Consider the following 109,870-nt stretch of genomic DNA (forward strand, 5'->3'; position numbering starts at 1 on the left):
GTTCGAGGCGCTGCTCAGCGACCGCGGCCTCGTCACCGAGGACGGCCACGAGCATCACATCGCGCCGGACGACCGCGTGCTGCTGATCTACCCCGAGCCCTACTGGACGCGCCCCATCGGCGACGGCGCCGACGACAGCCACCCCAGGCGCTACCAGAAGCTGGAAGGACTTCTGCGCGGCCGTGTGAAGCTGCGCCTGGCGGGCGACCTGCACCACTACATGCGCTGGGACTCGGTTGCGTGGGGGAGGCTGGTCGTGTGCGGCACGGGTGGCGCGTTTACACACCCGACGCACACCAAGCCCACCACGCGGCCGGTGCGGCTGCAGGAATTCGACACGCGCGACTGCATCCCGCCCGAGCCGGCCACCTCGCTGGCCGCGTTGCGCATCGGTCTGACCGCTAAGCAGGACGAGGAAGGCTGCGCCTTCGAGCGCGTGGAGGCGACCGCCTACCCCGACGGCTCCAGCTCTGCGGCCGGCTGCAAGCGCAACCTGCTGGCGCTGTTCCGCCGCAACCCCGGCGGCAGCGGCGGCAACGCCTGGTTCGCCGTGCTGCTGGGCGCGCTGTACTGGTTCAACGCCTATCTCAATTCCATGCCTTTCGTCGAGTCATTCAAGGCCGATGGCTTCGGCACGCTGTGGAGCTTCGGCATGGACGACTACTGGCGCGTCTTCGCACTGTGGCTCAAGGCCATGGTGTTCAGCCCGCTCGGCTTCCTGATCAACCTGCTGATGGCCTACGGCTGCATCGTCATGGGTCGCGAAACGGTCAACGAGCTGCCGCCCACGGTGGGCGTCATCTGCCGCGGCATCATCATGTGGGGCATTGGCGCTCTGCACGCGGCGGTGCACGTGCTCGCCGTCTACAGCCTCGAGTTCTGGGGGCACCAGCTTGTCGGCGAGCTGGGCTGGATTGGTGATCGCACGGCGCCGACCGGCCTCATCGTCCATTCCACGCTGGTGGGGCTGATGGTGTTCAGCACCGGCGGCCTGGTGGGCGCCTTCGTCTTCGGCGGCTACCTGGCGCTGATGTCACGGCTGGGCTATCTGACCAACAACGGCTACGCCGCACTGGACGGGCAGGACCACAAGGGGTTCCTGCGCTTTCGCATCGATGCCAAGGGTGAGCTGACGGCGTGGTTCATTGCGCTGGACCGTGTGCCGAGGCGGTGGAAGCGCAATGGCAAGGCGGGGCCGGTGTGGGTGGCGGACGATGGGCAGGCGTCGGCAGCGAGGTTGCATGACAGGTTTGACCTGTGAACTGAATGACGTGGAATGCACAATCATCTGAACCACTTGCACCGTACCCATGAGCCTCCGCTCCCTCCTCATCGCTTGGTTTGTTGCCCTTCCTGCACTCGCGTTCGCCGCCGACCGAGGCGTCTTCGGCTTCAGCATGCAAGTCGATAGCGAAGGTTTTTTCCTCGACCCGACCCTGAAGTCGATCAAGATCGTCAAGGTCACTCCCGAGTCTCCCGCAGCCCTTGCAGGCATGAAGGTCGGCGATGAAGTGATCGAGGTTGCCGGTCGCGTCGTGGCAGGAGCCAAGGGACGAGAAATCCAGGCGTTGGCGGAAAAGGATGTCGGCCAATCGCTCAGCCTGAAGGTCAAGCGCTCTGCAGGCGAAGTCGTCTCAATGCAGATGGTGGCGGTTGCCAAGGCAAGTTCGAAGTAGGGCAGGCGGCTCCCGCCAAACGCTGCCGCCCTCTCTTGAAGCTCAGCGCAGGGCCCCGGCCATCTCCGCCGCAATCAACCGCACTGGCGCATTCCCATAGCTCAGGAACTTCTCGTGGAAGGCCTTGAGCCCGAAGCCCGGCTTGGCCTTCAGCTGCTCGCGCAGCGCGTGGATCTCGCTGAAGCCGCTGAAATAGCTCGTCAGCTGCACCGATGTCAGCTGCACGCGGCGCCACTTCTCGGCGGCTTCGCGTTCGGTCTGGAAGGCCTGGCGGGTGAGCAGATCCAGCGCGGCCTTCTGCTCCATGCCCAGCACGTGCACGCTGTAGTCGAGGATGGTGTTGGTGACCGAACGCAGGTGCCACTTGCCCCACATCAGCGTCATCTCCGGTGACGCGCCGTAGCCGCTCTCCAGCATCATCAGCTCGCCGTACACGGCCCAGCCCTCCACCATCGAGCCGCTGCCGAACAACGCCTTCACCTTGCTGGGCACCTTGTTCGCGTAGACCAGCTGGGTGTAGTGGCCCGGGATGGCCTCGTGGATGTTGAGGATCTGCAGGATCCACTGGTTGTACTCGCGCAGCGTGCTCTCGGCCTGCTCGGGCGTCAGGTCGTCCAGCGGCGTGACGTTGTAGTAGGTGCTGTCCTGCGGTCGATACGGTCCGGGCGCCTCGATGCTGGCGCCGGCCACGCCGCGCTGGTAGACCGGCGTCTCGCGCACGGCCAGCGGCTTGGCGGGGTCCTGGGTCAGTAGGTCGTGGTCGCGCACCCAGGCTTCGAGTTGCGGGATCTGCGCGCGGATCTCGTCGACGAACCTGTCGCGAGCCACATGCTTCTCGCTGAGCTTGGCGATGACGCGGCCAATCAGTGCGAAGCGGTCGGCGGGCGGCGCCTCGGGGCCGATGACCGTGGGCCACAGCGCTTCGGCCTGCGCCTGCATGCTGGCCAGCACGGTTTCGCGGCGGGCCAGCGCCAGCTCGTAGGTCTCACGCGCGCTGCGAGCCGACTGGATGTCGTGCTTGAACTTGGTCTCGTACAGCGCCGCACTCAGCCGCCAGGGGCGCCGGGCGATGGGCAGCAACTGCCTCAGGTGCGCCTGCCAGCCGGCCACGGCAGCGCGCGCCTGGGCCAGGTCGGGCTGCATCAGCGCGCCCAGGCCCTGCTGCTGCGCCTGCGACTCCAGGTCTTCCAGCACGGCCAGCACGCCAGGCGCCTGCTGCAGCGCCAGCTCGGTGTGCTCGCGCGTCACACCGACGAGGCTGGCGCGCGCGGCGGCGTAGAAGGCGGGCAACTGCCGGATGCGCGCGTGCAGCGCCTGCACGCGCTGCTGCACGGGCGCCCAGTCGGTGTTGAGCGCCAGGTCGATCGGGCCGGCCGGGTTGTGCTCGGCAGGGTTCCAAGCCCATTCGCGCAGCACTTCCAGTCGCCACAGGTCGCTCTGCAGCTTGGCGATCAGCATGTCGCGGTCCATGCGTTCGGCAGCGCCGAGCTTGTCAACAGCCAGTCGCTGAAAGGCCTTCAGCCAGCGTTTCAGGAACTGGCGCCGCTGAGCTCGCAGCGCGGCGCTGGGCAGCGTGATCCGGTGCGACTGCTCGAAGCGGCCCGCCGCGACGGCGGCGTCGGGGTCCAGCTGCCACAGGCCCATCAGGAAGTCCTCGATGCCGGTGTCCAGCTCGGACGCCTCCGACGGCAGCCCGACGGGTTTGAAGGCCGAGTCGCTGGCGCCGGCAGCGCCGGCCAGCAACGCCAAGCTCAGGAGGCTGCGGCGCTTCACAGCGCCGCTTCCAGCGCGTCAATGAACATCGAGGCGACGTCGAAGCCGGCCTGGTCGGTGATCTCCTGGAAGCAGGTCGGGCTGGTCACGTTGATCTCGGTGATGTTCTCGCCGATGACGTCCAGGCCCACCAACAGTAGGCCGCGCGCGGCCAGCGTGGGGCCGATGGCCTCGGCGATCTCGCGGTCGCGCGGGGTCAGTGGCCGGGCCACGCCCTTGCCGCCAGCCGCCAGGTTGCCGCGCACCTCGCCGCCCTGCGGGATGCGCGCCAGGCAGTGCGGCACCGGCTTGCCGCCGATGATGAGGATGCGCTTGTCGCCCTCGGCAATCGCCGGGATGAAGCGCTGCACCATCACCGTTTCCGTGCCATCCTTGTTCAGCGTCTCGATGATGCTGCCGAGGTTCAGGCCGTCGTCCTTGACGCGGAAGATGCCCATGCCGCCCATGCCATCCAGTGGCTTCAAGATGATGTCGCGCTGCTCGGCGTGGAAGGCGCGGATCTCGGCCGCGTCGCGCGTGATCAGCGTCGGCGAGATGAACTCGGGGAACTCCATGATGGCGAGCTTTTCGGGGTGTTCGCGCAAGCTGCTGGCTTTGTTGAAGACCTGAGCGCCCTCGCGCTCGGCCTGGCTCAGCAGGTGCGTGGCGTAGAAGAACTCGCTGTCGAACGGCGGGTCCTTGCGCATCAGCACGGCGTCCACGTCGGCCAGCGCGACGTCCGCGGTGGCGTCCAGCGTGAACCAGTCGTCGCCGTCGTTCTGATTCATGCCCGTGAGGCTGATGTGCCGCGCACCGCGTGCCGTCACGCGGCCGCCGCGCAGCCACACGAGTTCACGCGTCTCGCAGTGGATGATGCTGTGGCCGCGCTTTGTGGCCTCTCGCATCATCGCGAAAGTGGAGTCCTTGTAGGTCTTGAAGGTGTCGAGCGGGTCGGCGACGAAGAGCAGCTTCATGGTGGGTCGTGCAATGGATTTCAGCCAGTGTTGCACAGCACCGGCCCCCACGCCCGGCTAGGGGCGCGCCCGCCGCCAGCCCGTCACCAGCGTCGCGATGCCGCCCGCCACCACGCCCCAGAACGGCGCGCCGATGCCGAAGAAGCTGATGCCGGACAGGCAGACGAGGAAGGTCAGGATGGCCGCGTCGCGGTGCCCCTCGTCCTTCAGCGCCGAGGCCATCGCTCCGGCGATGGTGCCCATCAGCGCCAGGCCGGCGATGGCCATGACCAGCTCGCTCGGAAAGGCAGCCAGCAGCATGGCTACCGCGCCGCCGGCCAGACCCAGCAGCACGTAGAACAGCCCCGCAGCCGCGCTGGCCGTGTAGCGCCGCGCGGGATCCTCGTGCGCCTCGCGGCCCGTGCAGATGGCCGCGGTGATGGCGGCCAAGTTGAACGCATAGCCGCCGAACGGCGCCAGCAGCGTGGTGGCCGCACCGGTGACGGTGATGGCGGCCGACACCGGCGTCTGGTAGCCCGCCGCGCGCTGCACTGCGACGCCGGGCAGGTTCTGCGAGGCCATCGTGACGATGAACAGCGGCAGCGCGACACCGATTGCGGCGTGCCAGGTGAAGACGGGCGTGGTCCAGACCGGCAGCGCGAGCATCTGCGACGTATCCAGCCCGGTGAAGTCCAGCCGGCCCTCGCCCAGCGCGTAGGCGATGCCCACCCCCAGCACACCCGGCACCGCGTAGCGCGGCCAGAGGCGCTTGCCGACGAGATAGGCTGCGGTCATCGCCAGCACCAGGCCGGGCGCGGTCCGCACGCTGGTCACGGCGTCTAGCCCGAACTTCGCCAGCACACCGGCCAGCAGCGCCGACGCGATGGATACGGGAATGCGGTCCATCAGCTTCTCGAACCAGCCGCTCCAGCCGGCCCAGGCAATCAGCAGCCCGCAGACGATGAAGGCGCCGATGGCTTCGGGCATGTTCAGCCCCGACGTGGACGCCAGCAGCGCCGCGCCGGGCGTGGACCAGGCCGTCAGCACCGGCTGGCGTGTCCACAGGCTCAAGGCCAGGCTCGTCAGCCCCATGCCCAGGCCCAGCGCCCACAGCCAGGACGCGGTCTCGGCCGGCGTGGCGCCTAACGCGACGGTGGCCTTGAAGATGATGGCCACGGAGCTGGTGTAGCCGACCAGCACGGCGACGAAGCCCGCGACGACGGTGGAGGGAGAGCAATCGCTCAGCAAGGTGCGCATCGCGCCAGCATAGCCATCGGCAGAATCGCGCCCCGACCACCAGGGAGGTTGAAGATGCGCAAGACGGTGACGGGCCTGGCGGCCTGGGGGCTGCTGCTGTGGGGTCTGGGTGCGCAGGCGGCCTCCATCGGGCCAGGGCCCTTCGGGCTCGCGCCGCACATTGCGGGCACCGTGACACTCGGAGATGCGGCGAAAGTGGCGGCGGAGTTCGCCACGCCGCTGCGGCGGCCGCTGTCTGTCTCCATCGACCCGCGCAGCCATCCGCTGGAGCTGATGAAGATCGGCCTGTGGATGCGGGAGCGGCAGCCCGAGTTGGAGCTGCGCGGCAGCTGCGTGGGCGCCTGCGCCAAGTCGCTGTTGATGAGCGGGCGGGTGAAGCGCATCGGCGCCGGCACGGTGATCGCTTTCGGCGGCATGACGGAGATGATGGCGCGCCGCAAAGACCAGATCGACGCCGGCGAGCTGTTCCTCCAGGGGGACGAGCTTGGCGAGGCCTCGCGCGCCAGCTACCTGCGGCAGCACGAGGCGGCCATCGAGTCATCGCTGGCGGTGCGCGCGCTGGCGACGCAGCAGCTGCCATTGCCGCCTGTGGCCAAGACTTTCGTGGAGGTCGCCATCGAGGGCTGGAAGACCCGGCGCATGAGCTTCGGCGTGGATTCCCGCTACATCGTCGCCGCTGAGAGGCACCGCTGCATGTGGTGGGTGCAGGATGCCGCCGGCCTGAAGCAGCTGGGGCTGGACGTGCCGGACTACCAGCCCGTCAGCGCCGCCGAGGCCGCCGAGTTGCTGAAGCTGTCCGCGAACTACATCTATGTCGGGCCGGCGCTGGCAGTGCTGCCGGAACAGTCGCTGTGCCCGGGCGACAAGAAGGGCGTCAGGTTTCCCGACCTGCCTTGAGCCGCCCGCGGGCGCGAGGCCGCCCCGCGCCAGCACGCGTACTACGCCTGGCCCGACTGGCGTGCCAGGCCTGGAAAAGCGCCGGCGCCCGCAAGGCCAAACGCGTCGCGGCCAGCGACATGGTGCACATCCGTTCACCATGTCGCCCGATTCCGTTTTACTGCCACACCCATGACCACGCTGATCGACAAGCTCCAGTGGCGCTACGCCACCAAGAAGATGAACCCCGCCCTGCGGGTGCCGCAGGACAAGCTGGACCGCATCCTGGAGGCCGTGCGCCTGACGGCGACCTCCAGCGGCCTGCAGCCGTACGAGGTGCTGGTCGTCAACGACCCCGCGCTGCGCGAGCGCATCCGCCCGCATGCCTGGAACCAGGCCCAGGTCACCGAGGCTTCGCACCTGCTGGTGTTCGCGGCCTGGGACAACTACACGGTCGACCGCATCAACCAGATGTTCGACCTGACCAATGAGCAGCGCGGCTTCAAGAATGAAGGCTGGGAGGCATACCGCCAGAAGCTGCTGGCGATGTACCCGCAGCGCAGCGCGGAAGAGAACTACCAGCACGCCGCCCGCCAGGCCTACATCGGCCTGGGCACCGCGCTGATCGCCGCCGCCGAGGAGCAGGTGGACGCCACGCCGATGGAAGGCTTCGACCCGGCCGCGGTCGACGAGATCCTGGGCCTGAAGGCGCATGGCCTGCGCTCCGTGCTGCTGCTGCCGCTGGGCTACCGGCAGGTCGAGGGCGACTGGCTGGTCAACCTGAAGAAGGTGCGGCGGCCGAAGGATGACTTCGTCACCGAGGTCTGACGCTCGCGCGCCCCAATGAAAACGGCCCCTCGGGGCCGTTTCGCATGGAAACCGAGGCGGGGCTCAGATCTCGACCTTGCTGCCCAGCTCGACGATGCGGTTCGTCGGCAGGTGCAGGAAGTCCGCCGCTGCGGCCGCATTGCGGTGCATGCCGGCGAACAGCTTCTCGCGCCACAGTGCCATGCCGGAGCCGATGGTCGGGATGACGATGTCGCGGCTCAGGAAGTAGCTGGTCTCCATTTCGTCCAGCTGCACACCATGCTGCTTCAGCAGCTCCAGCGCCAGCGGCACGTCCGGCTCGTCCTTGAAGCCGAAGTGCAGCGCCACCTGCCAGCAGTTGTTGCCCAGCGCCTCGACCTCGCAGCGCGCCTCGAAGCGGACCCACGGCACCTCGTGGTGCTTCACGCTGACGAAGATGTTCTGCTCGTGTAGCACCTTGTTGTGCTTCAGGTTGTGCAGCAGCGCGTTCGGCGTGCTGCCTTTCTCGGCCGACAGGAACACGGCCGTGCCGGACACGCGCGTGGGCGGGTTGATGAACACGGCCTCCAGGAAGGCCGGCAGCTCGATGGCGTCCTCGCGCAGCTTGTTGGACAGTTGCCGGCGGCCCTGCTTCCAGGTCAGCATCAGCGTGAACATCGCGATGCCGATCAGCAGCGGGAACCAGCCGCCGTGCAACAGCTTCAGCAGGTTGGACGCGAGGAAGGTCACGTCGATGACGAAGAAGATACCGGTGGCTGCGGCGCACAGCCACAGCGGGTACTTCCAGCCGTAGCGGATGACGAAGAAGGTCATCACCGTGGTAATCGTCATGTCAATGGTGACGGCCACGCCGTAGGCGCCGGCGAGCTTGCTGGACGAGCCGAAGAACGCCACCGCCACCACCACCAGCGCGAACAGGCTCCAGTTGATGAAGGGCACGTAGATCTGGCCGGTATCGCGCTCGCTGGTGTGCACGACGCGCAGCCGCGGCAGGATGCCCAGCTGGATGGCCTGCTTGGTGACGGAGAAGGCGGCCGTGATCAGCGCCTGCGACGCCACCGTGGCCGCCGCCGTGGCCAGCAGAAACAGCGGGATCTCGGCCCACGTCGGGGCCAGCAGGTAGAACGGGTTCTTGATGGCGGTCGGGTCGTCCAGCAGCATGGCACCCTGGCCGAAGTAGTTGACGACCAGCGCCGGCATGACCATGCCGTACCAGGCCAGCCGAATGGGTTTCTTGCCGAAGTGGCCCAGGTCGGCGTACAGCGCCTCGCCGCCGGTGACGACCAGGACGACGGCGCCCAACGCGACGAAGGCGACCCAGCGGTACTCCAGGCAGAAGTTCAGCGCGTAGACCGGGTTGATGGCCGCCAGCACGCGCGGGTTGTCGATGACATGCGGCAGGCCCAGCGCGGCCAGGCTCAGGAACCAGGCCAGCATGACCGGCCCGAAGGCCTTGCCGATGCCGCCGGTGCCGAAGCGCTGCACGGCGAACAGCCCGGCCAGCACGATCAGCGAAAGCGGCATCACGGCGTCGTGGTACGCCGGCGCGTACACCTCGATGCCCTCGATGGCGCTGAGCACCGTCATGGCCGGCGTGATAACGGCGTCGCCGAAGAAGATGGCGGTGCCGAACAGCCCCACCAGCATCAGCCCTCGGCGCAACCGGGGCTTGTCGTTCACGGCGTTGGTGGCCAGCGCCAGCATGGCGATGAGGCCGCCCTCGCCGTTGTTGTCGGCGCGCAGGATCAGCAGCACGTACTTGATGGAAACGACCACCGTCATCGTCCAGAACAGCAGCGACAGGACGCCCAGGATGTTCTCCGGCGTGGTGGCGACGTGGCCGCCGTGGAAGACCTCCTTCAGCGCATACAGCGGGCTGGTGCCGATGTCGCCGTAGACGACGCCCAGTGCGCCGAGGGTCAGGCCCGCCATGGCCGTGGGGCTGCGGGCCGCTTGGGAAGAACTCACGGGGTCAGGCCACCGGCTTGGGGTGGCGTTGGTTCGAGAGGGGGCATTCTGCGCCCGCTTTTGGGGTTTTGTGCAGCGCAGCAAACCCGCAACTTCGAGGCTTGACGGCCCCGGCGCCTGGGCTTATGCCCGGTTCAGGCGGCTTCCGCCTCGGCCTGCGGGTCGGTCGCTTCCAGCTCGTAGCTGGCTGCCAGCATGGCCAGGCGGCCGATGACGCCGTACATGTAGAAGCGGTTTGGGGCGCTGACGCCGGGCTTCTCGCCGGGACGCGGCAGGTGCAGCGAGTCGGCGAACGCGAGCGGCACATAGCTGGCGCCGGGCGCATTCAGGTTCTCGTCGATGCCGCGGTTGGCGTGCACGCGGTAGTAGCCGCCGACGACGTAGCGGTCCATCGTGTAGACGACCGGTTCGGCCACGGCCTGATGCACGCGCTCGTGCGTGGGCACGCCCTCCTGCACGATGACCTCCTGGCCCAGGTTCTCAGGCAGGGCGTCGGGCAGTGCCTCGATGTCCTTTGCATCGCGTACGGTCATCACACCGCGGCCGTAGCTGCCTACGTCGCTCTTGATGATGACGAAGGGCTTCTCATTGATGCCGTATTCCTTGTACTTACGGCGCACCTTGGTCAGCTGTGCATCCGCGGCGGCCTGCAGCGCCTCCAGGCCCTTGCTGCCATGCAGGTCCACGCTCTGGAACATCGGCGTGATGAGCCACGGGTCCATCCCCAGCAGCTTGCCGAAGCGCTTGGCCACCTCTTCGTAGGCGCGGAAATGCTGGCTCTTGCGCCGCACGCCCCAGCCCGCGTGCAGCGGCGGCAGCAGGTATTGCTCGTGCAGGCCCATCAGCTGCGGCGGCGTGCCGCCGGCGAGGTCGCTGTTGAGCAGGATGGTGCAGGGGTCGAAGCCCTTCAACGTCAGCCGCCCGCGCTTGCGCACCAACGGCTCGATGACCAGGCTGCCGCCGTTGGCCAGGCTCAGCTCCTCGGATTCGGTCTGAGCCGGGTCCAGCGCCCCCAGGCGCACGTTCAGGCCGGCCTGCGTGAAGATGCGCACCAGGGTGGCGAGGTGGTCTAGATAGAAGCTGCAGCGCACGCCCGGCTCGGGGATCAGCAAGAGGTTGCGCGCCTCGGGGCAGATCTTCTCGATGGCCGCCATGGCGGCCTGCACGGCCTGCGGCAGCATTGCATCGGTCAGGTGGTTGAAGCCGCTGGGGAACAGGTTGGTGTCCACCGGCGCCAGCTTGAAGCCGGCGTTGCGCAGGTCCACCGACGCGTAGAACGTGGGCGTGTGCTCCATCCACTCCAGCCGGAACCAGCGCTCGGTGGCCGGCATGGATTCGAGGATGCGGGCTTCCAGCTCGTTGATGGGGCCATTCAGGGCAGTGATGAGATGCGGAACCATGGCGGAATGATATGAGCCGGGGCGTCCACATGAGGGCGCTCCCGCAGATCACAAGACGCCGTCGCCGCAACAGGTGCGACCGCGGCCGGCGTGCTTGGCGCGGTAGAGCTGGTCGTCCGCGCGTGCGATGGCGGCGGACAGGGGTTCGTCCGGCGCCACGCGCACGGCGCCCGCACTGAAGTCGACCTCGAAGCCCAGGCTAGCCTCGCATCGCCGCCGTAGCGTCTGGTGCAGCCGGGCATCCAGCCGGGCGAAGGCGCTGGGGTCACCGTGGCGCAGCAGCAGGCAGAACTCCTCGCCGCCGTAGCGGCCGACCAGGTCGCTGGCACGGAGTTCGCCGCGCAGCACCTCCCCTGCCAGTTTCAGCACCTCGTCGCCCACCGGGTGGCCGCGCTGGTCGTTGATCTGCTTGAAGTGGTCCAGGTCCAGCATCACCAGCACGGCAGCGCCATCGGCCGCGCCCAGCGCCCGGCCGGCGCGGTTCATCCACTCGCGGCGGTTCAACAGGCCGGTCAGCGTGTCCTGCGAGGCCAGCCGCACCAGCGCTTGCTCGGCGGCGTCGCGGTGCGCCAGCAGGAAGCCCATGGTGCCCAGCACCAGGCTGGCATTCAGCAGCATCAGGTGCGTCAGGTTCAGCGGGTGCGGCGCCGTGAAGCGCGGGTAGGCCTCGGGCCAGCCGAACGCCAGCACGGCGCGGCCCAGCATCAGCAGCGCATTGGCCGCCGCGGCGACCCCGCACAGCCAGCGCCAGCGCACGGCGCCGGCGCCGCTCAGCAACTGCCAACTGGCCCACAGGATCTGCAGGCTGATGATGAAGTTGGTGAGGGCCGTGGCCAGCGGCTGGTCGGGCAGCGCGACGTAATGCGCCACGCCCAGCGCCAGCGGCACGGCCCCCAGCCAGCGCTGCGGCACGGGCTGGCCCAGGAAGCGGCAGGCCGTCAGCGCCATGGCCGACGCCGACGCGCTGAGCACCATGACGCCCAGCGTGGCCAGCAGCACCGGCGCCACCTGCTTGGCCGCGATCAGCAGTGCAAAGCCCGCCGCCTGCGTCAGCAGCATGAACTGCCAGGCCTGCAGCCCGCCGCGCGCCCGGATGCCGACGCCGACGGCGAGAGCCAGGCTCATCAGCAGTGCGTTGACCAGTACCGCGACCAGCAGCGTGATGACGTCCATGGCGGGCCAGCATACGGCGGGGTTGGCGGGCGCCCACGAAAAAGCCGCCCCAGGGGGCGGCTCTCTGTGACTAAGGCCCGGGCCGAGCGCCGGGCCGCCCAAGCAGGCCCGTCTGGCGATGTGCAAGCGGCTCCAGGCCGCTTGCATCGCCGTCCCCTCGGGGGACCGACCGGACTCACGCGCGTTCAGCGCCGTGAGCCGGGCGAGGGGTCACTTGTGGTATGCCGTTTCGCCGTGCGACGAGATGTCCAGACCTTCGCGCTCTTCCTCTTCCGTCACGCGCAGGCCGATGGTCAGGTCCACCAGCTTGTAGGCGACGACCGAGACGACACCCGACCATACGATGGTCAGCAGCACGCCCTTGGTCTGGATCCAGACCTGGCTGGCGATGGAGTAGGCATCGGGGGCGACCATGGCCACGGTGACCCAGTCGCCGACGGCGCTGGGGCCGCCCAGGTTGGGGCTGTTGAACACGCCGGTCAGGATGGCACCGACGATGCCGCCCACGCCGTGGACGCCGAAGACGTCCAGCGAATCGTCAGCACCCAGCAGCTTCTTCAGGCCCGACACGCCCCACAGGCACGCGAAGCCGGCGATGAAGCCGATGACCAGTCCGCCGCCGATCCCGACGTTGCCGGCCGCCGGGGTGATGGCGACGAGGCCGGCCACGGCACCCGACGCGGCACCCAGCATGGAGGCCTTGCCCTTCAGCAGTGCTTCACCGATGCACCAGGCCAGCACGGCGGCAGCGGTGGCAGCCAGCGTGTTGAAGAATGCCAGTGCGGCGAAGCCGTTGGCTTCCAGCGCGGAGCCGGCGTTGAAGCCGAACCAGCCCACCCACAGCAGCGAGGCACCGACCATCGTCAGCGTCAGGCTGTGCGGCGTGAAGGCTTCCTTGCCATAGCCGACGCGCTTGCCGACCATGTACGCGCCCACCAGGCCCGCGACGGCGGCGTTGATGTGCACCACGGTGCCACCGGCGAAGTCCAGCGCGCCCCATTGCCAGATCAGGCCGGCCTTGGACGTCATCTCTTCAGCGACCGCGGCCGACGTGTAGGCGTCCGGGCCCATCCAGAACCAGACCATGTGGGCCATCGGGATGTAGCTGAACGTGAACCACAGCACCAGGAAGGCCAGCACGGCGGAGAACTTGATCCGCTCGGCGAACGCGCCAATGATCAGGCAGGCGGTGATGCCCGCGAACGTGGCCTGGAAGGCCGCGAACACGATCTCGGGAATGACCACGCCCTTGGAGAAGGTCGCGCCATTCGCGAAGGTGCCGGCGACGTTGTCCCAGATGCCCTTCATGAACAGCCGGTCGGTGCCTCCGATGAACTTGTTGCCCTCGGTGAACGCGAAGCTGTAGCCGTAAATGACCCACAGCACCACGATCAGCGAGAAGCCAACCATCACCTGCATCAGCACCGACAGCATGTTCTTGCTGCGCACCAGGCCGCCGTAGAACAGCGCCAGGCCGGGCACCACCATCATGATGACCAGCAGCGTGGACACCATCATCCAGGTGGTGTCGCCCTTGTTGGGCACGGGCGCGGCGGCAGGCGCGGCTTCGGTCGCGGCGGAGGCCGCTTCGGCCGGTGCGGCAGCAGCCACGGGAGCCGGCGCGTCGGCCGCAGAGGCAGCCACCGCGGCGGGCGCGGAGGCGGCGTCCTGCGCCCAGGCGGCGGGCGCGAGCAGGCCGGCGGCGAGCGCGAGACCGGCGAGGAGTTTCTTCATTTGAGTGCTCTCCAACAGTTGTTGTGGACGCGTTCAGAGCGCGTCGTTGCCGGTCTCGCCGGTGCGGATGCGGACGACCTGGTCCAGCGGCGACACGAAGATCTTGCCGTCACCGATCTTGCCGGTGCGGGCGGAGGACTCGATGGCCTCGATGACGCGCTCGACGACGTCCTCGTTCACCGCGGCCTCGATCTTGACCTTAGGCAGGAAGTCCACGACGTACTCGGCGCCACGGTACAGCTCGGTGTGACCCTTCTGGCGGCCGAAGCCCTTGACTTCGGTGACGGTCAGCCCCTGCACGCCGATCGCGCTCAGGGCCTCACGCACCTCGTCGAGCTTGAACGGCTTGATGACGGCAGTGATCAGTTTCATGTCGATCTCTCCAGTGTTCTCTTAGAAAGTCTTCTTCACACCCACGACCAGCATGGTCTTGCCCATGAACTTGCCGTTGACCGGGTTGGCGTAGGCCGTCTTGTCCGCGTCGGTGCCGATGACGGCGCCGCTGACCAGGAAGCCGGAGAAGTCCTTTGACAGCGTCAGCGAGTAGTCGGTGTACGAGGCGGCCGCGTTGCGCTTGACCGTCTGGTGGCCGACGTGGGGCGACAGCATCAGGCCGTCACCGAGGTCGAAGCTGGCCGACACATCGAAATAACTCGAGTTCTTGCTGTCGGCGAAGCCGAACAGGTTGGTGGTGCTGTGCGAGTACTTGGCGGTGACGGGGCCGTACGTCAGCGCGCCGTAGACCTCAAGCGTGTTCGGGCTGACGGCAAGCTTGTGGCTGGGGTAGTAGTACTGCAGCAGGCCCACGTCCATCGTCAGGCCGGGAGCCACTTCGGCCTTGTAGCCACCGTAGACGTCGACTTCGGCCTCGGAGTCGCCGCCGCCGTCCTTGATCCACTTGATCGTCGACGCCCAAGTGCCGATGTAGAAGCCGTTCGGCAGCGCATAGTCGATGCCGCCCTGCACGGCCGGCTTCAGGCGCGTCTGGGAGATGCCGCGGTAGCGGTATTCGCTGACGACGCCGACATTGAACGACAGCGGATCCGGCGTCGCCTCCTGGGCGAAGGCCGGCAGCGCCGCGGACAGTGCCAGGACGATCAGCGAAGAGGAAAACTTCATGGCGGGCTCCTATTTCAAGTTGGGGGTGTGGTCCGCCGCTTCATTGCAGCTTCCGTGCCAACGACTGCCCGCCACGGGGCGCACGAAACTGGACCGCCCGCGCCCTCAGCCCGGGCGGCAGCCCTCGGGGTGCACAAACATGGCGCAGGAATGCCTCGGGTTGGTGCCGAGCGTTGGTGTGCGGCGGGTTCCCGCCGTCGGGGTCAGCCCAGCGTGAGCCGCTGGCCGGCCCGCAGGCCGAACTGGGCGATCAGCCCGACGCGCAGTTCCACTGTCGCGTGGGCCTTCGTGCAGGCGGCGAACCGCCAGGGCGCCAGGTGCGGCACCAGCTTGAGAATGACACCGCTGCGGTCGACAAAGGCCACGTCCAGCGCGATGCGCATGCCCAGCATGTGTACCGAGTTGCACGGCGTGATCCACAGGCCGGCGGGGTCGTCCAGACGGCGCACGCCCAGCAGCCCGCGGGCGCGTTGGTGCCACCGGTCGGCCAGGCCCACACGCACGCCGGCGGGACGCCCCTCGACGAGCAGCGGCAGGGGGGTCAAAGGCCCGACGCCATGAACTTCATGACGATGGGAAAGCCCAGCACGATGAAGGTGCAGGGAAAGATGAACATGATCAGCGGCCCCAGCATCTTGACCGGCGCCTCCATCGCCAGTTTCTCAGCGCGCAGGAAGCGCTCGGTGCGGCGCTGGTCACTCTGCGCGCGCAGCACCGGCCCGAGGCTGGAGCCCATCAGTTCGCCCTGCACCAGTGCGCTGACCAGGCTGGACACCGGCGAATAGTCGAGCCGGTCGGCCATGGCGCGCAGCGCCTCCACGCGCGGCTTGCCGCCGCGGACGTCGCGAAGCACGCGGTTGACTTCCACCAGCAACGGCCCGGGCGGGCAGCGGTCCACCGCCTTTTGCAGCGCGCCGCTGAGGTTCATGCCCGCCTCGACGGACAGTGTCACGATGTCCAAGAAAAAAGGCAGCGACTTCAGGATCAGCAGGTTGCGCTTGAGCGTGTGGTCGCGAAGCCAGATGTCGGGGTACATGAAGCCCAGCAGCGCCCCCAGCACCACGCCGACCATCTTGGCCGACTCGCTCGCGAGCACCAGGCCTACCAGCGCGAAGCCGATGGCGCTGACCAACTTGCCGCCAAGAAACTGTTCGGGTGTCAGCGAGTATTCCTGGCCGGCCCGCTTGAGCCGCGCCAGCAGGGCCGCGCGCCGTGCCTCGCTCATGAAGCTGCCGAAGCTGTTGGCCATGATGTTCACCAGCGGCCACAGCAGCTCGAAGCCGCGCGGCGGACGGTCGCGGTAAACGGTTTCCGAGCGGCCCAGCTGGCGGTACAGCTGCAGCACCGCGTAGATCAGCAGGCTGACGCAGCCCGCAGCGCAGAGTAAGAACAGCCAGGTCACGGGTGTCTCCTTCGGCCCGCGGCCTGCACTGTCGGGTGAACGGGAGCCTGCGGGGTGCGGGCGGCCACGGCACTCATACGTCGATGCTCACGATCTTGCGGATGAAGACACCCCCCAGCAGCAGCAGCACGGCGATGACGGTCATCGTGCCCCAGCCGTAGTAGGTGTTGAACAGCGGCGCCATGGCTACGGGGTCCATCGCGTAGAGCACGCCGGCCAGGAACACCGGCAGCAGGCCCACGACGATGCCCTGCAGCTTGCCCTGCGAGGTCAGCGCCTTGATCTTGCCCTCCATGACCGCCTTGGCGCGCAGCGTGCTAGCCAGCCGCTCCAGGATCTCCGAGAGATTGCCGCCCACTTCCTTGGCAATGGTCAGCGCCGAGACGAAGAGGCTGACATCCTCGATCTTCAGCCGCTCGCCCAGGCCGCGCAGCGATTCCTCCAGCGGCAGGCCCAGCCGCTGCTCGCGCAGCAGCACCGAGAATTCCTGCGACAGCGGCGCCGGGTTCTCCTTGACGACCAGCTCCAGCGCCGCCTGCAGGCCGGCGCCGGCCCGCATGGCGCCGGCCATCATGGTCAGGCCGTCGGGCAGCTGCACCACCAGCCGGTCCATGCGCCGCCGGCGCAGCACGGCCCAGGTCACGCGCGGCGTCACGGCGCCCGCCACGGCGGCCAACACCGCCAGGAAGGCCGACTGCGTCAACAGCCAGGCCGCCAGCGGCAGTGCCACAAAGGCGGCGAAGTTGAGCTTGAACAGCGCCGCCGGATCGATGAAGACGAACATGTCGGCCAGCGACACGCGGGCCGTCTCCGTGAAACGGCGCCGCCAACCGACGAATGCGGAGCGGGTCCAAAGGGCCAGCAGCAGCACTGCGCCCAGCACCAGACCCACCAGCAGTGCCTGATCCAGCGCGCTGGCGTTCATGCGCGCACCCCGGACAGCTGCACGTCGTCGAAGATGTCCATCTTCAACGGTATCCCGACGGCGGCCAGTTCCTCGTAGAACTCCGGCACTGCGCCGCGGCCGACGAACTTGCCGATGGTCTTGCCATTGGCGTCGCGCCCGGTCTGCACGAAGGCGAACACCTCCTGCAGTTGGATCTTGCCGCTCTCCACCCCGGTGACCTCGGTGATGGAGGTGACCTTGCGAGTGCCGCAGGCAAATCGTGTCTGCTGCACGACGATGTCCACCGCCGACGCGATCTGCTCGCGAATGGCCGTCACCGGCAGGTCCATGCCGGCCATCAGCACCATCACCTCCAGGCGCGCCAGCATGTCGCGCGGGCTGTTGGCGTGGGCGGTGGTCAGCGAGCCGTCGTGGCCCGTGTTCATGGCCTGCAGCATGTCCAGCGCCTCGCCGCCGCGGCATTCGCCAACGACGATGCGATCGGGCCGCATGCGCAGCGAGTTCTTCACCAGCTCGCGGATGGGCACGGCGCCCTTGCCTTCGACGTTGGCAGGCCGCGCCTCCAAGGACACGACGTTGCTGTGATGCAGTTGCAGCTCGGCCGCGTCCTCGATGGTGACGATGCGTTCGTCGTCGGGGATGAAGTTGCTGAGGATGTTCAGCAGCGTCGTCTTGCCCGAGCCGGTGCCGCCCGAGATCAGCATGTTCTTCTGATGCACCACGCACACGCGCAGGAACTCGATCATGGCCGGGCTGGCCGACGCGAACTTCAGCAGATCGCTCGAGTCGAGCTTGCGCTTGCTGAACTTGCGGATGGTGATGGACGGGCCCTTCAGCGCCAGCGGCGGGATGACCGCATTGACGCGCGAGCCGTCCTTGAGCCGCGCGTCCACCATCGGCGAGCTTTCGTCGATGCGACGCCCGATGGGCGCGACGATGCGCTCGATGATGCCTTGTACCGCGCGGTCGCTGGTGAAGTTGACCGGCCAGCGTTGCAACTGCCCAGCGCGCTCGACGAACACCTCGTCGCAGCGGTTGACCATGATTTCGGTAACGGTCGGGTCGGCCAGCAGCGGCTCCAGCGGCCCAAGGCCGATGGCCTCGTCGCGCACCTGCTCCAGCAGCGTGCGCCGCTCCAGCCATTCGGGCAGCTCGTCGGCCAGCTTGGCCATCTGCTCGATGATGAGCCGCTCGGTCAGCTCGCGAAGATCGGCGTCGGCCATGCGGTGCGTGTCGGTGCGGCGCACGTCGAAGGCTTCCAGCAGGCGCTCGTGCAGCAGGCGGCGGTAGCGGTAGGTGGCATCGGCCTGGGCCGTCGGCGGCTCAGCAGGGGGGGCGGCCTGCGGCTTCGCTGCGGGTGCTGCGGGCACGGCTGCGACCCTGGGCGCGACCGGTGCTTCGGCAGGCAACTCGCCCTCGCTCTCACCATTGCCGCCTGACCATGCCACCTCCAGCCCGTGGCCGCCGATGCGGACTCGGTCGCCAGCCTGCACGACCGTCGCGCCGCTGACGCGCTCCTCGTTGACGAAGGTGCCGAAGGTGGAATCCAGGTCGCGGATGTAGACGCGGTCGCTGGCGACGAAGACTTCGGCATGGCGGCGGCTGACCTTCCAGCCCGGGATCACGATGTCGCAGCCGGCGTCCTTGCCGACGATGCATCGCGGCCCGGCCAGCGACAGCTCGCGGCCGTTGCCCTGCGCGTCGAGTTGCACGCGCAGCATCAGCGCTGCTCCTGCACGTCAGCCGGTGTCTGGGTCGGCGGCTGGGTGGGCACGCCCATGCGGAACTGCGGCGTCTTCAGCTCGCGCTCGACACGCTCGTTCTGCTGCTCCGTCAGCGTGCGGCTCTGCTCGACGGCGGGGTCGGTTGCGCCCGGCTCCAGAACACGCGGCGTGGCGATGATGAACAGCTCGGTCTTCTCGGTGGTCATCTCCTTGGCGCCGAACAGCGCCCCGATCAATGGCAGCCGGCCCAGGCCGGGCACCGCGCTGTCGCTGCGCTCGGAGCGGCTGCGCAGCAGGCCGGCGATGACCAGCGGCTCGCCGGCCTTCAGCCGCACCTGGGTCTGGCTGCGGTTGGTGGTGAACGCGATGAAGCCGCCATTGCTGTTGCGCGTGTCGGGCTGGCTCACCTCGACCATCAGCGAGCTGTCGACGTTCTCCAGCGGGTCGGCCTGCGGCTTGAACTCCAGCCGCACGCCGTACTCTTTGTACTGCACGCCGATCGCGCCGTTGCCCTGCGGCACCGGGATGGGAATCTCGCCGCCGGCCAGGAAGGTGGCGGAGCCGCCGCTGCGGCAGCTCAGGCGTGGCTCGGCCAGCGTCCAGGCGTCGCCCCGTTGCTCCAGGAACTGCAGCGCCGACGTGATGGTCGTCGCCAGGCCTAGGAAGCTGCGGATGGGGTTGGCCGTGTTGACCGGCGGGTAGCCCGCCACCTCGGGCGGCCGCCACGGTGTGTTGGCATAGGCCAGCGAGTTGCTCGCGAAGGTGGGCCCGTTGGCGTTGCTCGCCCACTTGATGCCGAGCTGTTCCAGCGCCGAGCGCTTGACCTCGATGACGCGCAGGTCAAACTGGATCATGCGCTCCAGCTGCAGCGGGTCGACGTCGGCGGGCTGGTCGGGCACCAGGCTGAGAATCTGCGGAAAGTTCTCAGCCAACCGCTGCAGCTTGAGGGCGCTCTCGCGGTCCTGGTGGCGTCCTTCCAGCACCAGGCGGTCGCCGATCTGGCGCGCCTTCACGCCGGGGAAGCCGTTGAGCATGGCCTGCAGCTCGGCGTTCACGCGGCCGGGCAGCGCCGCAACCACATCCACCGCATGCGTGACCTGACGCCCATTGCGCAGCCACACGTGCAGCGTGGTGCGACCCGCCGCCTCGCCGATCAAGACGATCTCACGATCGTCCACCACGGTCGCCCGCACCAGGGCGCCGTTGCCCAGTGCGATCCGGCTCACGCCGGGGTAGCGCATGGTGGTGACGTCGCCCACCGCCACGGTCTGCAGCGGGCCCACCTCCAGCCTGGGCGCGGCGGCCGGCGCACGCGGCGCGGCCGGGCCGCGCTCCGCGCCGGCCGGCGCCGTCACTTCCTGCACGCTGCCGCCCCGCGGCGGCAGCGCGGCGCCTGGCACGGCAGGCGCTGCCTGCTGCGCATGGGCGGCGAGCTGTGCCGTCAGGCCGAGGGTGAGGCCGAACGTCCATAGACGGAGATCACGAGGGCGCACGAATCACTTCTCCAGAGAGGGCCGCTGCACGAAGGCGTTGCGGCAAGGCTTCAAGGCAGGGCGGCGCCCTTGTTGACAGGACCGAAAGACGGCGCTACGGCGGGGGCGGGCTTGGGCGCGGCAGCGGGCGCAGGAGCCTGGGCCACTGCGGCCGGGGGGGCAGGGCGGGTCAACGCATCCATCACCTGCTTCTGGATGGAGGCCGGCCCGCCACCACCGCCGACGATGTACTCGACGTGCATGGCCTCGCCCACTACGCCGGTGGCGCGCCGGCCCTCGAACAGCCCCGCCGCCGTCAGCGCCCGCGTCGGGTTGGGCAACTGGTCGTCGGGGTGGCGCAGCAGCGCCGTCAGGCGGCCGGACTGCTTGGCGACGATGAGGCGTTGCGCGTCCTGCGGCGACAGGTCCAACGTCACCGTGCTGAAGCTGCGCTCCTGGCCGGTCTGCTCGTCGCGGCGCTTCAGGTTCTGGTCGGTGGCCAGCACCACCATGTTGGCCAGCAACGTGCGGGTGATCTCCTCCGCGCCGTCGCCGGCGGGCCGCTGCGTCAACATCAGGTCGATGCGATCGCCAGGCCGCAGCATGCCGGAGACGCTGTTGACGGTGTCGACCTCGAAGGTCATCGCACGGCGGCCGTTCTTCAGCGTGGCTGAGAACACGGTGGCGCCCTGGCCGTCGGCATGCGCCGGCAGCAGCATGTCGCCGCGCTTCATGGCCACGGCCAAACGCTGGTGTTCCATCTGATCGAAAGTGTCCGGCGTGAGCGTATCGGCGTTGACGAACTCGCGCGGCACTTGGCGCACGGCAAAGTTTTCGCCTGTCAGCGAGTCGCCAGGCAGCAGGTCGCGCTTGGCGACGACGACGGGGATGGGCTGGTTGGCGCGTCGGGCCTCCTCGTCCAGCGCCTGCATGTGGCGCTGGACCATGCGGTTGCCGAGGAAGGCGGCACCGCCGCCGAGCAGCAGGGCGACGAGGAGCAGCAGCCAGTTCGCGTTGATGCGGGGGAGGTTCACGGCAGCGACAGGAAGTAGGTGAGGTTCTGGAAGAAAACGCGCACGGCTTCGGCCACGTACTGCGCGCCGGTGCGGCCGCCGAACTCGACGACGAACAGCGCCAGCACGAGGCCGGTGGCCACGACCAGGTACTCGATGGCGGCCTGGCCATGCTCGGGATGCGGGACTTTCATGGTTCGACTTCCAGCAGGTTGATGGTCAGCGCCAGGGGCTCGCGTGGGCCGGCCTGGGTGAGGACGATGTCGACGCTGGCCGGACCTCTGTCGAAGCTGGCCAGCCACTGGCGCTGTTCATTGGCACTGCGCTCGAACACCGCTCGCCAGCCGGCGCGGCTCCAGTACTGGCGCAGGCGCTGTTGGGTGATCTCGAAGCTGGCGTCGCCGCCCATCTGCACGAGCCTGCTGCGCTTCGGACCGTCACGCGTGTCCGAGACCTGCGTGACATGCAGCGGCGCCAGCGACGGCAGGTCGCGCGGAATGTAGTCACGCTGCACGTCGCGGAAATTCATCTGGCTGAGCAGAGCGCGGCTGCCTCCGCTGCGGCCGTCCCGTTCGATCTGTACGACGACCTGTACTGGGCCCTGCTGCAGCGTCAGCTTGCGCCAGTGCTGCTGCTCGGTCTCCAGCGGCGCCACGCTGCTGTAGCGGCGCCAGTCGCGCTTGAAATAGGCCAGCAGTTCTTCGGTCGGCAACTCGGAGCGCAGTTCCAGCACCTGTACGGGCAAGCCATTGACCCGGGCATCGCGCAACACCCAGGTTGACTCGGTGCGTGGGGGGATGCTCAGCGATAGCCACGCATTGGCGGACTGCACCCCGCCCACCGCTGTGAGCAAGCACGCCCCGCAGACGGCTCGTGCCACCTTTGCTGCCCGTTGCATGCCAGCCTCCTATTTCAGGCAGGTGCTGTTGTTGGGCGCGCCATCAAGGCGCGTCGTCCCGCTGCTGGGGTCAGCGGCGACGACATCGGGTTTGATGCAGCCGAAGTCAGGCGCGTCTCTCTCGAACAGCTTGATGGCCAAGCCCAGAACTTGCTCGACGAAGTTGGGGATGATGCGGCTCGACAGGTTGACCTTGGCCGCCGCAGCCGCCGTGTCTGCCGAGCCGCTGCTGCCCAGGCCACCCCCGAGCGCAGCCGTCGCCGCGCCGATCTTCAGGTCAGCCGGCTTGTTGCTCGCCAGATCAAGCCGATTGAAGAGGTTCAGCTCCACCATCGCCAAGCGGCCATCCGCGATGGGCTTGCCGACCAGCCCGGACACATAGCCCACCTTCTCATTGGCGACGCCGATGCTGGCGTTGCTCCAGCTAAGCGTCACCTGCGACGGGCTTTTCAGCAATGCCTTGCCGGCCAGGTCGCGCCACAAGGCGGGCTGGCCCTTGTCGTCCTTGAACTTGGCGACGCTGTCGTCGCTGCGCAACTGGCCATCCTTGGACAGCGCATCATGGGTCAGAAAGTAACGCGCCCGCATCTGGTCAGCGATGGTGGCATCGCTGAGCTGCTTGGCATCGGGCTGTGCAGCCCGCTGGAAGGAGGCATAACGACTGGCCTGCTGGGCGCGCTGCTGCAGATCGCCGTAGCGGCCCAGGTAGCTAACGGCCAGGTACATCGGCACTAGCACGGCCAAGGCGATGATGAACTCGGCCATTGCCTGGCCGCGTTGGCGGGGTGTCCGGGTCGTTGAAGTCATCGCGAGCCTCCGGCTGGCACGATCAACGGCTGCTTGATGAAAGCCTCGATGGCGCGGCGGCTGAAGCGGTCATCGGCAATGGGTTTGCCTTCCTCGATGACCTCAGCCTCCATGCGGTCAGCGTCTACCTCGGGCGGTGCGTTCGCCGAGACGCCAGGTGGCAGGATGCGCAGGTAGCGCAGTGTCGGTGTCGACTCGCCCCTGAACTCCGGCAGGCTGCCGTCGTAGGCGCGCGGGTGCACGCAGAAATGCTGGCCGGGCGTGACGGGCTCGCCATTGACGACTTTGTCGCTGTTCCACAGGCAGGGCTGCCCGCCGGGCGTGCTGCCCTTGGACAAGTCAGGGTCGCGCAGCTTCTTCGATGAGTCGGCCAAGCAGCGCTGGGGGTTGCGGGTGCTGTCTTCAGTGAAACGTGGCGCTTGGGCAGCGGCACCTCCGCTGGGCTCGGCATTGGCCGAACCGCCATACGAGTCGGCGCACAGCGTCTGGGTCTCGGCCGTGACCGATTTGTAGAACGTCCACTGGCAACCCTTGTCGGCGTTGGGCCAGACCATGATGTCGGTAGCGTACTCAGCGCGCTGGTTTCCGGCGTAGAGCACCTCGGTCTCGCGCGTGACCCACTTGGCGATTTCGGACGGGTTCGGCAGCGTCGGCGCTGCATCTGGCTGGCCCTTAGCGCGCTGTTCGAGCTGGCAGACTCCCAGCCGGCTTGCCAGTTCTTCACGCATCCGCTGTGGATCGGGGTGCATGCGCATGACGATGCGAAGGCTCGTGCCGTCCTTTGCCGGTGCCGCGGTCGAGCCATCGCTGCAGCCGGCCAACGCGGCGCAACACAGCAATAAAGGGAGCAGGGCTCGCATCACTGTCCTCCTGGCGTGTAGAGCGCCTTATCGGGCGAGATGCCCATCGCTGTCAGCAGTGCGCCTTTCTCGCCGGCTGTCAGGTCGCGCAACCGCGCCTGCCAGTAGGGGCTGTAGAGCGAACCGTATTCCTTGGCGCCATCGGGCCTCCACAAGCCGGAGGCAGTGAAGTCGTTCGTCAGCCCCCGACGTGGCCGTTCAAAGAAGACCCGCGCCTTCGCGAATGCAGCGTTCTGTGCGGCTTCCTGCTTCAGTGGCACATGGGCCGACCCCGTCACTGACTTGCTGTTGACGGTGTCCATGGACAGCGACGTCGTCGTGAAGTCGTTGCCGCCCGGGCGTGCGACCGCAACGATGAAGTCCAAACCCAGTTCTTCACGACTGGTCTTCTTCTTGTCAGCGACGTCGTACAACGCCGGCACGCCGGACCATTTCCTGTGCCTGCCGCCATCATCTTGCGCATTGTCCTGAGCGTCACGATGTGGATCCCAGCGGTCGCCTGCACTGCCGCTTTTGTCAGCGTTTGCTCGCCCCCAACCGACAGCCTCGTACTTTTTGCAGGGCTTATATTTGCACCAACCCAGACGCCATAGCTCCAGCGTGTCCTCCGACTCCCAGCGATCAAAGTTCTTCAGCTTGGAGCCTCCGTCCTTGTAGAGGCCCGCAATGCCGCCGTTCAACCGCAACCAGGGCTGACCCGGGCGGTAGGCCGAGAACCTGTCCAGTGACTGTTCCAGGATGTACTTGCCATCCCCACGGTCCCCGTTTTCATACAACGCCGTGAACTTCATCCAAGCCGCGTTGTTCTTGACGAAAGTCGCTTCCTTGATCAGCCCGCTGTCGGCAATGACCACACCGGCATCCTTGCGGCTGTTGAAGTCAGTCTTGTTGGCCTTGACAATATTGCGTGCGGCGTCCTCAGCGAGCAGTCCGCCACCCTTGTTGATCGCTGTCTGAGCACCGCGCAGCCCTGACTTCACCAGTTCCAGCGCCGGAATGTAGACATCGATGCCTTTGTGCAAGCCTGTCTTGGCCTTCCCCGCGACCATCTCCACCTTGTCCATCACCTTGGCGGCTGCCTGCGCGGCTGCGCCGACGCCGGGGATGAGGCTGGCGATGTTCAGCACCATCTCCAGGCGCCCGGATGTTTTCTCCAGGTACTGCACCCAGCTTTCCAGTGACAGTAGCTGTGCAAGGAACACTTCGTTGGCCACCACACCGCGATTGGCGTAGGCCATCAGGTTCAGCAACCTGGCCTCCGCTGTGGCCCCTGCCAGCGCGGAGGCATCGGCTGCGTTCACCGCGCGTTGCTTGCCGACGATGACCTGACCGGTGTTGAACACCGCATACATGACTGCCGCGCTGGCGGCCAACGATCCCAACAGCCAGATCGCGGCCTGGCCACGGTGGCGGTGTCGGCGCGGAAGGTGTTTTTCCATCATGGCCTGCGTGTGGTGGAAGTGTCAGGTCAGCTGGACCAGTTCGACCCGGCGGTTCTTGGCGCGGCCGTCTTCCTTGCGGTTGTCGGCGATGGGAGCGTCCTGTCCGTGACCTTTGGCTGCGAGCCGGCCCTTGGCAATGCCTCGGGCCTCCAGCGCGGCCACGATGGCGCGGGCGCGATCCAGCGACAGCTGGCGGTTGGCCGCCGCATCGCCTTGGTTGTCCGTGTGGCCCTCGACCGACACGCGCAGCGTGGGTTGCTGCTTGAGCAAAGTGACCGTCTCGTCGATGGTCGGCTCCACCGCAGCCTTGAGTTCCGAGCGACCGGTGTCGAAGTTGATGTAGAGCGTGGCCAGGCCATCGCTGCGCAGAGACGCGGCTAATTCGCTGGCCTGCACGGACACCGTGCTCGCCCGCGTCTGTGGCGTGACGAGGTAGAGGGTGTGGTAACCGGCGAAGTTGTCGTCCAGTACGACCCATACGTGGCCGGCGCCGTCGGGCACCTTGAATACAAAGGCGCCGTTTTCGCCGGACTCCCGATTGAGCAATTTGCCGCCCACCTTCGTGAGGCTGGCGGTGTATTCCCGCGCCACCTGCTGAGGCGACACCTTGCTGCCGCTGCGGTGCAGCATCTGCAGCTTCTCGACCTTGCCGTCGATCCGGAAACGCCCGTTGGCGATGTGCGCCTTGAGTTGGCAGCTTGGTTGGGCGCAACTCACCGGCAAATCAATATCTGCGTAGTCGGTTATCTTGTGACTGCCGACTTCATAACCCTGGATGGGCGCAACGCCAAACGCCTGAGCGCCAGAGACGGCAAACAAAAAACAGAGGTTTAATATTTTTGTCATGGATCAGGCCTGGCATGGATAAATCCAACAAGAACTCACGCCATTAGAAAATCAACCAGCCTGTCGGTCAGGGCAGCTTCACCAGCTCGACCCGGCGGTTCTTGGCGCGGCCTTCGTCCTTGCGGTTGTCGGCCACCGGAATATCCGGTCCATGGCCTGCCACGCTCAACCGGGCGGCCGCGATACCCTTGGCATATAGCGCCTTCTGCACCGCCTGAGCGCGCTCCAGTGACAGCTTGCGGTTGCTGGCCGGCTCGCCAACGTTGTCGGTGTGCCCCTCGATCGAGAGCTTGAGCTTGGGTTGAAGCTGCAGCAACTTGACGATCTCGTCGACGACGGCCGCGCCGTCAGGCTTCAGCGCAGCGCGACCCGTGTCGAACTCGATGTAGAGCGTGGCCCAGCCGTCGGCCTGCATCTGTGCCGCCATGTCGGACGCCGACACCGCGACCGTGGTCCCGCGGGCTTGCGACGTGACCTGCACAACGGTGTAGTAACCCTCGAAGTTGTCGTTGAGGATCACCCACTTGCGCTGACCCTTGGCGCCAGAGGCGCTGAAAACGAAAGGCCCGCTGCGCCCCGACTCGGGGTTCTGCAGGGTGTAGCCCGTCTTGGCCAAGGCTTCACCCAATTCCCGGGCAACCTGCAGATCACTCACCAAGGCAGCTCCCTTGCTGCGAACGTGGGTGCGCTCTTCAACACGCCCTTCCAGGACGAGTTTGCCGTCCTGGCTCAACAAGGCACCCAGCTTGCAAGTGGGCTGCTTGCATTGGACTCGCACCGCGAACTTGTCGTACTCCACGACTTTGGGTGGTGCCGGGTCGAACCCGGCCACCGGGCTGATCTCGACTTGGGCATGACCAAGCGCCGCACCAACGGCGATATTCGCCACGATCAGACGCGGCAGAAGCGAGGCAACAGTCAAGGCAGGACGAAACATGGTTTGAATCTGGCGAGAAGGCGGGAGAGGACGGCTTCCCCTCCCCGGACGCTCAGCTTACTTGGACAGCTGGTTGTTCTTGGTGAAGTCGCTGAGGCTCTTCGTCGTGGAGACCTTGTCCGCGTTGTCCACGTTCACGGCCTTGGCCTTGTCGTTGTGCGTCTTGGCGTTGCCGTTGTCGCCACCGAGCGCGGCAGCCATGGCGCCGGTCTGGTTCTTCACCGTCTCACCGAACATCGAATAGACGCCGATGGCGGCCACGGCGATCAACGCCACGATGATGATGTATTCGGTCATACCCTGGCCACGTTGGCTGCGGCTGGTGTCGGTATTCAAATGCATAACAATATCTCCTGCAAATTAGGGGTCAGACAAGGCAAGGAGCCGAAGGTCTTAAAACCACCCCCTGCGGCCCGCACCATATCGTTCGAAAGTTGACGAGGTAGTCCCTAATTCCCGCCAAATCGTATCAACCCGTAAAATACCCCCTTGGGTCGGGGCTCCCCCCTAAATCATTAGATTGACGCTGCCATGCAGCACCCCGGAGACTCGCGCGCCGGCTGGATGCAGCCGTTTTCGGGCTTTGGAATTGGCGAGTTTCAGCAGTGATATCGACAGTCATGTGGCGCGTCCGGCGGGCCGCTTCGTGCTGCTCGTGCGCGAGCGACTGTCGGTGGGCCTGCTGGCCTCAGCAGGCGCAGGCGGGGCGATGGGCGCCGCCTACCTCGCGCCGCCCTCCCCCCTGACGGCAGCGCTGCTGCTGGGCGGCATGACCTGCGCCGCCTGGCAGCTCCAGCAGGCGACCGGGCGACACCGCTGGTATTGCTGCGTGTTGACGCTGCTGGCGTGGCAAGTGGGCGGCATGGGCTGGATCACTGCGGTCCTGTCACCGGCGCTGGCTGGACTGGAACGTGCCGTTGCGATTGCCGCACTGTTCTCGGTGCTGTGGCTGGTGTCGCTGGGCAGCTTGCTGGCGTTGGCCTGGCTGGCGCTGCGGCTGCTGCCGGGCCGCGTGGTGCTGGCCCTGCCGCTGGCCTGGTGGGCATGGCTGGTGCTGCGCGACCTGTGCTGGTGGGGAGGCGGCTACGGAAGCCTGAGCCTGCCGCTGCTGGCCTTGCCGGGACTGGCCACGTTGCTTCCCGTGCTGGGCACGGCGTTGTTCGAGGCGCTGCTGTGGGCGGCGCTGCTATGGGTGACGGCCGTGCCCGTCGACCGGCGCGGCGAGGCTGGGTCGCGTCGTGTCGTGGCGGCCGGCCTGGCCGAGGCGCTTGGCTGGCCCCTGCCTTGGGCCTGGACCGCCCCCGCTGGCAGCGTACCCATCGCCGCCGTGCCGACACCTCCGGCCGAGCCGGCGACGGCGGTCGACGGATGGACGCTGCAGGCTCGCGACGCCGCGCTGGCGGCTCTGCACCGCGCGATCCAGCAGGCACCCGCCGGCAGCCTGATCGTGACACCCGAGATTTTCCTGCCCGAGCCACCACCGCCCGCGACCCAGGGCGTCTGGGGAGACCTGCTGATGGCGCTGGACGCCCGCCAGCAGCGGCTGCTGCTGGGCACGGCGCTGCCGCACCCCGAGGACCGCGCCGCGCTGATGAACGTCGCCCTGCTGCTAGCGCCGCAGCGCGGCGAGGTGTCGGCCAGCGTTTACGCCAAGCAGCGCCTAGCGCCCATCGGCGAGGAACTGCCCTGGCCGGGCCTGCTGGCGCCGATCGCCGATCGATGGCTGAATCACAGCCGTCGCATCGGCCGTAGGGCGGCGCCGCCTGAACTGGCCGAGCCGCTGCTCGTGGATGGGGCGTCGCTGGGCGTGTTGCTGTGCCACGAGGTGGCCTTCGGTGACTTACCGGCTGCGCGCGCCGATGCGCTGCTTCACCTGGCCAGCGACCGCTGGTCGGGCGACCCCCGCTCGGCCCGGCAGGCACTTGGCCTGGCGCGCCTGCGGGCGCTGGAGACCGGCAAGTGGCTGCTGAGCGTCAGCGAGGGCGAGGCAGCCCAACTGATCGACCTCAACGGCCACGCGCGGCCGGCCCGTCCGCAGGAGGTGCTGCCCCTGCTCGAGGGGGCGACTCCCTTCATTCGCTGGCGCGACCTGCAGCCCGTCGCGCCTTTTGTGCTGCTGGCGGCGCTGCTGCCGGCATGCCGCCGTCGCCGGACCCGTGCCGGCCCACATATTGCCGCAGGGGCAACGCCATGAAGTCCTGCCATCGCCAGCGTGGCGCCACGCTGATGGAATTCGTCATCGTCTTTCCGCTCGCTGCATTGCTGGTGATGGGCCTGATCCAGGCTGGCTTCATCTACATGGCCAAGCTCACGCTGAACCATGCGACCTTCATGGCGGCGCGCGTCGGCGCCACGCACAACGCTAGCAAGAGCGAGATGCGCACAGCGCTGCTACGCGGCCTGATTCCCTTTGTGCAGAACAGCTTCGAGACCAACGACAGCAAGCGCCTCCTGGTGGCGTCGGGCGTGGTGCTGGGCGAGCTTCCATTCACCACCCTGGAACTGCTCAACCCGTCGGCCAAGAGCTTTGCCGACTTCGGCGTCAAGGACTCCAAAGTCAAGGCCACCTACATCCCCAACGACAACCTTGAATGGCGTGCCAACACGTTGGGGAAGCAGTCGCAGCAGAACCTGCGCGACGCCAACCTGCTGAAGATTCGCGTCGTTTACGGCTACGAGCTCAAGGTGCCGTTGATGGCCGGGATCATGCGGCGCGTCATGTGCTCGGGCGAGAGCGGCGTCGAGGCTTGGGGCAACGTGTCGATCTTCCAGTCGGTCTACCCGCTGGCGAACAAGAACTGCGCCTACTACCTGCTCGGGCGCATGCCCATCGAGAGCACGGCCATCGTCGAGATGCAGTCGCCCGCCTACCAATAACCATTCCACGCGCCTCCTCATGAACCGAGTCCATCGCACGCTGTCGCTCATCGCCCTGTTCACGCTGTCCGCTTGCGGCGGCGGCGGCAACGAGTCGGGCCCGCCCGACCAGGTCTACCTGTCGGTCGCGTCCGTCTCCGTCGGCTCTACCGGCAACTGCGTCGCCATGCGCGGGCCTGAGATCCACGTCTACGGTGGCACCCCGCCCTACAAGCTCGCTAACTCCGTGCCCCAGGGCATGACGCTGAACAAGACCGTGCTGCAGAACAGCGGCGACGGCTTCGTCATCACCTTCACCGGCATGTGCCTGGACACCATGCCCATCACGGTGGAAGACCAGGCGGGGCTGCTGGCCCAGGTCAGCGTGTCCAACGGCAAATGAAGCCGCTGTTCGCGCTGCTGCTCGCCGCAGGCGTGGCGACGACGGCCCAGGCTGGCTGCCGTCGCGGAGGCGTGGAGTGGATCGTGGGTGGCACAGCGCCCGTCGATTGCGACCAGCCGACGGCAGAGCGCGGCGCGGAGGTCCGGCCCCGCGCCGCCACGGCCAGCACCATCAGCACTGCCAGCCAGCGCCAGCGCGACCAGGAGCGCCGCCTCATCCTTGTGCAGGAGCTGGCGCAGGAGGAGCAGCGGCTGCCGCGCTCTGCCGATGCCGACAGCGCGCTGCGCACGCGCGACAACATCGCCGCGCTGAAGCGCGAGCTCGCCCGCTTGAACGTCGCGCAGCGCTGAGGCTGCGGGCACTATCTGCGGGCCGTCGAGTTCCGCAGCGGCCCTCATGTCCCCCGCCACCGTCCACTCCCGTACCCTCGACGGCCTGGCTGCCGCGCCTGTCACCGTGGAAGTGCGTCTGGCCAACGGCCTGCCGTCGTTCACCGGGGTTGGGCTCGCGGACACCGAGGCCAAGGAGGCCCGCGAGCGCGTGCTCGGAGCGCTTGCCAACAGCGGGCTGGGGTTTCCAGCCAACAAGAGGATTGCCGTGAACCTCGCGACGGCTGACCGCCCAAGGCGGCGGGCGTTTCGACCTGGCGATGGCGCTGGGCCTGCTGGCTGCCAACGGCCCGGTCGATGCCGCCAAGCTCTCCCACTTCGAATGCGCCGGCGAGCTGTCGCTGGCAGGCGAACTGCGCGCGGCGCGCTCGCGATAGCGCTGGCACTGCGCCACTGCTGATGACCGGGCCGCCCGGCACGGGCAAGTCCATATTGTCGCTGCCCCTGGCGGGCCTGCTGCCGCCACTGGATGACGAAGCCGCTCTGCAATCCGCCGCCGTGCTGAGCCTGGGCGGGCAGTTCGACGTGTCGCGCTGGGGGCAGCGGCCCGTGCGCGCGCCGCACCACTCGCGTCTAGCGTGGCGCTGGTGGGCGGCGCCTCGCCGCCGCGACCGGGCGAGATATCGCTGGCCCAGCAAGGTGTTCTCTCGTCGATGAACTGCCCGAGTTCCCGCGCGCTGCGCTGTAGGCCTAGCGCGAGCTGCTGGAGACCGGGCGCATCCTCATCTCGCGGGCTGCCCGGCAGGCGGAGTTCCCGGCGCTTCCAGCTGGCCGCCGCGATGAACGCCTGCCCGTGCGGCTATCTCGGCAACCCGCTGACAGCCTGCCGCTGCACGCCGGACCAGGTGGCCCTCTATCAGGGCCGGCTCGGCGGCACCTTTCTGGACCGGCTGGACCTGCTCGTCGAAGTGCCCGTGATCCCGCGGGGCGAGCTGCAGGACACGGCGCCGGGCGAAACCAGCGCTGTTGTGGCGGCACGCGTGGCGGCGGCGCGAGGCCGCGCGCTGCGCCGGCAACGCGTGATCAACCCGCAGCTGCAGGCGCAGGACCTGGCCGTGCATGCGGCGCTGGAGCCGGCGGCTAAAAGCTTGCTTGAGCGCTCGGCGGAGAAGTTGGGCTGGTCGGCGCGCAGCTTCCATCGCGTGCTGCGCGTGGCCCGCAATGTGGCTGATCTGGGCGGTGCCGATGTGATCGCGCCCGCCCATGGGGCGGAGGCGATCTAACTGCGCCGGGCGCTGCCCGGCGCGTCGCCCGCTTAGGCGCGGGTGAAGCCGTTGTCGGTCAGGCGGATCTCGTCGCCCGAGCGCAGGCCCGGATCGCTGCTGCGCTCGAACTGGCGCAGGCGGCCGTCGCGTTCACGCGCTTCGATGATCCACACCGTGCGGCTCTTCTGACGCTTCTCGATTTCGCGGCCCGCATAACCGCCCGCCACGGCACCGCCGACGGTGGCTAGCTTCTTGCCATTGCCGCCGCCGATCTGGTTGCCCAACAGGCCACCGATCACCGCGCCGCCGACCGTACCCAGCGCCGACGCTTCGCCCTCGCGGGTCTCGGTGCGGACGTTCGTCACCATTGCGCAGCTGCTGCACAGCTGGGCGAGCCGCTGTTCCTGGCGCTCGGCCGACGTCGGCTGGCGCACCGGCTGGACAGGCGCCTGCGCGACCAGCACCGGCTCGCGGCGCGCCACCGGCGCTGGTGCGATGGGTGCATCACGGTCGGCCTTGGCGGCGGGTTCCGAGATGGCGGCCGTCACTGGCGGGTTGTCGGCCGGCGTGGCAGTGGAGCGGCCGACCGCGTAAGCGCCGCCAAGCAGCGCGAGCACGACGGCAACGCCGGCAACGACCTGGGTGGAATTGACGCTGGGCGTGGACATGAAGGGCTCCGTCATTGTTGTTGGACACCTCATGTTCACGTCCGAGACGACCCGCGGGCTGTAGGACAAGCGCCCGACGCGGCGCCAGCGTCATATCAATCCAGCAGCGGCGCCAGCGCGCGGCGCGCGTCTTCGTCGCTGAGGCCGCAGCGCGCGGCCCAGTCGGCGACCTGATCTTCGCCGATGCGGCCGACGTTGAAGTAGGCCGCGTCAGGGTGGGCCAGGTAGAAGCCGCTGACGCTGGCGGCCGGCGTCATCGCCATGCTGTCGGTCAGGCCCATGCCGATCTCTTCGGGGACCAGCACCTTGAATAAGTCCCGCTTGGCGAGGTGGTCCGGGCAGGCCGGATAGCCTGGCGCGGGGCGGATGCCGCTGTACTGCTCGGCGACCAGCTCCGCATTGCTGAGCGACTCATCAGCGGCGTAGCCCCAAAACTCGCGTCGCACGCGCTCGTGCAGCCATTCGGCAGCGGCCTCAGCAAGGCGGTCGGCCAGCGCCTTGAGCATGATGGACGAGTAGTCGTCGTGGGCGGCCAGGAACTGCGCCTCCTTCTTGTCCACGCCCAGGCCCGCGGTCACGGCGAACAGGCCGATGTGGTCGCCGATGTTGTCCGTTTCAGCGGCGACGAAGTCCGACAGGCAGCGGTTCGGCCGCTTCACACCTTCGACGACCGGCCGCTCGCTCTGCATGCGCAGCCCGTGCCAGGTCATCGGCGGCTCGCTGTGGATGGCGATGTCGTCGTGGTTCACACGCGCGGCCGGGTAAAGGCCGAACACCGCGTGCGCCTGCAGCCAGCGGCCATCGATGATCTTCTTCAGCATCGCCTGCGCGTCGTCGAAGACCTTGCGCGCTTCGACGCCCACGACCTCGTCGTCGAGGATGGCCGGGTAGGGGCCGGCCAGGTCCCAGGTTTGGAAGTAGGGGCCCCAGTCGATGTACTTCGCCAGCTCGGCCAGGTCGAGGTTTTTCAGCACGCGGCGGCCGGTGAACTTCGGCGCGGGCGTCACGCGATTCAGGTCCAGCGGCGCAGCGTTGGCACGCGCAGCGGCCAGCGTCACCAGAGGCGTCTTCTTCTTGCCGGCGTGCAGCTGGCGGGTCTTCTCGATGTCGGCGCGCAGCTCGGCGATGTAGGCCCCCGCGCGCTCGTCGCTCAACAGCTCTGAGCACACGCCCACCGCCCGTGACGCGTCGGGCACGTAGACGACCGGGCCTTCGTAGTGCGGCGAGATCTTGACGGCCGTGTGCACGCGGCTGGTGGTCGCGCCGCCGATCAGCAGCGGCATGTGGCGCGACGAGAAGTACTCGTCACGCTGCATCTCGGCGGCCACGTGCTGCATCTCTTCCAGCGACGGCGTGATGAGGCCCGACAGGCCGATGATGTCGGCGCCCTCGTCTTTGGCTTTCTGCAGGATGTCCCGCGCCGGCACCATGACGCCCATGTTGACGACTTCGTAGTTGTTGCACTGCAGGACCACCGTGACGATGTTCTTGCCGATGTCGTGCACGTCGCCCTTGACCGTTGCCATGACGATCTTGCCCTTCGGCTTGACGTCGCCGCCGGCGGCCTCCAGCTGCCGCTTCTCTTCCTCGATGTAAGGCACGAGGTGCGCCACGGCGCTCTTCATCACGCGGGCGCTCTTCACCACCTGCGGCAGGAACATCTTGCCCTGACCGAACAGGTCGCCGACGACGTTCATGCCGGCCATCAACGGGCCTTCGATGACGTGCAGCGGCCGGCCGCCGCGCGCCGAGATCGCCTGCCAGGCTTCCTCGGTGTCCTCGGTGATGAAGTCGGTGATGCCGTGCACCAGCGCGTGGCTCAGTCGCGCGTTGACGTCGCCCGCCCGCCAGGCCAGGCGCGCGGAATCGTCCTTGCCGGCGCTCTTGGCGCGGTCGGCGATCTCGATGAGGCGCTCGCCCGCATCGGCGCGGCGGTTCAGCACCACGTCTTCCACACGCTCGCGCAGCTCGGCGTCCAGGTCGTCGTACACGCCCACCATGCCGGCGTTGACGATGCCCATGTCCATGCCCGCCTGGATGGCGTGGTACAGGAACACGGTGTGGATGGCCTCGCGCACCGGCTCGTTGCCGCGGAAGCTGAACGACACGTTGGACACGCCGCCCGACACCTTGGCGCCGGGCAGGTGCTGCTTGATCCAGCGCGTGGCCTCGATGAAGTCCACCGCGTAGTTGTCGTGCTCCTCGATGCCCGTCGCGATCGCGAAAATGTTGGGGTCGAAGATGATGTCCTCAGGCGGGAAATCCACCTCGTCAACCAGGAAGCGGTAGGCCCGCTCGCAGATCTCGGTTTTGCGCGCGAAGGTGTCGGCCTGGCCCTGCTCGTCGAACGCCATCACGACTGCGGCCGCGCCGTAGCGCTTCACCAGCCTGGCCTGGCGCTTGAACTCGGCCTCGCCTTCCTTCAGCGAGATGGAGTTGACGATTCCCTTGCCCTGGATGCACTTCAGGCCAGCCTCGATGACGCTCCACTTGGACGAGTCGATCATGATCGGCACGCGCGCGATCTCGGGCTCGCCGGCGATCAGGTTCAGGAAGCGCACCATGGCCGCCTGGCTGTCCAGCATGGCCTCGTCCATGTTGATGTCGATGACCTGCGCGCCGTTCTCCACCTGCTGGCGAGCCACGGCCAGTGCGTCCTCGAACTGCCCCGCCAGGATCATGCGGGCGAAGGCCTTGGAGCCGGTGACGTTGGTGCGCTCGCCGATGTTGACGAACAGCGTGCCGGCGTCGATGGCAACGGGTTCCAGGCCGGAGAGCTTGAGGGGGGGGGGCGAGAGGGTCATCGATGGCGGCTCGGGCTGAGGATCGATGAGCGCCGTTCGTCGAAATCCGAGCCTGGCAGGCCGAAAACCCGTCGCAGCGCTCCTCGGATGAGCCGGGAATTCTACGCAGTCGCCCCTTCGCCGTGCCTCAAGGGCGGCTCGTCCGCACCGAAGGCAGCGACAGAATCGGCGGATCCATGGCCACTGAACTCATCCCTCTTCCGGCCCGCTCGCTGCGGGTGGGCATGACGCTGCCCTACGACGTGTACGACGCCGGCGGCAAGCTGCTGGCCGCGCGGGGCCAGGTGTTGCAGGACACGCCGCAGGGGCGCGGCCTCATCGAAGGCGGCGCCTGGGTGCGGGCCGACTCGACGCTGGAGTTCCAGCGCGCCCGCGCGCATCGCCTGGACACGCTAGTGCTGCGCGACGTGCCGCTGGCCGACATTGCCAAGGCCGATTCGAGCTTCCACCTCGACGCGCTGACGCTGGCGCCGGTCAAGGTGGAGCAGGGCCCGCGCGAGGTGTGGTCGGACCTGCTGCTGCGCCTGCACGGGTTGTTGCGCGAAGCCGAGCCGCTGGATTTCCCGGGCCGGCTCGCCGCGCTGCGCGATGCCGCGCTGAAGCGGCTGCAAGCCCAGCCCGACGCGACGCTGCTGCTGCTGGTGTTCGAGAGCAGCCAGGAGTGGAGCGACTACAGCGCGCGCCACGCGCTGCTGACGCTGCTGCTGTGCGACATGGTGGCCCGGCAGCTGCAGCTGCCGCCGCCGCTGCGCGAGGCGCTGCAGGGCGCCGCGCTGACGATGAACTTCGGCAGCGGCGAATTGCACGACCGCATGGCCAGCCAGGCCGGTGCGGCCACGCCTGCGCAGCGCCAGTTGATCGCCGCGCACGGGGAACGCGCCGCGCAGCGGCTGGCCCAGGTGGGCATCACCGACGCGGTCTGGCTGACTGCCGTGCGCCTGCACCACGACGCCGGCCCCGGCCCGCTGGCCGCGCGCAGCGACGGCGAGCGGTTGGCGCGGCTGCTGCGCCGCATCGACATCTTCGGCGCCCGCCTGTCGCCGCGCCGCAGCCGCCCGGCCATGAGCGGCGCTGCCGCCGCGCGCGCCGTGTTTCTCGACGAGCGCGGCCAGCCCGACGAGGCCGGCGCCGCGCTCATCAAGGCCGTGGGCCTGTACCCGCCCGGCAGCCTGGTGCGACTGGCCAACGGTGAGGTGGGCATGGTGGTCAAGCGCGGCTTCAGCGCCAACGAGCCGCTGGTGGCCGCGCTGATCGGCAAGAGCGGCAGCCCGCTGTCGGCCCCGGTGCCGCGCGACACGCGGCTGGCCAGTCAGGCCATAGCCGCCAGCCTGGCGCCGGCGGAGCTGAAACTGCATGTGAACCTGGATCTGCTGCTCAAGCTCTAGCCTTTGCGCTCGCGACGCGGCACTGTGTATATGCCGCTTGCCCAACTGTGCATATCGACGTATTCTGTGTATACACGTTATGCACAGCAGTCTCGTCATCTCCCAGGCCGACGCCCGGCCCATGTACCTGCAGATCACCGAGCAGATCCGCATGCGCGTGGCGGCGGGCGACTGGCCGCCGGGCAAGGAACTGCCGTCCATCCGCGCGCTGGCGGCCGACCTGAAGGTCAGCGTGATCACGGTCAAGCGGGCCTACCTGGATCTGGAGACCGAGGGCGTCATCGTGACCCGCCACGGCAAGGGCTCGTTCGTGGCCGAGGCGCAGGAGCGGGTGCAGGCCTCGCAGCGCGCTGAGCTGGATGAGCACCTGGCCGCCGCCGTCCGCATCGCGACAACGCTGGGCCTGCGTGACGAGGAACTGATAGCCCGGCTGCGCAGCGTGCTGCACCCACAGGAGCCCCCCGCATGAGCGCGAACAAGGCATTCGAGATGAGGGGCGTCAGCAAGGCGTTCCGCTTCTTCTCGCTGAACGATGTGTCGCTGGACCTGGAGCCCGGCCAGATCATGGGCCTGGTGGGCCCCAACGGCGCCGGCAAGAGCACCACCATCCGGCTGCTGATGGGGCTGCTTTCGGCAGACGCCGGCGAGATCCGGCTGCTGGGCCGCGACATGCCGCGCGAGCAGGCCGCTGCGAAGGCAGACGTGGGATTCGTCAGCGACGACATGCGGCTGTTTGCGCACGCCACGCTGGCCTGGCACATGGATTTCGTCGCAGGCATCTACCCCGGCTGGGACGCCGCCTACGCCGCCGCGCTGTTGAAGCGTTTCGGCCTTCGCGCCGAGCAGCCGGCCAAGAGCCTGTCCACCGGCGAGCAGGCCAAGGCGCTGCTGCTGCTGGCGCTGGCACGCCGCCCGCGCCTGCTGGTGCTGGACGAGCCCACGTCGGGCCTGGACCCGGTCGCCCGCCACGAGCTGCTGAGCGAGTTCATGGACGTGCTGCGCGACGACCGCCGCAGCATCCTGTTCTCGTCGCACAACACGCTGGACGTGGAGCGCATCTCCGATCGCATCACGTTCATCGACCGCGGACGCGTTGTCGCGGCCAGCGACAAGGAGGACTTCCTCGACCGCTGGCGCCGTGTGCAGCTGCGGCTGCCTGCCGATAAGCCGGCGTGGAGCGCCCACGAGATCGTCGCCTGCCAGCGCGACGGCAGCCTCGCCACGCTGACGGTGGACGGCTTCAGCGACGACTGGTTGGCCGGTCTGGGCGCGCCGGTGGAGACCGTGCACCGCATGAGCCTGGAAGAGATCTTCGTCGCCACCGTCATGCACAGCCGTGACGTTCAACAGGCCCGCACCACATGAACACCCTTGCCGCCAAGCTCATCGCCAAGGAGCTGCACCAATTCCGCTGGGTGATGGCTGGCGCCGCCGCGGCGGGCCTGGCGGCGCTGCCGGCCGCCGCCACCGGCGAGGCCGGCTTCAACCTCGCCTTCATCGTGTGGGTGACGGCCGTCATCGCGCTGGGCGTCATGCTGGCGCTGTACGGCGTGGCCACGGAACGCAAGGAGCGCGCGCGCTTGTTCGTGCTGAGCCTGCCGCTGTCGCCGGCCGCCTACGTGCGCATCAAGCTGCTGGCGCTGCTGCTGTGCTTCATGCTGCCCTGGGCGGCGCTGAGCGCTGGGGCGGCGGTGCTCATCCTGGCCGTGCCCGGCATTCCGGACGGCGTGCTGCCCTACGGTCTGCTGCTGTGCGTCTACCTGCTGTTCAACTTCGCGGTGGTGCTGACGGCATCGCTGCAGATCGCGTCCGAGGCTGCGATGGGCGGCGTGATCATCCTGACCAACATGTCCGTGTCGCTCTTCATGAGCGCGCTGGGCCGCGTGCCCGGCCTGGGCGAGCACATGTGGACCCCCGAGCCCGTCTGGAACACCCCGTTCTGGATGCTGCTGGCCGCTGAACTGGCAGCCACGCTGCTGGTGCTGTGCGTCCCGCTCCTCTTCGCGGCGAGACGCCGCGACGCCCTCTAGAAGGAATCTTCATGTCAACTCAACCCAACGGCGAGAGGCTGCACGCCCTCGACGCAGTGCGGAGCTTTGCCCTTTTGCTGGGCGTCGCCTTCCACGCGATGCTGTCCTTCATTCCCGGCATGCCGCCCGGCTTATGGGCGATGGTGGACAACTCGCCCAGCCCGTTCCTCGCGGATGCGAGCTTCGTCGCGCACAGCTTCCGCATGACGCTGTTCTTCTTCATCGCCGGCTTCTTCGCGCGGCTGCTGCACCAGCGGCTGGGCACGAAAGGCTTCTGGGCCAACCGCGCCCAGCGTATCGCCGTGCCGCTGGTGGTGGGCTGGCTGCTGCTGTTCCCGGCCATCGGCTTCGTCTGGCACCTGGGCCTGCAGCAGGTGTTCAACGGCGCGCCGCCGGCAATGCCGGAGATGCTGAAGGCCCCCGGCGCATTCCCGCTGACGCACCTGTGGTTTCTGTACCAGCTGCTGTGGCTGTATGCCGGCGCACTCTTGGTGCGCGGCATCCTCATTCGCCTCGGCCCAGGCCAGGCAGTACGCCGCGTCGTGGACCGGGCTGTCACCGCCGCGCTCCGCTGGCCGGCCGGCGCGCTGATGCTGGGCCTGCCGCTGGCGGGCGTGCTGCTGGCGACGCCCGGCTGGTTCCCGTGGGGCGGCATTCCCACGCCGGACCAGTCGCTGATCCCGCAGCTGCCCGCCACCGTGGGCTACGGCGCGGCCTTCGCGTTCGGCTGGCTGGTGCAGCGCGCACCCGGCGCGCTGGCAGCGCTGCGCGCGCGGTGGTGGCTGCACGGCGCCCTGGCCATCGCGTCGTCGGCGCTGTGCCTGTACGTGATGAAGACGCAGCCGCCTTTCGGCATGCCCGAGCCGCCCAAGCTGGTCTTCACGCTGGCTTTCGTCGCATCCGCCTGGGCCTGGAGCTTCGCCATCGCCGGCGCCGCGCTGCGCTTCCTGTCGGGCCACCACCCGGCCGTGCGCTACGTGGCGGATGCGTCGTACTGGATCTACCTGGTGCACCTGCCGGTGGTGGCTGCGCTGCAGGTGTGGGTGGGCCACTGGCCGCTTCACTGGGCGCTGAAGTTTCCGTTCATCGTCGCCACCAGCCTGGCGCTGCTCCTGCTCAGCTACCACTTGCTGGTGCGCTCGACGGTCATCGGCAAGCTGCTCAACGGCAAGGTCTACCCGCGCGGTGCGGCGCCGGTGGAACAGCCGCCGCCCGCTGGCGGCGACGGCGTCGTCGCGCAGTTGCGTGGCGTGTCCAAGCGCTATGGCACCGTGGAAGCGCTGAGCCGCGTGGACCTGGACCTGAAGCGTGGCGAGCTGCTGGCGCTGTTAGGCCCCAACGGCGCGGGCAAGTCCACCGCCATCTCGCTGTGGCTGGGGCTGAACGAGGCGGATGCGGGCGAGGTGCGCCTGCTGGGCGGCGCGCCGCAGGACATCGCAAGGCGGCGCGGCCTGGGCGTCATGATGCAGAACGTCGAACTGCCGAAGGACCTGAAAGTGCACGAGCTGGTGGCCCTGTCCGCCAGCTACTACCCGCAGCCCATGACGGTGAAGGAGGCGCTGGAACGCGCCGGCATCGCCCCGCTGGCGAGCCGGCCCTACGGCAAGCTGTCCGGCGGCCAGAAGCGGCAGGTGCAGTTCGCACTGGCCATCTGCGGTCGACCGCGCGTGCTGTTCCTGGACGAGCCCACCGTGGGCCTGGACCTGCAGGCCCGCGAGGCGCTGTGGCAGCACATCCGCACGCTGCTGAGCGAGGGTTGCTCCATCCTGCTGACCACGCACTACCTCGAAGAAGCCGAGGCGCTGGCCACCCGCGTGGCCGTGCTGGGCAAGGGGCGCGTCATCGCGTCGGGCAGCGTGGACGAGATGCGCGCGCTGGTGTCGCGCCGCCACGTGCGCTGCGAGACCACGCTGCCCGCCGGCGAGGTGCGGCGCTGGCCCGGCGTGGTGGACGTGAGCGGCGACCACGACCAGCTCGCCATCGTCGCCACCGATGCCGAAGGCGTCGTGCGCCGCCTGCTGGCCGCCGACCCCTCGCTCTCGCGTCTGGAGGTCCGCCAGGCCGGGCTCAACGACGCCTTCAACACCCTGACCCGGGAGGCCGCATGAACACGCTGACCCACACCACCCCGGCGCTGCATGTGCCCGCGCACTCGGTCGCCAGCGTCTACCTGCTGGAGACTTGGCTGGAGCTGCTGCGCCTGCTGCGCTCGCCGGCCTTCGCACTGCCGATGTTCCTGCTACCGGTCGGCACCTACCTGCTGTTTGCGTTTGCCGTGGCGGGCGAGATGGTGGCCAAGGACCCGGACGCCGGCCGCTTCATGTTCGCCGGCTTCTCGGTGATGGCCGTCACGATGGCCGCGCTGTTCGCCACCTGCCCCAACCTCGCACTGGAGCGCGAGCAAGGCCTGCTGACGCTCAAGCGCGCGCAACCTGCACCGCCAGGCGCGTGGCTGACGGCCAAGATCGTGGCCGGCGTCGTGTGCGGGGCCATCGCCTACCTGCCCATCCTCGTGCTGGCGGCCGTCACCGGCCAGGCCCGGCTGGATGGCGCGCAGCTGGCGGCGATGAGCGCCGTGCTGGTGGCCGGCACCATTCCGTTCTGTGCACTGGGCCTGATGCTGGGTGCGCTGACCAGTGGCTCGGCCGCGCCGGCTTACGCCAACCTGGCCTACCTGCCGGGGCTGTACCTGTCGGGCGTGTTTTTCCCGCTGCCGAAGTCCATGCACTTCCAGACCGTGTTCTGGCCGCACTTCCACCTGGACCAGCTCGTCTTCGCCGCTGGCGGTGTCACCAAGTTCCAGTGGATCTCGCCGCAGATGGCCTTCGCCGTCCTGCTGAGCTTCACGCTGCTGTGCAGCGGCGTGGCACTTCATCGCCTGAAGCGGCGGGGCTGACGGTCGCGCGCTGACCCGCGCGCGACCCGATGCACCGGGCGATCAGCGCTTGGCGTTGGCCGACGCTTCGACGCTCACCGAGCGGTCGGCAGGCGAGGCCATGGCGTTGGCGCTGCCCGAACCCTGGCCATTGCGGCCCGCGGCCGGCGTGGCCGGAGCGGCGGGCGTGGCAGGCGCCGGAGTGGCCGCGTTGCCGCCGCCCTGGCCGGCCAGGGTGCCGCTGGCACCGATGGGACTGCCGGTGAGTGCGCCGCTCACCGCGCCATTGGCGCTGCCGGAGCCGCTGGCCGCCGTGGCGCCCCCTTGGTCCTTCAGCCCTTGCCCGGCAACGTGCGCGCCGGCCATCTGGTCAGTGACCGTCGTCCGTGCGGCATCGACACCACCTCGCGCGGCGGTGCGGGCCTCACCGAGCTTGTCGGTGGTCGTCTGCGCTACGCCACCGACGGCGCCGGTCGCGTTGTGCTTCAGGTTGCCGACCTGGGACTTGGTGCGGTCGACGCTGCCGCGCAGCAGCGACGCATCGGCGGTGCCGGTGGCACGGCCGCCGATGTCCAGCGCGCGGGGTGACAGCGTGCCGTTCAGCCCGCCGGTGAGGCCGCCACCGGCAGCGCCGCCGCCCAGCAGGCCGGCCGCGTGGGCGTGGGAGGCGATGAGGCCGGCGGCCATGGCGACAGCGCTCAGCGTCTGGCGAACGAAGTGAGTGCGACGGGTTGCAGTCATGTGGGATCTCCGGGGTGGTTGGCTCGGAAGGGCCGGCGGTTTGCGGCCCTTTCACTGCGTACAACGACTGCTCCCGGCAGATCCTTCCCGCCCCGCTTGCAACGCTTTGTGTCAGCGTTCCTGCCGCTGCTGCAAGCGCTCCGGCACGACGCGCAGGTCGTCCGCCACCAAGCCGCGGCCGAACACCGGGTCGCTGCCCGGCGCGCCGAGGTCCACGGCCTGAGCCGCCAGCGTCTCGACTGCTGCCGCCGCGCCGGTCACGTCGGGCGCGCGCAGCTGCGCGGCCAGCAAACCTGCCACCAGCGGCGCCGCGAACGACGTACCGCGTGCGACGCCGTAGCCCCCCCCGCTGCGCGCCACAGCCATGTCGGCGCCGGGGGCCGCCCACATCACCTGCGGCCCCTGCGCTGCCTCGGGCAGCACGCGGCGTGACATGTTGACGCCCGTCACGCCCACCACGCCGGCATAGGCCGCCGGGAACAGCGGCGGCGCGGCCGGGCCGTCGTTGCCCACGGCCGCCACCAGCAGGTGGCCGCGCTGCACCAGCGCCGCGACGCCGCGTTGCAGCAGCAAGTTCTGCGGGCCGACGAGGCTCACATTGACGACGGCCACGCGCTCGCGCGCCATCCACGCCAGCGCGCCCACCACGGCCTCGGCCGAGCCGCCGTCGGGCTGGTCGCAATAAACGTCGGCGGCGAACAACTCGGCCCCGCTGGCGGCGCCCGCGAAGCCGCGGTCGCGGCCCACCAGCAGCGATGCGACCGCCGTGCCGTGTTCGCTGGGTACCGGCTGGCCGCCGCAACCCCAGCTGGCGCCATCGGCACGGCGCAGTGCCGCGTGGCGGCGGTCCACGCCGCCGTCGATCAGACCCACGCGCACGGGCCCCGTCGGCCTGGCGCTGGTGCCGCCGCCGCTCGCCACGTCGCCGCTGCGGACATACAGGTGGTTGTAGTCGGCCTGCAGGTCGGGCTGGGCCGCCCGCAGCTGCGCCAGCGCGTCGGCCGTGGCCAGCCCCGGCGGCACGCGCAGCACGACGTGACGCAGGTCCAGCTCGGGCCAGGCCTTGTCGCGCAGCACGGTGAGGCCCAGTGCTGCAGCGGCAGCCAGCGCGTTGTCGCCAGGCGACACCAGCACCAGCTCGCGCCGGCGGATGGGCTCGCCGCGCGGGTCGGCCTCGACGACGTCGGCATGGCGGCGCAGCAGGTCGCGCGCCACCGTCGTGCGCAGGTCCAGCAGTGGCGTCGTCGACAACAGCAGCTCGGGCAGCGGCTGCGCGACGCGATCCACCACGCCGCCCACGACGCCGGGCAGGCGCTGCACGCTGGGCAACTGCGGCAGGCGCAGCTGGCCCTGGGCGGCGACGCTCAGCGTGGCGAGGAAGGACAGGGCGATAACGGATTTCACGGGCATTTGAAGGATAACGAGCGAGACGGGGAACAAAATCCGCGCCTCGTCCGTTGTCCCCGCATCGATGCCCGAAAACCTTGCCGAACTTCGTCAGGCCATGGCCGAGCTGCTGCCGCGGCTGCGCCGTTTCGGCCGCACGCTGGCCCGCACCTCCGAAGACGCCGACGACCTGGTGCAGGTCGCCATCGAGAAGGCGCTGACGCGCACCGACCAGTGGACGCCTGGAACACGTCTGGACAGCTGGATGTTTCGCATCATGCAGAACGCGTGGATCGATGAATTGAGGGCGCGCGAGCGGCGCGGCCAGACCTTCCTGCCCGAGGAGGCCGGCGAGCAGGTGGGCGATGGCGCCGCGTCGGGCGCGGCGCTGGATGCCATCCTGGTGCGCAAGGCGGTGGCGTCGCTGAGTGATGAGCACCGCACGGTGGTTGCCTTGGTGCTGGTGGAGGGCCTGAGCTACCAAGAAGCGTCCGAGACGCTGGGTGTGCCGGTCGGCACGGTCACAAGCCGCCTGTCCCGTGCCCGCGAGGCGCTGCAGCAACTGCTGGGAGAGTGGCCATGAGCCCGCAAGATGACGAACAACTGCTGAAGGCCGAACGCTGGCGCATGACCGCCGCCTTCGATGAGGTGCTGACGGAGCCGGTGCCGGACCGTCTGACGGCGCCGCTGGCCGCCCCGGCGGCCCCCGTCGTGGATCTGGGCGCGGTGCGGGCACGGCGCCGGGGCCTGCCAGGCTGGGCCGCCTGGGGCGGCATGGCGGCGACGCTGGTGCTGGGAACGCTGCTGGGCATGCGGCTGGCGCCGCCCGCCGAGGACCGAGGCGGCCGGCTGCTGGCCAGCGGTGCCATCGCGCAGGCGCTGGAGCGGCAACTCGCCAGTGCACCGGCGGGCTCGGTGGCCGTTCAGATCAGCTTCAAGGCCAAGGATGGCCGCTTCTGCCGCAGCTTCTCGACCCCGACCGCGGCAGGCCTGGCATGCCGCGAGGAGGACGGCGTGTGGGCGTTGCAGCAGGTGGCGCAGGTCAACGAACTGGCGGGTGATCTGCGCCAGGCGTCCAGCAGCCTGCCGCCGTCGGTGCTGGCCGCGGTGGATGCGGCGATGGAGGGTGAAGCGCTGAATGCCGAACAGGAGAAGGCGGCGCGCGACGCGGGCTGGCGCTGAACATCCCCGCCCGCCGAGGGCCGGGCCGTTCCCAAGCGGTCCCGATCAGGCTCGCCCGCGTGCGGCGAGGGGCATCACACCTCCAGGCTGCGCCAGATCAGTTCCGTCAGCAGCAGCCGGGCGCGCTCGAAGTCCTCGCCGTCCAGCTCCGGCTTGCCCATGTAGAGCGCGAACTGCGGACCCAGGTCCGCATACGCCTGGGTGGACGACCAGATCAGGAACATCAGGTGCGTGAAGTCCACCCGCCGCACCAGACCCTGGTCCGCCCAGCGCTCGAAGCGCGCCACGTCGGCGTGCAGCAGCGGCATGACCTGCGCCTTCAGCACGTCCTGGTAGCGCGGCGCGCCGGCCATGATCTCGCGCGTGAAGACGGCGTTGCCGCTGGGCCGCTCGCGGCTGAAGCGCAGCTTGACGGCTACATAGGTCTGGATGGCAGCCCGCGGCTCGGTGGCCTCAGTGATGGCCGTCATGCTGGCCATCCACTCGCCCATGACGCTGTCCAGCACCGCCAGGTACAGCTCCTCCTTGCTGGGCCAGTGGTACAGCAGGTTCTGCCGTGACAAGTCCAGCGCGGCGGCGATGTTGTCGAGGCTGACGCCTTCAAACCCGAATCGGGCGAACTGGCGCTCGGCTTCGGCCAGGATGGTCTCCTGCTTGCGCAAGGTGGCGGCGCGGGGCGTGCGGGCGAGGGGAGCAGTCACGGTCATGCACCGGATTCTGACGTTACGCACCATGTGCTTGCTGCGGGTTTTTACGTCTAGGTCAATTTTTACGGCCTAGTAATGTTTGGCTGTTTTCCCTTGGGAGATTCCCGTGGACCTAGCCGATCTGAAGTCCGGCCGACTGCCCCCCGACGACTACGCACGCAACTTTGCCGATGTGCATCCGCCGCTGAACCGCACGCAGGCGCTGATCGAGGCGGAGCGCTGCTACTACTGCTATGCCGCCCCCTGCCAGACAGCCTGTCCCACGGGCATCGACATTCCGGCATTCATCCAGCGCGTGGCACAGGACAACGTGCGCGGCGCGGCCGAGGCGATCCTGACGGCCAACCCGCTGGGCGGCATGTGCGCGCGCGTCTGCCCGACCGAGGTGTTGTGCGAGCAAGCCTGCGTGCGCAACACCCACGAGAGCAAGCCGGTCGAGATCGGCCTGCTGCAGCGCTATGCGGTGGAGGGGCACTTCGCCACACCCGGGGCCCGGCCGCTGTTCGAGCGCGCGGCGGCAACTGGCAAGTGCGTGGCGGTGGTGGGCGCCGGTCCGGCCGGCCTGGCCGCCGCGCACGGCCTGGCGCGGCGCGGGCATGACGTGACGCTGTTCGACGCGGCGCCCAAGCTGGGCGGGCTGAACGAGTACGGCCTGGCCACCTACAAGGTGGCCGGCGGCTTTGCGCAGCAGGAGATCGACTGGCTGCTGAGCATCGGCGGCATCACGCCGAAACTCGACTGTCGACTCGGCCGCGACATCTCGGTCGACGGCCTGTTAGCCGACTACGACGCCGTCTTCCTGGGGCTGGGGCTCGCGGGCGTCAACACGCTGGGCATTGCCGAGCCCGAGTTGCCAGGGTTGCGCGATGCCGTGGACTTCATCGCCGAACTGCGCCAGAACCCGCCCGAAGCGGTGGCGGTGGGCCGCAAGGTCGTCGTCATCGGCGGCGGCATGACGGCGGTCGATGCCGCCGTGCAGAGCCGGCTGCTGGGCGCCGAGCAGGTGACGATGGTCTACCGCCGCGGGCCGGAAGGCCTGTCGGCCTCTACGCACGAGCAGCACTGGGCGCAGACGAATGGCGTGACGATCCGCTGCTGGGCCCGGCCGCTGGCCGTGGAGGCCCAGGGCGGCATCGTCAGGGGCATGCGCTTCGCGGCGACGAAGCTCGAAGGCGGCCAACTGGCGGACACCGGCGAGCAGTTCTTCATCGAGGCCGACCTGGTGTTGCGCGCCATCGGCCAGACCTATGAACCCGACGGCAGCGCCATCGAGTTGCAGGGCGGGCGCATCAAGACCGACGCCCAGTTCCGCACCAGCCTGGCGCGCGTCTGGGCCGGCGGCGACTGCCGTCATGGGGGGCGCGACCTGACAGTGGAGGCTGTCGAGCACGGCAAGCGCGCCGCCGAGTCCATTCACGCTGAACTGACGGGGGTGGCCCATGGCTGACCTGAGCACCAACTTCCTCGGCATCAAAAGCCCCAACCCGTTCTGGCTCGCGTCGGCGCCGCCGACCGACAAGGAGGTCAACGTGCGCCGCGCCTTCGAGGCCGGCTGGGGCGGCGTGGTCTGGAAGACGCTGGGCGAAGACCCGCCGGTGGTCAACGTCAACGGCCCGCGCTACGCGACGCTGTGGAGCCAAGACCGGCGCGTCATCGGCTTCAACAACATCGAGCTGATCTCCGACCGGCCGCTGCAGGCCAATCTTGACGAGATCGCCCGTGTGAAGCGAGATTTCCCTGACCGGGCGATGGTCGTGTCGCTGATGGTGCCGGTGAACGAGCAGAGCTGGAAAGACATCCTCGCCCGCGTGGCCGACACCGGCGCCGACGGCGTGGAGCTGAACTTCGGCTGCCCGCACGGCATGAGCGAGCGCGGCATGGGCTCCGCCGTGGGCCAGGTTCCGGAGTACATCCAGCAGGTCACCGAGTGGTGCAAGAAGCACACGCGCATGCCGGTCATCGTCAAGCTGACGCCCAACATCACCGATGTGCGCCACCCGGCCCGCGCGGCCAGGGCGGGCGGAGCCGATGCGGTCAGCCTCATCAACACCATCAACTCGGTGATGGGCGTGGACCTGGACCGGATGGTGATGAACCCGGTCACCGACGGTTGGGGTTCGCACGGCGGCTACTGCGGTCCGGCCGTCAAGCCCATTGCGCTGAACATGGTGGCCGAGATCGCGCGTGATCCGGCCACGGCCGGCCTGCCGCTCAGCGGCATCGGCGGCATCACAACGTGGCGCGACGCGGCCGAGTTCATCGCCATGGGCTGCGGCACCGTGCAGGTGTGCACCGCGGCGATGGTCTACGGCTTCAAGATCGTGCAGGACCTGTGCTCGGGTCTGAGCAACTTCATGGACGAGAAGGGCTACGGCTCGCTCGACGATTTCCGCGGCCGCGCCGTGCCCAGCGTGAAGAATTGGAACCAGCTGAACCTGAACCACGTCGAGAAGGCCGTCATCCTGCAGGACAGCTGCATCCAGTGCGGACGCTGCCACGTAGTCTGCGAGGACACGTCGCACCAGGCCATCTTCGCGACGAAGGACGGGCAGCGGCATTTCCACGTCAACGACGCCGAGTGCGTGGGCTGCAACTTGTGCGTGTCGATCTGCCCGGTCCCTGGCACCATCACGATGCGTGCCTTGCAGCCGGGCGAGACCGACGCGCGCACGGGTCGCGTCATCGACGGCAGCACGCTGAACTGGACCGAGCATCCCAACAACCCCATGCGGGCCGGGTGCGCCTGAAGGAAACGTCATGAGTCACTACGAAGTCGGCCACTGGATCGCCGGCGCCATCAGCCACGGCAGCGGCGACCGCCGCCAGGACATCTTCAACCCCGCGACCGGCGCGGTGCAGGGCCAGTTGCTGCTGGGCAGCGTGGCCGATCTGGACGCCGCCGTCGCGTCTGCCACGCAGGCCGCCAAGGCCTGGAGCCAGACGCCGCCGCTGGCACGAGCGCGCGTGCTGTTCAAGTTCCTCACGCTGCTGCAAGAGCGCAAGGAGCTGCTGGCCGGGACAATAGTCCGTGAGCACGGCAAGACGCTGCCCGACGCGCTGGGCGAGGTGGCGCGCGGCATTGAGGTGGTCGAGTTCGCCACCGCCATGCCGCAGCTGCTGAAGGGCGAGTACACCGAGCAGATCGCGCGCGGCATGGACGCGTGGAGCATGCGCCAGCCGCTGGGTGTGGTGGCCGGCATCACGCCGTTCAACTTCCCCGCCATGGTGCCGATGTGGATGTACCCGATCGCCCTCGGCTGCGGCAATGCCTTCATCCTGAAGCCCAGCGAGCGTGACCCGTCGTCGTCGCTGTTGATGGCGCGCTGGCTGCAGGAGGCCGGCCTGCCCGATGGCCTGTTCAGCGTCATCCAGGGTGACAAGGACATCGTCGACGCCATCCTGGCTCACCCCGGCATCGCGGCGGTCAGCTTCGTCGGCAGCACGCCGGTGGCTGAGCACATCTATCAGGTCGGCACCGCCCACGGCAAGCGTGTTCAGGCGCTTGGCGGCGCCAAGAACCACATGGTGGTCATGCCCGACGCCGACCTTGACGGCGCGGTGGACGCGCTGATGGGCGCGGCCTATGGCTCCGCGGGTGAGCGCTGCATGGCGATTTCCGTCTGCGTCGCCGTCGGTGATGTGGGTGACAAGCTGGTCGCCGCGCTGGCGCCCAAGGTCAAGGCGCTGAGGATCGGTGAAGGCCATCAACCAGGCGCCGAGATGGGGCCGCTGATCACGCGCGCGTCACAGCAGCGCGTGGAGCGGCTGATCGGCGAAGGCGTGGAGGCCGGCGCCAAGGCGGTGGTCGACGGCCGCGGCCTGCGCGTGCCGGGCCATGAGGACGGATTCTTCGTCGGCGGCACGATTCTGGACGGCGTCACTGCCGACATGAGCTGCTACACGGAAGAGATCTTCGGCCCCGTGCTCTGCGTCGTGCGCGTGCCCGACCTGGCCGGGGCCATCGCCCTCATCGAGGCCAACGAGTACGCCAACGGCGTGGCCATCTTCACGCGCGACGGCCACGTGGCGCGCGAGTTCGTGCATCACATCCAGGTGGGCATGGTGGGCGTCAACGTGCCGCTGCCGGTACCGATGGCGTTCAACAGCTTCGGCGGCTGGAAGCGCAGCCTGTTCGGCGACCACCACGCCTACGGGCCGGAAGCCACCCGCTTCTACACGCGCCACAAGGCCGTCATGCAGCGCTGGCCGGATTCGACCCCCAAGGGTCCGCAATTTGCTTTCCCGCAGAACACATAAACCTCACGGAAACGCGCCATGACTGACCCCTCGCTGAGCAATCACGATCTCGTTCCCACGACATCCGCTCAGCGAACGTGGCGCTGGCAGGACTACGCGGCGCTGTGGGTCGGCATGGTGGTGTGCGTGCCGACGTACACGATGGCCAGCTCCATGCTGGACCAGGGCTTCAGCTGGCAGCAGGCCGTGGGCCTGGTGCTGATGGCCAACCTCATCGTGCTGGTGCCCATGGTGCTGATCGGCCGCGTCGGGCCCAAGCACGGCATCCCGTTCCCCGTGCTTGCCCGCGCGTCTTTCGGCGTGAAGGGCGCCAGCCTGCCGGCCGTGCTGCGCGGGCTGGTGGCCTGCGGCTGGTTCTCGATCAACTGCTACTTCGGCGCGCTGGCGCTGCACAGCTTCTTGAACGTGCTGGGCTTCGGCCTCGCCGCGCCAGCAGCGGGCGAAACCATCAGCACGTCGCAACTCGCCTGCTTCACCGCCTTCTGGGCCGTGCACCTGTGGTTCATCTGGCGCGGCACCGAGTCCATCCGGCTGCTGGAAGTCATCGCCGCGCCGCTGATGGTGGCCGCATCCGTCGCACTCGTGGTGGCGCTGATGATGCAGGTGCCCAGCGCCCAGCTGTTCGGCCTGCCTGCCAAAGAGGTGCCCGGCGGACCGAAGTTCTGGGCGGCATTGACCGGGCTGGTCGGCTTCTGGGCCACGTTGGCACTCAACATCCCCGACTTCACGCGCTTCGCGAAAACACAGGGCGACCAGACGCTGGGTCAGGCCATCGGCCTGCCGCTGCCGATGGCGCTGTTCTCCATGGTGGGCGTCATCGGCTTCTCGGCCAGCGCCATCCTGTACGGCAAAGCCGAGCTGTTCCCCGACGCGCTGCTGGCCAAGATGGGCCCGGTGGCCGCGGGTTTGGGCCTGCTGGTCATCCTGCTGGCCAACCTGACCACCAACGTGGCCGCCAACCTCGTCTCGCCCAGCTACGACTTCTCGCAACTGGCGCCCAGCAAGATCAGCTTCCGCATGGGCGGCCTGATCGCGGCGGTCATCGGCCTGGCCTTCATGCCCTGGAAGCTGCTGGCCACGTCCGGCGGCTACCTGTTCACGTGGTTGGGGGGTTATGGCACGCTGCTGGGCGCCATCGCCGGCATCCTGCTGACCGACTACTACCTGGTTCGCCGCACCGAGCTGAACAGCGCCGACCTCTACCGCCGTGGCGGCGAGTACGAGTACCGCGGCGGCTGGAACCTGCGCGCCCTCGCCGCGCTCGCCTTGGGCGTGCTGCCCTGCCTGCCGGGCTATCTGGTGGTGTCGGGCGTGCTGGACAAGGCGGCGGTCGCGCCGGCGCTGGTCACGTTGTTCGACTTTGGCTGGTTCTTCAGCCTGGCCGTGGCCGGCACGGTCTATTTCTTCAGCATGCCGCGACAGATCGCGGCGCAGGGAGCACACGCATGAGTCTCTTGATCCGCGGCGCCATCGTTGTCAACGCCGACGCCGAATCCCGCACCGAAGTGCTGTGCGTCGACGGCCGCATCGCCGCCCTCGGCGAGCGCGCCGTGCGCGAGGCCCCCGCCGGCACGACGACGCTGGACGGCACCGGCCAGTACTTGCTCCCCGGCGGCATCGACCCGCACACCCACATGCAGCTGCCCTTCATGGGCACGGTCACTCAGGACGACTTCTTCACCGGCACCGCAGCGGGGCTGGCCGGCGGGACGACGAGCATCATCGACTTCGTCATCCCCAACCCGCAGCAGCCGCTGATGGACGCCTACCGCACCTGGCGCGGCTGGGCCGAGAAGTCGGCGAGCGACTACGCTTTCCACGTCGCGGTGACTTGGTGGGACCAAAGCGTCAGCGACGACATGGGCACGCTGGTGCGCAACGAAGGCGTGAACAGCTTCAAGCACTTCATGGCTTACAAGAATGCCATCATGTGCGACGACGAGACGCTGGTGAACAGCTTCAAGCGCTCGCTGGAACTGGGCGCCATGCCGACGGTGCACGCCGAGAACGGCGAGCTGGTCTACCTGCTGCAGGCCGAGGTCGCCAAGATGGGCATCACCGGCCCGGAGGGCCACCCGATGTCGCGTCCGCCGATGGTCGAGGGCGAAGCCGCCAACCGTGCCATCGCGATTGCCGATGTGCTGGGCGTGCCCATCTACATCGTGCATGTGTCGTGCATCGAAAGCGCCGAGGCGATTGCGCGGGCGCGTGCCCGTGGCCAGCGCGTCTACGGCGAGGTGCTGGCCGGCCATCTGCTGATCGACGACAGCGTCTACCGAGACCTCGATTTCGAGAAGGCCGCGGCCTACGTCATGAGCCCGCCCTTCCGCCCCAAGATCCACCAGGAATTCCTGTGGCGCGGCCTTCAGTCGGGCCAGCTGCACACGACGGCTACCGATCACTGCACCTTCTGCGCGAGCCAGAAGGCCGTCGGCAAGGACAACTTCGCCAAGATCCCCAACGGCTGCGGCGGCGTCGAGGAGCGCATGGCCGTGCTGTGGGATGCCGGCGTCAACTCCGGGCGCCTCACGCCCAGCGAGTTCGTCGCCATCACCTCGGCCAACGCGGCCAGGCTGTTCAACATATACCCGCGCAAGGGCGTCATCGCCGAAGGCGCCGATGCCGACCTCGTGCTGTGGGACCCCGCCGGCATCAAGACGCTGAGCGCCAAGACGCAGTTCTCCAAGAACGACTTCAACATCTTCGAGGGCCGCACCGTACGCGGGATCCCCAGCCACACCATCGCGCAAGGCCGTGTCGTGTTTGCGCGCGGCGAGCTGCGCGCAGAGCCCGGCACCGGCCGCTATCTCAAGCGCCCGCCATTCGGCCCGCAGTTCGATGCCGCCATCAAGCGCTCGCACGACCTCGCGCCCACCGCCGTCGCGCGCTGAAAGGAATCTCCATGGATATGCCCGCCACCACGCCCGACATCAAGAAGCTGCGCGTCAACGGCCAGCGCTTGTGGGCCTCGCTGATGGAGCTGGCCCAGATTGGCGCCACCGAGAAAGGCGGCGTCTGCCGCTTGACGCTGACCGACCTCGACAAGCAGGGGCGCGATCTGGTCACGCGCTGGGCCCGTGAGGCGGGCATGACGGTCACCATCGACCAGATCGGCAACGTCTTCATGCGCCGCGCCGGCCGCAACAACGCGCTGCCACCCGTCATGACCGGCAGCCACATCGACACCCAGCCCACCGGCGGCAAGTTCGATGGCAACTACGGCGTGCTGGCCGGCATCGAGGTCGTGCGCACGCTGAATGATCACGGCCTCGAGACCGAGGCGCCCATCGAGGTCGCGTTCTGGACGAATGAGGAAGGCTCGCGTTTCGTGCCTGTGATGATGGGCTCCGGCGTGTTCGCGAAGGCCTTCACGCTGGAGCATGCCTATGCGGCGACGGACACCGAAGGCAAGACGGTCAAGGGCGAGCTGGAGCGCATCGGCTACATCGGCGAGCAGGTGCCCGGCGACCACCCGATCGGCGCCTACTTCGAGACGCACATCGAGCAGGGCCCGGTGCTGGAAGACCACGACAAGACCATCGGCGTCGTCACCGGCGTGCTGGGCATCCGCTGGTACGACTGCGTCGTCACCGGCATGGAGGCTCACGCCGGCCCCACGCCGATGGCGCTGCGCAAGGATGCGCTGCAGGTGGCCACTCACTTGATGCAGGAGGTGGTGGCCTGCGCCCACCGCCACCCGCAGGCCGACGGCAGCAACCATGGCCGCGGCACGGTGGGCATGGTTCAAGTGCACCCCAACAGCCGCAACGTTATCCCCGGCCGCGTGAAGTTCAGCATCGACCTGCGCAACGCGACCGACGCGCTGTGCGAGGCGATGGATGCGGACATCCGCGCGGTGGCCGCGAAGCTGTCCGCAGAAACTGGCCTGCCCATCGAGATCACGCCCGTCAGCGCCTACCCCGCCCAACCCTTCCACCCCGACTGCATCGCCGCCGTGCAGAAGGCTGCCGACACGCTGGGCTACAGCAACATGCGCGCCGTTTCAGGCGCCGGCCACGACGCCGTCTACATGGCGCGCCTGGCCCCGGCTGGCATGATCTTCATCCCCTGCAAGGACGGCATCAGCCACAACGAGATCGAGGACGCCAAGCCCGAGCACATCGAGGCCGGCTGCAACGTGCTGCTGCAGGCCATGCTGGGCGCGAGCGGGGGTAAATCCTGAGGCGTGCGAAGCATGGTTGACCGCGCATATCAGGGTTAGCATGAAGCCACCGACAACGAAGGAGAGAGGCATGAACCGACACGCGTCCGCCACCCGGCTTCTGGCACTGGGTGCCATCGCCGCCACGGCCTTGTTGACCGGCTGCGCCAGCGGCCCCTCGGTCACGCAGGCCGCCCGCGTCCCCGGTGAGCCCCTGGTGGAGCGCCACGCTGCGGTGGACGCCCAGCGCCTGCTCAACGTCTACCAGCAGCGCGGCTATGTGCTGGTCGGGTCGTCCGGCTTCAGTAGCGCCCGGCATGAATCCGAAGCCAATGCCGTCGCGCAGGGGCGCCAGATCGGCGCCGATCTGGTGCTCTTGCTGGACGCTCGTCCGGCCTACGCCAACATCCCCGCATCGACCCGGAACAGCCCGGCTAGCACTTTCGGATCCAACGCAGGCGGCATCGCGCAGGAAGTCGGCCCGGCGCGGACACGCGAAGCCTTGTCGGCCTACTCGGCCCGCCTCGCCGCGGATCGCGGGGGCCAGCGCCCGGACCTGGCTGCCGCCTATTTCGTGAAGCAGCGCGAGGCAATGCCCGCGCTGTGACGCCGCAGCCCGCGTGACGCGGGTTGCCCGTGTCAGCACTGGTGTTCGCCTGCAACCGGCCAGCCGCGCTGGCAGGCACCGCATAGGTGATGCCGGTCGGCGCTTCTTTGGTGTTCTTCACGACACGACCCTGCAGCACGCCCACCACCTCGCCGGTGCTCCACGTCGAGCACCGGGCCGCCGCTGTTGCCGGGATAGGCGATGGCATCCAACTGCATCACCTTGAAAGCGCCGTCGCGCAACTGCCGCACGATGCGTGGATCCAGCCCCGCGAGGCTGCCTGCGAGCGTCGCGATGGAAGTCCAGGCCGAAACGATGCCGCGATGGGTGGTATGCACCTGGCCCAGCGCATTGCCGCTCGGGAACCCCATCAACGCAATGGAGGCGTCCCCACGGCGTCCTGCTCGGCCAGCTTCAGCACGGGCAGCGCGGGGCCGTCAATGGCGAGCAAGGCCAGGTCATTGCGCCGGGGCGGGATTGAAAGTACCGGTCGAAGCGGCGTAGTCAAGCCAACAAGAGGCGCCTGCCACCAGCCGGCATGGTCTTCATCCCCTGCAAGGACGGCATCAGCCACAACAAGATCGAGGACGCCAAGCCCGAGCACATCGAGGCGGGGTGCCATGTGTTGTTGCAGGCCATGCTTGAACGGGCCGGCACCGCGACATTGCCTATGAATGCTGGCACTGCAAAGCTGACTGCGTCTTCACGGCTCAAGACCAGAAGCATTCGTTTGAGGTTCAGAATGCCAAAATCAACCAACACCGCCGCCTGTGCACGGCAATGTTGAGAGGACTCGAACCGCATTCGCAACGCGCTGCGTGACTGCGAAGCCCAGTTGGCAGAAGGCAGGGCGCGACTGCAAACGGACAAGGTCTTTCTCGGCCGCTGGTCCGGCCTCCTCGTTGCCTTGGAGGCGTATGTGCCCTATCGGCCCGACACTGCCAAGAAGAACATGCTTGCCAAGTTGCTAGCAACCGGCTGATCGCCCGGTTGCCGCCAGAAGGGCAACAGAAGTTGCCCTTCTGGCAGTAACGCCAAGCAAAGTGGAGCTGTCAACCTTCCAGCTGACTCAAATCCCGCACCGCCCCCTTGTCCGCCGACGTCGCCAGCAGCGCATAAGCCTTCAGTGCAGCCGACACCTTGCGGGGGCGAGCTTCAACAGGCTTCCAGCCCTTGGCATCCTGTTCGGCGCGGCGCTTGGCGAGTTCTTCGTCGCTGACCAGCACATCGATCGTGCGGTTCGGAATGTCGATACGGATGCGGTCACCGTTGCGCACCAACCCAATCGCACCACCCGCCGCCGCCTCCGGCGAGCAGTGGCCGATGGACAGGCCCGAGGTGCCGCCGGAGAAGCGGCCGTCGGTCAGCAGCGCGCAAGCCTTGCCCAGGCCCTTGGACTTGATGTAGCTGGTCGGGTAGAGCATTTCCTGCATGCCCGGACCGCCCTTGGGGCCTTCGTAGCGCACCACCACCACGTCGCCGGCCTTGACCTTGTCGTCGAGGATGTTGGCCACCGCCTCGTCCTGGCTCTCGACAACATGCGCCGGGCCTTCGAACACCATCAGGCTGTCGTCCACGCCGGCCGTCTTCACGACGCAGCCGTCCAGCGCGATGTTGCCACGCAGCACCGCCAGGCCGCCTTCCAGCGAGAACGCGTGTTCCACGGCGCGGATGCAGCCCTCGGCACGGTCCGTGTCCAGGCTGGGCCAGCGCGAGTTCTGGCTGAACGCCACTTGCGTGGGGATGCCGCCGGGGCCGGCCATGTAGAAAGTCTTGACGGCTTCGCTGGGCGAGCGGGCGATGTCCCACTGGTCCAGCGCGTCCTTCATGGTCTTCGCATGCACGGTGGGCACGTCGGTGTGCAGCTTGCCGGCGCGGTCCAGCTCACCCAGGATGGCCATGATGCCGCCGGCGCGGTGCACGTCTTCGATGTGGTACTTGTTGGTGTTGGGCGCCACCTTGCACAGCTGCGGCACCACACGCGACATGCGGTCGATGTCAGCCAGCGTGAAGTCGATCTCGGCCTCCTGCGCGATGGCCAGCAGGTGCAGGATGGTGTTGGTGGAGCCGCCCATCGCGATGTCCAGCGCCGTCGCATTCTCGAACGCCTTGAAGCCCACAGAGCGCGGCAGCACGCTGGCGTCGTCCTGCTCGTAGAACCGCTTGCACAGCTCGACAGCTGTGCGCCCCGCCCGTTTGAACAGCTGCTCGCGGTCCGCGTGTGTGGCCACCACCGTGCCGTTGCCCGGCAGCGAGAGGCCCAGCGCCTCGGTCAGGCAATTCATCGAGTTGGCCGTGAACATGCCCGAGCAGCTGCCGCAGGTGGGGCAGGCCGAGCGCTCGACCTCGGCGAGGTCGGCGTCGCTGACCTTGCTGTCGGCGGCCATGACCATCGCGTCGATGAGGTCCAGTTTCTTGATCTCGATGGTGGCCGTGCCCGGCACCGCCAGGCGCACCTTGCCGGCTTCCATCGGGCCGCCGGAGACGAACACGACGGGGATGTTGAGCCGCATCGCGGCCATCAGCATGCCGGGGGTGATCTTGTCGCAGTTGGAGATGCACACCAGCGCGTCGGCGCAGTGGGCGTTGACCATGTACTCGACCGAGTCGGCAATGATGTCGCGGCTGGGCAGCGAATACAGCATGCCGTCATGGCCCATTGCGATCCCGTCGTCCACGGCGATGGTGTTGAACTCCTTGGCCACGCCGCCCACGGCCTCGATCTCGCGGGCCACCAGCTGGCCCAGGTCCTTCAGATGCACGTGGCCGGGCACGAATTGGGTGAAGGAGTTGGCGATGGCGATGATGGGCTTGGAGAAGTCGTCGTCCTTCATGCCCGTGGCGCGCCACAGCGATCGGGCGCCTGCCATGTTGCGGCCGGCGGTGGAGGTCTTGGAGCGGTAGGGGGTGGGCATGGCGGGCGGCTCGAAACGGATGCGGGAAGCCGCGATTGTCCGGCGGAGCCGGCGTCAGGGTTATTCCAGAAGCCCGCCGAAAGCTCGGTTGCCCCTTGCCGAATGCTCGACGCCGCAGGAGGCGCGTCACAGTGCTGTCCAAGCTCATCCCGCCGCGAGACCTTCCAATGATGCGTACGCTGTTGGCCGCCTTGCTGTTGCTCTCGCCCCTGCTGGGCTTTGCCGCCGAACCGCTGGCGCCCGCCTGCGCGCCCGGTGCCGGAGAGCGCGCGGTGCGCGAACAGGGCTTCGTCGAGATCAACGGCATCCCGCAGTGGCTGACCATCACCGGCCAGGACTGCCGCCACCCGGTGCTGCTGTTCGTGCATGGCGGCCCTGGCAATCCCAACACGCCGTTCGCCGACGCGCTTTTTGGCGCCTGGGCCAAGGATTTCACGCTCGTGCAGTGGGACCAGCGTGGCGCCGGCCGGACCTATGGCAAGAACCTGCCGGTGCGCGAGCTGGAACCCGACGAGTTCGCCCGCACGCCGCTGACGCTGGCGCTGCTGGCGGCCGACGGCATCCAGGTGGCCGAATACCTGCAGCGCCGTCTCGGGCAGCGCCAAGTCATCCTGACCGGCAGCTCGTGGGGCTCGGCGTTGGCGGTGGAGATGGTGCACCTGCGGCCCGAGCTGTTCCACGCCTATGTGGGCGTCGCCCAGCTCGTGGGCCCGGCTGACCTCGCCGCCAGCCACGCCCTCGCGCTGCAGCGTGCGCGCGAGCTGGGCGACCCGCAGGCGCTGGCCACGTTGCAGGCCCTCGGCGCCCCGCCGTGGACCGAGCCGCGCAGCTTCGGCAAGCTGCGCCGCATCCTGCGCGGCTACGAGGCCAGCCGCACCGACCCCGGGCCGGCCTGGAAACCCGCCGCGGACTACGCCGGCCCGCAGGATGCGGCCGCGTTGGAGGCCGGCGAGGAGTTTTCCTTCCTGAAGTTCGTCGGCTTCAAGGGCGATGGCATGCTGTGGCGGCTGAACCTGCTGGATGAGCGCACGCGGTTGAAGCTGCCCGTCTTCCTGGTCCAGGGCGCGGAAGACCTGCTGACGCCGCCCACGGTGACGCGCGCCTGGTTCGACCGTCTCGACGCGCCGCGCAAGCAACTGGTGACCGTGCCCCGCGCCGGCCACGATCCCAACGGCCCGCTGCTGGATGCGCAACTGCGCGTGCTGAAGGACGGGGTACTGCCGCTGGTGCGCTGAGGCCACGTCGGACGGGACACGCCGGAGGTCGGCGCGAGCTGCCCGCTGTGGCCGCTTGGCTGGCGCTCAGGCGACGGCGCTGCGCACGGCCTCGCGCACCAGCCCGTCCAGCTGACCGGTGATGTGCGTCATCTCGCCTGACACCACCGCGAACTCGCGGCCCGAAGCGCCGGCGCGTGCGGCCACCACCTGGGCGTTGAACGACACGATGCGCGCGTGCTTGGCGATCTGCTCGATGTCGCCCATCACCGCGGTCAGCTGCTTCTTGGCGGACGCGGCCTGCTGGCGGGCCAGGTCCTCGTAGACCTGGGTCAGCCGGTTCAGCGTGGCCAGCAGCGGCGTGGCGGCCTCCACCAATTCCTCCAGCAGGTCCGGCGCGCCGCGCAGCCCGGCCCCGATGGCGTCCAGCGCGCGCCGGGCCAGGTCGATGAAGGCGGTGATGCGCTCGTCGGCGCGCTGCGGGCCGAAGTAGGCCTCCGCCAGCTCGCCACCCAGCATGACCGGCGACAGCTCGCCCTCCATCAAGGCAAGGTGGGCATCGCTGAACGTGACCAGCGCGTCGCGCGAGGTGTTCAGCGCGCCGTCGCGGCCCTGGGCAGCCAGCACCGCATACAGCACCAGGCGCTGCGACGTGAAGCGCCGCCGGCCCGACAGGTTGATCAACTTGCCAAATGCCTCGCCGGCCATCTGCCTGGGCGGCGCCCCCGCTTTCAGTGCATGGGCCGGTGCACGAGCCTGGTGCAACATGATGTCCTCCGTGAACGGGTTCACGACCGGCGACGTCCTCGGCCGCCCAGCCGACCCTTGCCTTCAGGGTTAGCACGGCCCGTGCCACGGCGGCCCCGTCGCGCCGCCGTGGCGACGCATCGCGTTACGAAAATATGGCCCGTCAGGTGCTGGCGCGCACGGGTGCGTGGCCAGAATATCCACTCCATCCCTCGGAGGATTTCGATGCGATTGATGCGTTCTGGCCTGCCGCTGGTGCTGCTGCTCTCCCTGCCCATGGGCGCCCAGGCCCAGGCGGTGTCGGCGGAAAAACTGTCTCAGGCGCTGGGCACGCCGGGCCTGAAGGCCACGCTGGCGCCCAAGTTCCGGCCTGAGCAGGTGCACCAGGACTACGACATCGTCGACAGCGCCGGCAAGGATATGGCGACGGTGACGACGGCCCCGCCAGCCTACTTCGCCGAATGGCAGAAGTTGCCCGGCTTCGAGCCGCTGCCGGGCGTGGGCCAGCAGGCCTTCGTGCGTCCGCGCATCGACCAGGTCTGCGGTCGCAGCGCCCGTGCGGCCGCCTGCGTGACGCTGATGCCCATGGCCTTCCCCAAGGACAAGAAGCCGACGCTGCCGCAGCTCCAGGCGGCGCTGGCCACGCTGCTCTGAGGCTCAGCCCAGCCGCGCCAGCCGCTGCGCGGCTTCGGCCAGCGTGTCGTCACGCTTTGCGAAGCAGAAGCGCACGTGGCCGCGCTGCTGCGGCTGCTGGTAGAAGACCGACAGCGGGATGGCTGCGACGCCGATCTCGGTGGTGAGCCACCGGGCGAAGTCCAGCTCGGGCAGCGCGCCGTGGGTCGATACGGCGCGGTAGTCCACGGTCTGGAAGTAGGTACCTTCGCAGGGCAACAGTTTCAGCGGCGTGCCGTCCAATGCGGCCCGGAAGGCGTCGCGCTTGGCTTGGTAGAACGCGCTCAAGGCTTGCCACGGCGCCGGGTCGGCCAGGTAGGCCGCGAGCGCGTGCTGTGTGGGCGTGTGCACGGTGAAGACCGTGTACTGGTGCAGCCGACGGAACGCGGCGCTCAGCGTCGGCGGTGCGGCGACGAAGCCCACCTTCCAGCCCGTCACGTGGAAGTTCTTGCCGAAGCTGCTGACCAGGAAGCTGCGCTCGCGCAGCGCCGGATAACGCGCCACGCTCTGGTGCGGCGCGCCGTCGAACACCATGTGCTCGTAGACCTCGTCGCTGACGACGAACAGGTCGTGCTGCTCGGCCAGGCGTTCCAGCTCGCGCAGGTCGTCGGCCGTGGCGACGCGGCCGCTGGGGTTGTGCGGCGTGTTCAGCACCAGCGCCCGCGTTCGCGGCGTGATGGCAGCGCGCACGGCCGCCCAGTCCAGCCGATAGTCCATCGTCATCGGCACGCCCACCGGCACGGCGCCTGCTAGGCGGATGGCCGGGTCGTAGCTGTCGTAGGCCGGCTCGATGATGAGGACCTCGTCGCCTGCGCCCACGCAGGCGTGCAGCGCAGTGATGAGGCCCTGCGTGCCGCCGGCCGTGATGGTGATGTCGCGGTCGGCGTCGTAGGCCGCGCCGTACAGCGCGTTCAGCTTGGCCGCTACGCCCAAGCGCAGTGCCGGCACGCCGGTCATCGGCGGGTACTGGTTGTGGCCGGCGGCCATCGCTTCCGTCACCGCCTGCAGCAGCGCCGGGTCGGCACCGAAGTCCGGGAAGCCCTGGCCGAGGTTGACGGCGCCATGCTCGGCGGCCAGCGCCGACATGACGGTGAAGATGGTGGTGCCGGTGTTGGGCAGCTTGGCGGGCAGGGCAGGCATGGCCGGATTCTGCGCGAGCGCTACCGACCCGCCAGCCCCCGCCGCCGTGATTACGACTGCGCCGGAGTCGACTCTGGGGTTGGCTTCAGCATGCCCGCCAGGTTCTGCGCGATGCCGGTGATGCCCTGGTTGGACAGACCCGCGTCCTGCATGACCGCGTCGACGATGGGCTTGGCGATCTGGTACTGCAGCGCCGAGTTCATGACCTGCTCGGGGAACGTGGCGCCTGATGCGGAGCCGCCGCCTTCCCCGCTTCCGACCTGGCCCTGGCCGGGCATGCCGTTGACCTGCACGATGCGGATGGAGTCGATGTTCTCCATCGGCTTGACGGCCTCGGCCAGGATGGTGGGCAGTTGCTGCAGCAGCTGCGTGCGCACCTGCAGGTCGATCTGCGCGGCGGACAGCGTGTTCAGCGCCTCGTTGATGGCACGGCGGCCCTCGGCCTCGGCGATGGCCGCAGCCTGCTTGGCCTTGGCTTCAATCGTCAGCGCCTCGGCGCGGTCGATCGCCGCTTCCTTTTCGGCGGAGGCCGACACCTTCACTGCGATGGCGTTCTGCTCGGCGTCCTTGCTCGCTTCGATCAGCTGAATCGCCTTGTCGCGCTCGGCCACGGCCACCTGGCGAGCGGTGTTGACGGTTTCCTCGGCCTTCACGGCTTCGGCGCGCGCCAGGTTGGCGGCGGCGTCGGCCTCCGACTGCTCGCGCGACTTGGTCGCGATGGCGATCTGCGTGTCCTGCCGCGCGATCTCGACCTGCTTGCGCTGGTCGGCGCGCTTCAGCTCGGCCTGGCGCTCCTGCTCGATCTCGCGCGTCTGGATGACCAGGTTCTTCTCGATCTCGGCCGCCTTGATCTCGCGCTCGGCCTCGATGCGGCGCTGGCCCACCTGGCGTTCCGCCTCGATCTTCACCGTTTCGGCCTCGCGGTTGCGCTCGGCCTGCTGGCTGGCGATCTGCGCCGACTGCTCGGCCCGCGCCATCTCGATCTCGCGCTTCTGCGTCAGCGAGGCGAACTCCTGGTCCTTCTCGATGGTCAGCTTGAGACGACTCGCCTCCAGGTTCTTGGTGCGCACCTGCACCTCGGTGTCCTGCTCGACGTCGTTGCGCTGCTTGCGGCGCGCCTCGGTCTGCTCGGTCAGGCGCGTCAGGCCCTCGGCGTCGAAGGCGTTGTTGGGGTTGAAGAACTGCTTGTCGGTCTGGTCCAGGCTGGTCAGCGACACCGACTCCAACTCCAGGCCGTTCTTCTCCAGGTCTTCGGCGACGGCGTTCTGCACCGCTTGCACGAAGTCGCGGCGCTTGTCCTGCAGCTCCTGGATGGTCATGGTCGCGGCGGTGGCGCGCAGGCTGTCGACGAACTTGTCCTCCACCAGCGCCTTCAGCTCGTTGGGGCTCATCGTGCGTGCGCCCAGCGTCTGCGCGGCGGTGCTGACCGCTTCTTCCGTCTGCTTCACGCGCACGAAGAAGGCGGCCGTCACGTCGACGCGCATGCGGTCCTTGGTGATGAGGCTCTCGCGCTCGCGGCGCAGCACTTCGAGCTTGAGCGTGTTCATGTTGACGAGCACGCGCTCGTGGAACACCGGCAGCACGATAGCGCCGCCGTCCATGATGACCTTCTGCCCGCCCAGGCCAGTGCGCACAAAGGCCAGTTCCTTGGTGCTGCGCTTGTACAGCCGCGCGAACACGAAGCCGATGGTCAGCAGGCCCAGCAGGCCGATGCCGGCCATGACGGAAATGTCGATGATGTTGTCCACTCTCTTTGTCTCCCTCAGATCAGGTTGGGATGGGGGTTGGCAATGCAGCGATAGAACGCCCCCGCCTTGCGCACGATGAGTATCTGCGCGCCTTCTTCAAACACTTCGTTGTCCATATCGGGCTCCACCATGAGGTAGTGCACGCGGCCGTGCGCGTCGCGCACCCGCGCCTGCGCCGCCAGGCCCCGACGCGCCGCGCCGCCGCTGATGACGCCGCCGCGCCCCACCAGCGACTGCTCGCTGACGGCGCTGGTCTCGTCGCGCGGGATGATGTGCGCCACCAGCGAGCCCAGCCCGCGCACCGTGGCCAGCCCCGGCGGCACGGCCAGCAGCCCCGCCAGCCAGGCGGGCAGAAAGCCACCCAGCAGATTGAACGCTACCTTCTGCAGTGCATAACCAAACAGTGCGTAGCCCAGCAGGAACAGCAGCAGCAACACCAGCGCCGGCACGCGGCCCAGGTGCAGCCAGCCCAGCACGCGGTCCAGGCCGGACTCGGGTACCGCATGCGGCAGCAGGTCGTCGATGACGTTGCTGGGGCTGAGCGCCACCAGCATGCCCAGGCCTTCCAGCAGCGCGATGGCGACGATCAGCGCCACGGCGACGCCGAAGGGCAGCGTCTCGGGCGAGGTGAAAAGATTCATCGATGCAATTCCTGCGAGTTGCGGGCGGGCGTGAGTGTCATGCCTGTCAGGCTTGCCCTGCCTTGATTTGAGCCAGTCGCTCGGCGATCTTGTGGTCGCGCACCATGCTCTCCAGTTCGCTCAGACGTGCAGCCTGCTCCAGGTTGGCAGCGCTCTGTGTGCCGTTCAGGCCCGTCTGTCGCTGGTAAATCTTGTCGAAAGCATCCGTCACCTTGCCCAGGCGCTGCTCGACATTCGACTGCCCCACCTGCTGCGCAGCAGATGCCGTCGCCGCGCGGCTCTTGCCGAAGTCGGCCAGCACCTCCTGCATCTCGCGCTTCTTGGCCAGCAGCGCGGCCGTGAAGCTTTGCAGCTCCTGCTCCTGGCGGGCGAGGTCGGCCAGCGTCGTCTCCAGCACGGGGATCTGCGCCTCGATGTCGATCTGGCGCGACACGGCTGCGCGCGCCAGGTCTTCACGCGAAGCCGCCAGCGCCTGGGCGATCTGGTCGCGCAGGTCTTCATGGCTGCGGTTGAGCTTGGCGTGCTGCTGCTGCGCCAGGTGGCGGTTGGCGCTGACGGTGCCCAACTCGTGGCGCACCTCGCCGATGACGCCATCGGCCTCGCGGATGGCCTGCTCCATCGCCGCCTGCGGGTTCAGGTCTTCGATCTTGTCCAGCAGGGCATGCACGCCACCGGCGATCACGCGGCCCACGCGGGTCTTCAGGGAATCGGCCATGTCAGGCTCCTTGGGTCGTGGTCAGGGTCGAGGCCAGCTCGACGGTGGTGCCCAGGTGGCGCTTCACCACCTCGGGGTCGAAGGCATGCGCGCCGCTGGTCGCGGCCTGGCGCAGCAGGGATTCGCTGAGCAGTGCGGCGCGGCGCACCAGCGCGTCTTCCATCTTGACGGCCTCGTCGGCGCTCGTCGGCGCGCTGCTGATGACCAGGGCCATCAGCGTCGTGACCTGTTCCACCAGCAGGTTGAGCACCTCGGAATGCCGGCCCTCGGCGCCTTCGATGCGCACCAGCGCCTCGCGCAGCCGGTGCGTCAGCTCGCGCGCCCAGCCGTGGGCGGCCACATAGTCGAAGGCCCCGTCATGCTGGCGCTTGAGCTGCCCGAGCAGCACGCGCAGCTTGTCGCTGTTCGTCGTGGCACCTTCCACCTGAAGCTGCGCCAGCCACAGATAGAGGTCACTCGGGATGCGAGCCGACAAAGGCTCCATCGTGATCGTCTGCGTCGCCATGCGGCACCGCCTTCAAATGAGTTCCAACGAACACGAATGTATTCGATTGAATTCATTTGTCAACAAACAGGGGCCGCTATTCTGGAAGCGTCCTACGGGCTCACGCGCCGCTGCCCTGCCGGCTCGCCTCTTCCTCGACTGCGGCGAACAAACGCCGGTTTCTCGGCCAATCGCAGAACACAAGTTATCCATGCCGGTTCTCGTGCCCCTCCTCGCGCTCATAGCTGTCATGCTCGCATTTCTGGCGTTCATCCGTTGGGACAGGAAGCGCCCTGCGAACGCCATCTCGCGGGAACAGATGGCCAAGGGCTTTGCTCCTCGTGACATTGCAAAGTGGCCCGCCTTCCTTGGAATAGCCCTTGGCGGCCTCTGTTTCGGCCTCAGCGAGTTCATGCACCCCAGCGCCCCGCCTTTTGTTGGCAAAGGGGCAACCCTCAACGCCTTGGCATACAACGCACTCGGCGAGCGAGGCCCTGCGTTGTTATGGCTGATTGCAAGTGCCGCGTTCGCCGTCGCGGCCTACGTTTCATACCGTTCGTCAGCTCGCGCCGTTGGCAAGAAACATCCCTGAGCTAGGCGTGCGGACGGATGACTGCGGCTTCTGCCGCCAGCAAGATAAAGACATGCGGCAGGACGCCGCCCAACCTCAAGCCGCGTCCATCATCTGGCTGAAGAACTTCTCGCCGTGCACCCGCGGCTTGTACGCCGACACCGCCTTGGCAATGGCCGCGATGTGGTCGGGCGTCGTGCCGCAGCAGCCGCCGGCAATGTTCAGGAAGCCGGCCTGGGCGAACTCGCCCACCAGGCGGGCCGTCACGTCCGGCGTCTCGTCGAAGCCGGTGTCGCTCATCGGGTTGGGCAGGCCGGCGTTGGGGTAGCAGCTGACCGCCACGTCGCCCGCGACCTTGGCCAGTTCCTCGATGTAGGGCCGCATCAGCGTGGCACCCAGTGCGCAGTTCAGGCCGATGGCAATGGGCCGCGCGTGGCGCACCGAATGCCAGAAGGCGGTGACGGTCTGGCCCGACAAGATGCGGCCGGACGCGTCCGTCACCGTGCCCGAGATGATGACCGGCAGGCGCTCGCCGGTGTCTTCCATCAGCTCGTCAAGCGCAAAGATGGCGGCCTTGGCGTTCAGCGTGTCGAAGATGGTCTCGACGAGGAAGACGTCGGCGCCGCCTTCCAGCAGGCCCTTCGCCTGCTCGTAGTAGGCCGCGCGCAGCGTGTCGAAGTCAATGTTGCGGGCGCCGGGGTCGTTGACGTCGGGGCTGATGGATGCGGTGCGCGGCGTGGGGCCTAGTGCCCCGGCCACGTAGCGCGGCTTGTCGGGCGTCGAGTATTTGTCGCAGGCCTCGCGGGCGATCTGCGCGGCCACGACGTTCATCTCGTAGGCCACGTCGGCGAGGTCGTAGTCTTCCTGCGCGACGGTGGTGGCGCCAAAGGTGTTGGTCTCGATGAGGTCGGCGCCGGCCGCCAGGTACTGCTCGTGGATCTCGCGGATGACGTCGGGTCGCGTGAACAGAAGCAGCTCGTTGTTGCCTTTCAGGTCCTTGGCGTGGTCCTTGAAGCGCTCGCCGCGGTAGTCGGCCTCGCCCAGCTTGTAGCGCTGGATCATGGTGCCCATCGCGCCGTCGAGGATGGCGATGCGGTTCTGCAGCAGGGCCGGCAGGGCTTGGGCGCGGGTGTAGGCAATGGGCTTCATGGGCGCGATTTTCGCAGCCCGGCCCGGCGCTCGCTTCTCAAGGGCCGAAGAAGGCCTGCGCCTCGGCCAGCACCACGTCGGGCGCCTCCTCGGCGATGTAGTGGCCGCTGTTCACCGCGAGGCCACTGACGTCCTCGGCCGCGGCCCGCCACAGCGCCAGCGGCTCGAAGCAGCGGCCCACGACGCCCTGGGCGCCCCACAGCACGCGCAATGGCTGCGTGACGCGTCGGCCGGCATCGCGGTCGGCACGATCGTGCGCGAGGTCGATGCCGGCGCTGGCGCGGTAGTCGGCGCAGACGGCGGCGGCGCTGCCGGGCTTGACGAAGCAGCGCTCGTACTCGGCCCAGGCCTCGGGGGCGAAGAAGTCGCCCCGGCTGCCCATTCCTTCGCGCAGGTAGGCGATGGGGTCGGCGGTGATGAGGCGCTCAGGCTGCGGCGCAGGCTGGATCAGGAAGAACCAGTGCCAGTAGGCGCGCGCGAAGGCCTCGCCAGTGCCCTCGTACATGGCCAGCGTGGGGGCGATGTCCAGCAGCATCAGCCTGCGCACGGCCTTGGGATGGTCCAGTGCCAGCCGGTGCGCAACGCGGGCGCCGCGGTCGTGGGCCAACACGTCGAAATGGTCGTGCCCCAGCGAGCGCATCAGCGTGACGGCATCCAGCGCCATCTCGCGCTTGGCGTAGGCGGCGCTGGCCTCGCCGGCCGGCGGGCGGTCGCTGTCGCCGTAGCCGCGCAAGTCCATCAGCACGACGCGGCGGTCCTGCGCCAGCGCCGGTGCGACGCGGTGCCACATGGCCATGGTCTGCGGGTGGCCGTGCAGCAGCAGCAGGGGCGGCCTGCCGACGTCCAGCGAGCCGCCCTGGCGAGCGAACAACGTGACGCCGTCACGCTGCACGGAAAGGGTTGGGAAATCGGTCCACATGGGACCGATTCTGTGTCAGGCCGTGCGCAGGAAGTACAGGTTGGCGCTGGAACGAGCCAACAGCACGAAGCCGCGCAGGGCGGGCACGTAGCGCAGGCGGTTCTGGATGCCGGCGTCCGGCGTGGCGGCGATCTTCACGCTGCCCGTGCCGGTGGTCAGCAGACTCATGTCCCAGGTGTTGCCGTCGTTGGGTTTGACGACATAGAACTGACCCGCGGCGGCTCCGATGCCACTGTAGAAGATGAACCGGTCGTGGTCGGGGTCGTACTCCATGGCGGCGTACGTCGGCTTCTCGGCCAGCCACTGGGTCAGCGCGGTGCTGGGGTTGAAGCTGACCGCGATCTGCTGATTGCTTCCCAGAGGGACACGGCTGGCCATCATGCGCTGCGGGTCGAAGCCTTGTCCGTCGCCCCATTGCATGCAGAACAGCTGGCCGCGGCGGGCGTCTGCGGCGATGGGCCACCGCACCGAGTCACCCAGCGGGTTCGAGACGACGTCGGTCCACTTGCGGTCGACCGGCGACCATTTCTTCAGTTGTGAACTGATGATCTCGCCGGTTGACCGGACTTGCGCCGAGCCGTAATAGCCGGCCGGCATGTCGGCGAACGTCCCCGGCGGGTCCCAGGTGTTGGTGTCGAGGTTGAACGCGTCGACCTTGCCGAAGTTGTGCGCGGCCCCCCAGGCTGCTCGGAGGCCGAACAGCATCAGCCGGTTCACCTGCGGTACGAAATGCAGCGAGCTGTAGAGGTGGCGCGAAGCCGGCTTGCCGTCCGCGTAGTAGGCCACGTTGGTGGCCACGGTGACGCTGGGAGCCATTCGCTGCTGCCACGCCGGCGTGTCGGACGACAGGTTGATGGAGACGACGCGGTTGTCGTAGGAATCGTTGTGCCCACCGGCCGCAGCGATCAGGATCTCGCTGGTGCGCTCTTCGATGGCCATGCCGCTGTAGGCATCGACGGCGGACCCGCCGGCACCGGACGTGCCAGGGATCTCGAACCACGTGTTCAGCGGCTTGTCGGCCAGCCAGGCGGGCAGCGCGCGGGCGGGAACGACCGACCAGACGGGCGCGACGTTGTAGGCATCGCGCAGCGCTGCGTAGTTGCTGGCGCTGGTCACGCGCTGGTAGGCCGCACCGGCGCCCTTGACGCCGTAACGCACGGCATAGGCCATCGCTGTCATCAGGTTGGCCCAGTGCGCCCGGTCGCCCGGTAGGATCTCGGCGGCCAGCTTGCCCTCGGCGGTGCCGAACCAGCTGGGCTTGGACGCGTAGGTGGCGGCGTACACCGCCGCATCGTCAGCCAGCCACGGGCCCTTGCCGCCGGCGAAGTCGGGTACGCCGGCATTGGTGATGCTCATCGTGTAGGGCGCGCCGTTGACGTACCAGAAACCGCTGCTCGTTCCCAGTCGCATGACCGCGCTGCGTGCCTTCCAGTGAAAGAAGGCTTCCAGCTTGGCCGCTGCGGCTGCGGAAATCGGCAGGCCCAAGCCCAGCGAGTAGCCGAAGGCGGCGGTCACAAAATCCTGCTGCCACGGGGCGCCGAACTGCATATTGTTGGTGTAACCCTCGCCAGGCTGGATCCAGCCGAAGGGGTTGTTGGGCTGGGCGACGTAGGTGCCGTGCAGGTCGTCTGCGTTGTGGTGCACGCAGTCGACGAACTCGTTGCGCAGCGCCGTGTCGCTGTCCGGCGTGACGGCCAGCGCCTGCGCCAGCGTGCGCCACTGCCAAGCGCAGGCGCGCGTCTGCCACGCGCCAAAGCACGGGCGGACCAAACCCTTGGAACCGACGCGCAGCACGTTGTTGTCGCCCTTGCCCAGGTAGTCCAGCGTGGCAGCGAACTGCACCTGTTCCATGAAATACCAGCGGCCGGTCAGCAGGTAGGCCATGTAACCCACCGACGGTGCGTGGGCGGCGTCCCAGATCGGGGGGATCTTGCCGGTTCCCTTGGGCGTGTACTGGTTGCGCGTCGAGCCTCCCACGTCACGCACCGGGCTGCCGTTGGGCAGCACCAGGTTCGGGTACTGAGAGAAGCGCAGCGGCCGCTGGGTCTTTTCGTCGCGGTAGTGGATGCTGTAGCGGCCTGCGGCGAAGCCGGTCCGTACGACCGCGCCATACGCTGCGGGGGTGTCGCAGGTCAGGTACAGCACGTCGTGCTCGGGCAGCAGACCGATGGACTCCTGGTAACCGCCTCCCGTCATGGAGTCGCCCTGGTACATGAAATTCGCCTTGTCCAGGGGCGTGTACGTTTCCACCAGGCGTTTGGCGGCGGAGGAGGTTGAATCGACCCGCGCGCTGTACGTCGGCACCTGTTCGGTGGCCTGCAGGTAGGCCACGTCATGGCGCGGTGTGATGGCAGGGTCCTCGCCCAGCCAGTACGAAAGCGCCGGACCGCTGATCAGCGGCGTGCGGCAGTGGTGCGGCAGGTCGATGGCGGCGGAGAAGCGTTCGCTGCTGCTCAGCTTGAAACTGTAGGTGGCCGATTTGTTGGTCGGGTCCGCCACCATCAGATAGCCGTTCTCTACCCAGGGCAGCACTTCCACGGCGCCGTTGGCGAACAGGCGCACCTCCAGCCAGGCGACCAGGTGAGCGTCGCTGCCCAGGGGTTTGCGGTAGACCCACGATGACATCTGCGGGCCGGTGATCCAGGTCTGGAACGGTGCGTCCCATTCGGTGTTGCCGAAACTGGCCGTGCCCAGGCCCGAGGCGGCGACCTCGGCCGTCACACCGGTCTTCTTCAGATCGGCCACGCCAAGCGCGGAGCCAGCAGCAGCGGCGTCGGCGCGACGCAGGCGAACCGTCAGCGGCGTGTTGGCGCTGACGTCGGCCAGACCGGCCAGCTGCGCGAACCGCAGCGAGCCGTCGGGCCAGGTCGTCCGCGGCGTGACCTGCAGCGCGCCGACGCTGCCGGCCACGCTCGAGCCGGCCGGGATGTCGCCGCGCTTGAAGGCGAAACCCAGGCAGAACGGCGCCCGGGTCTGGGCACGCGGGCTGACCAGGCTGAATTGCATGGTGCCCGTGGAAAAACCCAGCACTGCGGCGGACACGCCGGTCACCGGTGACGGGGGCGGCGCGGGGGGCGGCGGGGGCGGCGGGGGCGGTGACGGCGGCGTGGGCGACGGTGGAGGCACCGGCGGCTTGGGCGCGGCGGCAGCCTCAGCCGTCGCGGCCTCAGCGCCAGATGACCCGCCGCCGCAGCCCACCAACGGCAGGCCACTGCTCACGAGGGCGGAAACCTGGAGGAATTTGCGGCGTTGCGGGTCGGTCATGGCGAAACAGTCCTTTGCGGCTTCCTTGAAGGACGCCGCGGGGTGCGGGCAGAGAAGACTGGCATTCTGGGTGCAGCCGTTACACATCCCGTGGCCAAACGTTACGGTGGCGAATGGGCCAAGGTATAAGTTTGCGTTATGGCAGGGCATTTTGACCCTTCTTGTCGTTGTAGCCCTCAGCTTTCAACATTGCCAACTTCTTCGCGTTCGCGCGCGCTCTGATTTCTTCTGTGATGAAGCCTCTGCAATCCCTGCTGCTGTCCGCGCTGGTCCTGGCCGCCAGCCCCATCGTCCTGGCCCAGGGCAAGCCGCTGGTCTACTGCGCCGACGCCAGCCCGGAAGGTTTCGACCCCGGGATGTGGGACAGTGCCAGCACCAACATCGTCAGCGCGCAGATGTTCGACGGGTTGCTGGGCTTCAAGCGGCCCACCACCGAGCTGGTGCCCAAGCTGGCGACCAGTTGGGAAATTTCGCCGGACGCGAAGAGCGTGACCTTCAAGCTGCGCGAAGGGGTGAAGTTCCAGTCCACCCCGTGGTTCAAGCCCAGCCGGCCCCTGAATGCCGAAGATGTCGTGTTCACATTCAGCCGCTTCATCGATCCAAACATTCCCTTCAACAAGGCATTTGCCGCCAATTTCATCTATCCGCAGAACCTGGGACTGGCCAAGCTGATCGCAGGCATCGACAAGATCGACGACCGTACAGTTCGTTTCAGACTCCACCAGCCCAATGTGACATTCGTCTCGAACTTCGCGTTCGCCTGGGCGGGAATCCAGTCGGCGGAGTACGCCGCGCAGCTGCTGAAGGCCGGCAAGGCGAGCCAGATCAACGTGCAGCCGGTCGGCACCGGGCCGTTCATGTTCAAGAGCTATGCCAAGGACGACGTGCTGCGCATGACGGCCAACCCCGACTACTGGGGCGGCAAACAGCCCACCACCCACCTCGTCTTCAGCATCAGCCGTGAGCCCAATGTGCGCGTGCAGAAGGTCGCTGCGGGCGAATGCCACGTGGCCGCCGCGCTGCGTGACGTGGACGTGGGCTCGCTGGCCGGCAACGCCAACGTCAGCATCCAGAAGATCCAGGCGCTGAACATCTCCTACCTGAGCTTCAACCTGAAGAAGCCGCCCACCGACAAGCGCGAGGTGCGCGAGGCGCTGGACATCGCCATCGACCGCAATGCCATCTTCAAGGCGCTGTTCCCGCGCGGCGACGCGATGCAGGCCGTCAGCGCCTTCCCGCCCGCCGTCCCTGGCTACAACAAGAAGCTGAAGAACGAGTTCGACCCCGCAAAGGCCAAGGCACTGCTGGCCAAGGCCGGCTTCCCCAAGGGTTTCGAGATCGATCTGTGGGCGCTGCCGGTGCAGCGGCCCACCAATCCCAATGGCCAGCTGATGGCGCAGCTCATCCAGCAGGACTGGTCCAAGATCGGCGTCAAGGCCAACATCAAGACCTACGAATGGGGCGAGTACCTGAAGCGTGCCAACAACGGCGAGCACAACGTCTACATGAGCGGCTGGAGCGGCGAGACCGGCGACGCCGACGACTTCCTGACCCCCAACCTCAGCTGCGCGGCCAACAAGAGCGGCATCAAGTTCTGCAATGCCGAGTTTGAGAAGCTCATCGACGAGGCCCGCGCCACGCCCGACCAGGCCAAGCGCCTGGCCATGTACGAGAAAGCGCAGGAGATCTTCAAGCGCGAGCGCCCCTGGATCACGATGGCGCACTCCACCGTCTACATCCCTATCCGCAAAGACGTGGTGGGCTTCAAGATGGCGCCCAACGGTTCCGTGGACTTCGAAGGGGTCTACAGGAAATGAGACTTCGCCATATCGAGGTCTTCCACGCCATCATGCAGGCCGGCACCATCAGCGGTGCCGCGCAGCTGCTGCACATTTCGCAGCCCGCCGTGACCAAGGTGCTGCAGCACTGCGAACTGCAGCTGGGCATGGCGCTGTTCGACCGTGTGCGCGGCAAGCTCTACCCGACGCCCGAGGCGCAGCGCCTGTTCGTCGAGATCGACAAGCTGAACCGCGACCTGGTGGGTATCCGCCGCCTGGCCGCCAACCTGAAGAGTGGTGAGGCCGAGCAGGTGCGGCTGGTGGCCACGCCCGCGCTGGCCACGGCCATCGTGCCGGCCGCGATGACGCCGTGGTGCAAGGCTTTTCCCAACGCCAGTTGCTCGCTGGCCACGCACCACACGCGCGAGATCGTGTCGGCACTGCTGCTCGGCGAGGCCGACCTGGCCTTATCGCTGCAGGACCCGCGCCACCCCGGCATCAAGGCCGAGGTCATCGCCAGCGGCGCCATGATGGCGTTGTGCCCGCTGGGCAGCACCGAGGCCGAGGGCCAGGGGCCGCTGGACCTCGCTGGCATCCGCACCGAGATCGTGGGCCTGCAGAGCGACGACCCACTGGCCGGCCTGCTGCACCACGCGGGCGAGGCACTGGGCCTGCCGCTGGCCAGCCGCATCACCGTGCAGACCTACCAACTGGCCCGTGCGCTCGTCGAGGCCGGCGTGGGCATGACGCTGGTGGACCCCTTCACCGCCGCCAGTGCCAACACGGCCAAGGTGCGCGTGCGCGCGCTGGCGCCCGGCGTGCCCGTGCACCTGTACCTGCTCAGCGCGGCCAGCGCGCCGCTGGGCCAGGCCTCGCGCCGTCTCGTCAAGTTCATCACCGCGGCGGCGCACGAGCACCTGTCCCGACTGCCTTGAACCACGTTCCCATCGAAGACATTGCCGGCCACCCGGACTTCCGGCGGCTGGACACGCTGCGGCACGGCATCGCCGTGGACCTGCGCTACGCGACCGACGACAACTTCGTCGGTCACCCGGTCTACGCCGGCATCGACTGCCACTGGCTGCGCCGCGAAGCCGCCGACGCGCTCGAAGCCGCCGCCGCCTGGCTCGCCGAGCGCCGCCCCGGCTACCGCCTGCTGGTGCTGGACGCGCTGCGCCCCCAACGCGTGCAGCAGCGCCTGTGGGACGAGCTGCAGGGCACGCCGCTGACCATGTACCTTGCCCACCCCGAGCGCGGCTCCATCCACAGCTACGGCATGGCCGTGGACCTGACGCTGCTGGACCCGCAGGGCCGCGAGGTCGACATGGGCAGCGGCTTCGACGAGATGACCCTGGCCTCCCACCCCGACCACGAGGCCGAGCACCTGGCCCTGGGTGCGCTGACGGCGCAGCACCTGATGGAACGCGGCTGGCTTCGCGCGGCGATGCGCGAGGCGGGCTTCCACGGCATCACCACCGAGTGGTGGCACTTCGACTACGGCGACCGCGTGGCGGTCAGGCGGGATCTGCCACGGGTGCTGTAATCCTCGCCCGCCGCCCGCCGCCCGCCGCCCGCCGCCCGCCGCCCGCCGCCCGGTCAGGCTCACGCTGCATCGCCGCGCAGCGCCGTCAGCCGTTCCAGCGCGAGCCGTGACGATTGCTGCAGCGGGTGGTTCATCTGCACGCGCAGCGCCAGCGCCTCGGTGATGCGCGCCTCGGCTTCCGCGAAGCGCCGCTGCTCTGCCAAGTTGCGACCCCAGTGGTGCAGCACCATCGCCTGCAGTCTTGTCCAGGTCGCGGCGACGCTCAGCGCCAGCGCCTCGGCGAAGTAGCGGTCCGCCTCCAGCCGCTGGCCGGTGTACTGCAGCGCCGTGGCGTAGGCACTCCAGTACCAGCCCGCCGGCTCCGCGTGCGGCAGTGCCCCCGCCGCGTCGGCGTGCCGGCGCAACAAGTCCAGCGCCTCGCGCTCCTGGCGGGCCGTGGTGAGCATGCCGGCAAGGTCCGCCGCGTGATCAACGATGGCCAGCGTGTCGCCCGCCTGCACGGCTTGCTGCAGCTGATCGCGCAGCGCGGCCATGCCGATGGCGTGCGCCTGCGGGTCGGGGGCGCTGAAGCGCATGAACTCACAAACTGGATCCACCATGGTGCCGGAGGTTATCGCGACCGGGATGCCCGTGGCGCCACCGCTCATCGGGTGTCTTCGAGTTCGTGCTGCAGACGCTGCAGCACCGAGGCAATGCCCGCGCCCTCGCTGATCTGCGGATTCGAATAGCCATCGCTCTTGCCCGCGGCCTGCTCGCGCACGTCGATGACCTGGCGCGCAGCGGCATGCGCCGCCGTGAACGACAGCGTCTTGCGCAGTTCCTCCTCGTACATCGCCCGCCCGAAGAAGGTCAGCTCGGAGCGTTTGCCGCAACCGTAGGAAGTGTGCTCGGCATCGGCTGCCGTCATCACCAGGGTGTCGTTGTCGGCCAGCGGCGCGACCCAGCTGCCCGAGTAGCAGGCCGACACCGACACCACGCGCCAGCGCACGCCGGACTCGTCCAGCCAGCGCTTCAGCAGCTCGGGCGTCATCGGCTCGGTCTGCAGCGGCGACGTTTCCGTTGCCAGTTGGCCGTCGGCGCCGCCGTGCGAGGTCAGGTGCAGGAACACCACGTCGCGGTCGCGGTCCATCACCGCCGCGACCCGCGCGATGGCCTGGCGCAGGTTCAGCGGTGTGGCCCAGGGCAGCGTCGTCACGGTGGCCGGGTTCATGACCAGTTCGACCGTCCGCCCGTCGGCGCCGAAGCGCTCGCGCATCGTCTTCGCAACGACGGCGCTCTCGCGCATGAAGACGTCCTCCGACGCGTACGGCGCGTAGGTCAGTGCGTACAGGTTCACGCGGCCCGGTGCTGGTGGTTGCAGGCCGTCCAGCGCCCGCGCCAGCAGTTGCGGCTGGGTGGCGACGACCTCGTCGGTCAGCGGCAGACCGGCATAGGCCTGAGCATCGTTCCCTGCTTCGGCGGTCCACTCGGACCACCAGTACGTCGTCGGCGCCAGCCAGCCGCCGATGAACAGCGTCAACGCTGTCACGAGCAGCACGGCCGCGCGCGCCAGGCCGCCGGCCGCCACGCGCCACAGCAGCGCGATCTGAACCAGGCCTGCCCAGCCCATCATCAGCAGCCAGGAGGTCCAGTAGACGCTTTCGGGCCAGGCGTCCACCGGGCCCAGCGTCGCGCGCAACGCCAGCATGGCAGCGCCGTCGATGCCGAGCAGCAGCAGGTGCGCGCTCCACAGCAGCGCCAGCAGCGTCGCCACACCCGGTGCAGCGCGTCCAGCGGCAGCGGCGGACCTCGCCACGATCCAGCACAGCCAGGCGGTCAGCGCGGCATCGATCCAGCCGCGCAGCAGGTTGCGCCACAGCAGCATGGGTTCGCCGTCCATCATCACCCGCTGCACGGCCACGGCGCCGGCCAGCGTGAGGGCGACCAGCACCGCGAGCGTCAGCGGCGTGGCTGCCGCCCCCTGCGGGCGCGGCGCCTGCAGCACCAGCAACCGAGCGCCCTGGCGCAGCCAATTGTCCTCCTTCGTCACCGGCGCCTGTGGGCCTTCTTCATGCATCGGACCGACCTCCCGGCAGTCATCGTATCGGCGCGTTCAGCCGATTCGTTCGAAGCGCGGACGCTCGACGCCGTCCACGACCAGCGTGCCGGTGAACATGTCGTGCGGCCGCACCCACCAGCCGCTGTCGTTGTAGAGCGGCCGGTAGACCACCACGACCTCCAGCGTCTCGCTGTGACGGGCGGTGGACAGCACCTCGTACTCGCCGCCCTTGTAGTGGCGGTAGCGGCCGGGGTTGATGGAAGGCATGGGAGGCAGATCATTGGTCATGGGCGCATTGGAGCCCAAGGCGTGCCCGGGCGCCGTGCAGCGCACACAATGCCTCGCACCTCGACAGCGCGATCACGACATGACCCCGTCCCGCCGCGAACTTCTGCAACTGGGCGCTGCCGCCTCGGGCCTGCTCGCCAGTGCGCAGGCCACCGCCACCGCCGCCCCCGGGCCGCTGCGCCCGCCCCGGCTGAAGGCCGGCGACACGCTGGGCCTGATCAGCCCGGCCAATGCCACCTTCGAGCGCGAGCCGCTGAAGATCGCCGTCGAGGCGCTGCAGGCGCTGGGCTTCAAGGTCAAGCTGGGCGAGCACATCGCCGCGCGGCGGGGCCCGTTTGCCGGCACCGACGCGCAGCGCGCCGCCGACGTGAACGCGATGTTCGCGGATGACTCGGTGGCCGGCATCCTCGCGATGACCGGCGGCTCCGGCTGCAACCGCATCGTCGACAAGCTGGACTACGCGCTGATCCGCCGCAAGCCGAAGTTCTTCGGCGGCTTCAGCGACCTGACCAGCCTGGTCAACGCGATGCACCGGCAGACCGGCCTCGTCGCCTTCCACAGCCCGGTTGCCGTGTCGGAATGGAACGACTACTCGGTGCAGAGCTTCAAGTCGATCGCGATGAACGCCGAGGCCGCCGTGCTGCGCAACCCGGTCGTGAAGCCGGGTGACGACGTTGTCGTGCGCGAGGAGCGCATCACCACCGTGCGCGCCGGCAAGGCGCAAGGCCGGCTGGTGGGCGGCAACCTGACGGTGCTGGCTTCGCTGGCCGGCACGCCCTATTTCCCGGACTGCCGCGGCGCGATCCTCTTCCTCGAAGACATCAACGAGTACATCTACCGCATCGACCGCTGCCTCTCCACGCTGCGCCTGACCGGCGCCTTGGACCAGCTGGCCGGCGTGGTGCTGGGTCGCTTCACCAAGTGCGAGCCCGGCGACGGCTATGGCAGTCTGACGCTGGACGAGGTGTTCGACGACTACTTCCTGCCGTTGAACATCCCCGTGTACCGCGGCGCGGCCATCGGCCACATCAAGCGCAAGATGACCGTGCCAGTCGGCGCGCCGGCCGAGATGGACGCGGACGCGGGGACGATCCGCCTGCTAGCGCCCGCAGTGGCCTGACGCCACGCCGGACGGCCTGTCGCGCGCGCTGCGCTACTCGATGCCCAGGTCCAGCTTGTCGACCAGTGCGCGGCTGTGCGCGTTCAGGCCGACGACCTCCACAGTGCTGCCGTGCTTGCGCAGACGCTGGCAGACCATGTCCAGCGCGTTCACAGCCGTGATGTCCCAGAAGTGCGCGGCCGTGAGGTCGATTCGCACGGGCCTGCCCTCGATGTCGCGCACGTCGAAGGCGTCGACCAGCAGGTCGGCCGATGCGAAGAACACCTGGCCCGACACGCGGTACGTCAGCAGCTGGTCGCCGTGCTGCTCGATCGCCAGCAGCCGCGACACCTTGGCCGTGAAGAACACGCCGCTGAGCAGCACGCCGACCGCGACGCCGGCCGCGAGGTTGTCGGTGGCGACCGTGACGATGACAGTCGCCACCATCACCGCGCTGGATAGCTTGGGGTGCTTCAGCAGCGCGCGAGCCGAGCCCCAGTCCAGCGTCGAGGCCGACACCATCACCATGATGGCCACCAGCGCCGCCACCGGCACCAGCGACACCCAGGGCTTCAGCAGCACCATCAGTATGAGCAAAAACGCGCCGGCGAACAGCGTGGACAGCCGGCCGCGCCCGCCGTAGCGGACGTTGCCGACCGTCTGGCCGATCATGCCGCAGCCCGCGATGCCGCCGAACAGGCTGGCCGCCATGTTGGCCGCACCCAGGCCGCTGCACTCGCGGTTCTTGTTGCTGGGCGTGTCGGTCAGCTCGTCGACGACGCTGGCCGTCATCAGCGACTCCAGCAGCCCGACCATCGCGATGGCCAGCGCCGGCAGCGCGATGAGCTGCAGGGTCTGCAGCGACAGCGGCACCTGCGGCAGGCCGAACGCGGGCAGACCGTCGGGCAGCGCGCCCAGGTCGGCCACGGTCTTCACGGGCAGGTCCAGCCCCTGCGCCACCACGGTCAGCACGACGATGCAGACCAGCGGCGACGGCACGGCGGTGGTCAGCCGTGGCAGGCCGTAGATGACCACCAGGCCAGCCGCAAGCATTGCCCAGGTCGCGCCATTGGCGCCGATCAGGTGCGGCAGCTGCGCCGAGAAAATCAAGATCGCCAGCGCGTTGACAAAGCCGGTGCGCACCGAGCCGGACACGTAGCGCAGCAGCACGCCCAGCCGCAGCCAGCCGAACAGCAGCTGCATGGCTCCGGCCAGCAGCCCGGCGGCCAGCAGGTACTGCAGCCCGTGCGACTGCACCAGTGGCGCGGCCACCAGCGCCACCGAGCCGGCCGCGGCCGACACCATGGCCGGCCTTCCGCCCGTGAACGCGATGACGATGCTGATGACGAACGACGCGAACAGGCCCACCGCCGGGTCCACGCCCGCGACGAACGAGAACGCGATGACCTCGGGGATGAGGGCGAACGTGGCGACCGCGCCGGCCATCAGTTCGCGCGGGATGCTGGGCGCCCATTCGGCGCGGAAGGGGTGGGGATGCTGGGACATGGCAAGCCGGCCTCGCGGACGGCGAGGCTCCTGGACGGGTGCGGGCAAAGGCGCCGGCCCTGAGCGAACCGGCATGGAACTGCGGGCGCGGGAGGGGTGCGCTAGGGCGGCGCCAGGCGCGAGCAGCCCGATTGCCGACTCTGCGCGCTGCGGTCGGCGCGCTTCAGCACGAAGCTGCGTTGGCGCGCGGCATCGCCGCCGCACACGGTGCAGTCGCCTTCACGCTGACGTCGAGCCGCTGAGGAGTTCACGCGTGCATTGTATTGCTGCACCGCACAATACAACCGCCTTCAGCGCTGCCGCGCCACCCAGTCCACCAGCGCGTCTAGCACCGGCCGGCCCTTGGCAGATGCCTGTGGGTCGTTCAGCAGCGCGACGAACACCCAGGGCTTGCCGTTGGCGTCGGGCACCAGGCCGGCCAGGCCCACGGCATCGCGCAGCGTGCCGGTCTTGAGCCGCGCCTGGCCGGCGGCGGGGCTGTCCTTCAGGCGGCGCGTCATCGTGCCGTCCAGCCCGGCCACCGGCAGCGCGGCCAGCAGCTCGGGCGCCTGCGCGCCGCGCTGGCTCACGCGCAGCAGGCCGGCCAGTTGCGCGGGGCTGATGCGCTCGCTGCGCGACAGGCCCGAGCCGTTGTCCAGCACCAGGCCGCGGTCGTCGATGCGCTGCGCCTTGAACCAGTCGCGCACCACGCGCTCGGCCGCCGCGCGCGTCGGCTCGCCGGGCTGTGCGGCCTGCGCGCCCAGCTGCAGGTAGATCAGCCGCGTCAGCGCGTTGTCGCTGCTCTTCATGACGCCGCGCAGCACCTCGGCCAGCGGCCGGCCGCGGTGCATGGCAAGCACGACGGCGCCGGCGGGCGCGGCGGCTTCCGTGTCGCCCGCCGCCATCGTGCCGCCCAGCTCGGCCCAGAACTGGCGCACGGCCTGCGCCGTCAGCCATTGGCGGTCCACCAGTTGCAGCGTGGCGCGCTGGCGGCAGTCGGCGGGGAAGGCGCCGTTAAATTGCAGCGTCAGGCCGCCGGCGCGCGGCTGCGGCACGGCGGTCTTCCAGTCGTTGCTCCAGTCCTTGCAGGCCCGCGTGGTGGACGGCGTCATCGCGCCGGCGTCCAGCGTCAGCCCGGCCAGTGCCGGCACGCTGCGCGCGGTGACGCCGGTGGCGGTGGCTTGCAGCTCGTAGTCCAGCAGGCTGCCGTTCAGGTGCAGCGCGTCGGGGATCACGTTGTAGGGGAACTCGGGTGCGTCGTCGAACGGCGGCAGGCCCACGTCGAAGCGCGTCGGGTTGAACAGCGTGCGGTCCACCACCAGGCCGCCGCGGATGTCGCGAACGCCGCTGTCGCGCAGCTGGCGCAGCAGCCACCATAGCGCGGGCCAGTCCAGGTCGGGGTCGGCGCCGCCGCGCAGGATCAGCGGGCCGGTGATGACACCGTCCACCGGTGAGGCCGCAGCCAGCAGCTCGGTGCGGCCCCGATGGTTGGTGCCCAGCCTGTCCAGCGCCACGGTGGCGGTGACGAGCTTCATCGTCGACGCCGGCGCCATCGGGTCGTCCGCACGGCGCGTCAGCGCGGCGCGCGAGCCGTCCAGCGGTTGCAGCACGAAGCCCAGGCTGTCGGCAGGCAGGCCTTGCTGCGCCAGCACGGCCTGCACCGGCTCGGGCAAGGGGGCAACGGTCGCGCAGCCGGTCAGCAGCAGCGCGGCGGTGAACAGCGCGACACGCATCAGCACGCGCCCAGGCGGTGGGCCACGAGCCGGGCCAGCGCCACGTCTTCCAGCCCGATGCCCACGCTTTTGTAGACGACGATGTCCTGCGGGCCGCGCGGGCGCGGATTGACGATCAGCGTGCCGAGCTCGACCAGCCGCTCCGGCGCGATGACGCCGGGCGCGGCCTGGACGATGTCGCCGGCTTCCTGCTGCGCGGCGGTGAGCCATTCCACGGCCACCAGCGACGCGCGGCCCAGCAGCGCGTCGTCCAGCTCGCGGGCCTTGGCGGTGCTGGAGCCCACGGCGGCGACGAAGGCGCCGGGCTTGACGAGCGCACCGTCGAACAGCGGCGTGGCTGCGCGCGTGGCGGTGACGATGACGTCGGCCTGCGCCGCCGCCTCGGGGGCATCGACCGCACGCACGGTCAGGTTCAGCTGTTCACCCAGTTCGCGCGCCATGGCTTGCGAGCCGCTGCGCGCGCAGACGAGGATGCGCTCGAAGCGGCGCACGCGCGCCAGCGCCTCGGCATGCGCGCGGGCCTGGATGCCGGCGCCGAAGACGGCCAGCGTCTTGGCATTGGGCAGCGCCAGCAGGTCGGCAGCGACGGCCGTGGCCGCGGCCGTGCGCAGCCGCGTGAATTCGTTGGCCTCCAGCGTCGCGAGCGCCTCGCCGGTGGCGGCCGAGAACAGGCTGACGAGGAAGTGGTACTTGCCGTTGCGCGCGGAGTAGACCTTGGTGCCCAGCACCGCCGGCAATTCGCCATCGGCATCGAGGATGGCGCCCATCGCGCTGATGGCGAGCGACGCGCCGTCCAGCGTGCCGGTCGCGCGATGCCGCGCCAGCACCTGAGCCTGGCCACGGCCGTGCTGGGCGAAGGCGGCGCGCAGCGCTTCGCGGGCAACGTTGGGGTGGAGGACGGTGGCGACCTGCGCCTCGGTGATCAATCGCATGCAAATCTCCGCAAACGGGGCTGTCGGCACTGTAGAGGGGCCGCGTTGCACCGCGCGCGTGCTTTCGCTCCACCATACATTCCCGCAGGTTATGCGCCGCGCACAAGCATTCATTGAACGGCGCGCAACACCTGGGGTGCCGCCCCCTGGGCGGGCCCGCGTGCGCCCGTCAACATCGCCGTAAGTCGAATGCATAACAGGAGTCGTTGATGAAGTTGAATCGTCTGGTGGGTCAGCTCGCGGTGATCGGTCTGGCGGCGCATGCCGGCGTGGCGCTGGCGCAGAGTGATGGCGACGGTGGCAAGCGGCTGGAGCGCGTGGAGGTGACGGGCTCCAGCATCAAGCGCATCCGTGACGAGGGCGCGCTGCCGGTGCAGGTCATCAGCCGCCGTGACATGGAGCGGGCCGGCATCGCGTCGGCCGAGCAGCTCATCATGGACCTCAACATCAACGGCAACGGCCTGGACAACCTGGCCGGCAATGCCGACGTGGTGGACGGTGCCTCGCGCGGCAACAATGGCGCCTCCAGCGCCAACCTGCGCGGCCAGGGCAGTAACGCGACGCTGATCCTGCTGAACGGCCGACGCGTGGCGGCCCACGGCCTGAACGGCGGCACGGTGGACCTGAACCAGATCCCGTTCGCCGCCATCGAACGCGTCGAGATCCTGAAAGACGGCGCCTCGGCCATCTACGGCACTGACGCCATCGGTGGCGTCATCAACTTCATCCTGCGCCAGAACTACAGCGGGGTGACGATCAACGCGCTGGCCGACATTCCGCAAGAGAAGGGCGGCGAGATCTACGGCGTGGCCGTGACGGCCGGCTTCGGCAACCTGGAGACGCAAGGCTTCAACTTCCTGACCTCGCTGTCGGTGCGCGACAACAAGGTGCTGCGCGGCGACCAGCGCGACTTCGTCAACACCTACCAGCCCGACCGCGGCCTGGCGCCCGACACGCGCGGCACGCCGATCGCAACGCTGTTCGGCGTAGCCGGCACGCGCGAGAACGCGCTGACCGTGACCATGCCCAACGGCACGCGCAACAACACCGCCGGCCCGGTGGACTTCGCCAACCCGGCGTTGCGCGTCAACGGCATCAATGTGCTGGATCTGCCCGGTGGTGCCGGTTGCTCGTCGGTGGACGGCCAGAGCCCCTATCAAGAAGCGCTGTGGGCCACAGCAGCCTCCAAGTACGGCTGCGCCTGGGACACCGGCCGCGCCGCCGTCATCCAGCAGCCCATAAAGAACACCAACCTTGTCAGCCGTCTGACCGGCCAGTTCGGTGATCACCGCGTGTTCGGCGAGGCCGTGTTGGGTCGAGCCGAGTCAACCAAGAGCTTCTCGCCCAACCAGATCACCAGCGGCACCAACACGGCCAACACCGCCCTGCCCAACGGACAGTCGACGCCCAGCCCCTTCCGCGACCTGCGTTACCCCAGCACCGGCGCCGGCTACACCCAGGTCTTCGATGCGCTGGCGCGGTCCTTCCCCGAACTGGCCGGCAACCGCGGGCTGGGCATGGCCTTCCGCTGGCGCTGCATGCCCTGTGGCAACCGCGAGATCGACACAGTGGCCGACACCGCCCGCGTGCTGATCGGTGCTGACGGCCCGCTGCCTTTCCTGACCGACTGGGACTACAAGGTCGGCTTCTCGCGCGCCCAGAGCAAGGGCAGCTCCACCGTGGGCACCGGTTACCACTACTGGGTGCCGTTCGCCAACCTCATCAACACTGGCGTGCTGAACCCGTTCTCGCTGACGCAGACGCCCGAGGCCATGAAGGCACTGGACGACATCTCGGCCGAAGGCGTCACGCTGTACGGCGGCAAGTTCGAGATGCAGCAGGCCGATGCCACCGTGACCGGTCCGCTGTTCAAGCTGCCGGCAGGCCAGGTCATGGCCGCCTTCGGCGTGGACTCGCGCACCGAGAAATACAAGTTCGACGGCGACCAGCGCCCCGACGCCAACACCCGTGAGGCGTTGATCTTCAACGTGCCGTTTGACAACGCGCTGGCCACGGCCGGCACGCTCAAGCGCACCATCAAGGCGGTGTACGCCGAAGTGGCCGTGCCGGTCATGAAGGATCTGGAGATCACCGGCGCCATCCGCCGCGACGAATACACCGGCTTCGGCGCCAGCACCAACCCCAAGATCTCGCTGCGCTACAACCCCATTGAGCAAGTGCTGATCCGCGGCGCGTACAGCACCGGCTTCCGAGTGCCGACTTTCAAGCAGATGTTCGACCCGGTGACGCAGAGCCAGTTTGTCGGCGCCGATTTCACCGACCCCGCCACCTGCCCGTCGCGCACCGTGTCCACCGCGCCGGGTTGCTCAAGCGTTCGCGACTTCAACGTGCTGTTCGGCGGCAAGTCCACGCTGAGCCCGGAAGAGGCCAAGATGTACAGCGCGGGCGTCGTGTTCCAGCCGAACAAGGACCTGGTCGCCAACCTCGACTGGTGGTCGGTGGAGCGCACCGGCACCATCTACTCCTTCGGCCTCACAACCCTCGCCGACAACTATCAGTTCTTCCAGGGCAATTTCGAACGCGACTCCGCCGGCCGGATCACTGCCGTCGACACCCGCTGGGTGAACGCGGGCGAGACCATCACCAAGGGACTGGAGTTCGGCCTGAAAGGCGCGTTCAATGCCGCGGGTGCCGCCTGGACGGCGGGCTTCGACCTGTCCTACCTGCTGGACAAAAAATCTCGCATCGTGCCCAGCGCGCCGATGGGCAGCAGCGAAGTAGGCCGCTTCACGCGCTCGGGCGACCTGGGCGTACGCTGGAAGCACACCGCCTCGCTGACGCGCACCCAAGGCGACTGGGTGCTGGCGGTGCAGAACGTCTACCGCACCGGCTACCAGGACTTCGTGCTGCCCGGCGTGGCCAATGGCACTGTCAAGCCCAGCAACTGGAACCCGCGCGTGTCGGCGTACTCTGTCATCAACACCAGCGTCGGTTACACCGGCATCAAGAACATGACCATCACGGCCGGCGTCAAGAACCTTCTGAATGTCGACCCGCCGTTTAGCGTCACCTACGACACCAACACGGGCGCCGGCTCCAGCTGGGAGCCCCGAGTAGCCGACCCGCGTGGCCGTGCCTACACGCTGCGTGTCGAGTACCGCATGTTCTGAACTTCGTGACTCCCTGCCGGCGAGCCTTGTGGTGGCCGGCCTTCACAGCCTCGCACCGCGAGGCTGTTTTTTGTACGGGATTAGCCCAGCGTCAACTTGCCGGCCGCGGCGTCCATCTGGGCCATCACGCCCAGCGGCAGCGGCCGGTTGGGCTGGCCGTGGCCGGTCGGCCAGCCGGCGAGCACCGGGCAGCGCAGCCGGGGCAGGTGGTCGGCCAGCACGGCATCGGGGCTCTCGGCGCCGCTGAAGCTGCCGACCAGCAGGCCGGCGATGCGGTCCAGCACGCGGCTTAACCGCAGCTGCGTCAGCATGCGGTCGACACGGTAGGGTTCCTCGCTGATGTCCTCGATGAACAGCAGCGCGCCGTCCACGTCGGGCAGGTAGCGCGTGCCCAGCAGCGCGCAGAACATCGCCAGGTTGCCGCCGATGAGCCGGCCGCGCGCGGCTCCGCCGTGCGTCAGCGGGTGCGCGGCCTGCGGTGCCACGTGGCCCACCAGGTCGCCAGCGCGCCACCCGCGGGCCAGCCGGTCGAACAGCGCGTCGGTGTCGGGTTGTGCGCCGGGCAGGCCCCAGTCGCTGGCCGGCATGGGCGCATGCAGCGACGGGATGCCCGCACGGTCGCGCAGCGCATGCAGCACGGTCAGGTCGCTGTAGCCGATCAGCAGTTTGCGGCTGGCGGCCAGCAGGTCCCCGTCGATGCCGTCCAGCAGCCGGATGCAGCCCGAGCCGCCGCGCAGCGCCAGCACGGCATCAAAGCGCGGGTCGGCGAAGGCCGTGTGCACGTCGGCCAGGCGCACGGCGTCGGACGCGGCCAGGAACGGCAGCGGGGGCGGCCCGAAGCAGCTGGGCAGCAGCGCGGGTGCGTAGCCGCGCTCGCGCAGCCAGCCTTCGACCGGCTCCAGGCGCCCTGGCTGGGGCGGGCCGGCCGGTGCGATGACGGCGATGCCGGCACCGGGGCGCAGCGGCGGGATCAGCAATTGGCCTTCAGCCATGCATGCACGGCCGCGCCCAGCGCCGGCACCTGCCAAGTGGTGGAAGCGTCGGGGTGCGGCGCGTAGCGGCTGCCCAGGCTGGTCGTGAGGGCGATCAGGTAGTGCAGGTCGCCGTCGTGCACGATGCCGGCGTCGCTGGTGTAGTTCTGCGTGTTGCCGGTCTTGTGCGCGAAGGTCGCAGGAGGGGTCGGGATGCCCGGCACCCAGCCGGGCAGCGAGCGCAGCGACTCGCTGCTGAGGTTGTGGTGCAGCTTCTGCGCGTCCAGCGCGCGGCGGATCACGTCGCGGCTGGCGGGACTGACGAGTGGGGGGCGCGGCGGTGCATCGGCATCCAGCCGCCACATCAGCCGCAGCGCGTCCCAGGCGGTCATCTGGATCTGGCCCACGCCCGAGCCCGCGCCGTTGCCCCAGCCGCCGTCGGCCCGGGTGTTGGCGATCATCAACCCGGGCAGCACATGCGTGGCGAACAGCGCGTGTATTTCGTTGTGCACCTCGCGGTCGCCGTCGCGGCGCGAATCTCGACGGATGGCACCGCGTGCATGCAGGTGCGCCACCAGCGCCGAGGTCGCCTCGTTGCTGCTGACGGTGATCATGTCGAACAGCCAGTCGCCCACGGGCCGGGTCTCGCCCTGGTAAGTCAGTGGCAGCGCCCAGTCGCTGCGGCCGCCGTCCACCAGCAGGCCCAGGCCCACGGTCACCATCATTTTCAGCAGCGAGGCCGGATACGGCGCGACGAAGCGCGGGCCGCTGCCGAACCACGCCGGGAAGGCGATGCGCGACCAGTCCGCATCCGGCAGCCAGGCGAAGGAGTCGCCGTTGGCGTCGCGCACGTCGGCGTGGAAGGCGATGTTGTTGACCGGGCCGAAATCGGCGTCGAAGCGCGCCACCAGCCCCTGCGGGTGCTCGCGCGAAAACAGCACGTTGGCCGCCACCGGCGTCGCACCGCCGCGCGGGAACACGGCCACGGCCAGATCGATGCTGGGCATGACGCCAAGCGGCGCGCCGTGTTGCAGCGAGTCAGGTGTGGCCTCGAAGCGCCGGGCCAGCACCGCGTCGCGCAGCGCGTGGGCCAGCGTGTCGGGTGTCATCACAGGGTCAGACCGTCCAGCGGCAGCGGGCTGGTGCGGCCACTGATCAGCTCGGCCACGATATTGGCCGTCGCGAACGAGAAAGTGAAGCCCAGCGCGCCATGGCCCACGTTGAGCCACAGGCCGGGCACGCCGCTGGCGCCGACGATGGGCGCGCCGCTGGGCGTGGCGGGGCGCAGCCCGGCCCAGGGCGTGGCGCGGTCGTAGTCGGCCGCGTGGGGGAAGGTGGCGCGCACCGAGCGCTGCAGCGAGGCCAGCCGGTCGGCGTCCAGGCCGAGGTCTTCGCCCACCAGGTCCACCATCGCGGCCACGCGCAGATCGGTGCCGATACGGGCGTACAGGATCTTCTTCTCGAAGTCGGTCACGCTGACCTCGGGCGGGCGGTGTCCCTCGGTGATGGGCGCCGTCAGGCTGTAGCCTTTCAGCGGGTACAGCGGCAGCTGCACGCCCACGGTGGCGGCCAGCGCACGGCTGTGCAGGCCGGCAGCGAGCAGCACCGCGTCGGCTGTCACGTCGCCGCCCGTCGTGCGCACACCGATGACGTCGCCGCGCGTGCCGGTCAGCAGCCCGTCCACGCGCGCCAGCAGCCAGCCCTTGAAGCCGGCATGCGCCTGCAGCCGCGCGAACAGGTCCTGGCAGAAGGCATGGCAGTCCGCCACCGCCTCGCCCGGCGTGAAGATGCCGCCGGCCAGCGGAACCTCGGTGTGGGCCAGCGCGGGTTCAAGCGCGACGCATTCGTCGTGCGACAGCGCCCGCTCGGCGCCGCCGCCGTTCTTGCGCGCGGCGACGCGGGCGAACTCGGAGACGTCTCGGTAGACCACCAGCTTGCCGGGCGAACGCAGCGCGATGCGCTCGTCCAGCCCGGCCTGGGCCACCAACTGGCCGAAGCTCGCCTGGCTGTAGGCACCCAGCGCCAGCAGCCGTTCGGTGGTGCGGCCGTTAACCGGGCCGCGGCAGTTGCGCAGGAAGGCCAGCAGCCAGGACCACTGCGCCCAGCTCGCTTCGGGCTTGAAGCGCAGCGGGCCGTCGGGATCCAGCAGCCAGCGCAGGGCCTTCAGCGGCACGCCGGCGTCGGCCAGCGGCGACACGTAGCGGTAGCTGAGCTGGCCGCCGTTGGCGCGGCTGGCGCCCTGGGCAACGCTGTCGTCGCGTTCCAGCAACGTCACCGCGTGGCCGCGTTCAAGCAGCGCCCAGGCGGTGGTGAGGCCCACCACGCCGCCGCCGATCACCACGCAATGCTTCATCCTGCCCTGGACCCTTTGTACTGGCCGGCAGGGTAGTGACGCTCAGGACCCGCTGCCAATGAAAGCGGCGTCTTGGCCCATCACCGGGCGTTATGGTCAGAGGCCGGGCGTGGGCCTGGCGCGGCGCTGGAAAAAGCTGTCCAGTTGGCTGCGGTACTGGCGCTGCGCGTCGGGCGACAGCTGCAGCATCAGCCCCTCGCGGAGCATGGTCGCGCCAGCGGGGGTGCCCAGCGCGTGGTCGACCATCCGCACCGCCGCCAGGCCCCATGGCGTGCGCGGGCAGGCCACGCCGCTGGGCACGGGCTCCGCCGCGCCGCGGATGGGCAGCGTTGCGAGCCGCTCCACATCGGGCTGCAGCCGGGCCAGCGCGGCCAGCACGTTAGGAAACTCGAAGGCGAAGTCCGCGCTGCCTCGCAACAGCATGGGCAGGATGTTGCTGCCGAAGTCCCCCGACGTGACCCGCTGCAGCCGCTCCGAGCCCTCGACCTGCGCCAGCTGCGCGTCGATCTGCGGACCGTAGCTGCGGCCGTCCACCAGCAGGCCGCGCCACTGCGGGTCGGCCAGCAGCGCGGCCAGGTCCACCTGACCAGACGCGTCCAGGGGCAGTTCGGCGCGTCGGGCCTGCGGCACCACCAGCTGCATCGGCGGCATCAGCCAGGTGTTGCTGAAGTGAGCCAGGCGCTCGCGCTCGGGCAGGCGCACGGCGCTGGCGTGGCAGACCTGCTCGCCGGCCTCGATCAGCATCCAGCTGCGCTTGGCGTTTGCCACCAGGCGCTGGTGCTGCACGCCGGCCATGCTTGTGGACAGCCAGTTGATCAGGCGGTCCGATGGCCGCTCGGCCCGGCCGCCGTCGCGCTGTACCAGCGTGTCGCCACTGAGCCACGTGATGCGCTCGACCGTGGGAGCGGCCAGTGTCGCGGGCGCCAGCGCCGCCAGTGCGCAGGCAGCCAGCGTGCGCCAGGGGCTCAAGCGCCCAGCACCGCGGCGAACGCCGCGGCCGTGGCCTCCACGTTGCGGGTGTTCAACCCCGCCACACACATGCGGCCCGAGCGCAGGATGTAGACGCCGAACTCGGCCTTCAGCCGCTCGGCTTGGGACTCCGTCAGGCCTGTATAGCTGAACATGCCGCGCTGGGTCAGGAAGTAGTCGAAGTTGCGACCCGGCAGCTTGGCGACCAGCACGCCGTGCAACTGCTTGCGCATGGCCTGGATGCGCTCGCGCATCTCCTTGACCTCGGCCTCCCACATTCCACGCAGCTTCGGGTCCGTCAATACCTTGGCCACCACCTGGCCGCCGTGCATGGGCGGGTTGGAGTAGTTGCGGCGGATCATGAACTTCAGCTGGCCCAGCACCAGTGCCGCCTGGGCAGCGTTGGGGCAGACCACGCTGAGCGCGCCGCAGCGCTCGCCGTACAGGCTCATGCTCTTGGAGAAGCTGTTGGCGATCAGGAAGCTGATGCCCTCGTCGGCCAGCAGGCGCACGGCGAATGCGTCTTCCTCGATGCCGTCACCATAGCCCTGGTAGGCCAGGTCCAGGAAGGGCAGCAGCTCGCGCTCGCGCATGACGGGCACCAGCGCGCGCCACTGGTCGGCCGTCAGGTCCACGCCGGTGGGGTTGTGGCAGCAGGCATGCATCAGCACCACGCTGCGCGTTGGCAGCTGCTCGAAGAAGGCCAGCAGGTCGTCGAAGCGCACGCCGCCGGTCGCGGCGTCGTAGTAGGGATAGGTCTCGCAGACGTGGCCGGAGCCTTCGAACACGGCGCGGTGGTTGTCCCAGGTCGGGTCGGACAGGTAGATCTTGCTGTCCGGGAAGTAACGCTTCAACAGATCGGCGCCCACCTTGAGGCCGCCGCTGGAGCCCACGCCCTGGATGGTGGCGATGCGGCCGGCCGCGATGGCGGGATGGCCGGTGCCGAACAGCAGCTCCTGCACGGCGCTGCGGAAGTTGGCAGCGCCCTCCATCGGCAGATAGGGCCGGGCGCCAGCAGCCTCGACCACGGCCAGTTCGGCGGCGCGCACCGACGGCAGCATGGGGATGCGGCCGTCGTTGTCGAAGTAGATGCCGATGGACAGGTTGATCTTGTCGGCGCGGGGATCCTTCTGGAAGGCCTCGTTGAGGCTCAGGATGGGATCGCCAGCGTAGGCGTCGACGTGCTGGAACATGGGGCGGACTCCTTTGGGAGCGCGGATTATCCGAGCCAATGAATCCAACGGCCGTGGGGGTGGCTCCAGGCGAGGTGGCACTCCTGTTCGCGATGCCGCAACGTCCACAGCGTCGCCGATGCGGCGGACTCGCCCGCGGGCAATGCGGGCGGCGGCGGCACGGGGCAGCGCTCGGCGCTCAAGGCGGGCAGTTCGCCGCAGATCCAGGGCAGGCCCAGCCGGTCCACCTCGGCGCGCAGCCGCACCACATCGGCCGCGTTGAAGTAGTACAGCACCCAGCTGGTCAGCAGCACCGGCTGCACGCCGGCCGGCAGGCCGCGCAGCCAGGGTTCGATGGCGGCGATGCAGTCGTCGGCGGCCGTCAGCGTGACCGGCAGCGTTTGCAGCTGCGCCGCCGCACGCGCCAGCCGCTCGCGGCGGCGCGCGTCGTGCGGCCACAGGCAGGCCTGCAGCCAGCGCAAGCCATCCGCGTCGCTGACGGCAATGGGCGCGGGGTCCAGTCCGTCGCGCTGCGCCAGGCGCCACGCCGCCGCTTCGGGCAAGGGGGCGTCGCCCAGCCACAGCGACTCGATGTCGGCGACCCGGCCGTCGCGGGCGGCGCCGCGCGCGTGCCAGCGGCCGTCGTCGCGGCGGTAGCGCAGCGCGTAGCGGTCCACGCCCAGGTTCAGCCCGGCGCTGCAACCCAGGTCCAGCAAGGCCAGCTCGCCGGCACCGGTCGCGGCGGCCACGGCGCCCAGCGCAGCCCAGATGGCAGCGCAGCGGGCGACCTCGTTGGTCTGTGTCGCGCGATGGCGCATGTGCTCGACCAACCTGACCCACTCGTGCCGCAGGCAGGCGTTGAGCGCGTCGGCCAGACCGGCATCGGGCGCACGCGTGCCGCCGGCGCTGGAGTAATACGCCGCCAGCTCCGGCGCGGCGCCGGCCAGCACACGTTCGTGCAGCGCCGCCAGCAGCAGGTTGACCTTGCGCTGCTCCGGGGGCGCCTCGGCCAGCAGCGCGACAGCGGGGTCGTTCTCGGCTGCTGCGACGCACAGTGCGGCGTACAGAGGTTCCTGCGTGCACTCGTCGCGGCCGAAGCGGCGCAGCAGGGTTCTTTCTTGAGAATCGGTGTCCATGTGCTCCAGCATAGGCAGCCACGGCGCCGGCTTGTGTCGGCCAGCCGACAATGCCGGATGAGCTCCGATCCGGCCTTGCAGTGCGTCTTCGACGCGCTTTTCCCCGGCATTGAGCTGCCGGCCGGGCTCGTCATCCCGCGTCGGCGGCTGGGCGATGGCCGCAGTCTGTTTGTGCAGGGGCAGCGCACCAGTGCTTTCTACGCGGTCGCGGCCGGCGAGATCGAGGCGCGCTTCGCCGGCGTGGACGGCACCGTGTCGGTCCTGGAAAACATCGGATCGCCGCGGCTGTTCGGCCTGGCTGCGTTCGCGGCCGGGCAACCGGCCGGCTACGAGGCGGTCGCGCGAGGCGCCAGCGAGGTGCTGGTGATCGGCCGCGAGGCGTATGTGCGGCTGATGGACGAGGTGCCCGGTTTTGCGCGGGCGCTGCTGGCCGAGTTCGCGCACCGACACGACGGCACGCTGCGGCTGCTGCAGGCCGCCCGTCACCAGGGGGCGGCGGAACGCTTCGCGCTGGCGCTGGCCCAGATCGCCCGCGAGCGCGGCCGGCGGGATGACGGGGGCTGGCTGGAAGTGCCTGCCACGCAGACCGAACTGGCGCGGCTGGCGCACCTGTCACGCCAGACCACCAATGAACTGCTGCAGGCGGCGCAGGCCGAGGGCCGGCTGCGCCTCGGGCGTGGGCGGTTGTGGTTGAGGCCTTAGCTCAAGCGTCCTTCAGCGCCGCCTCGATGTCGCTGCGCAACTTCTCCGGCGCGTCATTGGGTGCGTAGCGCTTGATGACCTGGCCGTCGCGGCCGATGAGGAACTTGGTGAAGTTCCACTTGATGCCCTCGGTGCCCAGGAAGCCCGGCTTCTCGCTCTTCAGGAACTTCCACAGCGGGTGGGCCTCGGCGCCGTTGACCTTGACCTTCTCCATCATCGGGAACGTGACGCCGTAGTTCAGCTCGCAGAAGGAGGCGATCTGGTCGTTGCTGCCCGGGTCCTGGCCACCAAACTCGTTGCTGGGGAAGCCGACCACCACCAGGCCCTGCGGGCCGAGGTCCTGCCAGAGCTTCTCCAGCCCCTTGAACTGAGGCGTGAACCCGCATTCGCTGGCCGTGTTGACGATGAGCAGCACCTTGCCCCGCTGGGAGGCCAGGTCGACCGGCTCGCCGGTGATGGAGACGGCCTGGAAGTCAAACACGCTGGCGCTCATGGAGCCTCCCTAGAAATTCACGTCGATGCTACCGTCCGGCAGCCCCAGGGTTTGTAGCATGGCGCCCGTCATGCGGCTGGCCTTCCAATCGCGCGAAATTCGAGCCTCCCCGCAGGGGGGCGCTGGTCAGCAAAACCCGACACGTCATGTTCATGGATCACCTGGCTTGCTTCACCCCGGCGGACCTCGCCGGCCGCACCCCGCCCGACCTCGGCGACTTCCGCTGGAAGCTGCTGGCGCAAGGGGACTCGTGGTTCTCGAACGCGCTCGCCAAGCTGAACGCTCACGCCAACCTGCTTCAGGAGCTGGTGTTCAAGGAAAGGACTGCCGCAGTTAACTGCGCCGGCACCGGCAACGCGCTGTCGCACCTGGTGGACCTGGCATCCAGCCCTGACTTTGTCCGGCTGCTGACCGGGGCCGACGCCCGAGTGTGGGACGGCGTGCTGCTGTCCGTGGGCGGCAACGACCTCATCGCCGCGGCGCGCACGCCGGCCATGAACGCGAACGGCGAGCCCATCCCGCTGGAGCTGCGGCTGATGCGCCGCCAGACCGAATGGGGCCCGCCGTCGGCCGGCGTCGCCCGCTACTTCTCCGAACCGGGCTGGGCGACATACGCCGAGTACATGCGCGCCAACGTGAAGCACCTGCTGAGCCTGCGCGATCAGGGCCCTTCGGCCGGCAAGCCGGTGTTCATGCACTGCTACGCGGTGCCGATGCCGCGTCCGGCCGGCGCCGAGAGCGCCGATGACCTGGGCGCCGCAAGCGGCCCCTGGCTGTACCCGGCCATGAAGGCCTACGGCGTGCCCGCGGCCGACTGGGCCGCGGTGAGCCGGCTGATGGTGTTCCACCTGGCGCTGCTGCTGAAGGGCATGGCGGCCGACAAGGAGGCCTTCCCGGGTCTGTTCGTGTTCGACTCGACCACGGTGCCGCTGGCGCTGGCCGCGCCGGGCTCCACCGGCATCAGCGGCGACTGGCACAACGAGATCCACCTGAACCACAGCGGCTGCTTCAAGATCGCCCGCGCCTGGAGCGAGGCCATCGAGATGGTGCTGGAGGGCAGGCACCTGATCCAGCCCACGACAGGTCGCAAAGGCCGCAAGTCCTGACAGGCCGTCGCAGCCCGGCCGCTCTTCAAGCGACCGCCGTGGAGACGGCTTTGCCGGCCCACTGGCAGTGCTCGCTTGAGGGGGCGCGCGAGGTGCGTAGGGGGTGGGCTATCTGTCCACGGGAGTGATGTGATCGGAGCGCGCCAGGTCGAGCAGGTGCTCGACCTCTTCCTTGTGCTCGACCAGGTTCCGCTGGTGCCAGCGCTTGATCAGCCACATCGTGCCGGCCACCACCACGCCGAAAATAGTGATGGCGCCGAAGGCCGACAGGCCGAACCGCGTCATGGCCGTGTAAAACGCGCCCAGGCCCAGGATGCAGGCCTGCTCGTTGAAGTTCTGCACCGCAATGCTGCGGCCGGCGCCCATCAGGTTGTGGCCGCGGTGCTGCAGCAGCGCGTTCATCGGCACCACGAGGTAGCCGCCGATGGCGCCGAGCAGGATCAGGAACGGCGCCGCCACCCACACGTTGTGGATGAAGTTCATGAAGATGACCAGCAGGCCCATCGCGATGCCCAGCGGGATCACCGACGTGGCGCGGTCGAGCCGGCAGTACATGGACGCGACGACGGCGCCGGCCGCGGTGCCCACGGCCACCACGCCCACCAGCGACGAGGCCTGCTGCGTGCCGTAGCCTAAAGCGGCGGCAGCCCAAGCCAGCACGATGTAGCGCAGGTTGCCGCTGACACCCCAGAACAGCGTGGTGGTGGACAGCGAGATCTGGCCCAGCTTGTCCTGCCACAGCCGGCTGTTGCAGGCGGAAAAGTCGCGCACCAGGTCGACCGGGCTGTGCGCCAGCGGCTGCAGCGGCGCCTCGGTGCGCGGGATGCGCAGGTTGAACAGCGCGGCCACGATGTACAGCACCACCAGGCTGGCGATGGCGGCCTGCGGGCCGGTGTCGATGCCGGTGTCGATGAAGGGCATGTCGATGCCCAGCAGTGCGCCCGAGATGCGGTCGCCGATCAGCTGGCCGCCCAGCAGCACGCCCAGGATGATGGATGCGATGGTCAGGCCTTCGATCCAGCCGTTGGCCTTGACGAGTTGCGATGGTGGCAGCAGCTCGGTCAGGATGCCGTACTTGGCCGGCGAGTAGGCCGCCGCACCCAGGCCCACGATGGCGTAGGCCGCCAGCGGGTGGGTGCCGAACAGCATCATCAGGCAGCCCACCACCTTGATGCTGTTCGAATAGAACATCACCTTGCCTTTGGGCACCGAGTCGGCGAAAGCGCCCACAAAGGGCGCCAGCACGACATAGAACAGCGCAAACATGGGCACCAGCGCGGCGCGCTGCCACTCGGCGGAGCCGGAGGAGCGCAGCAGCTCGACGGCGGCGACGAACAGCGCGTTGTCCGCCAGCGAGCTGAAGAACTGCGCCGACATGATCGTGTAGAAGCCGCGTTTCATCGGTCGGGGCGCAATCTGGACTGTCTCTTCTGCTTGTAGCTCGTGGGCCGGCAAAGCGGGGGCGGCGCGGGTTTATAGCACGCGTGCCCGCGCCGCCGCTGTCGCCCGGCGGGCGCGCAAAATGACGGCATGCCGCGTCCCATCGAAGCCCTCATCCACACCGACGCCCTCGCGCACAACCTGGCCCGCGCCCGCGCGCAGGCGCCCAACGCCCGGGTCTGGGCAGTCGTGAAGGCCAACGCCTACGGCCACGGCATCGAGCGCGCCTTCGAGGGCCTGCGCGCCGCCGATGGTTTCGCGCTGCTGGACCTGGACGAGGCCCAGCGGCTGCGCGCGCTGGACTGGCGCGGTCCCATCCTGCTGCTGGAGGGCGTGTTCGAGCCGCGCGACCTGGAGCTGTGCTCGCGGCTGAAGCTGTGGCACGCAGTGCACTGCGAGGAACAGATCGACTGGCTGGCCATGCACAAGACGCACGAGCCGCACCGCGTGTTCCTGAAGTTGAACTCGGGCATGAACCGGCTGGGCTTCACGCCCACGGCGTTCCGCGCCGCCTATGCGCGGCTGGAGGCGCTGCCGCAGGTGGACGAGATCGGGCTGATGACCCACTTCTCGGACGCCGATGCGATGCGCCAGGGCGTGGACGGCATTGCCCACCAGCTGGCCGCCTTCCAGGCAGCGACCGAGGGCCTCGCCGGAGAGCTGAGCATCGCCAACAGCGCCGCGACGCTGCGGCATGCGGCGCGCACGGCGCTGGACTGGGTGCGCGCAGGCATCATGAGCTACGGCGGCGTGCCCGACTTTCCGGAGCATGACGCTGCGTACTGGGACCTGCGGCCGGCGATGACACTGCGCTCCAAGGTCATCGGCGTGCAGCAGCTGCAGCCGGGCGACACCGTCGGCTACGGCAGCGCCTATACGTGCGAGCGGGCCACACGCGTGGGCATCGTCGCCTGCGGCTATGCCGACGGCTACCCGCGCCATGCGCCCACCGGCACGCCGGTGCTGGTGGACGGCCAGCGCAGCCGCACGCTGGGCCGGGTGTCGATGGACATGCTGGCGGTGGACCTGTCCGAGCTGCCGGCCAGCGGCTTCGGCAGCGAGGTGACGCTGTGGGGCGAAGGCCCGCACGCCAGCCGCCTGCCCATCGACGAGGTGGCCCAGGCGGCAGGCACCATCGGCTATGAGCTGATGTGCGCGATCGCGCCGCGTGTGCCCGTGCGCAATGCCTGAGTTCCGTTGGTCGCCGCGCACGGACGAACTTCAGTTCGACGCGATCCGCGCCAGCGGCCCGGGCGGCCAGAACGTCAACAAAGTTTCAAACGCGGTTCACCTGCGCTTCGATATTCGCGCCGCGTCCAGCCTGCCCGAGGCGGTGAAGGCGCGGCTGCTGAACTGGGCCGACCAGCGCATCACGGCGGATGGTGTCGTCGTCATCAAGGCGCAGGACTCGCGCAGCCTGGAGCGCAACCGCGCGGATGCCGTTGCGCGGCTGATCGAGCTGGTGCAGGCCGCCGCCCATGTGCCCAAGGCGCGGCGGGCGACCAAGCCGACCTACGGCTCTCAGCAGCGGCGGCTGGAGGGCAAGGCCAAGCGCAGTGGCGTCAAGGCCGGGCGGCGCGCGCCGGCCGAGTAGCCACGAACAGGCTGACCAGGCACAGCGCCATGCCGCCCACCGCCAGCGGCGTCGCCTGCCAGCCCTCCAGCGCGGCCGACACCAGCAGCGCGATGACCGGCACCATGACGCCCACCAGCGCCGCCTGGGCCGGCCCCTTGCGCTCGGCGAGCTGGTAGTACAGCGTGAACGCGACCACCGAGCCGAACACAGCCAGGTACAGCAGGCTGGCGACGTAGCTGGGCGTCCAGTCGAAAGACAGGCCCCGTCCACTCGCCAGCGACGCCAGCAGCAGGAAGGCGGCACCGTAGCCCATGCTCCAGGCCAGCACCGGCACCAGCGGCAAGCCGCGGCGTTGCAGCGCCAGCGTGAAGAAGCCGCCCACACAGGCCACGATGACGGCAAAGAAGCTCAGGCCCAGGCCCATCAGCGCTTCCGGCCGTTCGCCGGTGGCCGCCAGCTCGGGCCAGAAAATCAGCGCCACGCCCAGGACCGCGCCGCTGCTGGCCATCAGAAAGCGGCGGCTGACCGGCTGGCGCCACAGCATCCAGGCGGCCATCGCGTTCATGAACACCAGCAGGCAGAACAGCACGGCGACCAGGCCGCTGGGCACATAGCGCTCGGCTTCGTAGACGGCCCAGTAGTTGCCGGCGTACTGGACGATGCCCGTGGCCAGCGCATAGCCGTGCGCATAGCGCGGCAGACCCAGCGGCACGCCGCGCCAGCGCGCCAGTGCGGCCAGCAGCAGCGCCGAGATCAGGAAGCGCCAGCCCACCGAAGCCAGCACCGGCACCGGGGACGCAAGTTGGTACAGGATGACGTGCCAGGTGCTGGCCCAGATCAGCACCGGCGTCAGGAACAGCAGCCAGGTGGGCAGGCGGCGGGGTGCGTCCGCCGCCATCAGGTGCTGCGTTTGAACGTGGCCAGCAGCGCACCGGCAACAACGAACAGCGACCCGAACACGCGGTTCAACGCCTTGATGTGACTCTCGCTCTTCAGCGCCGCCAGCACGCGCGCCGCCAGCGCCGTGTAGCCCGCCATGACGACCAGGTCGGTGAACGCCAGCGTGGCGCCGATGACGACGTACTGCGGCGCCAGCGGTGCGGCCAGGTCCAGGAACTGCGGCACCACGGCCAGCAGGAACACCGTGCCCTTCGGGTTGACGGCGTTGATGCCCCAGCCGCGCAGCACGAGCTGGCGGCGCGTGGCCTGGATGGCGCCTCCGTCCACGGCCACCAGCGGCCGGGCCGGCGCCCGCCATTGCTGCACACCCAGCCAGACGAGATAAGCCACGCCGGCCCACTTGATGAAGGCGAAGGCCGTTTCCGACGCCGCGATCAGCGCGCCCAGGCCGGCGCTGACGAACAGCACCTGCGTCAGGATGCCCAGGATCAGCCCGAAGGTCATGAAATACCCGCGCCTGAAGCCATGGCTCAGGCCCGCGCTCATGGCCGCCACCGCACCGGCGCCAGGCGACAGGCTGATGGCCCAGCAGGCGGCAAAAAGCGTCAACCAGGTGGCGAATTCCATGTGGGGCTCCAAAGCAATCGGGGGATCGGTGCCCAGTGTGCCCGACGCCGGCTGGCCGGGCCGGTCGTCATGCCCGTTGCGGCCAGAATCCCGCCCATGACACGCGCACCGTCCGTTGAACGGCACATCCTCGCCATCCGCGGCCGGCTGCGGACGCAGCGCTGGCTGCGCCTGCACGTGGGCCTGATCGCGCTGTGTTGCCTGGGCTGTCTGTGGCTCAGCGGCGCGTTGTTGCGCTGGGCCGGCGTGGACGCGCTGTCGCTGCGCTTTGGGCTGAGCCTGCTCTTCAGCTACGGCGTCTATCTGGGGTTGCTGCGGTTGTGGGCGGCCTACCTGCTCGGTCGTGGCGACGCCGACATCTCGGATGCCGCCGAGTTGGGCTGCGAGGTGGCGGAATCCGGCGGCAGCCTCGGCGGCCGCGCACTGGACGCCGCGGAGCTGGCCGGCGGACTGGACGAGGGCGCGCTGGTGTTGCTGCCCATCGCCGCGTTGGTGGGCATGGCGCTGGCGTTGGCGGCGCTGCTGGGCGCGGGCGTGACGCTGCTGTTCGGCGTGGAGGTGCTGCTGGCGGTGTCCGTGGAGGTGGCGCTGGCGGCGTTTGCCGCCGGCCTGGCCTGGCGGCACCAGCGCCAGTTCGAGCGTGGCGGCTGGCTGCGCTGCGCGCTGCGGCACACCTGGGCCGGCGCGTTGGCATTAGGCGTCGCCGGCGTGGGGCTGGGCGCGGCCCTGGACCACTGGATGCCGGAGGCCGAATCGTTGCCGCATGCCGTCAGGATCTGGCGCGCACCGTGACGACAATGGCCACCATGGCCACAAGCAAAAGCATCTACACCTGCACCGAGTGCGGCGGCACCAACGCCAAGTGGCTGGGCAAATGCCCGCACTGCGGCGCCTGGAACACGCTGACCGAGACCGCCGCCGAACCCGCAGGCAGCGCCAAGAACCGCTACCAGTCGCTGGCGCGCAGTCAGCCGGTGGCCACGCTCAGCGAGATCGAGGCCAGCGACTTCGAGCGCACGCCCACCGGCCAGGAGGAGCTGGACCGGGTGCTGGGGGGGGGCATCGTCGCCGGCGGGGTGGTGCTGATCGGCGGCGACCCGGGCATCGGCAAGTCGACGCTGCTGCTGCAGGCCGTGGAATCGCTGTCGCAGACCGTGAAGGTCTTGTATGTGACCGGTGAGGAGTCGGGCGCCCAGGTCGCGATGCGCTCGCGCCGACTGGGCCTTGCGGGTGACAAGGTGCGCGTGCTGGCCGAAATCAGCCTGGAGAAGATCCTCGCCACCATCGACGTGGAAGAGCCGGACTTCTGCGTCATCGACTCCATCCAGACGCTGTACTCCGAGCAGCTGTCGTCGGCGCCGGGTTCGGTCGCGCAGGTGCGCGAATGCGCGGCGCAACTGACGCGCACGGCCAAGGCGCGCGGGTGCGCCATCGTGCTGGTGGGCCACGTGACGAAGGAGGGCGCTTTGGCTGGCCCGCGCGTGCTGGAGCACATCGTCGACACAGTGCTGTATTTCGAGGGCGATACGCATTCCAGCTTCCGGCTGGTGCGCGCCATCAAGAACCGTTTCGGCGCCGTCAACGAGATCGGCGTGTTCGCGATGACGGAGAAAGGGCTGAAGGGCGTGGCCAACCCGAGCGCCATCTTCCTGAGCACGCACACCGAGCCGGTGCCGGGCAGCTGCGTGCTGGTCACGCTGGAAGGCACGCGACCGCTGCTCGTAGAGCTGCAGGCGCTGGTGGACAGCGGCGGCGTCAGCCCGCGGCGCCTGTCGGTCGGCCTGGACCGCGACCGGCTGGCCATGCTGCTGGCGGTGTTGCACCGGCACGCGGGCGTGGCCACGGGCGACCAGGACGTTTTCGTCAACGCGGTAGGCGGTGTGCGCATCACCGAACCGGCGGCTGACCTGGCGGTGATGCTGGCCATCCAGAGCAGCCTGCGCGGCAAGGCGCTGCCCAAGGGCTTCATCGCGTTCGGCGAGGTCGGCTTGGCCGGCGAGGTGCGCCCCGCACCACGCGGGCAGGAACGGCTGAAGGAGGCGGCCAAGCTGGGCTTCAGCGTGGCCGTGGTGCCCAAGGCCAACGCGCCCAAGAAGGCCATCGACGGGCTGACCATCCATGCCGTTGAGCGCGTGGAACAGGCCATCGAGGTGCTGCGCGGCCTGGTCTGAGGGGCGCGTTTCCCATGGGTGCACGAGGCCCCCAACTCTGCTTAGGATGGGGTCTCGTTCCCGGAGACCGCTTCATGTCCGATCCCGCCAACCTCAGGCAACACGCACGTATCGATTTTCTCGGCGCTCAGCACGACGCCGACTCGCTGCCGGGCTGGGTGTTCAAGCCCGTGCAGTTCAGTCAGGGCCCCGCCGGCCTGGTGCTCAACCTGAGCGATGGCGGTCTGCAGGTGCTCACCAGCGCCATCGAGCCGCTGACCGACGACAAGTACGAGGTCGTGCTGCTGCTGGGCCGCTCGGATGTGGACGACGACGACGAGCAGGTGTCGTGGTTCAACGGCGTCGTGGAGCGCAAGTGGTCGCGCCCAGTTCCGCGCATGGGCATCCTGCACGGTCTGTGTTTCACCGCGCGCAACTCGACGGCCGAACAGTTCCTCAACGGGCACCAGGCCGCGCTGGAAGCTGGCCAGTGGGTGCGCTGCGTGCTGCTCAAAGCCCCCGGCTGACGGCTCGTGGCAGGATGCGCGCCCTGAGCGCCGCGCCGGGCTGCCCCAAGCAGCTCGCGCCGCAGGCGAAGCCGAAGGTACCCATGTCCGCCCTGCCCGAACCTCCGTACTACGCCGTCATCTTCACCAGCCAGCGCACGCCCGTCGACCAGGGCTACGGTCAGATGGCTGATCGCATGGTCGAACTCGCGGCCGCGCAGCCAGGCTACCTGGGCATGGAAAGCAGCCGGGGCGACGATGGCCTGGGCATCACCGTCTCCTACTGGCGCAGCGCCGATGACATCGCCGCCTGGCGCCGGCATGCCGAGCACAAGGTAGCCCGCGACACCGGCCGCAGCGACTGGTACCAGCACTACACGCTGCGCGTGGCCCGCGTCGAGCGCGCCTACGGCTGGCAGCGCAGTGCCGGCGCACAGGATCCGCAGGCATGAACCCCTGGATAGGACTCGCGCTGGCGCTGGCCGCGCTGCTGGCCGGCGGCGCCTTCTTCGGCTGGCAGGGCATCGTCTTCGCGACGACCGGCATCGTGTTCTGGCTGCTGCTGCAGATGAGCCGGCTGATGCGGCTGATGCAGAAAGCCGGCGCCGCCCCGCTGGGCGCGGTGGCCAGCGCCGTCATGCTGAACAGCCGGCTGCATGCGGGCATGAAGCTGATGGAACTGATCAAGCTGACGGGCAGCCTGGGGCAGAAGCAGGCGGAGGACACCTACGTGTGGCGCGATGCCGGCGGCGACGCGGTGGAAGTGGTGCTGAAGAAAGGCAAGCTCGTCGAGTGGCGGCTGATCCGCGCGGCGGATGGCGAGGCGACTTCGTAAAATCGCGGTTTTACTGACCTGCACCTGGAGTACCCGATGGTTCCGGCCCCCCTGCACGACCGCGACGGCAAGATCTGGATGGACGGCGAGCTCGTCGACTGGCGCGACGCCAAGATCCACGTTCTGACGCACACGCTGCACTACGGCTGCGGCGCCTTCGAGGGCGTGCGCGCCTATGACACCGTCAACGGCACGGCCATCTTCCGGCTGCAGGAGCACACGCAGCGCTTGCTGAACAGCGGCAAGATCCTGCGCATGAAGGTGCCGTTCTCGGCCGAGCAGATCAACGACGCCCAGCGGGAAGTCGTCAAGGCCAACGGCCTCAAGAGCGCCTACATCCGTCCGCTGATCTGGATCGGCTCCGAGAAGCTGGGCGTCAGCCCCAAGGGCAACCAGGTGCACCTCATGGTGGCCGCATGGAGCTGGGGCGCCTACCTCGGCGAAGAGGGCCTGAAGCGCGGCATCCGAGTGAAGACCAGCTCCTACACGCGCCACCACGTCAACATCACGATGACGCAGGCCAAGACGGTGTCCAACTACACCAACTCCATCCTGGCCAACATGGAAGCCACCGACGACGGCTACGACGAGGCGCTGCTGCTGGACGCGTCCGGCTTCGTCTCCGAGGGCGCGGGCGAGAACCTGTTCGTCATCAAGAACGGCGTCGTCTACACGCCCGACCTGTCGGCCGGTGCGCTCAACGGCATCACCCGCAACACCATCTTCGCGATCTGCCAGGACCTGGGCCTGAAGCTGGTCGAGAAGCGCATCACCCGCGACGAGGTCTACATCTGCGACGAGGCCTTCTTCACCGGCACCGCCGCCGAGGTGACGCCCATCCGCGAGCTGGACCGCATCGAAATCGGCAGCGGCAGCCGCGGCCCGCTGACCGAGAAGATCCAGACGGCCTTCTTCGACATCGTCAACGGCCGCAACCCCAAGTACGCCGAGTGGCTCACTGCCTGCTGATCGGCGTCTGAGAGCAAGAAACCCATGAGCACCACTACCCACGCCCCCGCCGTCGTTGAAGTCACCGCCAAGGACTGCAACGACAACGGCACCGTCTTCTGCCCCAACCCCAAGATGGCGTTGTGGAGCAACCATCCCAAGGTCTTCATCGACCTCACCCACGGCGGCCAGGGCCAGTGCCCGTACTGCGGGACGGCCTACAAGCTCAAGGCTGGCGAAGTCGTCGGCGGCCACCACTGACATGCCCCGTTCCGCCGCCCAACAGGCCGCGCTGCTGGCTTCGCCGGAAGACACCGAGGCTCAGTTCTATGAAGCCTTGCAGCACGCCGACGTCGACCGCCTGATGTCGCTTTGGGCCGACGAAGAAGATATCGCCTGCGTGCATCCGGGCGGCCCGCGCATCGTGGGCCTGACGGCCATCCGCGCCGCTTTCGAGGCCGTGTTCCAGCGCGGCGCGGTCAACGTGCATCCCGAGCGCGTGCGCCGGCTTCACAGCGGCGATTGCGCCATCCATCATGTGCTGGAGCGCGTGCAGCTGCACGGCGAGGTCGCCCATCAGGCCTGGGTCATCGCGACCAACGTTTATCTGAAGACGGCGCTGGGCTGGCGCCTGGTGCTTCACCACGCCAGCCCCGGCAGCGCGGGCGACGTGCAGGAACTGGTGGCCGACGCCGGCACGCTCCACTAGGCGCCTCGGGCGATGCAGTACCGCGCCCCCCGCTGGCTGCCCGGCGGCCATGCCCAGACCATCTGGCCCGCGCTGTTCAGCCGCCGGCACGACGGCCCTGCACCCGACTGGACGCGCGAGCGCTGGGACACGCCGGACGGCGACTTCATCGACGTCGACTTCATGGCGGATGCGCCGGCCGGCGCTCCACTTCTCGTGCTCTTCCACGGCCTGGAGGGTGACCGTACCAGCCATTCCAGCATCGCCTTCGCCAGCGTGGCGCGCGAGCGCGGCTGGGCGATGGCGCTGCCGCACTTCCGCGGCTGCTCGGGAGAGCTGAACCGCGCGCCACGGGCCTACCACTCCGGCGACTACGAGGAAATAGCCTGGATCTTGAAGCGCCTGCGCGAGCGCCACGGCGACCGGCTGCTGGTCGCCGGCGTGTCACTGGGCGGCAATGCGCTGATGCGGTGGGCCGAGGAGGCCGGCACGCAGGCGGCGCACGTCGTGCAGGCGGTCTGCTCCATCTGCTCGCCCATCGACATGAAAGCCGCCGGCATGGCCATCGACCGCGGCTTCAACAAGCAGGTCTACGCGCGCCGCTTCCTGCGCACCATGATCCCGAAGGCGCTGCGCAAACTGCAGCAGCACCCCGGCCTCTTCGACGGCGAACGGCTGAAGCGCGCGTCCACCATCTACGAGTTCGACGATCTCTTCACCGCGCCGCTGCACGGCTTCAAGAGCGCCGAGGACTATTGGGCCCGCGGTTCGTCCAAGCCCCACCTGCACCGCATTCGCGTGCCCGCACTGGTGCTGAACGCGCGCAACGACCCTTTCGTGCCCGGTCACAGCCTGCCGCATGCCGCTGAAGTGGGCGCTTATGTGACACTCTGGCAGCCCGGTCACGGCGGCCATGTCGGTTTCGCGTCGGGCGGCCTGCCGGGCCATCTGCTGACCATGCCGCAGCAAGTCTGCGACTGGCTGGCGCGGCAACGATGAAGGACCCCACCCGATGGATGACATCGTCCAGGCCGCGCTGAAGAAGTGGCCCAACGTGCCGCATTGCTATGGCTGGCTGGCGCTGGATGCTCGCGGCGACTGGTACATGCGCGACGACCGCATCCAGCAGGCCGGCCCGTTTCCGCGCGTGAAGGGCAGCCGCATCGAACACGACAAGCTGCTGGCCTTCATCGGCCGCAACTACGACGTGGACGAGCGCGGCGCCTGGTTTTTCCAGAACGGGCCGCAGCGCGTCTACGTTGAGCTGGAACTGACGCCGTGGGTCTGGCGCCTGCAGCCCGGCGGCGGCGTCACCAGCCACACCGGCTGCGCCGCGCAGGTCGAGTCTGTCTGGCTGGACGAGGCCGGCCACCTCTACCTGCTGACCGACCTCGGTTTCGGCCTCGTGCACACGCAGGACATGGGCCTGGCGGCCGAGGCCGTCGAAGCCGGTCGCTGGACGCCGCAGGACTGCCTCGCGGCCAAGCTGCCGTCGCTCTATCGGTACCAGCGTCGGCCGCACCCCTGAGATCGACAGGCACAAGAAAGCCCGCTCTCGGCGGGCTTGGTGCTGTCAGCGGGGTCGCTCAGTTCGCAGCCGAAGCGGCCGGGGCCGGCATCTTGGGCTCGTCGAACTTGGCGCCGCCGGCGTTGGCCATGTAGACCACTGCGCGCTGGATCTCAAAGTCGCTGAAGTCGCCGCCGCCCTGCGGGCCCATGTTGCCCTTGCCCGCCAGTGCGGAATGCAGCAGCGCCTCGACGCCGCTCTTGATGCGCGGTCCCCAGGCGGCCTCGTCGCCCAGCTTGGGCGCACCGGCCAGGCCGGCGCCGTGGCAGGCCGCACACTGGGCCTGATATACCTGCTCGCCGGTCTTCATCGAGGCCGCGTCGTTGGCGTCCTTGACCTCCACGTGGCCCAGCGGCGCGATGCGCGCGGCCACGGCCTCGCCCGTCAGCGCCTCGGTGCCGGCAGCCGGCTTCGTCGCGGTGCTGACGTAATTGGCCAGCAGGATGATGACGATCACGGGCACCACGAAGGAAAAGAACACTGCCCAGGCCAGTTGCTTGGGCGTTTTGATCGGTCCGGTGTGGGCGTCGTCTTCGTCGTGGTCGTGGCTGGCGCTCATGGAGTCCTCTTGGCTACCTTGTCGTCTTCTTGGGGATCTTCTTCCGTGACACCGCCGCAAGGCGAGGCGACACGAAAAACCGCCGAATTATAGGCAGGCCCCAATCGACGCTCCGACCGGTAGAACCCCGCTGTTAGAATCTGCGGCTTCGCGCCCGTAGCTCAATGGATAGAGTACTGCCCTCCGAAGGCAGGGGTTGTTGGTTCGATCCCAACCGGGCGCGCCAGATTCAGGCCATGCAAGTCGCTGACTTGCATGGCTTTTTCTATTTTTTGGCTGGTTGAGGAGAAACGCTTGACGGCTATGTGGGCCAAAAGTGGGCCAAAGCGGTTTCGAAAAAGTTGCAGCACAGGCATGCGAACGGCCATTGGCAGTCTCTTTCGACGTGGTCACCGCGGCAGCCAGGTTTGCCACGATGCAGCCAAGTTGACAGCCCCTGCATCGAAACGGATCCCAACCTGCCCGGCGATGACGGCGCCCCTGGATGTGTGGCGACAATCACATCGACCAACTTGGGGCGCAAGACGCCTAAACGTTTCTGCGCATCGGTTGAGTCCCGCTGAACTATTTAGGCAATCTCAACCTCGGCAAAGCGCGCCACGCCTTGGCTGGTGGCCTCTTATGGCAGTGACTTGAGCAACGCCGAGCCCTGCTCGATTGCCGTCTGCAGTGCCGCCTGCAGGCTCAACACCGCATCGCCACGCTCGTTGTCTCCGGCGGTAAGAACCCACTTCCCGACTCTCACGAGCTCTTCCAGACACTTAGCGTGGTTCCCAGTACTTGAGTCTTTGTTGCCGACACTCTTCAAATATTCGGCGACGCGGGAGGGGCCTTCGATTGTCACGCCCGTTCTCGCGCCGTCCTCTTCTTTCGCTGTCTCGGCAAGCTGCTTGAGGCAACGCAGCCACTCAGTGGCCACAGTTTTCTGCTGGTCATTCGCGGCGCCGCCCGCCAGCATCGCGTGGGCAACGATGAAGAGTTTGTGCGGGGCTTGGTCAACCCATCGGTCGATGATTGGCACAGCCACATCAGATGGGGGTGCCTTCTCAAATCGTGCTTCTGCAGCGATGGTGGTAATCCGTCCGCACTTCCATTTCTTCCCGGCCACGGAAAGTTGGATGTGCCTGAGCTCTGCCACGTTCACCGGCCACCACTTAGAGATTTCCTGCGCGCGGTAGTAAGCAATGCAATCAAGGTGAGAGTCCCTGTCATCCGACCGCAGTCGGAATTGAACGAGAACAAATGACGCGAACTCGGTCTTGCGCCCCCCTACCTTCGCGACGAAGTCGATTGCTGGGTCAATGAGAAGCGCCAGCGCCCGCGTTGTCCTACCGTTCGCCTCGAGCTCCTTCTTTGCTTGCTCCAACTGATTTATGTTTTGCGCAAATCGCTTCAGTCGTTCCCCGTGCCGATAAGGGACGCGGGATCGCATCTGCGAGGTTGAGGTCTGCCACCAATCCACAAGCTGACTCAGCCACTCCGCAGATTCATCGACTGTTCCATTGCCTGCGTTGAAGTGTTCAGTCGTCCGCGGATATGAGTCCGGCAACTGCCTGATTTGTTCTGAATTCGCTAGGTCAAGGTGAACAATCAGGGGGGCGGGGTCTGAACGCATCGCGGCAGCCGCAAGCTTGGCTCGCTCGTACACTTGGTTGTAGTCGTGCCCCTGCACCACAACCGGGGCACCTGAACTCATCTCGGCGTAGGGCCACAACCGGCCGTTGGCATCGTCTTCCTCGAAATCGTGGTCAAGCCCATCCCGGGGAAGTGGAACACTTGTGGTCTTCACGTGCGGAACCCAGGGGAGTCCGGAAACGCTAACCAAGTTCATTGCCTGCAGATGTGACTGCGGTGACGTCGAGCCTCCAGATAGCATCAATACGCGATGCAGCGGTTTTCCTGTGCGGACCTCAATGTGGTCGAAATGTTTGCGTGCAACGTGCTTGTGCCCATGCATCACTACGGCAATGTTCTGTTGAGCGATGAACGTTCGAAGGCGCTCCAGATTCGTGACGTCCGAAAATTGCTTAACCTCTTCGGTGTGGTCCGGAGCGCGCAGATGATGGTGCATCACGAGGATGCGCAATTGCCCAGTTGATCCGACGGCATCGTTCAACTGCCGGCACAGAAGCCTCAGAACCTCGAATTGATGTTCGGACACTCGCGCCATGTCGTAGTAGCGAAGCTTGTCCAACTCCTGCTTGAACTTCTTTTGCAGCTCCGGCTCAGCGCTGAGAAGTCCCGGAATAGTGTCCCAGCGGGCACGCAAATCGTCGGTGAGCGCGGACGTCTGCGACCAGTTGCAAGAGTTGAGGGCAACGATGGCCCAGAGCCCACCCTCTCCAATCAAAACGTGCTTGTGCAGGTCGGCCTCTCCCTTCTTGTCGACACCGTCGAGCCATGGGGTCACGCAACCGGCGTTTCGCCAAGTCTTGATGAATCCGTCATACCTCGCCTCAGTGCTGGGAGTAGTGCCTCGCTGAATGTCGTGATTGCCTGGAACCGCCACGATACGAGGTGGCTCGATTCCGAACGGCCGTAGGTGCCGCAGCAAGGCCTCCAGAAGCACCTGGTCCCCGCCCGAGGGGCCTCGCGAGAGCGCATCGCCGCTGAACACCACAGCGCCAAGCTTTTGCCCGTGGTCCGTCAGGTGCTCCGCGATTCTTCCCAACGCCTTGTCGTACAGCTCTTCGCGAGTTGGACCATCCCAGTTCAGGGCCTCGATGGTCACCTTTCCGTGGTCATCCCACGGAAAGTGAGTACCAGAAACGCTCAGATGCGTGTCCGTGATGTGCAGCAGGCGTGCAGACGCCGCGTTTTCCTTCTGAAGGCTCATCTTGTTGGCGTCCTAGAATACTCCCTAATCTTCCCCTCCACCGCTCCTTCGGCCGCTCGGCCAGCTGATGGATAGAAGCCCTTGAACTTGACCCGCAGCCAAGTCCACTCATCCGAAGGCGGATCGCTTCGCCTGGATGTGTATCAGAACTTTACGGCCATTTCGGACCGCTCCGACTCGCCAGGAATGGGTGGGTTGGACTTCGTATTGCTCGGACTTTTCGGTGAGGTCGGGAGCCTCCTAAGCGCGCTCAAGAAAAAGAAGCGAGACAAGGATGCATATGCCACCTACGAGGACTCTGTCCTCGAGGAGATTGGTGACGCGCTGTGGTACCTGGCGAACGCAGCTGGTCGCGGAAGGTTGTCGCTTGAGGAGCTAGGCCGCCGGGCCGTTCAAGGTCAGGGATATTCAGCCCCCAGCGCAAGCAGCATCCAGGGCTTCGCGGACCTCCAGCCCACACACTTCTCACCTGAGCTACAAGAGGCTCCGCTGGAGGCATGTCTCATCCAACTTGCTGCCAAGACTGGCGCCCTGTTAGACAGCTTCGCCGCAGGGAAGTTTGAGCAAAACCTAGACCGTTTCGCGGCAGACCTAATAGATGTCTTCCGCTCGCTCATCCAAGCAGCGAACCTCGCTCACGTGCCTCTCGACTTGGCGGCTAGGCTAAACATTGCCAAATCTGAAGGGCGCTGGCCTCAGGAGAAGATTTGGGCGCCAGCCTTTGATGAAGGCTTCCCGGAAAACGAGCGCTTCCCAAGAAAGATGTCGTTCCGCTTCGATGAAATCGTTGAGAACGACGGGCGGACCAGAGTTCGGCTAAGTCGAGATGGCGCTGTCATCGGCGACAAGCTGACCGATAACCGTTGGAGGGAAGATGACTATCGCTTCCACGATATCTTCCATCTCGCCCATGCGGCAATACTAGGTTGGTCGCCAACGCTGCGGTCCATGCTTCGCGCCAAGCGAAAATCTAACCAATTGGTTGACGAGAATGAAGACGGCGCGCGAGCGAACCTAATTGAAGAAGGTATTGCGAGTTGGGTATTCAATCACGCCGAGCGCGCAAAGTTCTTCCGGTCCACGCCTTCTCTTGACTTCAACATCCTAAAGACAATCAAAGACTTTGTACAAGGCTACGAAGTGCAGACCCTACCCGCTTGGCAGTGGGAATTAGCAATTCTTGAAGGATTCAAGGCGTTCAGACTGCTTAAGGAACATCGCCGAGGCATCGTCGACCTCGACCTTGACGCCCACACCCTAACATTCAGGTTGGTTCATAGCGAAGAATGAACAGGCGGCGGGAGCCGACATTCATATCGCAAGTGACACTTCAAGTTTCCACTTTGGTGGGAACATGGGCCTCGGCATCTCTCCCGTCGGAGAGTACTTCTGCTTGATTCGTGCTCTTCCCGTGAGCTCGCTAAGCTCTGGGTGTGCAACACGCGCGTAC

The 109,870-nt window shown here is 68.3% G+C and carries 107 protein-coding genes, 1 tRNA gene, 3 pseudogenes and 1 riboswitch (2 of these 112 cut by a window edge); of the genes and pseudogenes, 53 read left to right on the plus strand and 58 right to left on the minus strand.

Features of this window, described 5'->3' with window-relative positions:
- Both ACG02S_RS01605 and ACG02S_RS01610 read left to right on the plus strand, forming a co-directional pair.
- A protein-coding gene (locus tag ACG02S_RS01605) for a hypothetical protein (RefSeq protein WP_394468691.1) crosses the window boundary here: on the plus strand, nt 1–1,261 show its 3' portion. 668 nt of this gene lie to the left of the window's left edge; 1,261 of the gene's 1,929 nt are visible here — the last part of the coding sequence; its start codon lies beyond the left edge, outside the window; it ends in the stop codon at nt 1,259–1,261.
- 49 nt (nt 1,262–1,310) lie between these two features.
- On the plus strand, nt 1,311–1,676 hold the full coding sequence (locus ACG02S_RS01610; protein WP_394468692.1) for a PDZ domain-containing protein: 366 nt from the start codon (nt 1,311–1,313) through the stop codon (nt 1,674–1,676).
- Between the two features lie 42 nt (nt 1,677–1,718).
- Here ACG02S_RS01610 and ACG02S_RS01615 read toward each other — a convergent pair whose 3' ends face one another.
- The 3 genes from ACG02S_RS01615 to ACG02S_RS01625 are packed head-to-tail and all read right to left on the minus strand — an operon-like array spanning nt 1,719 to nt 5,638.
- Nucleotides 1,719–3,449, minus strand: a complete 1,731-nt coding sequence (locus tag ACG02S_RS01615) for a DUF885 domain-containing protein (RefSeq protein WP_394468693.1) — start codon at nt 3,447–3,449, stop codon at nt 1,719–1,721.
- A complete protein-coding gene (gene gshB / locus ACG02S_RS01620) occupies nt 3,446–4,402 on the minus strand; it encodes a glutathione synthase (protein WP_394468694.1) in 957 nt (318 codons plus the stop codon). Before gshB ends, ACG02S_RS01615 begins: the two co-directional genes overlap by 4 nt.
- 57 nt (nt 4,403–4,459) lie before the next feature.
- Nucleotides 4,460–5,638 (minus strand): benzoate/H(+) symporter BenE family transporter, encoded by a 1,179-nt coding sequence (locus ACG02S_RS01625; protein WP_394468695.1) that lies wholly within the window; start codon nt 5,636–5,638, stop codon nt 4,460–4,462.
- A gap of 54 nt (nt 5,639–5,692) precedes the next feature.
- Between ACG02S_RS01625 and ACG02S_RS01630 the strand changes: the two genes are divergently transcribed.
- A complete protein-coding gene (locus tag ACG02S_RS01630; RefSeq protein WP_394468696.1) occupies nt 5,693–6,535 on the plus strand; it encodes a hypothetical protein in 843 nt (280 codons plus the stop codon).
- 171 nt (nt 6,536–6,706) lie between these two features.
- Nucleotides 6,707–7,342 carry an NAD(P)H-dependent oxidoreductase gene (locus tag ACG02S_RS01635; RefSeq protein WP_394468697.1) on the plus strand — a complete coding sequence of 212 codons (636 nt, stop codon included), beginning with the start codon at nt 6,707–6,709 and terminating at the stop codon, nt 7,340–7,342.
- Nucleotides 7,343–7,405: 63 nt separating this feature from the next.
- Here the strand turns inward: ACG02S_RS01635 and ACG02S_RS01640 are convergent, their stop codons facing one another.
- From ACG02S_RS01640 to ACG02S_RS01735, 20 genes are all read right to left on the minus strand, one after another.
- Nucleotides 7,406–9,253 (minus strand): potassium transporter Kup, encoded by a 1,848-nt coding sequence (locus ACG02S_RS01640; protein ID WP_394469293.1) that lies wholly within the window; start codon nt 9,251–9,253, stop codon nt 7,406–7,408.
- Nucleotides 9,254–9,423: 170 nt separating this feature from the next.
- Complete coding sequence (gshA, locus tag ACG02S_RS01645; RefSeq protein ID WP_394468698.1) at nt 9,424–10,689, minus strand: glutamate--cysteine ligase; 1,266 nt, start codon at nt 10,687–10,689, stop codon at nt 9,424–9,426.
- Between the two features lie 48 nt (nt 10,690–10,737).
- Entirely contained in the window at nt 10,738–11,862 is a 1,125-nt protein-coding gene (locus ACG02S_RS01650; protein ID WP_394468699.1) for a GGDEF domain-containing protein, read from the minus strand.
- A 210-nt stretch (nt 11,863–12,072) separates the two neighbouring features.
- Nucleotides 12,073–13,596 (minus strand): ammonium transporter, encoded by a 1,524-nt coding sequence (gene amt, locus ACG02S_RS01655; RefSeq protein WP_394468700.1) that lies wholly within the window; start codon nt 13,594–13,596, stop codon nt 12,073–12,075.
- A 33-nt stretch (nt 13,597–13,629) separates the two neighbouring features.
- Entirely contained in the window at nt 13,630–13,968 is a 339-nt protein-coding gene (glnK, locus tag ACG02S_RS01660; protein WP_119041111.1) for a P-II family nitrogen regulator, read from the minus strand.
- A 21-nt stretch (nt 13,969–13,989) separates the two neighbouring features.
- Nucleotides 13,990–14,715 carry a TorF family putative porin gene (locus ACG02S_RS01665; protein ID WP_394468701.1) on the minus strand — a complete coding sequence of 242 codons (726 nt, stop codon included), beginning with the start codon at nt 14,713–14,715 and terminating at the stop codon, nt 13,990–13,992.
- A gap of 203 nt (nt 14,716–14,918) precedes the next feature.
- Nucleotides 14,919–15,260: a DUF192 domain-containing protein gene (locus tag ACG02S_RS01670; RefSeq protein WP_394468702.1), complete on the minus strand. Its 342-nt coding sequence runs from the start codon at nt 15,258–15,260 to the stop codon at nt 14,919–14,921.
- On the minus strand, nt 15,257–16,117 hold the full coding sequence (locus tag ACG02S_RS01675) for a type II secretion system F family protein (RefSeq protein ID WP_394468703.1): 861 nt from the start codon (nt 16,115–16,117) through the stop codon (nt 15,257–15,259). Before ACG02S_RS01675 ends, ACG02S_RS01670 begins: the two co-directional genes overlap by 4 nt.
- 73 nt (nt 16,118–16,190) lie before the next feature.
- Nucleotides 16,191–17,042, minus strand: coding sequence for a type II secretion system F family protein (locus tag ACG02S_RS01680; RefSeq protein ID WP_394468704.1), 852 nt, complete (start codon nt 17,040–17,042; stop codon nt 16,191–16,193).
- The gene (locus ACG02S_RS01685) at nt 17,039–18,745 is read right to left on the minus strand and encodes a TadA family conjugal transfer-associated ATPase (RefSeq protein ID WP_394468705.1); all 1,707 of its coding nucleotides are present in this window, start codon (nt 18,743–18,745) and stop codon (nt 17,039–17,041) included. Before ACG02S_RS01685 ends, ACG02S_RS01680 begins: the two co-directional genes overlap by 4 nt.
- A complete protein-coding gene (locus ACG02S_RS01690) occupies nt 18,745–20,241 on the minus strand; it encodes a type II and III secretion system protein family protein (protein ID WP_394468706.1) in 1,497 nt (498 codons plus the stop codon). Before ACG02S_RS01690 ends, ACG02S_RS01685 begins: the two co-directional genes overlap by 1 nt.
- Nucleotides 20,242–20,291: 50 nt before the next feature.
- The gene (cpaB, locus tag ACG02S_RS01695) at nt 20,292–21,254 is read right to left on the minus strand and encodes a Flp pilus assembly protein CpaB (RefSeq protein ID WP_394468707.1); all 963 of its coding nucleotides are present in this window, start codon (nt 21,252–21,254) and stop codon (nt 20,292–20,294) included.
- Nucleotides 21,251–21,427: a hypothetical protein gene (locus tag ACG02S_RS01700; protein WP_394468708.1), complete on the minus strand. Its 177-nt coding sequence runs from the start codon at nt 21,425–21,427 to the stop codon at nt 21,251–21,253. The genes cpaB and ACG02S_RS01700 overlap by 4 nt, the downstream gene beginning before the upstream one ends.
- The gene (locus ACG02S_RS01705) at nt 21,424–22,005 is read right to left on the minus strand and encodes a hypothetical protein (protein WP_394468709.1); all 582 of its coding nucleotides are present in this window, start codon (nt 22,003–22,005) and stop codon (nt 21,424–21,426) included. Before ACG02S_RS01705 ends, ACG02S_RS01700 begins: the two co-directional genes overlap by 4 nt.
- Nucleotides 22,006–22,140: 135 nt before the next feature.
- Entirely contained in the window at nt 22,141–22,938 is a 798-nt protein-coding gene (locus ACG02S_RS01710; RefSeq protein ID WP_394468710.1) for a TadE family protein, read from the minus strand.
- The gene (locus ACG02S_RS01715) at nt 22,935–23,798 is read right to left on the minus strand and encodes a hypothetical protein (RefSeq protein WP_394468711.1); all 864 of its coding nucleotides are present in this window, start codon (nt 23,796–23,798) and stop codon (nt 22,935–22,937) included. The genes ACG02S_RS01710 and ACG02S_RS01715 overlap by 4 nt, the downstream gene beginning before the upstream one ends.
- Nucleotides 23,798–25,237, minus strand: coding sequence for a pilus assembly protein TadG-related protein (locus tag ACG02S_RS01720; protein ID WP_394468712.1), 1,440 nt, complete (start codon nt 25,235–25,237; stop codon nt 23,798–23,800). Before ACG02S_RS01720 ends, ACG02S_RS01715 begins: the two co-directional genes overlap by 1 nt.
- 24 nt (nt 25,238–25,261) lie before the next feature.
- Nucleotides 25,262–26,086 (minus strand): OmpA family protein, encoded by an 825-nt coding sequence (locus ACG02S_RS01725; RefSeq protein WP_394468713.1) that lies wholly within the window; start codon nt 26,084–26,086, stop codon nt 25,262–25,264.
- Nucleotides 26,087–26,153: 67 nt separating this feature from the next.
- The gene (locus ACG02S_RS01730; RefSeq protein WP_394468714.1) at nt 26,154–27,023 is read right to left on the minus strand and encodes an OmpA family protein; all 870 of its coding nucleotides are present in this window, start codon (nt 27,021–27,023) and stop codon (nt 26,154–26,156) included.
- Between the two features lie 57 nt (nt 27,024–27,080).
- Entirely contained in the window at nt 27,081–27,365 is a 285-nt protein-coding gene (locus tag ACG02S_RS01735; protein ID WP_394468715.1) for a Flp family type IVb pilin, read from the minus strand.
- A gap of 280 nt (nt 27,366–27,645) precedes the next feature.
- Between ACG02S_RS01735 and ACG02S_RS01740 the strand changes: the two genes are divergently transcribed.
- The 8 genes and pseudogenes from ACG02S_RS01740 (at nt 27,646) to ACG02S_RS01775 (ending at nt 31,894) form a co-directional block, all read left to right on the plus strand.
- Entirely contained in the window at nt 27,646–29,217 is a 1,572-nt protein-coding gene (locus tag ACG02S_RS01740; protein WP_394468716.1) for a nitrilase-related carbon-nitrogen hydrolase, read from the plus strand.
- The gene (locus ACG02S_RS01745) at nt 29,214–29,900 is read left to right on the plus strand and encodes a TadE/TadG family type IV pilus assembly protein (RefSeq protein WP_394468717.1); all 687 of its coding nucleotides are present in this window, start codon (nt 29,214–29,216) and stop codon (nt 29,898–29,900) included. Before ACG02S_RS01740 ends, ACG02S_RS01745 begins: the two co-directional genes overlap by 4 nt.
- Before the next feature lie 19 nt (nt 29,901–29,919).
- Nucleotides 29,920–30,282 carry a hypothetical protein gene (locus ACG02S_RS01750; RefSeq protein WP_394468718.1) on the plus strand — a complete coding sequence of 121 codons (363 nt, stop codon included), beginning with the start codon at nt 29,920–29,922 and terminating at the stop codon, nt 30,280–30,282.
- The gene (locus ACG02S_RS01755; protein WP_394468719.1) at nt 30,279–30,632 is read left to right on the plus strand and encodes a hypothetical protein; all 354 of its coding nucleotides are present in this window, start codon (nt 30,279–30,281) and stop codon (nt 30,630–30,632) included. The genes ACG02S_RS01750 and ACG02S_RS01755 overlap by 4 nt, the downstream gene beginning before the upstream one ends.
- Nucleotides 30,633–30,678: 46 nt before the next feature.
- A pseudogene (locus ACG02S_RS01760) lies at nt 30,679–30,846 on the plus strand (magnesium chelatase domain-containing protein); the annotation flags it as partial.
- Between the two features lie 85 nt (nt 30,847–30,931).
- Nucleotides 30,932–31,048: a hypothetical protein gene (locus tag ACG02S_RS01765; RefSeq protein ID WP_394468720.1), complete on the plus strand. Its 117-nt coding sequence runs from the start codon at nt 30,932–30,934 to the stop codon at nt 31,046–31,048.
- A 22-nt stretch (nt 31,049–31,070) separates the two neighbouring features.
- A pseudogene (locus ACG02S_RS01770) lies at nt 31,071–31,537 on the plus strand (ATP-binding protein); the annotation flags it as partial.
- Between the two features lie 114 nt (nt 31,538–31,651).
- Nucleotides 31,652–31,894, plus strand: coding sequence for a magnesium chelatase subunit ChlI family protein (locus ACG02S_RS01775; RefSeq protein ID WP_394469294.1), 243 nt, complete (start codon nt 31,652–31,654; stop codon nt 31,892–31,894).
- A gap of 32 nt (nt 31,895–31,926) precedes the next feature.
- Here ACG02S_RS01775 and ACG02S_RS01780 read toward each other — a convergent pair whose 3' ends face one another.
- Both ACG02S_RS01780 and metH read right to left on the minus strand, forming a co-directional pair.
- Nucleotides 31,927–32,544, minus strand: coding sequence for an outer membrane lipoprotein (locus ACG02S_RS01780; RefSeq protein WP_394468721.1), 618 nt, complete (start codon nt 32,542–32,544; stop codon nt 31,927–31,929).
- Nucleotides 32,545–32,639: 95 nt separating this feature from the next.
- The gene (metH, locus tag ACG02S_RS01785) at nt 32,640–35,348 is read right to left on the minus strand and encodes a methionine synthase (RefSeq protein WP_394468722.1); all 2,709 of its coding nucleotides are present in this window, start codon (nt 35,346–35,348) and stop codon (nt 32,640–32,642) included.
- 20 nt (nt 35,349–35,368) lie between these two features.
- Nucleotides 35,369–35,439, minus strand: a riboswitch (S-adenosyl-L-homocysteine riboswitch).
- 85 nt (nt 35,440–35,524) lie between these two features.
- On the opposite strand from metH, the gene ACG02S_RS01790 reads away from it, so the two are divergent.
- The 6 genes from ACG02S_RS01790 (at nt 35,525) to ACG02S_RS01815 (ending at nt 41,659) form a co-directional block, all read left to right on the plus strand.
- Nucleotides 35,525–36,733: an HD-GYP domain-containing protein gene (locus ACG02S_RS01790; RefSeq protein WP_394468723.1), complete on the plus strand. Its 1,209-nt coding sequence runs from the start codon at nt 35,525–35,527 to the stop codon at nt 36,731–36,733.
- 79 nt (nt 36,734–36,812) lie between these two features.
- Nucleotides 36,813–37,202, plus strand: a complete 390-nt coding sequence (locus ACG02S_RS01795) for a GntR family transcriptional regulator (RefSeq protein ID WP_394468724.1) — start codon at nt 36,813–36,815, stop codon at nt 37,200–37,202.
- Nucleotides 37,199–38,098, plus strand: a complete 900-nt coding sequence (locus ACG02S_RS01800; RefSeq protein ID WP_394468725.1) for an ABC transporter ATP-binding protein — start codon at nt 37,199–37,201, stop codon at nt 38,096–38,098. Before ACG02S_RS01795 ends, ACG02S_RS01800 begins: the two co-directional genes overlap by 4 nt.
- Nucleotides 38,095–38,763, plus strand: a complete 669-nt coding sequence (locus ACG02S_RS01805; RefSeq protein WP_394468726.1) for an ABC transporter permease — start codon at nt 38,095–38,097, stop codon at nt 38,761–38,763. The genes ACG02S_RS01800 and ACG02S_RS01805 overlap by 4 nt, the downstream gene beginning before the upstream one ends.
- Nucleotides 38,764–38,774: 11 nt before the next feature.
- Complete coding sequence (locus ACG02S_RS01810; RefSeq protein WP_394468727.1) at nt 38,775–40,871, plus strand: ATP-binding cassette domain-containing protein; 2,097 nt, start codon at nt 38,775–38,777, stop codon at nt 40,869–40,871.
- Nucleotides 40,868–41,659, plus strand: a complete 792-nt coding sequence (locus tag ACG02S_RS01815; RefSeq protein WP_394468728.1) for an ABC transporter permease — start codon at nt 40,868–40,870, stop codon at nt 41,657–41,659. The genes ACG02S_RS01810 and ACG02S_RS01815 overlap by 4 nt, the downstream gene beginning before the upstream one ends.
- Before the next feature lie 42 nt (nt 41,660–41,701).
- Here the strand turns inward: ACG02S_RS01815 and ACG02S_RS01820 are convergent, their stop codons facing one another.
- Both ACG02S_RS01820 and ACG02S_RS01825 read right to left on the minus strand, forming a co-directional pair.
- The gene (locus ACG02S_RS01820) at nt 41,702–42,379 is read right to left on the minus strand and encodes a hypothetical protein (RefSeq protein WP_394468729.1); all 678 of its coding nucleotides are present in this window, start codon (nt 42,377–42,379) and stop codon (nt 41,702–41,704) included.
- A 111-nt stretch (nt 42,380–42,490) separates the two neighbouring features.
- Entirely contained in the window at nt 42,491–43,789 is a 1,299-nt protein-coding gene (locus ACG02S_RS01825; protein WP_474103944.1) for a S8 family serine peptidase, read from the minus strand.
- 61 nt (nt 43,790–43,850) lie between these two features.
- Between ACG02S_RS01825 and ACG02S_RS01830 the strand changes: the two genes are divergently transcribed.
- Nucleotides 43,851–44,348, plus strand: a complete 498-nt coding sequence (locus ACG02S_RS01830) for an RNA polymerase sigma factor (RefSeq protein WP_394468731.1) — start codon at nt 43,851–43,853, stop codon at nt 44,346–44,348.
- Nucleotides 44,345–44,947: a hypothetical protein gene (locus tag ACG02S_RS01835; protein WP_394468732.1), complete on the plus strand. Its 603-nt coding sequence runs from the start codon at nt 44,345–44,347 to the stop codon at nt 44,945–44,947. Before ACG02S_RS01830 ends, ACG02S_RS01835 begins: the two co-directional genes overlap by 4 nt.
- Before the next feature lie 74 nt (nt 44,948–45,021).
- Here ACG02S_RS01835 and ACG02S_RS01840 read toward each other — a convergent pair whose 3' ends face one another.
- A complete protein-coding gene (locus tag ACG02S_RS01840) occupies nt 45,022–45,654 on the minus strand; it encodes a TetR family transcriptional regulator C-terminal domain-containing protein (RefSeq protein ID WP_394468733.1) in 633 nt (210 codons plus the stop codon).
- Nucleotides 45,655–45,760: 106 nt separating this feature from the next.
- Between ACG02S_RS01840 and ACG02S_RS01845 the strand changes: the two genes are divergently transcribed.
- The 7 genes from ACG02S_RS01845 (at nt 45,761) to ACG02S_RS01875 (ending at nt 54,680) form a co-directional block, all read left to right on the plus strand.
- Entirely contained in the window at nt 45,761–47,101 is a 1,341-nt protein-coding gene (locus ACG02S_RS01845; RefSeq protein ID WP_394468734.1) for an NAD(P)-dependent oxidoreductase, read from the plus strand.
- Nucleotides 47,094–48,401: an NAD-dependent dihydropyrimidine dehydrogenase subunit PreA gene (preA, locus tag ACG02S_RS01850; RefSeq protein ID WP_394468735.1), complete on the plus strand. Its 1,308-nt coding sequence runs from the start codon at nt 47,094–47,096 to the stop codon at nt 48,399–48,401. Before ACG02S_RS01845 ends, preA begins: the two co-directional genes overlap by 8 nt.
- A 10-nt stretch (nt 48,402–48,411) precedes the next feature.
- A complete protein-coding gene (locus tag ACG02S_RS01855) occupies nt 48,412–49,911 on the plus strand; it encodes a CoA-acylating methylmalonate-semialdehyde dehydrogenase (RefSeq protein ID WP_394468736.1) in 1,500 nt (499 codons plus the stop codon).
- Nucleotides 49,912–49,929: 18 nt separating this feature from the next.
- Nucleotides 49,930–51,360, plus strand: coding sequence for an NCS1 family nucleobase:cation symporter-1 (locus ACG02S_RS01860; RefSeq protein ID WP_394468737.1), 1,431 nt, complete (start codon nt 49,930–49,932; stop codon nt 51,358–51,360).
- Nucleotides 51,357–52,802 carry a dihydropyrimidinase gene (hydA, locus tag ACG02S_RS01865; RefSeq protein WP_394468738.1) on the plus strand — a complete coding sequence of 482 codons (1,446 nt, stop codon included), beginning with the start codon at nt 51,357–51,359 and terminating at the stop codon, nt 52,800–52,802. Before ACG02S_RS01860 ends, hydA begins: the two co-directional genes overlap by 4 nt.
- An 11-nt stretch (nt 52,803–52,813) precedes the next feature.
- On the plus strand, nt 52,814–54,094 hold the full coding sequence (locus ACG02S_RS01870) for a Zn-dependent hydrolase (RefSeq protein ID WP_394468739.1): 1,281 nt from the start codon (nt 52,814–52,816) through the stop codon (nt 54,092–54,094).
- Between the two features lie 70 nt (nt 54,095–54,164).
- Entirely contained in the window at nt 54,165–54,680 is a 516-nt protein-coding gene (locus tag ACG02S_RS01875; protein WP_394468740.1) for a hypothetical protein, read from the plus strand.
- Nucleotides 54,681–54,712: 32 nt separating this feature from the next.
- On the opposite strand, the gene ACG02S_RS01880 is transcribed toward ACG02S_RS01875, so the two are convergent.
- Nucleotides 54,713–55,051 (minus strand): hypothetical protein, encoded by a 339-nt coding sequence (locus ACG02S_RS01880; RefSeq protein WP_394468741.1) that lies wholly within the window; start codon nt 55,049–55,051, stop codon nt 54,713–54,715.
- 149 nt (nt 55,052–55,200) lie between these two features.
- Between ACG02S_RS01880 and ACG02S_RS01885 the strand changes: the two are divergent.
- Nucleotides 55,201–55,338 (plus strand): annotated as a pseudogene (locus ACG02S_RS01885) (Zn-dependent hydrolase); the annotation flags it as partial.
- 5 nt (nt 55,339–55,343) lie between these two features.
- Complete coding sequence (locus ACG02S_RS01890) at nt 55,344–55,502, plus strand: zinc-ribbon domain containing protein (RefSeq protein WP_394469295.1); 159 nt, start codon at nt 55,344–55,346, stop codon at nt 55,500–55,502.
- A gap of 230 nt (nt 55,503–55,732) precedes the next feature.
- Here ACG02S_RS01890 and ilvD read toward each other — a convergent pair whose 3' ends face one another.
- The gene (gene ilvD, locus ACG02S_RS01895) at nt 55,733–57,595 is read right to left on the minus strand and encodes a dihydroxy-acid dehydratase (protein ID WP_394468742.1); all 1,863 of its coding nucleotides are present in this window, start codon (nt 57,593–57,595) and stop codon (nt 55,733–55,735) included.
- Between the two features lie 170 nt (nt 57,596–57,765).
- Here ilvD and ACG02S_RS01900 point away from each other — a divergent pair, with 170 nt between their 5' ends.
- A complete protein-coding gene (locus ACG02S_RS01900) occupies nt 57,766–58,830 on the plus strand; it encodes an alpha/beta fold hydrolase (RefSeq protein ID WP_394468743.1) in 1,065 nt (354 codons plus the stop codon).
- A gap of 66 nt (nt 58,831–58,896) precedes the next feature.
- Here ACG02S_RS01900 and ACG02S_RS01905 read toward each other — a convergent pair whose 3' ends face one another.
- Nucleotides 58,897–59,577, minus strand: a complete 681-nt coding sequence (locus tag ACG02S_RS01905) for a methyl-accepting chemotaxis protein (RefSeq protein WP_394468744.1) — start codon at nt 59,575–59,577, stop codon at nt 58,897–58,899.
- Between the two features lie 204 nt (nt 59,578–59,781).
- On the opposite strand from ACG02S_RS01905, the gene ACG02S_RS01910 reads away from it, so the two are divergent.
- The gene (locus ACG02S_RS01910; RefSeq protein WP_394468745.1) at nt 59,782–60,210 is read left to right on the plus strand and encodes a hypothetical protein; all 429 of its coding nucleotides are present in this window, start codon (nt 59,782–59,784) and stop codon (nt 60,208–60,210) included.
- 3 nt (nt 60,211–60,213) lie between these two features.
- Here the strand turns inward: ACG02S_RS01910 and ACG02S_RS01915 are convergent, their stop codons facing one another.
- Genes ACG02S_RS01915 through ACG02S_RS01935 form a run of 5 tightly spaced genes read right to left on the minus strand, consistent with a single transcriptional unit; the run spans nt 60,214 to nt 64,977 of the window.
- Nucleotides 60,214–61,368 carry a methionine aminotransferase gene (locus ACG02S_RS01915; protein WP_394468746.1) on the minus strand — a complete coding sequence of 385 codons (1,155 nt, stop codon included), beginning with the start codon at nt 61,366–61,368 and terminating at the stop codon, nt 60,214–60,216.
- A gap of 50 nt (nt 61,369–61,418) precedes the next feature.
- Complete coding sequence (locus ACG02S_RS01920; protein ID WP_394468747.1) at nt 61,419–63,116, minus strand: flotillin family protein; 1,698 nt, start codon at nt 63,114–63,116, stop codon at nt 61,419–61,421.
- 14 nt (nt 63,117–63,130) lie between these two features.
- On the minus strand, nt 63,131–63,757 hold the full coding sequence (locus tag ACG02S_RS01925; protein WP_394468748.1) for a YqiJ family protein: 627 nt from the start codon (nt 63,755–63,757) through the stop codon (nt 63,131–63,133).
- Between the two features lie 46 nt (nt 63,758–63,803).
- Nucleotides 63,804–64,472 (minus strand): PspA/IM30 family protein, encoded by a 669-nt coding sequence (locus tag ACG02S_RS01930; RefSeq protein ID WP_394468749.1) that lies wholly within the window; start codon nt 64,470–64,472, stop codon nt 63,804–63,806.
- A 1-nt stretch (nt 64,473) separates the two neighbouring features.
- A complete protein-coding gene (locus tag ACG02S_RS01935; protein ID WP_394468750.1) occupies nt 64,474–64,977 on the minus strand; it encodes a hypothetical protein in 504 nt (167 codons plus the stop codon).
- A 16-nt stretch (nt 64,978–64,993) separates the two neighbouring features.
- Between ACG02S_RS01935 and ACG02S_RS01940 the strand changes: the two genes are divergently transcribed.
- Entirely contained in the window at nt 64,994–65,548 is a 555-nt protein-coding gene (locus ACG02S_RS01940) for a hypothetical protein (RefSeq protein ID WP_394468751.1), read from the plus strand.
- Between the two features lie 75 nt (nt 65,549–65,623).
- Here ACG02S_RS01940 and ACG02S_RS01945 read toward each other — a convergent pair whose 3' ends face one another.
- The 3 genes from ACG02S_RS01945 to ACG02S_RS01955 are packed head-to-tail and all read right to left on the minus strand — an operon-like array spanning nt 65,624 to nt 70,601.
- Entirely contained in the window at nt 65,624–66,676 is a 1,053-nt protein-coding gene (locus ACG02S_RS01945) for a homocysteine S-methyltransferase family protein (protein ID WP_394468752.1), read from the minus strand.
- 37 nt (nt 66,677–66,713) lie between these two features.
- Entirely contained in the window at nt 66,714–67,595 is an 882-nt protein-coding gene (locus ACG02S_RS01950) for an alpha/beta fold hydrolase (protein WP_394468753.1), read from the minus strand.
- A 15-nt stretch (nt 67,596–67,610) separates the two neighbouring features.
- Entirely contained in the window at nt 67,611–70,601 is a 2,991-nt protein-coding gene (locus ACG02S_RS01955; RefSeq protein WP_394468754.1) for a hypothetical protein, read from the minus strand.
- Between the two features lie 491 nt (nt 70,602–71,092).
- Here ACG02S_RS01955 and ACG02S_RS01960 point away from each other — a divergent pair, with 491 nt between their 5' ends.
- Genes ACG02S_RS01960 through ACG02S_RS01970 form a run of 3 tightly spaced genes read left to right on the plus strand, consistent with a single transcriptional unit; the run spans nt 71,093 to nt 74,180 of the window.
- On the plus strand, nt 71,093–72,676 hold the full coding sequence (locus ACG02S_RS01960; RefSeq protein WP_394468755.1) for an ABC transporter substrate-binding protein: 1,584 nt from the start codon (nt 71,093–71,095) through the stop codon (nt 72,674–72,676).
- A complete protein-coding gene (locus ACG02S_RS01965; protein WP_394468756.1) occupies nt 72,673–73,572 on the plus strand; it encodes a LysR family transcriptional regulator in 900 nt (299 codons plus the stop codon). The genes ACG02S_RS01960 and ACG02S_RS01965 overlap by 4 nt, the downstream gene beginning before the upstream one ends.
- Nucleotides 73,569–74,180, plus strand: coding sequence for a M15 family metallopeptidase (locus tag ACG02S_RS01970; protein WP_394468757.1), 612 nt, complete (start codon nt 73,569–73,571; stop codon nt 74,178–74,180). The genes ACG02S_RS01965 and ACG02S_RS01970 overlap by 4 nt, the downstream gene beginning before the upstream one ends.
- Nucleotides 74,181–74,239: 59 nt before the next feature.
- Here the strand turns inward: ACG02S_RS01970 and ACG02S_RS01975 are convergent, their stop codons facing one another.
- The 3 genes from ACG02S_RS01975 to ACG02S_RS01985 form a co-directional block, all read right to left on the minus strand.
- Nucleotides 74,240–74,755: a tetratricopeptide repeat protein gene (locus ACG02S_RS01975; protein WP_394468758.1), complete on the minus strand. Its 516-nt coding sequence runs from the start codon at nt 74,753–74,755 to the stop codon at nt 74,240–74,242.
- A gap of 68 nt (nt 74,756–74,823) precedes the next feature.
- A complete protein-coding gene (locus ACG02S_RS01980) occupies nt 74,824–76,236 on the minus strand; it encodes a C13 family peptidase (RefSeq protein WP_394468759.1) in 1,413 nt (470 codons plus the stop codon).
- 36 nt (nt 76,237–76,272) lie between these two features.
- Entirely contained in the window at nt 76,273–76,485 is a 213-nt protein-coding gene (locus ACG02S_RS01985; protein WP_394468760.1) for a DUF1653 domain-containing protein, read from the minus strand.
- Nucleotides 76,486–76,585: 100 nt separating this feature from the next.
- Here ACG02S_RS01985 and ACG02S_RS01990 point away from each other — a divergent pair, with 100 nt between their 5' ends.
- On the plus strand, nt 76,586–77,626 hold the full coding sequence (locus tag ACG02S_RS01990) for a S66 peptidase family protein (protein ID WP_394468761.1): 1,041 nt from the start codon (nt 76,586–76,588) through the stop codon (nt 77,624–77,626).
- A 33-nt stretch (nt 77,627–77,659) separates the two neighbouring features.
- On the opposite strand, the gene ACG02S_RS01995 is transcribed toward ACG02S_RS01990, so the two are convergent.
- From ACG02S_RS01995 to ACG02S_RS02005, 3 genes are all read right to left on the minus strand, one after another.
- A complete protein-coding gene (locus tag ACG02S_RS01995) occupies nt 77,660–79,111 on the minus strand; it encodes a SulP family inorganic anion transporter (RefSeq protein ID WP_394468762.1) in 1,452 nt (483 codons plus the stop codon).
- A gap of 290 nt (nt 79,112–79,401) precedes the next feature.
- Nucleotides 79,402–80,823: a D-alanyl-D-alanine carboxypeptidase/D-alanyl-D-alanine endopeptidase gene (dacB, locus tag ACG02S_RS02000; protein ID WP_394469296.1), complete on the minus strand. Its 1,422-nt coding sequence runs from the start codon at nt 80,821–80,823 to the stop codon at nt 79,402–79,404.
- Nucleotides 80,823–81,755 (minus strand): ornithine cyclodeaminase family protein, encoded by a 933-nt coding sequence (locus tag ACG02S_RS02005; RefSeq protein ID WP_394468763.1) that lies wholly within the window; start codon nt 81,753–81,755, stop codon nt 80,823–80,825. Before ACG02S_RS02005 ends, dacB begins: the two co-directional genes overlap by 1 nt.
- A gap of 209 nt (nt 81,756–81,964) precedes the next feature.
- Here ACG02S_RS02005 and ACG02S_RS02010 point away from each other — a divergent pair, with 209 nt between their 5' ends.
- Nucleotides 81,965–84,886, plus strand: a complete 2,922-nt coding sequence (locus tag ACG02S_RS02010) for a TonB-dependent receptor domain-containing protein (RefSeq protein ID WP_394468764.1) — start codon at nt 81,965–81,967, stop codon at nt 84,884–84,886.
- Between the two features lie 80 nt (nt 84,887–84,966).
- Here ACG02S_RS02010 and ACG02S_RS02015 read toward each other — a convergent pair whose 3' ends face one another.
- The 6 genes from ACG02S_RS02015 to ACG02S_RS02040 form a co-directional block, all read right to left on the minus strand.
- Nucleotides 84,967–85,878 carry a S66 peptidase family protein gene (locus ACG02S_RS02015; protein WP_394468765.1) on the minus strand — a complete coding sequence of 304 codons (912 nt, stop codon included), beginning with the start codon at nt 85,876–85,878 and terminating at the stop codon, nt 84,967–84,969.
- Nucleotides 85,857–86,966: a serine hydrolase gene (locus tag ACG02S_RS02020; RefSeq protein ID WP_394468766.1), complete on the minus strand. Its 1,110-nt coding sequence runs from the start codon at nt 86,964–86,966 to the stop codon at nt 85,857–85,859. The genes ACG02S_RS02015 and ACG02S_RS02020 overlap by 22 nt, the downstream gene beginning before the upstream one ends.
- Entirely contained in the window at nt 86,966–88,210 is a 1,245-nt protein-coding gene (locus ACG02S_RS02025) for a D-amino acid dehydrogenase (RefSeq protein ID WP_394468767.1), read from the minus strand. Before ACG02S_RS02025 ends, ACG02S_RS02020 begins: the two co-directional genes overlap by 1 nt.
- Nucleotides 88,211–88,306: 96 nt before the next feature.
- Entirely contained in the window at nt 88,307–89,179 is an 873-nt protein-coding gene (locus tag ACG02S_RS02030; protein ID WP_394468768.1) for a hypothetical protein, read from the minus strand.
- Nucleotides 89,176–90,372 (minus strand): amino acid aminotransferase, encoded by a 1,197-nt coding sequence (locus ACG02S_RS02035; RefSeq protein WP_394468769.1) that lies wholly within the window; start codon nt 90,370–90,372, stop codon nt 89,176–89,178. Before ACG02S_RS02035 ends, ACG02S_RS02030 begins: the two co-directional genes overlap by 4 nt.
- 26 nt (nt 90,373–90,398) lie before the next feature.
- Nucleotides 90,399–91,487, minus strand: coding sequence for a DUF2332 family protein (locus ACG02S_RS02040; RefSeq protein ID WP_394468770.1), 1,089 nt, complete (start codon nt 91,485–91,487; stop codon nt 90,399–90,401).
- Nucleotides 91,488–91,544: 57 nt separating this feature from the next.
- Here ACG02S_RS02040 and ACG02S_RS02045 point away from each other — a divergent pair, with 57 nt between their 5' ends.
- Nucleotides 91,545–92,189, plus strand: a complete 645-nt coding sequence (locus ACG02S_RS02045) for a Crp/Fnr family transcriptional regulator (RefSeq protein WP_394468771.1) — start codon at nt 91,545–91,547, stop codon at nt 92,187–92,189.
- Nucleotide 92,190: 1 nt separating this feature from the next.
- Here the strand turns inward: ACG02S_RS02045 and ACG02S_RS02050 are convergent, their stop codons facing one another.
- Complete coding sequence (locus ACG02S_RS02050; RefSeq protein ID WP_394468772.1) at nt 92,191–92,682, minus strand: glutathione peroxidase; 492 nt, start codon at nt 92,680–92,682, stop codon at nt 92,191–92,193.
- 146 nt (nt 92,683–92,828) lie between these two features.
- Here ACG02S_RS02050 and ACG02S_RS02055 point away from each other — a divergent pair, with 146 nt between their 5' ends.
- The gene (locus tag ACG02S_RS02055; RefSeq protein ID WP_394468773.1) at nt 92,829–93,788 is read left to right on the plus strand and encodes a hypothetical protein; all 960 of its coding nucleotides are present in this window, start codon (nt 92,829–92,831) and stop codon (nt 93,786–93,788) included.
- 108 nt (nt 93,789–93,896) lie between these two features.
- Here ACG02S_RS02055 and lplT read toward each other — a convergent pair whose 3' ends face one another.
- Nucleotides 93,897–95,189: a lysophospholipid transporter LplT gene (gene lplT / locus ACG02S_RS02060; RefSeq protein WP_394468774.1), complete on the minus strand. Its 1,293-nt coding sequence runs from the start codon at nt 95,187–95,189 to the stop codon at nt 93,897–93,899.
- A 129-nt stretch (nt 95,190–95,318) separates the two neighbouring features.
- Between lplT and alr the strand changes: the two genes are divergently transcribed.
- The gene (alr, locus tag ACG02S_RS02065) at nt 95,319–96,419 is read left to right on the plus strand and encodes an alanine racemase (RefSeq protein WP_394468775.1); all 1,101 of its coding nucleotides are present in this window, start codon (nt 95,319–95,321) and stop codon (nt 96,417–96,419) included.
- On the plus strand, nt 96,412–96,822 hold the full coding sequence (gene arfB / locus ACG02S_RS02070; RefSeq protein ID WP_394468776.1) for an alternative ribosome rescue aminoacyl-tRNA hydrolase ArfB: 411 nt from the start codon (nt 96,412–96,414) through the stop codon (nt 96,820–96,822). The genes alr and arfB overlap by 8 nt, the downstream gene beginning before the upstream one ends.
- On the opposite strand, the gene ACG02S_RS02075 is transcribed toward arfB, so the two are convergent.
- Both ACG02S_RS02075 and ACG02S_RS02080 read right to left on the minus strand, forming a co-directional pair.
- Nucleotides 96,791–97,702, minus strand: coding sequence for a DMT family transporter (locus ACG02S_RS02075; protein WP_394468777.1), 912 nt, complete (start codon nt 97,700–97,702; stop codon nt 96,791–96,793). The genes arfB and ACG02S_RS02075 overlap by 32 nt on opposite strands.
- A complete protein-coding gene (locus tag ACG02S_RS02080; protein WP_394468778.1) occupies nt 97,702–98,331 on the minus strand; it encodes a LysE family transporter in 630 nt (209 codons plus the stop codon). Before ACG02S_RS02080 ends, ACG02S_RS02075 begins: the two co-directional genes overlap by 1 nt.
- Before the next feature lie 96 nt (nt 98,332–98,427).
- Between ACG02S_RS02080 and ACG02S_RS02085 the strand changes: the two genes are divergently transcribed.
- The 10 genes from ACG02S_RS02085 (at nt 98,428) to ACG02S_RS02130 (ending at nt 104,986) form a co-directional block, all read left to right on the plus strand.
- Complete coding sequence (locus tag ACG02S_RS02085; RefSeq protein WP_394468779.1) at nt 98,428–99,123, plus strand: hypothetical protein; 696 nt, start codon at nt 98,428–98,430, stop codon at nt 99,121–99,123.
- A 14-nt stretch (nt 99,124–99,137) separates the two neighbouring features.
- On the plus strand, nt 99,138–100,502 hold the full coding sequence (gene radA, locus ACG02S_RS02090; protein WP_394468780.1) for a DNA repair protein RadA: 1,365 nt from the start codon (nt 99,138–99,140) through the stop codon (nt 100,500–100,502).
- A gap of 74 nt (nt 100,503–100,576) precedes the next feature.
- The gene (locus ACG02S_RS02095; protein ID WP_394468781.1) at nt 100,577–101,008 is read left to right on the plus strand and encodes a hypothetical protein; all 432 of its coding nucleotides are present in this window, start codon (nt 100,577–100,579) and stop codon (nt 101,006–101,008) included.
- An 83-nt stretch (nt 101,009–101,091) separates the two neighbouring features.
- Entirely contained in the window at nt 101,092–101,439 is a 348-nt protein-coding gene (locus tag ACG02S_RS02100; protein WP_394468782.1) for an antibiotic biosynthesis monooxygenase family protein, read from the plus strand.
- Nucleotides 101,436–101,822, plus strand: a complete 387-nt coding sequence (locus ACG02S_RS02105; RefSeq protein ID WP_394468783.1) for a hypothetical protein — start codon at nt 101,436–101,438, stop codon at nt 101,820–101,822. Before ACG02S_RS02100 ends, ACG02S_RS02105 begins: the two co-directional genes overlap by 4 nt.
- Nucleotides 101,823–101,858: 36 nt before the next feature.
- On the plus strand, nt 101,859–102,791 hold the full coding sequence (locus tag ACG02S_RS02110) for a branched-chain amino acid transaminase (protein ID WP_394468784.1): 933 nt from the start codon (nt 101,859–101,861) through the stop codon (nt 102,789–102,791).
- Between the two features lie 24 nt (nt 102,792–102,815).
- Entirely contained in the window at nt 102,816–103,031 is a 216-nt protein-coding gene (locus tag ACG02S_RS02115; protein ID WP_394468785.1) for a zinc-finger domain-containing protein, read from the plus strand.
- A 1-nt stretch (nt 103,032) separates the two neighbouring features.
- The gene (locus tag ACG02S_RS02120; protein WP_394468786.1) at nt 103,033–103,479 is read left to right on the plus strand and encodes a YybH family protein; all 447 of its coding nucleotides are present in this window, start codon (nt 103,033–103,035) and stop codon (nt 103,477–103,479) included.
- Between the two features lie 12 nt (nt 103,480–103,491).
- Entirely contained in the window at nt 103,492–104,457 is a 966-nt protein-coding gene (locus ACG02S_RS02125) for a YheT family hydrolase (RefSeq protein ID WP_394468787.1), read from the plus strand.
- 13 nt (nt 104,458–104,470) lie between these two features.
- Nucleotides 104,471–104,986, plus strand: a complete 516-nt coding sequence (locus ACG02S_RS02130; RefSeq protein WP_394468788.1) for a DUF2946 family protein — start codon at nt 104,471–104,473, stop codon at nt 104,984–104,986.
- Nucleotides 104,987–105,044: 58 nt separating this feature from the next.
- On the opposite strand, the gene ACG02S_RS02135 is transcribed toward ACG02S_RS02130, so the two are convergent.
- The gene (locus ACG02S_RS02135) at nt 105,045–105,584 is read right to left on the minus strand and encodes a c-type cytochrome (protein WP_394468789.1); all 540 of its coding nucleotides are present in this window, start codon (nt 105,582–105,584) and stop codon (nt 105,045–105,047) included.
- A 150-nt stretch (nt 105,585–105,734) separates the two neighbouring features.
- Between ACG02S_RS02135 and ACG02S_RS02140 the strand changes: the two genes are divergently transcribed.
- Nucleotides 105,735–105,810, plus strand: a tRNA-Arg gene (locus tag ACG02S_RS02140).
- 393 nt (nt 105,811–106,203) lie between these two features.
- On the opposite strand, the gene ACG02S_RS02145 is transcribed toward ACG02S_RS02140, so the two are convergent.
- Entirely contained in the window at nt 106,204–108,420 is a 2,217-nt protein-coding gene (locus ACG02S_RS02145; protein ID WP_394468790.1) for a metallophosphoesterase family protein, read from the minus strand.
- An 81-nt stretch (nt 108,421–108,501) separates the two neighbouring features.
- Between ACG02S_RS02145 and ACG02S_RS02150 the strand changes: the two genes are divergently transcribed.
- On the plus strand, nt 108,502–109,710 hold the full coding sequence (locus ACG02S_RS02150) for a nucleoside triphosphate pyrophosphohydrolase family protein (protein WP_394468791.1): 1,209 nt from the start codon (nt 108,502–108,504) through the stop codon (nt 109,708–109,710).
- A gap of 21 nt (nt 109,711–109,731) precedes the next feature.
- Here the strand turns inward: ACG02S_RS02150 and ACG02S_RS02155 are convergent, their stop codons facing one another.
- Nucleotides 109,732–109,870: the end of a nucleotide kinase domain-containing protein gene (locus tag ACG02S_RS02155; RefSeq protein ID WP_394468792.1), read on the minus strand. Its footprint extends 941 nt past the window's final position; 139 of the gene's 1,080 nt are visible here — the last part of the coding sequence; its start codon lies beyond the right edge, outside the window; it ends in the stop codon at nt 109,732–109,734.

The organism is Pelomonas dachongensis (assembly GCF_043555865.1).
In the GTDB taxonomy this organism is placed as follows: Bacteria; Pseudomonadota; Gammaproteobacteria; order Burkholderiales; family Burkholderiaceae_C; genus Pelomonas; species Pelomonas dachongensis.

Excerpts from the sequence above, each read along its gene's own strand:
- ACG02S_RS01610 (WP_394468692.1), top strand. The coding sequence starts at position 1,311 with ATGAGCCTCCGCTCCCTCCTCATCGCTTGGTTTGTTGCCCTTCCTGCA.
- gshB (WP_394468694.1), bottom strand. The coding sequence starts at position 4,402 with ATGAAGCTGCTCTTCGTCGCCGACCCGCTCGACACCTTCAAGACCTAC.
- ACG02S_RS01625 (WP_394468695.1), bottom strand. The coding sequence starts at position 5,638 with ATGCGCACCTTGCTGAGCGATTGCTCTCCCTCCACCGTCGTCGCGGGC.
- ACG02S_RS01630 (WP_394468696.1), top strand. The coding sequence starts at position 5,693 with ATGCGCAAGACGGTGACGGGCCTGGCGGCCTGGGGGCTGCTGCTGTGG.
- ACG02S_RS01635 (WP_394468697.1), top strand. The coding sequence starts at position 6,707 with ATGACCACGCTGATCGACAAGCTCCAGTGGCGCTACGCCACCAAGAAG.
- ACG02S_RS01640 (WP_394469293.1), bottom strand. The coding sequence starts at position 9,253 with ATGGCGGGCCTGACCCTCGGCGCACTGGGCGTCGTCTACGGCGACATC.
- gshA (WP_394468698.1), bottom strand. The coding sequence starts at position 10,689 with ATGGTTCCGCATCTCATCACTGCCCTGAATGGCCCCATCAACGAGCTG.
- ACG02S_RS01650 (WP_394468699.1), bottom strand. The coding sequence starts at position 11,862 with ATGGACGTCATCACGCTGCTGGTCGCGGTACTGGTCAACGCACTGCTG.
- amt (WP_394468700.1), bottom strand. The coding sequence starts at position 13,596 with ATGAAGAAACTCCTCGCCGGTCTCGCGCTCGCCGCCGGCCTGCTCGCG.
- glnK (WP_119041111.1), bottom strand. The coding sequence starts at position 13,968 with ATGAAACTGATCACTGCCGTCATCAAGCCGTTCAAGCTCGACGAGGTG.
- ACG02S_RS01665 (WP_394468701.1), bottom strand. The coding sequence starts at position 14,715 with ATGAAGTTTTCCTCTTCGCTGATCGTCCTGGCACTGTCCGCGGCGCTG.
- ACG02S_RS01680 (WP_394468704.1), bottom strand. The coding sequence starts at position 17,042 with ATGAACGCCAGCGCGCTGGATCAGGCACTGCTGGTGGGTCTGGTGCTG.
- ACG02S_RS01685 (WP_394468705.1), bottom strand. The coding sequence starts at position 18,745 with ATGCTGCGCGTGCAACTCGACGCGCAGGGCAACGGCCGCGAGCTGTCG.
- ACG02S_RS01700 (WP_394468708.1), bottom strand. The coding sequence starts at position 21,427 with ATGAAAGTCCCGCATCCCGAGCATGGCCAGGCCGCCATCGAGTACCTG.
- ACG02S_RS01710 (WP_394468710.1), bottom strand. The coding sequence starts at position 22,938 with ATGACTTCAACGACCCGGACACCCCGCCAACGCGGCCAGGCAATGGCC.
- ACG02S_RS01715 (WP_394468711.1), bottom strand. The coding sequence starts at position 23,798 with ATGCGAGCCCTGCTCCCTTTATTGCTGTGTTGCGCCGCGTTGGCCGGC.
- ACG02S_RS01720 (WP_394468712.1), bottom strand. The coding sequence starts at position 25,237 with ATGGAAAAACACCTTCCGCGCCGACACCGCCACCGTGGCCAGGCCGCG.
- ACG02S_RS01725 (WP_394468713.1), bottom strand. The coding sequence starts at position 26,086 with ATGACAAAAATATTAAACCTCTGTTTTTTGTTTGCCGTCTCTGGCGCT.
- ACG02S_RS01730 (WP_394468714.1), bottom strand. The coding sequence starts at position 27,023 with ATGTTTCGTCCTGCCTTGACTGTTGCCTCGCTTCTGCCGCGTCTGATC.
- ACG02S_RS01735 (WP_394468715.1), bottom strand. The coding sequence starts at position 27,365 with ATGCATTTGAATACCGACACCAGCCGCAGCCAACGTGGCCAGGGTATG.
- ACG02S_RS01745 (WP_394468717.1), top strand. The coding sequence starts at position 29,214 with ATGAAGTCCTGCCATCGCCAGCGTGGCGCCACGCTGATGGAATTCGTC.
- ACG02S_RS01750 (WP_394468718.1), top strand. The coding sequence starts at position 29,920 with ATGAACCGAGTCCATCGCACGCTGTCGCTCATCGCCCTGTTCACGCTG.
- ACG02S_RS01755 (WP_394468719.1), top strand. The coding sequence starts at position 30,279 with ATGAAGCCGCTGTTCGCGCTGCTGCTCGCCGCAGGCGTGGCGACGACG.
- ACG02S_RS01765 (WP_394468720.1), top strand. The coding sequence starts at position 30,932 with ATGGCGCTGGGCCTGCTGGCTGCCAACGGCCCGGTCGATGCCGCCAAG.
- ACG02S_RS01780 (WP_394468721.1), bottom strand. The coding sequence starts at position 32,544 with ATGTCCACGCCCAGCGTCAATTCCACCCAGGTCGTTGCCGGCGTTGCC.
- metH (WP_394468722.1), bottom strand. The coding sequence starts at position 35,348 with ATGACCCTCTCGCCCCCCCCCCTCAAGCTCTCCGGCCTGGAACCCGTT.
- ACG02S_RS01790 (WP_394468723.1), top strand. The coding sequence starts at position 35,525 with ATGGCCACTGAACTCATCCCTCTTCCGGCCCGCTCGCTGCGGGTGGGC.
- ACG02S_RS01795 (WP_394468724.1), top strand. The coding sequence starts at position 36,813 with ATGCACAGCAGTCTCGTCATCTCCCAGGCCGACGCCCGGCCCATGTAC.
- ACG02S_RS01800 (WP_394468725.1), top strand. The coding sequence starts at position 37,199 with ATGAGCGCGAACAAGGCATTCGAGATGAGGGGCGTCAGCAAGGCGTTC.
- ACG02S_RS01805 (WP_394468726.1), top strand. The coding sequence starts at position 38,095 with ATGAACACCCTTGCCGCCAAGCTCATCGCCAAGGAGCTGCACCAATTC.
- ACG02S_RS01810 (WP_394468727.1), top strand. The coding sequence starts at position 38,775 with ATGTCAACTCAACCCAACGGCGAGAGGCTGCACGCCCTCGACGCAGTG.
- ACG02S_RS01815 (WP_394468728.1), top strand. The coding sequence starts at position 40,868 with ATGAACACGCTGACCCACACCACCCCGGCGCTGCATGTGCCCGCGCAC.
- ACG02S_RS01820 (WP_394468729.1), bottom strand. The coding sequence starts at position 42,379 with ATGACTGCAACCCGTCGCACTCACTTCGTTCGCCAGACGCTGAGCGCT.
- ACG02S_RS01825 (WP_474103944.1), bottom strand. The coding sequence starts at position 43,789 with ATGCCCGTGAAATCCGTTATCGCCCTGTCCTTCCTCGCCACGCTGAGC.
- ACG02S_RS01830 (WP_394468731.1), top strand. The coding sequence starts at position 43,851 with ATGCCCGAAAACCTTGCCGAACTTCGTCAGGCCATGGCCGAGCTGCTG.
- ACG02S_RS01835 (WP_394468732.1), top strand. The coding sequence starts at position 44,345 with ATGAGCCCGCAAGATGACGAACAACTGCTGAAGGCCGAACGCTGGCGC.
- ACG02S_RS01840 (WP_394468733.1), bottom strand. The coding sequence starts at position 45,654 with ATGACCGTGACTGCTCCCCTCGCCCGCACGCCCCGCGCCGCCACCTTG.
- preA (WP_394468735.1), top strand. The coding sequence starts at position 47,094 with ATGGCTGACCTGAGCACCAACTTCCTCGGCATCAAAAGCCCCAACCCG.
- ACG02S_RS01855 (WP_394468736.1), top strand. The coding sequence starts at position 48,412 with ATGAGTCACTACGAAGTCGGCCACTGGATCGCCGGCGCCATCAGCCAC.
- ACG02S_RS01860 (WP_394468737.1), top strand. The coding sequence starts at position 49,930 with ATGACTGACCCCTCGCTGAGCAATCACGATCTCGTTCCCACGACATCC.
- hydA (WP_394468738.1), top strand. The coding sequence starts at position 51,357 with ATGAGTCTCTTGATCCGCGGCGCCATCGTTGTCAACGCCGACGCCGAA.
- ACG02S_RS01870 (WP_394468739.1), top strand. The coding sequence starts at position 52,814 with ATGGATATGCCCGCCACCACGCCCGACATCAAGAAGCTGCGCGTCAAC.
- ACG02S_RS01875 (WP_394468740.1), top strand. The coding sequence starts at position 54,165 with ATGAACCGACACGCGTCCGCCACCCGGCTTCTGGCACTGGGTGCCATC.
- ACG02S_RS01880 (WP_394468741.1), bottom strand. The coding sequence starts at position 55,051 with ATGGGGTTCCCGAGCGGCAATGCGCTGGGCCAGGTGCATACCACCCAT.
- ilvD (WP_394468742.1), bottom strand. The coding sequence starts at position 57,595 with ATGCCCACCCCCTACCGCTCCAAGACCTCCACCGCCGGCCGCAACATG.
- ACG02S_RS01900 (WP_394468743.1), top strand. The coding sequence starts at position 57,766 with ATGCGTACGCTGTTGGCCGCCTTGCTGTTGCTCTCGCCCCTGCTGGGC.
- ACG02S_RS01905 (WP_394468744.1), bottom strand. The coding sequence starts at position 59,577 with ATGTTGCACCAGGCTCGTGCACCGGCCCATGCACTGAAAGCGGGGGCG.
- ACG02S_RS01910 (WP_394468745.1), top strand. The coding sequence starts at position 59,782 with ATGCGATTGATGCGTTCTGGCCTGCCGCTGGTGCTGCTGCTCTCCCTG.
- ACG02S_RS01915 (WP_394468746.1), bottom strand. The coding sequence starts at position 61,368 with ATGCCTGCCCTGCCCGCCAAGCTGCCCAACACCGGCACCACCATCTTC.
- ACG02S_RS01925 (WP_394468748.1), bottom strand. The coding sequence starts at position 63,757 with ATGAATCTTTTCACCTCGCCCGAGACGCTGCCCTTCGGCGTCGCCGTG.
- ACG02S_RS01930 (WP_394468749.1), bottom strand. The coding sequence starts at position 64,472 with ATGGCCGATTCCCTGAAGACCCGCGTGGGCCGCGTGATCGCCGGTGGC.
- ACG02S_RS01935 (WP_394468750.1), bottom strand. The coding sequence starts at position 64,977 with ATGGCGACGCAGACGATCACGATGGAGCCTTTGTCGGCTCGCATCCCG.
- ACG02S_RS01940 (WP_394468751.1), top strand. The coding sequence starts at position 64,994 with ATGAGTTCCAACGAACACGAATGTATTCGATTGAATTCATTTGTCAAC.
- ACG02S_RS01945 (WP_394468752.1), bottom strand. The coding sequence starts at position 66,676 with ATGAAGCCCATTGCCTACACCCGCGCCCAAGCCCTGCCGGCCCTGCTG.
- ACG02S_RS01950 (WP_394468753.1), bottom strand. The coding sequence starts at position 67,595 with ATGTGGACCGATTTCCCAACCCTTTCCGTGCAGCGTGACGGCGTCACG.
- ACG02S_RS01955 (WP_394468754.1), bottom strand. The coding sequence starts at position 70,601 with ATGCAATTCAGCCTGGTCAGCCCGCGTGCCCAGACCCGGGCGCCGTTC.
- ACG02S_RS01960 (WP_394468755.1), top strand. The coding sequence starts at position 71,093 with ATGAAGCCTCTGCAATCCCTGCTGCTGTCCGCGCTGGTCCTGGCCGCC.
- ACG02S_RS01965 (WP_394468756.1), top strand. The coding sequence starts at position 72,673 with ATGAGACTTCGCCATATCGAGGTCTTCCACGCCATCATGCAGGCCGGC.
- ACG02S_RS01975 (WP_394468758.1), bottom strand. The coding sequence starts at position 74,755 with ATGCGCTTCAGCGCCCCCGACCCGCAGGCGCACGCCATCGGCATGGCC.
- ACG02S_RS01980 (WP_394468759.1), bottom strand. The coding sequence starts at position 76,236 with ATGCATGAAGAAGGCCCACAGGCGCCGGTGACGAAGGAGGACAATTGG.
- ACG02S_RS01985 (WP_394468760.1), bottom strand. The coding sequence starts at position 76,485 with ATGCCTTCCATCAACCCCGGCCGCTACCGCCACTACAAGGGCGGCGAG.
- ACG02S_RS01990 (WP_394468761.1), top strand. The coding sequence starts at position 76,586 with ATGACCCCGTCCCGCCGCGAACTTCTGCAACTGGGCGCTGCCGCCTCG.
- ACG02S_RS01995 (WP_394468762.1), bottom strand. The coding sequence starts at position 79,111 with ATGTCCCAGCATCCCCACCCCTTCCGCGCCGAATGGGCGCCCAGCATC.
- dacB (WP_394469296.1), bottom strand. The coding sequence starts at position 80,823 with ATGCGTGTCGCGCTGTTCACCGCCGCGCTGCTGCTGACCGGCTGCGCG.
- ACG02S_RS02005 (WP_394468763.1), bottom strand. The coding sequence starts at position 81,755 with ATGCGATTGATCACCGAGGCGCAGGTCGCCACCGTCCTCCACCCCAAC.
- ACG02S_RS02010 (WP_394468764.1), top strand. The coding sequence starts at position 81,965 with ATGAAGTTGAATCGTCTGGTGGGTCAGCTCGCGGTGATCGGTCTGGCG.
- ACG02S_RS02015 (WP_394468765.1), bottom strand. The coding sequence starts at position 85,878 with ATGGCTGAAGGCCAATTGCTGATCCCGCCGCTGCGCCCCGGTGCCGGC.
- ACG02S_RS02020 (WP_394468766.1), bottom strand. The coding sequence starts at position 86,966 with ATGACACCCGACACGCTGGCCCACGCGCTGCGCGACGCGGTGCTGGCC.
- ACG02S_RS02025 (WP_394468767.1), bottom strand. The coding sequence starts at position 88,210 with ATGAAGCATTGCGTGGTGATCGGCGGCGGCGTGGTGGGCCTCACCACC.
- ACG02S_RS02035 (WP_394468769.1), bottom strand. The coding sequence starts at position 90,372 with ATGTTCCAGCACGTCGACGCCTACGCTGGCGATCCCATCCTGAGCCTC.
- ACG02S_RS02040 (WP_394468770.1), bottom strand. The coding sequence starts at position 91,487 with ATGGACACCGATTCTCAAGAAAGAACCCTGCTGCGCCGCTTCGGCCGC.
- ACG02S_RS02045 (WP_394468771.1), top strand. The coding sequence starts at position 91,545 with ATGAGCTCCGATCCGGCCTTGCAGTGCGTCTTCGACGCGCTTTTCCCC.
- ACG02S_RS02050 (WP_394468772.1), bottom strand. The coding sequence starts at position 92,682 with ATGAGCGCCAGCGTGTTTGACTTCCAGGCCGTCTCCATCACCGGCGAG.
- ACG02S_RS02055 (WP_394468773.1), top strand. The coding sequence starts at position 92,829 with ATGTTCATGGATCACCTGGCTTGCTTCACCCCGGCGGACCTCGCCGGC.
- lplT (WP_394468774.1), bottom strand. The coding sequence starts at position 95,189 with ATGAAACGCGGCTTCTACACGATCATGTCGGCGCAGTTCTTCAGCTCG.
- alr (WP_394468775.1), top strand. The coding sequence starts at position 95,319 with ATGCCGCGTCCCATCGAAGCCCTCATCCACACCGACGCCCTCGCGCAC.
- arfB (WP_394468776.1), top strand. The coding sequence starts at position 96,412 with ATGCCTGAGTTCCGTTGGTCGCCGCGCACGGACGAACTTCAGTTCGAC.
- ACG02S_RS02075 (WP_394468777.1), bottom strand. The coding sequence starts at position 97,702 with ATGGCGGCGGACGCACCCCGCCGCCTGCCCACCTGGCTGCTGTTCCTG.
- ACG02S_RS02080 (WP_394468778.1), bottom strand. The coding sequence starts at position 98,331 with ATGGAATTCGCCACCTGGTTGACGCTTTTTGCCGCCTGCTGGGCCATC.
- ACG02S_RS02085 (WP_394468779.1), top strand. The coding sequence starts at position 98,428 with ATGACACGCGCACCGTCCGTTGAACGGCACATCCTCGCCATCCGCGGC.
- radA (WP_394468780.1), top strand. The coding sequence starts at position 99,138 with ATGGCCACAAGCAAAAGCATCTACACCTGCACCGAGTGCGGCGGCACC.
- ACG02S_RS02095 (WP_394468781.1), top strand. The coding sequence starts at position 100,577 with ATGTCCGATCCCGCCAACCTCAGGCAACACGCACGTATCGATTTTCTC.
- ACG02S_RS02100 (WP_394468782.1), top strand. The coding sequence starts at position 101,092 with ATGTCCGCCCTGCCCGAACCTCCGTACTACGCCGTCATCTTCACCAGC.
- ACG02S_RS02105 (WP_394468783.1), top strand. The coding sequence starts at position 101,436 with ATGAACCCCTGGATAGGACTCGCGCTGGCGCTGGCCGCGCTGCTGGCC.
- ACG02S_RS02110 (WP_394468784.1), top strand. The coding sequence starts at position 101,859 with ATGGTTCCGGCCCCCCTGCACGACCGCGACGGCAAGATCTGGATGGAC.
- ACG02S_RS02115 (WP_394468785.1), top strand. The coding sequence starts at position 102,816 with ATGAGCACCACTACCCACGCCCCCGCCGTCGTTGAAGTCACCGCCAAG.
- ACG02S_RS02120 (WP_394468786.1), top strand. The coding sequence starts at position 103,033 with ATGCCCCGTTCCGCCGCCCAACAGGCCGCGCTGCTGGCTTCGCCGGAA.
- ACG02S_RS02125 (WP_394468787.1), top strand. The coding sequence starts at position 103,492 with ATGCAGTACCGCGCCCCCCGCTGGCTGCCCGGCGGCCATGCCCAGACC.
- ACG02S_RS02130 (WP_394468788.1), top strand. The coding sequence starts at position 104,471 with ATGGATGACATCGTCCAGGCCGCGCTGAAGAAGTGGCCCAACGTGCCG.
- ACG02S_RS02135 (WP_394468789.1), bottom strand. The coding sequence starts at position 105,584 with ATGAGCGCCAGCCACGACCACGACGAAGACGACGCCCACACCGGACCG.
- ACG02S_RS02145 (WP_394468790.1), bottom strand. The coding sequence starts at position 108,420 with ATGAGCCTTCAGAAGGAAAACGCGGCGTCTGCACGCCTGCTGCACATC.